The 102,072-nt window shown below is 69.2% G+C and carries 82 protein-coding genes, 1 tRNA gene and 5 pseudogenes (1 of these 88 running past the window's edge); 57 read left to right on the forward strand and 31 right to left on the reverse strand.

Annotation, left to right across the window (positions count from 1 at the left end; all coding sequences use genetic code 11):
- Both IEY95_RS13755 and IEY95_RS13760 read left to right on the forward strand, forming a co-directional pair.
- Window positions 1–947: the 3' portion of an acyl-CoA dehydrogenase family protein gene (locus IEY95_RS13755; RefSeq protein WP_189186273.1), read on the forward strand. It extends 241 nt beyond the left edge of the window; 947 of the gene's 1,188 nt are visible here — the last part of the coding sequence; the start codon falls outside the window, past its left edge; the stop codon is at window positions 945–947.
- A gap of 170 nt (window positions 948–1,117) precedes the next feature.
- Window positions 1,118–1,603 (forward strand): nitroreductase family deazaflavin-dependent oxidoreductase, encoded by a 486-nt coding sequence (locus IEY95_RS13760; protein WP_189186498.1) that lies wholly within the window; start codon window positions 1,118–1,120, stop codon window positions 1,601–1,603.
- Window positions 1,604–1,703: 100 nt separating this feature from the next.
- On the opposite strand, the gene IEY95_RS13765 is transcribed toward IEY95_RS13760, so the two are convergent.
- Entirely contained in the window at window positions 1,704–2,636 is a 933-nt protein-coding gene (locus IEY95_RS13765; RefSeq protein WP_444544765.1) for a LysE family translocator, read from the reverse strand.
- On the opposite strand from IEY95_RS13765, the gene IEY95_RS13770 reads away from it, so the two are divergent.
- Window positions 2,635–3,087, forward strand: a complete 453-nt coding sequence (locus IEY95_RS13770; RefSeq protein WP_189186274.1) for an Lrp/AsnC family transcriptional regulator — start codon at window positions 2,635–2,637, stop codon at window positions 3,085–3,087. The two genes, IEY95_RS13765 and IEY95_RS13770, sit on opposite strands and share 2 nt — an antisense overlap.
- 93 nt (window positions 3,088–3,180) lie before the next feature.
- On the opposite strand, the gene IEY95_RS13775 is transcribed toward IEY95_RS13770, so the two are convergent.
- Entirely contained in the window at window positions 3,181–3,828 is a 648-nt protein-coding gene (locus IEY95_RS13775) for a TetR family transcriptional regulator (RefSeq protein ID WP_189186275.1), read from the reverse strand.
- Window positions 3,829–4,093: 265 nt separating this feature from the next.
- Here IEY95_RS13775 and kbpA point away from each other — a divergent pair, with 265 nt between their 5' ends.
- Window positions 4,094–4,819, forward strand: coding sequence for an AfsK-binding protein KbpA (kbpA, locus tag IEY95_RS13780; RefSeq protein ID WP_189186276.1), 726 nt, complete (start codon window positions 4,094–4,096; stop codon window positions 4,817–4,819).
- Between the two features lie 170 nt (window positions 4,820–4,989).
- Window positions 4,990–7,314 (forward strand): serine/threonine-protein kinase, encoded by a 2,325-nt coding sequence (locus IEY95_RS13785; protein WP_189186277.1) that lies wholly within the window; start codon window positions 4,990–4,992, stop codon window positions 7,312–7,314.
- 312 nt (window positions 7,315–7,626) lie between these two features.
- Here the strand turns inward: IEY95_RS13785 and IEY95_RS13790 are convergent, their stop codons facing one another.
- Genes IEY95_RS13790 through IEY95_RS13800 form a run of 3 tightly spaced genes read right to left on the reverse strand, consistent with a single transcriptional unit; the run spans window position 7,627 to window position 10,049 of the window.
- The gene (locus IEY95_RS13790; protein WP_229702885.1) at window positions 7,627–8,412 is read right to left on the reverse strand and encodes an enoyl-CoA hydratase/isomerase family protein; all 786 of its coding nucleotides are present in this window, start codon (window positions 8,410–8,412) and stop codon (window positions 7,627–7,629) included.
- Window positions 8,409–8,858 carry a Zn-ribbon domain-containing OB-fold protein gene (locus tag IEY95_RS13795; RefSeq protein WP_229702887.1) on the reverse strand — a complete coding sequence of 150 codons (450 nt, stop codon included), beginning with the start codon at window positions 8,856–8,858 and terminating at the stop codon, window positions 8,409–8,411. Before IEY95_RS13795 ends, IEY95_RS13790 begins: the two co-directional genes overlap by 4 nt.
- A gap of 42 nt (window positions 8,859–8,900) precedes the next feature.
- Complete coding sequence (locus tag IEY95_RS13800; protein WP_189186278.1) at window positions 8,901–10,049, reverse strand: lipid-transfer protein; 1,149 nt, start codon at window positions 10,047–10,049, stop codon at window positions 8,901–8,903.
- A 101-nt stretch (window positions 10,050–10,150) separates the two neighbouring features.
- Between IEY95_RS13800 and IEY95_RS13805 the strand changes: the two genes are divergently transcribed.
- Window positions 10,151–11,749: a FadD3 family acyl-CoA ligase gene (locus IEY95_RS13805; protein WP_189186279.1), complete on the forward strand. Its 1,599-nt coding sequence runs from the start codon at window positions 10,151–10,153 to the stop codon at window positions 11,747–11,749.
- A 114-nt stretch (window positions 11,750–11,863) separates the two neighbouring features.
- Here IEY95_RS13805 and IEY95_RS13810 read toward each other — a convergent pair whose 3' ends face one another.
- Together IEY95_RS13810 and IEY95_RS13815 are read right to left on the reverse strand one after the other, a co-directional pair.
- Complete coding sequence (locus tag IEY95_RS13810) at window positions 11,864–12,064, reverse strand: DUF397 domain-containing protein (RefSeq protein WP_189186280.1); 201 nt, start codon at window positions 12,062–12,064, stop codon at window positions 11,864–11,866.
- The gene (locus IEY95_RS13815; protein ID WP_189186281.1) at window positions 12,045–12,896 is read right to left on the reverse strand and encodes a helix-turn-helix domain-containing protein; all 852 of its coding nucleotides are present in this window, start codon (window positions 12,894–12,896) and stop codon (window positions 12,045–12,047) included. The genes IEY95_RS13810 and IEY95_RS13815 overlap by 20 nt, the downstream gene beginning before the upstream one ends.
- Window positions 12,897–13,031: 135 nt before the next feature.
- On the opposite strand from IEY95_RS13815, the gene IEY95_RS13820 reads away from it, so the two are divergent.
- A complete protein-coding gene (locus tag IEY95_RS13820) occupies window positions 13,032–13,253 on the forward strand; it encodes a hypothetical protein (protein WP_373294467.1) in 222 nt (73 codons plus the stop codon).
- A gap of 17 nt (window positions 13,254–13,270) precedes the next feature.
- Window positions 13,271–13,621, forward strand: a complete 351-nt coding sequence (locus IEY95_RS13825) for an ATP-binding protein (RefSeq protein WP_189186502.1) — start codon at window positions 13,271–13,273, stop codon at window positions 13,619–13,621.
- A 239-nt stretch (window positions 13,622–13,860) separates the two neighbouring features.
- Here IEY95_RS13825 and IEY95_RS13830 read toward each other — a convergent pair whose 3' ends face one another.
- Window positions 13,861–14,055: a hypothetical protein gene (locus IEY95_RS13830; protein ID WP_189186282.1), complete on the reverse strand. Its 195-nt coding sequence runs from the start codon at window positions 14,053–14,055 to the stop codon at window positions 13,861–13,863.
- A 207-nt stretch (window positions 14,056–14,262) separates the two neighbouring features.
- Window positions 14,263–17,214: an SARP-family global regulator AfsR gene (gene afsR, locus IEY95_RS13835; protein ID WP_189186283.1), complete on the reverse strand. Its 2,952-nt coding sequence runs from the start codon at window positions 17,212–17,214 to the stop codon at window positions 14,263–14,265.
- Window positions 17,215–17,427: 213 nt separating this feature from the next.
- Here afsR and IEY95_RS13840 point away from each other — a divergent pair, with 213 nt between their 5' ends.
- The 7 genes from IEY95_RS13840 to IEY95_RS13870 all read left to right on the forward strand — a co-directional run bounded on the left by IEY95_RS13840 (window position 17,428) and on the right by IEY95_RS13870 (window position 26,630).
- Window positions 17,428–18,666 carry an amidohydrolase family protein gene (locus IEY95_RS13840; protein ID WP_189186284.1) on the forward strand — a complete coding sequence of 413 codons (1,239 nt, stop codon included), beginning with the start codon at window positions 17,428–17,430 and terminating at the stop codon, window positions 18,664–18,666.
- Between the two features lie 165 nt (window positions 18,667–18,831).
- Window positions 18,832–20,283: an FG-GAP-like repeat-containing protein gene (locus tag IEY95_RS13845; protein WP_229702889.1), complete on the forward strand. Its 1,452-nt coding sequence runs from the start codon at window positions 18,832–18,834 to the stop codon at window positions 20,281–20,283.
- Window positions 20,284–20,443: 160 nt separating this feature from the next.
- Window positions 20,444–21,385, forward strand: coding sequence for an LLM class F420-dependent oxidoreductase (locus IEY95_RS13850; protein WP_229702891.1), 942 nt, complete (start codon window positions 20,444–20,446; stop codon window positions 21,383–21,385).
- An 11-nt stretch (window positions 21,386–21,396) separates the two neighbouring features.
- Window positions 21,397–22,182, forward strand: a complete 786-nt coding sequence (locus IEY95_RS13855) for an SDR family NAD(P)-dependent oxidoreductase (protein WP_189186286.1) — start codon at window positions 21,397–21,399, stop codon at window positions 22,180–22,182.
- Between the two features lie 133 nt (window positions 22,183–22,315).
- A complete protein-coding gene (locus IEY95_RS13860; RefSeq protein WP_189186287.1) occupies window positions 22,316–23,434 on the forward strand; it encodes an LLM class flavin-dependent oxidoreductase in 1,119 nt (372 codons plus the stop codon).
- 14 nt (window positions 23,435–23,448) lie between these two features.
- A complete protein-coding gene (locus IEY95_RS13865; protein ID WP_189186288.1) occupies window positions 23,449–25,179 on the forward strand; it encodes an N-acyl-D-amino-acid deacylase family protein in 1,731 nt (576 codons plus the stop codon).
- Window positions 25,176–26,630, forward strand: coding sequence for an aldehyde dehydrogenase family protein (locus IEY95_RS13870; RefSeq protein ID WP_189186289.1), 1,455 nt, complete (start codon window positions 25,176–25,178; stop codon window positions 26,628–26,630). Before IEY95_RS13865 ends, IEY95_RS13870 begins: the two co-directional genes overlap by 4 nt.
- Window positions 26,631–26,827: 197 nt before the next feature.
- Here the strand turns inward: IEY95_RS13870 and IEY95_RS13875 are convergent, their stop codons facing one another.
- Window positions 26,828–27,223, reverse strand: a complete 396-nt coding sequence (locus IEY95_RS13875; RefSeq protein WP_189186290.1) for a nitroreductase family deazaflavin-dependent oxidoreductase — start codon at window positions 27,221–27,223, stop codon at window positions 26,828–26,830.
- Between the two features lie 165 nt (window positions 27,224–27,388).
- Here IEY95_RS13875 and IEY95_RS13880 point away from each other — a divergent pair, with 165 nt between their 5' ends.
- From IEY95_RS13880 to IEY95_RS13890, 3 genes are read left to right on the forward strand one after another with little or no spacing between them, the layout of a single operon-like run.
- Window positions 27,389–28,147, forward strand: coding sequence for an SDR family oxidoreductase (locus tag IEY95_RS13880; RefSeq protein WP_189186291.1), 759 nt, complete (start codon window positions 27,389–27,391; stop codon window positions 28,145–28,147).
- Window positions 28,148–28,184: 37 nt separating this feature from the next.
- A complete protein-coding gene (locus tag IEY95_RS13885; protein WP_189186292.1) occupies window positions 28,185–29,093 on the forward strand; it encodes an SDR family NAD(P)-dependent oxidoreductase in 909 nt (302 codons plus the stop codon).
- A gap of 56 nt (window positions 29,094–29,149) precedes the next feature.
- Complete coding sequence (locus IEY95_RS13890) at window positions 29,150–29,866, forward strand: TetR/AcrR family transcriptional regulator (protein WP_229702893.1); 717 nt, start codon at window positions 29,150–29,152, stop codon at window positions 29,864–29,866.
- A gap of 78 nt (window positions 29,867–29,944) precedes the next feature.
- Here the strand turns inward: IEY95_RS13890 and IEY95_RS13895 are convergent, their stop codons facing one another.
- A complete protein-coding gene (locus IEY95_RS13895) occupies window positions 29,945–31,078 on the reverse strand; it encodes a glutathione-independent formaldehyde dehydrogenase (RefSeq protein WP_189186294.1) in 1,134 nt (377 codons plus the stop codon).
- Window positions 31,079–31,247: 169 nt separating this feature from the next.
- On the opposite strand from IEY95_RS13895, the gene IEY95_RS13900 reads away from it, so the two are divergent.
- Complete coding sequence (locus tag IEY95_RS13900) at window positions 31,248–31,439, forward strand: hypothetical protein (RefSeq protein WP_030190387.1); 192 nt, start codon at window positions 31,248–31,250, stop codon at window positions 31,437–31,439.
- 186 nt (window positions 31,440–31,625) lie between these two features.
- Here the strand turns inward: IEY95_RS13900 and IEY95_RS13905 are convergent, their stop codons facing one another.
- Window positions 31,626–33,161: a CehA/McbA family metallohydrolase gene (locus IEY95_RS13905; RefSeq protein WP_189186295.1), complete on the reverse strand. Its 1,536-nt coding sequence runs from the start codon at window positions 33,159–33,161 to the stop codon at window positions 31,626–31,628.
- A 342-nt stretch (window positions 33,162–33,503) separates the two neighbouring features.
- Between IEY95_RS13905 and IEY95_RS13910 the strand changes: the two genes are divergently transcribed.
- Window positions 33,504–36,089: a bifunctional FO biosynthesis protein CofGH gene (locus tag IEY95_RS13910; RefSeq protein WP_189186296.1), complete on the forward strand. Its 2,586-nt coding sequence runs from the start codon at window positions 33,504–33,506 to the stop codon at window positions 36,087–36,089.
- 27 nt (window positions 36,090–36,116) lie between these two features.
- Here IEY95_RS13910 and IEY95_RS13915 read toward each other — a convergent pair whose 3' ends face one another.
- Window positions 36,117–36,620 (reverse strand): DUF2165 domain-containing protein, encoded by a 504-nt coding sequence (locus IEY95_RS13915; RefSeq protein WP_189186297.1) that lies wholly within the window; start codon window positions 36,618–36,620, stop codon window positions 36,117–36,119.
- 118 nt (window positions 36,621–36,738) lie between these two features.
- Between IEY95_RS13915 and IEY95_RS13920 the strand changes: the two genes are divergently transcribed.
- Both IEY95_RS13920 and IEY95_RS13925 read left to right on the forward strand, forming a co-directional pair.
- The gene (locus tag IEY95_RS13920) at window positions 36,739–40,017 is read left to right on the forward strand and encodes a tetratricopeptide repeat protein (protein WP_189186505.1); all 3,279 of its coding nucleotides are present in this window, start codon (window positions 36,739–36,741) and stop codon (window positions 40,015–40,017) included.
- Window positions 40,018–40,190: 173 nt separating this feature from the next.
- Window positions 40,191–41,306 carry an ADP-ribosylglycohydrolase family protein gene (locus IEY95_RS13925; RefSeq protein ID WP_189186298.1) on the forward strand — a complete coding sequence of 372 codons (1,116 nt, stop codon included), beginning with the start codon at window positions 40,191–40,193 and terminating at the stop codon, window positions 41,304–41,306.
- Between the two features lie 203 nt (window positions 41,307–41,509).
- On the opposite strand, the gene IEY95_RS13930 is transcribed toward IEY95_RS13925, so the two are convergent.
- Together IEY95_RS13930 and IEY95_RS13935 are read right to left on the reverse strand one after the other, a co-directional pair.
- Complete coding sequence (locus IEY95_RS13930; RefSeq protein ID WP_189186299.1) at window positions 41,510–43,078, reverse strand: sodium:solute symporter family protein; 1,569 nt, start codon at window positions 43,076–43,078, stop codon at window positions 41,510–41,512.
- A 419-nt stretch (window positions 43,079–43,497) separates the two neighbouring features.
- Window positions 43,498–44,283: an SDR family oxidoreductase gene (locus IEY95_RS13935; protein ID WP_189186300.1), complete on the reverse strand. Its 786-nt coding sequence runs from the start codon at window positions 44,281–44,283 to the stop codon at window positions 43,498–43,500.
- Window positions 44,284–44,364: 81 nt separating this feature from the next.
- Between IEY95_RS13935 and IEY95_RS13940 the strand changes: the two genes are divergently transcribed.
- A complete protein-coding gene (locus IEY95_RS13940; protein WP_189186301.1) occupies window positions 44,365–45,204 on the forward strand; it encodes a hypothetical protein in 840 nt (279 codons plus the stop codon).
- 236 nt (window positions 45,205–45,440) lie between these two features.
- Here IEY95_RS13940 and IEY95_RS13945 read toward each other — a convergent pair whose 3' ends face one another.
- From IEY95_RS13945 to IEY95_RS13955, 3 genes are all read right to left on the reverse strand, one after another.
- Window positions 45,441–45,641: a DUF397 domain-containing protein gene (locus tag IEY95_RS13945; RefSeq protein WP_189186302.1), complete on the reverse strand. Its 201-nt coding sequence runs from the start codon at window positions 45,639–45,641 to the stop codon at window positions 45,441–45,443.
- Between the two features lie 237 nt (window positions 45,642–45,878).
- Window positions 45,879–46,736 (reverse strand): helix-turn-helix domain-containing protein, encoded by an 858-nt coding sequence (locus IEY95_RS13950; RefSeq protein WP_189186303.1) that lies wholly within the window; start codon window positions 46,734–46,736, stop codon window positions 45,879–45,881.
- 354 nt (window positions 46,737–47,090) lie between these two features.
- The gene (locus IEY95_RS13955; RefSeq protein WP_189186304.1) at window positions 47,091–47,846 is read right to left on the reverse strand and encodes a GOLPH3/VPS74 family protein; all 756 of its coding nucleotides are present in this window, start codon (window positions 47,844–47,846) and stop codon (window positions 47,091–47,093) included.
- Window positions 47,847–48,066: 220 nt separating this feature from the next.
- Between IEY95_RS13955 and IEY95_RS13960 the strand changes: the two genes are divergently transcribed.
- Together IEY95_RS13960 and IEY95_RS13965 are read left to right on the forward strand one after the other, a co-directional pair.
- Window positions 48,067–51,009, forward strand: coding sequence for a D-alanyl-D-alanine carboxypeptidase (locus tag IEY95_RS13960; protein WP_189186305.1), 2,943 nt, complete (start codon window positions 48,067–48,069; stop codon window positions 51,007–51,009).
- A gap of 204 nt (window positions 51,010–51,213) precedes the next feature.
- The gene (locus tag IEY95_RS13965) at window positions 51,214–53,049 is read left to right on the forward strand and encodes a DUF8823 domain-containing protein (RefSeq protein WP_189186306.1); all 1,836 of its coding nucleotides are present in this window, start codon (window positions 51,214–51,216) and stop codon (window positions 53,047–53,049) included.
- Window positions 53,050–53,209: 160 nt separating this feature from the next.
- Here IEY95_RS13965 and IEY95_RS13970 read toward each other — a convergent pair whose 3' ends face one another.
- The 3 genes from IEY95_RS13970 to IEY95_RS13980 form a co-directional block, all read right to left on the reverse strand.
- The gene (locus IEY95_RS13970; protein WP_189186307.1) at window positions 53,210–54,109 is read right to left on the reverse strand and encodes a MerR family transcriptional regulator; all 900 of its coding nucleotides are present in this window, start codon (window positions 54,107–54,109) and stop codon (window positions 53,210–53,212) included.
- Between the two features lie 87 nt (window positions 54,110–54,196).
- A complete protein-coding gene (locus tag IEY95_RS13975) occupies window positions 54,197–54,697 on the reverse strand; it encodes a glutathione peroxidase (RefSeq protein ID WP_189186308.1) in 501 nt (166 codons plus the stop codon).
- 34 nt (window positions 54,698–54,731) lie between these two features.
- The gene (locus tag IEY95_RS13980; RefSeq protein ID WP_189186309.1) at window positions 54,732–55,697 is read right to left on the reverse strand and encodes an ArsR/SmtB family transcription factor; all 966 of its coding nucleotides are present in this window, start codon (window positions 55,695–55,697) and stop codon (window positions 54,732–54,734) included.
- A gap of 83 nt (window positions 55,698–55,780) precedes the next feature.
- Here IEY95_RS13980 and IEY95_RS13985 point away from each other — a divergent pair, with 83 nt between their 5' ends.
- The 4 genes from IEY95_RS13985 to IEY95_RS14000 all read left to right on the forward strand — a co-directional run bounded on the left by IEY95_RS13985 (window position 55,781) and on the right by IEY95_RS14000 (window position 60,159).
- A complete protein-coding gene (locus IEY95_RS13985; protein WP_189186310.1) occupies window positions 55,781–57,013 on the forward strand; it encodes an MFS transporter in 1,233 nt (410 codons plus the stop codon).
- A gap of 109 nt (window positions 57,014–57,122) precedes the next feature.
- Complete coding sequence (locus tag IEY95_RS50385) at window positions 57,123–58,019, forward strand: calcium-binding protein (RefSeq protein ID WP_189186311.1); 897 nt, start codon at window positions 57,123–57,125, stop codon at window positions 58,017–58,019.
- A 177-nt stretch (window positions 58,020–58,196) separates the two neighbouring features.
- Window positions 58,197–58,982, forward strand: a complete 786-nt coding sequence (locus tag IEY95_RS13995) for a cyclodityrosine synthase (RefSeq protein ID WP_189186312.1) — start codon at window positions 58,197–58,199, stop codon at window positions 58,980–58,982.
- Entirely contained in the window at window positions 58,972–60,159 is a 1,188-nt protein-coding gene (locus IEY95_RS14000) for a cytochrome P450 (protein ID WP_189186313.1), read from the forward strand. The genes IEY95_RS13995 and IEY95_RS14000 overlap by 11 nt, the downstream gene beginning before the upstream one ends.
- A gap of 286 nt (window positions 60,160–60,445) precedes the next feature.
- Here the strand turns inward: IEY95_RS14000 and IEY95_RS14005 are convergent, their stop codons facing one another.
- Window positions 60,446–61,174 carry a DUF2637 domain-containing protein gene (locus IEY95_RS14005; protein ID WP_229702897.1) on the reverse strand — a complete coding sequence of 243 codons (729 nt, stop codon included), beginning with the start codon at window positions 61,172–61,174 and terminating at the stop codon, window positions 60,446–60,448.
- 875 nt (window positions 61,175–62,049) lie between these two features.
- Between IEY95_RS14005 and IEY95_RS14010 the strand changes: the two genes are divergently transcribed.
- Window positions 62,050–63,168, forward strand: coding sequence for a GNAT family N-acetyltransferase (locus tag IEY95_RS14010; RefSeq protein ID WP_189186314.1), 1,119 nt, complete (start codon window positions 62,050–62,052; stop codon window positions 63,166–63,168).
- A 320-nt stretch (window positions 63,169–63,488) separates the two neighbouring features.
- Here IEY95_RS14010 and IEY95_RS14015 read toward each other — a convergent pair whose 3' ends face one another.
- Window positions 63,489–64,313: an SDR family oxidoreductase gene (locus IEY95_RS14015; RefSeq protein WP_189186315.1), complete on the reverse strand. Its 825-nt coding sequence runs from the start codon at window positions 64,311–64,313 to the stop codon at window positions 63,489–63,491.
- A gap of 198 nt (window positions 64,314–64,511) precedes the next feature.
- Between IEY95_RS14015 and IEY95_RS14020 the strand changes: the two are divergent.
- The 8 genes and pseudogenes from IEY95_RS14020 to IEY95_RS14050 form a co-directional block, all read left to right on the forward strand.
- Window positions 64,512–64,649, forward strand: a pseudogene (locus IEY95_RS14020) (transposase); the annotation flags it as partial.
- 23 nt (window positions 64,650–64,672) lie between these two features.
- Window positions 64,673–65,257, forward strand: coding sequence for a hypothetical protein (locus tag IEY95_RS14025; protein WP_189186316.1), 585 nt, complete (start codon window positions 64,673–64,675; stop codon window positions 65,255–65,257).
- A 229-nt stretch (window positions 65,258–65,486) separates the two neighbouring features.
- Window positions 65,487–67,811 (forward strand): SpoIIE family protein phosphatase, encoded by a 2,325-nt coding sequence (locus tag IEY95_RS14030; protein WP_229702899.1) that lies wholly within the window; start codon window positions 65,487–65,489, stop codon window positions 67,809–67,811.
- Window positions 67,812–67,959: 148 nt separating this feature from the next.
- Window positions 67,960–70,029, forward strand: coding sequence for a SpoIIE family protein phosphatase (locus IEY95_RS14035; RefSeq protein ID WP_189186317.1), 2,070 nt, complete (start codon window positions 67,960–67,962; stop codon window positions 70,027–70,029).
- 174 nt (window positions 70,030–70,203) lie between these two features.
- The gene (locus IEY95_RS14040) at window positions 70,204–70,347 is read left to right on the forward strand and encodes a hypothetical protein (RefSeq protein ID WP_373294472.1); all 144 of its coding nucleotides are present in this window, start codon (window positions 70,204–70,206) and stop codon (window positions 70,345–70,347) included.
- Window positions 70,298–70,408: pseudogene (locus IEY95_RS50620) on the forward strand (transposase); the annotation flags it as partial. The gene IEY95_RS14040 and the pseudogene IEY95_RS50620, both read left to right, overlap by 50 nt.
- Before the next feature lie 427 nt (window positions 70,409–70,835).
- Window positions 70,836–71,258, forward strand: coding sequence for a DUF3592 domain-containing protein (locus IEY95_RS14045; protein ID WP_189186318.1), 423 nt, complete (start codon window positions 70,836–70,838; stop codon window positions 71,256–71,258).
- A 153-nt stretch (window positions 71,259–71,411) separates the two neighbouring features.
- Window positions 71,412–71,537: pseudogene (locus IEY95_RS14050) on the forward strand (IS5/IS1182 family transposase); the annotation flags it as partial.
- Between the two features lie 110 nt (window positions 71,538–71,647).
- On the opposite strand, the gene IEY95_RS14055 reads toward IEY95_RS14050, so the two are convergent.
- The 4 genes from IEY95_RS14055 to IEY95_RS14070 all read right to left on the reverse strand — a co-directional run bounded on the left by IEY95_RS14055 (window position 71,648) and on the right by IEY95_RS14070 (window position 73,534).
- The gene (locus IEY95_RS14055) at window positions 71,648–72,094 is read right to left on the reverse strand and encodes a PIN domain-containing protein (RefSeq protein WP_189186319.1); all 447 of its coding nucleotides are present in this window, start codon (window positions 72,092–72,094) and stop codon (window positions 71,648–71,650) included.
- The gene (locus tag IEY95_RS14060; RefSeq protein WP_189186320.1) at window positions 72,091–72,333 is read right to left on the reverse strand and encodes a type II toxin-antitoxin system Phd/YefM family antitoxin; all 243 of its coding nucleotides are present in this window, start codon (window positions 72,331–72,333) and stop codon (window positions 72,091–72,093) included. The genes IEY95_RS14055 and IEY95_RS14060 overlap by 4 nt, the downstream gene beginning before the upstream one ends.
- A 326-nt stretch (window positions 72,334–72,659) precedes the next feature.
- Window positions 72,660–72,725, reverse strand: a tRNA-Phe gene (locus tag IEY95_RS14065).
- 80 nt (window positions 72,726–72,805) lie between these two features.
- Entirely contained in the window at window positions 72,806–73,534 is a 729-nt protein-coding gene (locus IEY95_RS14070; RefSeq protein WP_189186321.1) for a hypothetical protein, read from the reverse strand.
- Between the two features lie 351 nt (window positions 73,535–73,885).
- On the opposite strand from IEY95_RS14070, the gene ppgK reads away from it, so the two are divergent.
- The 12 genes and pseudogenes from ppgK to IEY95_RS14125 all read left to right on the forward strand — a co-directional run bounded on the left by ppgK (window position 73,886) and on the right by IEY95_RS14125 (window position 88,074).
- Entirely contained in the window at window positions 73,886–74,626 is a 741-nt protein-coding gene (ppgK, locus tag IEY95_RS14075) for a polyphosphate--glucose phosphotransferase (RefSeq protein ID WP_189186508.1), read from the forward strand.
- A 51-nt stretch (window positions 74,627–74,677) separates the two neighbouring features.
- Window positions 74,678–76,744: a transketolase gene (gene tkt, locus IEY95_RS14080; protein WP_229702901.1), complete on the forward strand. Its 2,067-nt coding sequence runs from the start codon at window positions 74,678–74,680 to the stop codon at window positions 76,742–76,744.
- Window positions 76,741–77,814 (forward strand): transaldolase, encoded by a 1,074-nt coding sequence (gene tal / locus IEY95_RS14085; protein WP_189186323.1) that lies wholly within the window; start codon window positions 76,741–76,743, stop codon window positions 77,812–77,814. Before tkt ends, tal begins: the two co-directional genes overlap by 4 nt.
- 45 nt (window positions 77,815–77,859) lie before the next feature.
- On the forward strand, window positions 77,860–79,488 hold the full coding sequence (pgi, locus tag IEY95_RS14090) for a glucose-6-phosphate isomerase (RefSeq protein WP_189186324.1): 1,629 nt from the start codon (window positions 77,860–77,862) through the stop codon (window positions 79,486–79,488).
- A 10-nt stretch (window positions 79,489–79,498) separates the two neighbouring features.
- Window positions 79,499–80,530 (forward strand): phosphogluconate dehydrogenase (NAD(+)-dependent, decarboxylating), encoded by a 1,032-nt coding sequence (gene gnd / locus IEY95_RS14095; RefSeq protein ID WP_373294468.1) that lies wholly within the window; start codon window positions 79,499–79,501, stop codon window positions 80,528–80,530.
- Window positions 80,531–80,707: 177 nt separating this feature from the next.
- Complete coding sequence (zwf, locus tag IEY95_RS14100) at window positions 80,708–82,117, forward strand: glucose-6-phosphate dehydrogenase (RefSeq protein WP_189186325.1); 1,410 nt, start codon at window positions 80,708–80,710, stop codon at window positions 82,115–82,117.
- Between the two features lie 406 nt (window positions 82,118–82,523).
- A complete protein-coding gene (locus IEY95_RS14105; RefSeq protein WP_229702903.1) occupies window positions 82,524–82,724 on the forward strand; it encodes a ferredoxin in 201 nt (66 codons plus the stop codon).
- Window positions 82,721–84,091: pseudogene (locus tag IEY95_RS14110) on the forward strand (NAD(P)/FAD-dependent oxidoreductase); the annotation flags it as partial. The gene IEY95_RS14105 and the pseudogene IEY95_RS14110, both read left to right, overlap by 4 nt.
- Before the next feature lie 132 nt (window positions 84,092–84,223).
- Window positions 84,224–85,345 (forward strand): cytochrome P450, encoded by a 1,122-nt coding sequence (locus tag IEY95_RS48925; protein ID WP_373294470.1) that lies wholly within the window; start codon window positions 84,224–84,226, stop codon window positions 85,343–85,345.
- Between the two features lie 441 nt (window positions 85,346–85,786).
- A complete protein-coding gene (locus IEY95_RS14115; protein ID WP_229702905.1) occupies window positions 85,787–86,230 on the forward strand; it encodes a serine O-acetyltransferase in 444 nt (147 codons plus the stop codon).
- A gap of 63 nt (window positions 86,231–86,293) precedes the next feature.
- Window positions 86,294–87,238: an aminoglycoside phosphotransferase family protein gene (locus IEY95_RS14120; RefSeq protein WP_189186326.1), complete on the forward strand. Its 945-nt coding sequence runs from the start codon at window positions 86,294–86,296 to the stop codon at window positions 87,236–87,238.
- Window positions 87,239–87,257: 19 nt separating this feature from the next.
- Window positions 87,258–88,074, forward strand: a pseudogene (locus IEY95_RS14125) (GNAT family N-acetyltransferase).
- On the opposite strand, the gene IEY95_RS14130 reads toward IEY95_RS14125, so the two are convergent.
- From IEY95_RS14130 to IEY95_RS14140, 3 genes are all read right to left on the reverse strand, one after another.
- The gene (locus IEY95_RS14130) at window positions 88,071–88,796 is read right to left on the reverse strand and encodes a phytanoyl-CoA dioxygenase family protein (protein ID WP_189186327.1); all 726 of its coding nucleotides are present in this window, start codon (window positions 88,794–88,796) and stop codon (window positions 88,071–88,073) included. The pseudogene IEY95_RS14125 and the gene IEY95_RS14130 sit on opposite strands and share 4 nt — an antisense overlap.
- 214 nt (window positions 88,797–89,010) lie before the next feature.
- Window positions 89,011–90,681 (reverse strand): hypothetical protein, encoded by a 1,671-nt coding sequence (locus IEY95_RS14135; protein ID WP_189186328.1) that lies wholly within the window; start codon window positions 90,679–90,681, stop codon window positions 89,011–89,013.
- 26 nt (window positions 90,682–90,707) lie between these two features.
- Window positions 90,708–91,592 (reverse strand): class I SAM-dependent methyltransferase, encoded by an 885-nt coding sequence (locus IEY95_RS14140; RefSeq protein WP_229702907.1) that lies wholly within the window; start codon window positions 91,590–91,592, stop codon window positions 90,708–90,710.
- A gap of 401 nt (window positions 91,593–91,993) precedes the next feature.
- Here IEY95_RS14140 and IEY95_RS14145 point away from each other — a divergent pair, with 401 nt between their 5' ends.
- Genes IEY95_RS14145 through IEY95_RS14175 form a run of 7 tightly spaced genes read left to right on the forward strand, consistent with a single transcriptional unit; the run spans window position 91,994 to window position 99,751 of the window.
- Window positions 91,994–93,001 carry a glycosyltransferase family protein gene (locus IEY95_RS14145; protein WP_189186329.1) on the forward strand — a complete coding sequence of 336 codons (1,008 nt, stop codon included), beginning with the start codon at window positions 91,994–91,996 and terminating at the stop codon, window positions 92,999–93,001.
- Window positions 92,998–93,849: a glycosyltransferase family A protein gene (locus IEY95_RS14150; protein ID WP_229702908.1), complete on the forward strand. Its 852-nt coding sequence runs from the start codon at window positions 92,998–93,000 to the stop codon at window positions 93,847–93,849. Before IEY95_RS14145 ends, IEY95_RS14150 begins: the two co-directional genes overlap by 4 nt.
- A complete protein-coding gene (locus IEY95_RS14155; protein WP_189186330.1) occupies window positions 93,846–96,932 on the forward strand; it encodes a pyridoxal phosphate-dependent decarboxylase family protein in 3,087 nt (1,028 codons plus the stop codon). Before IEY95_RS14150 ends, IEY95_RS14155 begins: the two co-directional genes overlap by 4 nt.
- Window positions 96,929–97,453, forward strand: coding sequence for a nucleotidyltransferase family protein (locus tag IEY95_RS14160; protein ID WP_189186331.1), 525 nt, complete (start codon window positions 96,929–96,931; stop codon window positions 97,451–97,453). Before IEY95_RS14155 ends, IEY95_RS14160 begins: the two co-directional genes overlap by 4 nt.
- Before the next feature lie 23 nt (window positions 97,454–97,476).
- Window positions 97,477–98,343: a histidinol-phosphatase HisJ family protein gene (locus IEY95_RS14165; RefSeq protein WP_189186332.1), complete on the forward strand. Its 867-nt coding sequence runs from the start codon at window positions 97,477–97,479 to the stop codon at window positions 98,341–98,343.
- Window positions 98,344–98,375: 32 nt separating this feature from the next.
- On the forward strand, window positions 98,376–99,128 hold the full coding sequence (locus tag IEY95_RS14170) for a sulfotransferase family protein (RefSeq protein ID WP_229702911.1): 753 nt from the start codon (window positions 98,376–98,378) through the stop codon (window positions 99,126–99,128).
- Window positions 99,125–99,751: a hypothetical protein gene (locus IEY95_RS14175; RefSeq protein ID WP_189186334.1), complete on the forward strand. Its 627-nt coding sequence runs from the start codon at window positions 99,125–99,127 to the stop codon at window positions 99,749–99,751. Before IEY95_RS14170 ends, IEY95_RS14175 begins: the two co-directional genes overlap by 4 nt.
- A gap of 14 nt (window positions 99,752–99,765) precedes the next feature.
- On the opposite strand, the gene argS is transcribed toward IEY95_RS14175, so the two are convergent.
- Window positions 99,766–101,493 carry an arginine--tRNA ligase gene (gene argS, locus IEY95_RS14180; protein ID WP_189186335.1) on the reverse strand — a complete coding sequence of 576 codons (1,728 nt, stop codon included), beginning with the start codon at window positions 101,491–101,493 and terminating at the stop codon, window positions 99,766–99,768.
- Between the last annotated feature and the right edge of the window lie 579 nt (window positions 101,494–102,072).

The raw sequence follows: 102,072 nt of genomic DNA on the forward strand, positions 1-102,072 counted from the left end.
GCGCCCTCGCCCCCTCGCCGCTACTCGCGACCGCCGTCCTCGCCGCCCCGCTGATCCTGGCTCTCGGCACCGGGGCCCAGCGTGCCGCACTGCTGCCCCGCCTCGCCTCCGGCGAGCTGACCGCCACCCTCGCCGTACCGGGCGCGGGGCTCGCGACCGCGCTCGGGCTGGTCGGCGACAACCGCGGGGACTGGGCGGGCGACGGGCGCGCCGGGGGCGTACAGGCCCGGAGGGGCGAGGGTGCCTGGCGCCTCTATGGGCAGGCGGCACAGGTGCTCGACGGACACAGCGCGGGGCTGCTGGTGGTGGCCGCGCACACAGGAGGCTTCGCTCGGTCGCGGACGTTGCTGTTCCTCGTACGAGACGACGCCCAGGGGCTCGTACGAGTGCGGCAGACGTCCTTGGACGAGACGCGGCCGCAGGCCCGGATCGAACTTAGGGACGTGGACGCCGAGTTGCTCGGCGACGACGGCTGCGACGTGCCCGCCGTGCTCGCCGCCGTCGGGGACACCGCCGCCGCCGTGCTCGCCACGGAGGCCGTGGGCGCCGCCGACCGCGCGCTGGAGCGGACCGTCGAGTACGTGCGACAGCGCGAGCAGTTCGGGCGGGCGATCGGGTCCTTCCAGGCGGTGAAACACCGGCTCGCGGATGTGTACGTCGGGGTGCAGGCGGCGCGGTCGGCGGCGTACTACGCGGCGTGGGCGGCCGGCGCGGGCGGGGAACGGGTGGGTGCGCTGGCGCTCGCCCAGGCCCTGGAGGCGCTGCGCACCGCCGCCTCCGAGGGCATCCAGCTGCACGGCGGTATCGGCTTCACCTGGGAGCACGAGGCCCATCTCTACTTCAAGCGCGCCTCCGGCGACGAACTGCTCTTCGGTCCGGTGCACCGGCTGCGGGGGTACGCCGCCGACGCCGCGCGCCTCTTCGACGGCGGGGAGGTGGCGGTCTGATGGCCGGGGGCGAGGGGCCGGGCGGGGAGTCGGGCGGGGAGTCGGCTGTGGGGTCGAGCGAGGGGCCGGGTATGGGATCGGGTGGGGAGTCGGGTGGGGAGTCGGTTGTGGGATCGGGTGGGGGGCCGGCTGTGGGATCGGGCAAGGGTTCAGGTGCGGGGCCGAGGCGGATTCCCGGGGTTCGGCTGGTGCAGAAGGTGTCCTCGACGCGGGCCTTCGCCCGGGTCGCCCCGCACCTCGTCCCCGCCCTGGACCGCGCCGTGCACCGGCTGACCCGCGGCAAGGTGCTGCTCAGCGCGCAGATGCTGCCGGGCGTCATCCTCACCGCGCGCGGCGCGAAGAGCGGGCTGGAGCGGCGGACGCCGCTGGCCTGCATGCCCGAGGGTGCCTCACGGGATGGCGGCCCGGGAAGCTGGATCCTCATCGGCTCCAACTTCGGGCGTACGGACCATCCCGCCTGGACCGGCAATCTGCTCGCCCACCCTGACGCCGAGATCAGCTGGAAGGGCGAGGACATCGCCGTAACCGCTCATCTTCTCGAGGGCGAGGAGCGGGACGCGGCGTGGAAGGCCGTGCTGGCGTTCTGGCCGCCCTACGCCACGTATCAGGCGCGGGTCGACCGCGAGATCAGGCTGTTCCGCATCGTGCGGCGCTGAAGGACGTAACTCCGCCCGGGCGCCTGTCCGTAGCCCCCTGGGCGTCCGTCACCCCCGTGACCCGTCTGACGCAGGGGCGGTGCCGTCCGTCGGTTCGGCCTCACAGCGTGGCCAGGCGCTCCACCAGCAGAAATCCGCCGATGCCGAGCATCGCGGCCCCGGAGGTGCGAGCCACCGCGCGGGCCGCGGCCGGCCTCGCTCCCAGGACGACGCGGGCCAGCACGCCGACACCGAGGTAGACGGCGGCACAGCAGGCCATGTGGACCAGACCGAGCACGGCGGTCTGCGCAGCCACCGGCGCCCCGGCCGCCGGCCTGAGGAACTGCGGCAGTACGGAGAGGTAGAGCAGCAGGCCCTTGGGGTTGAGGCCACTGATCGCGGCCCCGCGGAGGAACGCGCGGGCGGGGGAGGGCTCGGGAGGCTCGGCGCTCGCCACCCGAGCGACGGCGTCGGTTCCCACGGTCGCCGAAGCGACGGCGTCGGTTCCGACGGTCGCCGAAGCGACGGCGTCGGTTCCGACGGCCATCGGAGCGACCGCGTCGGCTCCGGCCCTCACCCGAGTCACAGTCACAGCGTCGGCTCCTGCCGTCACCGGAGCGGCGATGTCGCCGCCTCCAGCGGCGCCAGGGGTCCCAGAAGTCCCAGGGGTCCCCGGCGTCGCCGGGCTCCGCAGGACCCCCCATCCAAGCCACACCAGATACCCCGCCCCCGCCACCGTGAGAGCGGTGAGCAGGCCCGGTGAGCCCGCGACCAGGACCGCCAGCCCGGCCACCGCGAGCAGCGTGTGCACGGCGTACCCGGCGACGAGTCCCGAGACGGCGGGGAACACCGACCGGCCGCGCAGTCCCGCGGAGATCGCGTACGCCCAGTCGGCGCCCGGTGCGCACACCAGCAGCAGATCCACGGCGAGAAACGCCGTGACCATTCCCCCATCCATTCCCCAGTCCATGCTGGGAACATTAGGCGCGATTGCCCCAAAGGTGTTTTCGAAGTTTGCCCATGATCGGGGATTCGGAGGGAGAATCTTCCTCATGGATGCCGTGGACCAGAAAATTCTTGCCGAGCTCCAACAGGACGGGCGGCTGACCGTGACCGAGCTGGCCGCGCGGGTGCGGCTCAGCGTCTCGCCGTGTCACCGGCGACTGCGGGAGCTGGAGCGGTCCGGCGCCATCCGGGGCTACCGCGCCGTCGTGGACCCGGCTGCGGTGGGCCTGACCTTCGAGGCGCTGGTCTTCGTCTCGATGCGCCAGGAGGACCGGGACACCGTCGCCGACTTCGAGCGCGCGCTGGCCGACATCCCCCACGTCCTGGACGCGCAACGGCTCTTCGGGGAACCGGACTATCTGCTGCGGGTCGCCACCGCCGACCTCGCCGCCTTCCAGCGGCTCTACGACGACCGGCTGGCGACGCTGCCGGGTGTGCAGCGGCTGACGTCGACGCTGGTGATGAAGCACGTGGTGACGGACCGCCCGCTGCCCGCATAGGGCCTCGACGGACTCCACAGCGCAGCGGGCGGCAGTCCACACCGGTGGACTGCCGCCCGCATGACAGGAATTGGGGCAAAAGAAAGGGGCGTACTACTTCGTCGGCTTCTTCCCGGTCACGCCGAGGTGCACCAACAGCGCCAGATTCGGCTTGAGTTCAGCCTGCTTGACGCCCCACGTCTGGAAACCCTTCTGGTGCGAGGCCACCGCCGCGAGCATGGCGACAAGGGAACCGGCCATCGCCGCCGGGTTCACGTCCTTGTCGACCTTGCCCTTGGCCTGGAGGTCGGCGACCGTGTCCGTAAGGGAGTTGTTCACGGAGTTCAGGATCTTCATGCGGATCTTGTAAAACCGTTTGTCGCCCTCGGCGGCGCCCAGATCGACGACCCTGAGGATCGCGTCGTTCTTGCGCCAGAACTCCAAGAAGCCGTCGACGAGTTCCTGGGCGGTCTGCCATCCGGCCTTGCCGACCCAGGAGCGCCCTTCGAGCAACTGGGTCAACCCCGCGCCCTCCGTGGCCATTTGCTCGGCGATCTCGAGGACGGCGCCTTCGACGTCCGGGAAGTACTGGTAGAAGGTCGCGGGTGAAGTGCCCGCCTTCCGGGCGACATCAATGACTTTGACGTCCCGGTAGGGCGAGGAGCTGAGCATCTCGCTGAGGCAGTCGAGCAGCTTCTGCCGGGTCGCCTGCCCTCGCCGTCCGGCCACGCGGCCGTCGACGGTACGCACTTGTCCTGTCATGCCGTCAGCTTACCGAGGGGTGATCGGAGCGCGATTCGGCCGACTGCAAATGGGGTGCGGGGGTGACTGCGGGGTCGATATGAGGGGAGCGTCGGTGGCCTGCGGGGTCGATATCAGGGGAGCGGTGGCGGGCTGGGGGCCGATGTCAGTGGAGTGGCGGTGGGGTGCGGGATGGAGGAGGGTGGGGTGCCGGGGAACGCGGCCGGAGTGCGGGTGGAGTGTGAGCCACCGCGCGCGGTGCATAAAAGGCCGTTAGCTTGACCGCATGGCCGAATCAGATGTTCCCTCTGATTTCCCAGAAGGCGTGCCCTGCTGGGTCGACGCGCAGCTCCCGGACGTGGAGGCGGGCAAGCGCTTCTACGGCGAGCTCTTCGGCTGGACCTTCGCGGAGGGGTACGGCCCCGACGGCCTGGCGCATCTCGACGGTGAGCCCGTCGCCGGTCTCACGGCCAAGCGGGACGGCCGGATGCCCACCGTATGGACGGTGTACTTCGCGACGCCCGACGCCACCGCACTCTCCCGGCGCATCACCGACGGGGGCGGGCAGCTCATCACGGCACCGACGCCGGTCGACTCCCTGGGCGTCATGGCCCTCCTGACCGACCCGGAGGGCGCCGTCTTCGGCCTCTGGCAGGCCGGCACCCATGCCGGCTTCGGCAGGCGGCACGAGCGGGGCTCCTTCTGCTGGGCCGAGCTGTACGCGCGGGACACCACGGCCGTCGACCGGTTCTACGGCGCCCTCTTCCACGACGCCCTCTTCGGCCCCGACGCGTCCCCCGACTTCGGCCGCGCGCCCGTCTCCGACGTCTTCCCGGCCCAGATGCCGCCGAACTTCCTCGTCCACTTCGGCGTCGAGGACTGTGACGAGGCACTCGGGACGGTGAACCGGCTCGGCGGACGGGTCCAGGCGACACCCTTCGACACGTCGTACGGACGGGTTGCCGTGGTCACGGACAATCAGGGGGCGTCGTTCGCCGTACTTCAGCGGTGACGCCGGGGCTTTTTGTCCTGAGACACCCCGATATGACCCCTGGTTCGCAACCTGTGGCCGAGCCAGGAAGAATCGGGGTGCGTGCCGCCATGGCGGTGCGGTGGTGAGACGCTGCACGGGGCCGCGTTCATACGTGGATGACGTGGCCCGTACGGGGAGGTGGCAGGCAAGTGGTGGATCAGCTGACGCAGCACGATCCGCGGCGGATCGGGCCGTTCGAGGTGCTGGGACGGCTGGGTGCCGGCGGCATGGGGCTGGTCTATCTCGCGCGCTCGGCTTCCGGCCGACGCGTGGCGATCAAGACGGTCAGGACGGAACTCGCCGAGGACCAGCTGTTCCGGGTCCGCTTCACGCGGGAGGTCGAGGCCGCGCGGGCGGTCTCCGGCTTCTACACGGCGGCCGTGGTCGACGCCGACCCACGCGCGGCCGTGCCGTGGCTGGCCACCGCGTATGTGCCCGCGCCCTCGCTCGAGGAAATAGTGAACGAGTGCGGGCCGCTCCCGGCCCAGGCGGTGCGCTGGTTGGCGGCGGGCGTCGCGGAGGCGCTCCAGTCCATCCACGGCGCGGGACTCGTGCACCGCGATCTGAAGCCCTCGAACGTCCTGGTGGTGGAGGACGGGCCGCGTGTCATCGACTTCGGCATCGCGTCCGGCGTCTCGAACACCCGCCTGACGATGACGAACGTCGCCGTCGGTACGCCCGCGTACATGTCGCCCGAGCAGGCGAAGGACTCGCGCAGCGTGACCGGCGCGAGCGACGTCTTCTCGCTCGGCTCGATGCTGGTCTTCGCCGCCACCGGGCACGCGCCGTTCCATGGCGCCAACCCCGTCGAGACGGTCTTCATGCTGCTGCGGGAGGGCCCGGACCTGGAGGGGCTCCCGGAGGAACTCCGTCCGCTCATCGAGTCCTGCATGCAGATGGAGGCGACGGGACGCCCCAACCCGGCCGACCTCCAGGCGCAGCTGGCTCCTCATCTCTTCGGCTCCGGCTCCGACGACAGCGGTACGGCGTCGGCGTGGCTGCCCGAGCGGGCGGTGGGCCTGATCGAGGCGCGCCGCGGGGGCCGTCCCGCGGTGAAGCCGTCGACGGGCGGCGGGGGGCGCAGTGGTGGACGCCCGGTCGTGTCGCAGCCTCCCTCGCACGCCCCCGTGCCCGTCGGGGCGCCCGACAGCGGTCCGGTACGGCTCGCCGGCGCCCAGGTGCCCATCGGCCCCGGGCCGCGCGTCGCCGACGCCCGTGCCGCCGCCGTCAAGGCGCCTCCTCCCGAGGCGGGCCTCGCCGCGTCCTGGTCCCGGCCGCGCGCCGGCGTGAACGGCGCCGATCCCGCGCCCACCGTGGCACCGCCCCCGCCCGCCGAGTCGGCCTCCGGCTGGCGCCCGTGGCGTTTCCGTATGTCGAACGACGTATGGGGTACGCCGTCGGTGGCGGACGACCTGGTCTACGTCACCTCCTTCGAGGTCCACGCACTGGACGTCGCGACCGGCCGGCGCCGCTTCAAGACGCGTGACGTGGCGTGGTCGATGGCGGTGGCGGACGGCCGGATCCACGCCTCCGACGGGCCGACGCTCTTCGCCCTGGACGCCCGGGAGGGCGGTGATCTGTGGCGACTGTCCACCGACGCCTGGGTGTACTCGCTCAGGGCCGACCGGGGGACGGTCGTCACCGGCACGCGCGGGGGCGGCGTACAGGCCTGGGAGGCCTCCAACGGACAGAAACTGTGGGAGCTCACCGGCGCCCAGACGGACTTCGAGTCCCCGGAGGCCGGGCCCGCCCTTCACGACGGCACGGTGTACGTCTGGAAGGACGCCCGGCTGCGTGCCCTGGAGGCCCGTACCGGTGAGGAGCGCTGGTCGTACCCGATCGGCGACGCGGCGTCGTGCGGCGGAGTCCCGATCCGCCTGACCCAGGCGCCCGACGGCTATGTGTACGTCTCCGCCGGCACCCGTGTGCTCGCCGTCGACGTGGCGAGCGGTCATGTCCGCTGGCACTTCGAGGCGCCCGCGGTCTTCCTCTGTCCGCCGACCTTCGTGCCGGGCCCGGCGGTCACGGGCGGCGGCGTCTACCTGGCCGACTACCTAGGCACGGTGTACGCCCTCGACGCCACCGACGGGCGTGACCGCTGGCGCATCGCCACCGAGTCGCGTGCCTCGATCGAGCCGGTCCTCGTCGCCGCGGGCCACGTCCACGTGGGCAGCGGCAAGGGCCTCTACACGCTCGACGCCGTCACCGGCACGCCGAAGTGGCGCTTCCAGGCGGGGGGCGACCTGGTGGGCGCGCCCGCCGTGGCCGAGGGCCGCATCCACTTCGGTTCCACGGACCACCTTCTCTACACCCTGAAGGCGGACGACGGCCGGCTCCGCTGGAAGCTCGCGACGGGCGGGGAGATCACCGGGGCTCCCGTCGTCAAGGACGGGGTGGTGTACGCCTGCAGCAAGGACCGCTGCGTGTACGCGCTGGACGCGGAGAAGGGGACGGGGACGGCTCGGACGACGTGACGGGGGCTGGGGGGAGTTTCGCCGCCCCGCACATTCCCGTACCTGGGGGCGACGCCCCTTCAGGGGCGGGGGGAACTGCGCGACAGTCCCCCACCGTTCCGCAGTCGAAAGGCCGGGTACGGGACGGGCAGGGGCAAAGGGGGCGAAAACTCGCCCGTGACGGCCGTCGTCAAGGCCACGGAAGGGGCTCCGTACGGCGGCCGTCGCTTCAGGAGAGCGGGCGCGGCCCCCGCTCTCGATGCAGACGCTACGCCCAGTGCGACGACCCCGCCACGCGGCGTCGCCCGCAGTCCCCGGCACCGCCGAGCAGACCTAGCGGAGCCGAAACCCGGGCCGCCGGGCCATGAAGAGCCCCGCCTGGCGCTCCCCGGAAAGGTTGCCCATCGAGACGAGCTGCGCCGCGTGCGCGAGCGCCTGCGCCCGGGCCGCCTCCTTGGCGAGCCACAACGCCCGCACGGTCCCCTGCACGGCCTCGACCGGATACGAGGCGATGGCGGCCGCACAGTCGACGGCCGCCGCCAACACCCCACCAGGGGCCGTCACTTCGGACACCAACCCCACCTCGTACGCCCGCCGCGCGGAGATCCGCTCGGCGGTCCCCGTCAACGCCATCCGCGCCACCTCCCCGAACGGCATCCGCTGCGCCATGTAGATGGACTCGTACGCGCTGACCATCCCGTACGTCGTGTGCGGATCGAAGAACGTCGCCTCCTCGTCCGCCACGATGAACTCGGCCTCCCCGAGCAGATAGAAGGCACCCCCGCACGCCATCCCGTTCACGGCCGCGATCACCGGCTTCCACAGGTCGTTCGCCTTCGGCCCGATCGCGACGAGCGGATCGTCCACCATGTACGGGGAGTTGGGCTGCGGCACGGCCACGTCCCGGTCGATCCCCGTGCAGAAGGCCCGCGCCCCTGCTCCCGTGACGACGACGGCCCGTACGGAGTCGTCGAACCGGAACTCCCGCCATGCGGCCGCGAGTTCGGCGGCCGTATCGAGGTCGATGGCGTTGAGTTTCTCGGGCCGGTCGAGGGTGAGGACGGCGACCCCGGTGTCCTTGTCGACGCTGACCCTCAGATGACCGCCACCGCCGCTCACGCTCGCTCCAGGACCCAGCGCGGCACGGACATGCCGTTCACCTCCGTGAAGGCCACCTGTACGCGCGCCCCGATCCGTAGCCGCTCCGGGAGAACGGAGTTGAGCGGCGCCTCGGGCCCGCTCACCAGATTCCCCACGAGCCGTATCCGCGGGGCCTCCGCCAGCTCCACCACGATCGCGTTGTACGGGGCCTGCTCCGCGTAGGCGGGCAGAAGCGGCGGATGGGGGATGACGTACGACCACACACGTCCCCTCCCGCTCATCTTCCGCCACTCGCTCTCGAAGGAGTGGCAGTGCGGGCAGCAGGGCCGGGGCGGAAAGCGGAGTTCACCGCAGTCGGAGCACGCCTGGATCCGGAGTTCGCCCTGGGCGGCGTACTGCCAGAAGGGCGCGCCGTCGTCGTCGAGGACGGGGGAGAGCAGGGCCTCGTTCGTGTAGGTCTTCATGCGAGCTCCTTCAGCTCCTCAGGTCTTCAGCTCCTCAGGCCCTCAGGCCCTCAGAAGAAGGGCGGAGGTCGGGACCCCCTCCCCGGCCGTGACCAGGCAGGTGGCCGCCCCCGGCACCTGCGCCGTACTCGTGCCCCGCAGTTGCTTCACGCCCTCATTGATGAGGTTGAAGCCGTGCACATACGCCTCGCTGAGACCGCCACCCCCTGTATTGATGGGCAGCAGCCCGCCGATCTCCAGCGCCCCGCCCTCCGTGAAGGCCGCGCCCTCGCCCCGCCCGCAGAAGCCGTATCCCTCCAGGGACAGGGGTATCAGCGGTGTGAAGGCGTCGTAGATCTGCGCGACATCCACATCCTCCGGCGTGAAGTCGGCGTGTTTCCACAGGTGTCGGGCGGCACTCCAGGCGGGCCCGGTGAGCGGGTCGTCGTTCCAGTAGTTGACCATGCCGTGGTGCTGGGCGGGCAGACCCTGGGCGGCGGAGTGGACGTACACGGGCCGCCGGCGGCAGTCCCGTGCCCGCTCGGCGGACACGATGACGCAGGCCAACGCGCCATCGGTCTCAAGGCAGTTGTCGAAGAGGCAGAGGGGTTCGCTGATCCATCGGGAGGTCATGTACATCTCGCGCGTGAGGGGTCGCTCGTACATGATCGCGGCGGGATTCTGGTTGGCCCGGTTGCGGCAGGCGAGCGCGACGTTGAAGAGGTGATCGCGGGTCGCGCCGTACTCGTGCATGTACCGGCGGGCCAGCATGCCGATCTCGTCGGCCGGGCGGAGCAGCCCGAAGGGGCGGGTCCACTGGGCGGGGGTGGGGAGTTGGACGTCGGTGTTCTTCCACGGCCGTGGGCCGGATCCCCTCTTCCGCGACCGCCAGGCGACCCCCACCGTCGCCTGCCCACTGGCGATGGCGCCGGCGAGGTGCGCGACGGTGGCACAGGAACCGCCCCCTCCGAACCCCACCTTGCTGAAGAAGCTGAGGTCACCGAGCCCGACGGCCTTGGCCACCTCCACCTCGTCCGTCTCCTCCATGGTGTAGGAGGCGAGCGCGTCGACTTCGGCGGGCGCGATCCCGGCGTCGTCGAGGGCGGCGAGGATGGCGCGGCAGGCCAAGGCCTTCTCGGATTCGGGGAGTTGCTTGGCGAAGGGGGTCTGTCCGATTCCGACGACGGCGGTGGCGTCCTTGATTCCCGCCATGCGCGCACCTCCCGATGGAGCACCGACTGCTGACAGGCCGTCAGGCTACAGCTAATCTGACGGTCAGTCAGCTAGTGGTCGTCGGTCATGGGAGGCGTGCGATGCGCGGGGACCTGGAGTGGGGCGGCATCCCGGGGCTGGTGCGCTCGGCGGCGACGCGCTTCGCGGACCGCGAGGCGGTCGTCGAGGGCCGTACCCGCGTCTCGTACGCCGAGTTGGGCGCCCGGGTGGAACGCGCGGCGGCGGCCTGCATGGCGAGCGGCGTACGACGGGGCGACCGGGTGGCCATCTGGGCCCCGAACACCCTCGACTGGATCGTCTCCGCGCTGGGCGCCGTCTCCGCGGGCGCGATCCTGGTGCCCCTCAACACCCGCTTCAAGGGCACGGAGGCGGCGTACGTCCTGTCCCGCAGCCGCGCGAAGCTGCTGTTCGTGACCGGAACCTTCCTGGGGACGTCGTACGTGGCGTCGCTGCGGAGGGCGTCCGGCGAGGGCCCCGGACCCGGCCCGCTGCCCGGCCTTCCGCACCTGGAGCAGGTGGTGGTACTCGCGGACGACGCCCCCGCCGACTTCCGTACCTGGAAGGACTTCCTGGCGGACGGGGAGGGCGTGGGAGCGGCGGACGTACGACAGCGGGCCGACACCCTCTCCGGCTCCGCACCCTCGGACATCATCTTCACGTCCGGGACCACGGGCCGTCCGAAGGGCGCGCTGATCACCCACGCGCAGACGCTCCGCGGCTACGAGATCTGGAGCGACCTCGCGGGCCTCCGTGAGGGCGACCGCTACCTGATCGTGAACCCCTTCTTCCACACCTTCGGCTACAAGGCGGGCATCGTGGCCTGCCTGATGCGCGGCGCGACGATGATCCCGCAACCGGTCTTCAACGTGGACACGGTGCTGGCGAACGTCGCCTCGGAACGCATCTCGGTCCTCCCGGGACCGCCCACCCTCCACCAGTCGCTGCTGGACCACCCGTCCCGGGACGCGTACGACCTCTCGGCTCTGCGCCTGGTCGTCACGGGTGCGGCGGTGGTGCCGCTGCGCCTGGTGGAACGCCTGCGCTCGGAACTCGGCGTGGACACGGTGCTGACGGCGTACGGCCTCTCCGAGGCGAGCGGCATCGTCACGATGTGCCGCCGGGGAGACGCGCCACCGGTGATCGCGTCGACCTCCGGGCGGGCGATCCCGGGCACGGAGGTACGGGTGGTGGGCGCGACGGGGGCGCCCCTCGGGCCCGGCTCCCCGGGAGAGATCGTGGTCCGCGGCTTCAACGTCATGCAGGGCTACTTCGAGGACGCGGCGGCCACGGCAGAGGTCCTGACGGAGGACGGCTGGCTGCGCACGGGCGACGTCGGCGTCCTGGACGAGGCGGGCAACCTCCGGATCACCGACCGCATCAAGGACATGTTCATCGTCGGCGGCTTCAACGCGTACCCGGCCGAGATAGAGCAACTCCTCGGCCTGCACCCGGACGTGGCCGACGTCGCGGTCATCGGCGTCCCGGACGGTCGACTGGGTGAGGTGGGCAAGGCGTACGTGGTCCGCCGCCCGGGTTCCGTCCTGACGGCCGACGACCTGATCGCCTGGTCCCGACGCGAGATGGCGAACTACAAGGTGCCGCGGGAGGTGGAGTTCGTGGAGGAGCTGCCTCGGAATGCGAGCGGGAAGGTGGTCAAGGGGGAGCTACGGGCGCGGTGAGGGGGTTCAGCGCGGCTTCGACCGGGCGTGCTCCCGGCACCCGCTGATCACGATCTCCGCCGGTCGCCGGCGGTTCGCTCGCGCCGGGGCGTGAGAGGCGTGCTCCCGGCGGGGTCAGCGCTTCACACTCGCCACGAAGGCGGACCAGGAGGAGGTTCGCAGGAGCAGGATCGGGCCGTCCTGGACCTTGGAGTCACGGACGGGGACGAGGTCGGGGAAACCGGGGGAGACCTCTACGCAGTCGCCGCCGGTGCCGTTGCTGTAACTGCTCTTGCGCCAGTGCGCGGTGCTCAAGTCAGTCCCGATGCTTGCCATATCGATAGTCCTCTGCCGCTGCCTGGATCATGGTGAGGGACGCCTCAGGGGGCAGTGCGGCGGCCCTGAGCAGATCGTACGACCCTCGGTACTGCTTCACGAGCGTTGGATAGTCGATGAGTTGACCGCTGTGGAGGCTCTCCGCGTACACCACTGGCGGAGCGTCTTTGAAGGTCATGAACTTGGTCATGCCCATCATGAACGGATGGGCCGCTGCGGTTTCCGGAACCATCTGCAAAATAGAGCGGGTGGTCCAGACCACCTCCGCGATGTGCTCCAGTAACTCGGCCATCCCTTCGTTCGGAAGGACCTGGCGGCGGATCAGTGACTCGTCGAGGATCGCCCAGAATGCAGGGGGCTTCTCGGCGTCGAAGAGCTCCGCCCGCGCCGTCCTGGCCGTCACCTTCTTCTCGACCTCTTCGTCCGAGGCTCGGGGCATGGCGGCCCGCACGATGGCGCGCGCGTACGCCGCTGTCTGCAGCAGGCCGGGCACCAGCATCGGCGCCCACTCCTCGATCGCCTCCGCATGCCGCTCCATCTCCGCCACGTCCGCGAAGTACTCCGCATGCCCCGATTGCCGTGCCCTGCGCGCATCTTCACAACGCCTTTGGAAAAAACCGTCCGTGCCCAGCTTCTCGTCCACATGCCGGGCCAGTTCCAGCGGCATGCGCCGCTCGCCACGCTCGATCTGACTCAGGAACGGGACGCCGTGGAAGCTTCCCTCCGCCAGTTGTTCGAGCGTGAGGCCCGCCAACTCCCTCCTGAAGCGCAACTCGGCGCCATAGAAGGAGGGAACGTTGGCCGAGGCGTCGGGGTCCTTGCGGGAGGGCACAACTCATCACCGCCGTTTGCCAGTTTGTTTGCGTAACCGAAACCCCTTTCACGGTACGCCGCACCACGCCACTGTGTGACTGCTTCGTCACAGAACGCATCCGCTGTGAGGCGGACAGGACAGGAAGGCGTATCCGTGCAACAACGCACCCCCACCGCCGACGACATGGAGATCTGCGCGGAGGAACTGCGCCAAGCCCTCGCCGCGCACGGCATCACGCTGCCCTCCCTGCGCGTGGACCTGCCGTGCTTCGCGGGCACGTACCCGCCCCCGGCAGGGCTCGTCGCACTCGGCAACTGCAACACCGCCACCGCGCGCAAGCCGGCGGCCGTACTCCGCGGGGCGGTCGGCCGGTGAAGCGACCGCCCCTGAAGATGGACGTGCTCGCCGTGCCGAAGGTCGTGCCCGAACTGCGGCACGCCGTGCGCGGCCACCTCGGCGGTCCGTGTCCCGAAGTGCAGCTCTGCGTCAGCGAGTTGGTCGGCAACGTCATTCGGCACGTGGGTGAGGGCACCCCCGTACGCGTACGTGTGACCCGGGCGGGCGGCCGTACCCGTGTCGAGGTCACCGACCCGGACCCGCGCGCCCTGCCTGTCCTCCTGCATGCCACCGGCGCGTGCGAGTCCGGGCGCGGTCTGGTGCTGCTCGACTCGCTGGCGCTGCGCTGGGGTGTGAAGCAGGGGAGCGCGTGGAAGACGGTCTGGTGCGAACTGGGTGAGGCGTGATGCTGTTGCTGCTCGCGCGCCTTGCGCAGGCGGGCGATGGTTTCGGCGGGCGAGCCGGCCTTCGGGTCGGCCGGCCTGAGGCGGCTGCGGGCGCCGGACCCACCGCGCAGCGGGCCTTCGAGCGCGGCCGTCAGGGCGGCAAGGGTGACGAGCGGGGCCCGGCGAAGTGCGGGGCACACGTCGGCCGCGACGGCTCCCCCTCCGCGCCGTCGCGGCCGATCCCCGTGTGGGATGAAGGTCTAGCTGGGCTCGGACGTCACGTGGGTGTTGTCCGGGGTGGCTGTGCCGTCGTCGCCGGTGACGGTGTTCAGCGGCTTGATCGGGCTGCTGGTCACATGGGTGTTGAGCGGCGTGATTTCCTCGCCGTCCTCACCACCGGTGACGTGGGTGTTGTCGGGCTCGACGATCGGCTCGTTCTTCTCTGCATCGCTCATGGTGCTGCCTCCCCTTGGTGGCTCTTGCTGAACTGGGGGCCCGCCCGGCCATTCCCCCGAGGACGGCCGGACGGGCCACTCGGGTCGCCAACCCTAGACTGCGAGTGCGGCGACCTCATCGGCGGTCCGTCTGCCCCCCGACGCGACGGATCGACAACCAAGAGAGTGCCGGGTGGCGATAAACGAACGATGAACGCCCCGCCGGACCTACGCGGCGGCGACCGGAGTGAGAAGCGCCCTCACCTCTGCGGCCTCCGGCGACCCCAACGCCTCGTAGATCTCCAGGGCTTCGCGCCAGCAGACCTGCGCCCTCCCGGACTGTCCGATCCCGTGCAGCGCCTTTCCCAGCACGGTCAGCACATTGCCTCGGCGCCATTCGCCGCCGATACCGCGCAGCACCGTGAGCGCCATCTCGGCGTTGCTCGCGGCGCGAGCCGACTTGCGCGCATCCAGCTCGACTTCCGCCAGGCGGCAGAGAGCCATGCCCTCCCACAGACGCTGACGGCTGTCGCGGAAGACCCGCAGCGCTTCTTCGAGCTGGGCCGTGGCATCGGCGTGCTGGCCGCTCTTGCCGAGGGCCATGCCGAGCGCATAACGGCCGTTCGCCACGCGAAGGGAGTGGCCCAACGTCTCGTAGATCTCCGTACCTTGGCCGGCGAGAGCGACAGCGCTGTCGGCACGGCCCGTCGCGAGGTGCAGACGGGACAGGTTGCAGAGCGGGCTTGCCGAGCCCGCCAGATCGCCGCAGGCGCGGAACTCCTCGATGGCGCGGCTGAAGTACCCCTCAGCGTCCACGTAGCGCTTCTGGTAGAAGGCGATGCTCCCGAGGATGTTCGCTGCCCAGCAGCAAGGAAGCGGGTCTTCGGACGCCTCGGCGAGCTGGAGGGCCTGCTGCGCCTCGCGGTAGGCCTGATCGAACACTCCGGAGAACAGGCGTGCGTTGCTCAGTACGACGCAGGCCCGACCCTCCGCGTGGACGTCCGACTGGGCTCGGGCAGCGTCACGCAGGGCAGTTGCGGCCGCCTCGTATTCCCGCGAATTGGCTCCCGACTCCGCCAGGTCGACGGCGGCCCACAGAAGATCGATCGCGCGCCGCAGTGTTCCGGCTCCTGCCGATTGCCGTACGCAGGCGAGAAGCGGTACGGCTTCGGAGTAGAGCCAGTCCCAAGAGGCCTGTCGGTTCGCGAAGGCCAGGCCCGGCGTCCCGGTCGGCTCCAGATGATCCACCAGCCGATCCCCGGGCCGCTCGATCGCGTAAACCCCCGCTGCCGTGGCCAAATAGAAGTCCAGCAACCGCGACATCGCCGCGACCCGCTCGCTCGGCGGCTGCTCGTCCCGCTCCGCGCACGCACGCGCGTAGAGCCGGACCAGGTCGTGGTACCGGTAGCGGCCGGGCGCCGCAGACTCCAGCAGGGAGGTGTCGACGAGGGACTCCAGGAGGTCCTCGGTGTCCTCGACCGGGAGGTCCAGGACCGCGGCCGCGGCGGCGAGCGAGATGTCCGGGCCGTCCGCCAGGCCGAGGAGCCGGAAGGCGCGCGCCTGCGCCGGCTCCAGCTGGCCGTAGCCCAGCTCGAAGGTGGCCTTCACGGCCAGGTCGCCCGCCTGGAGCTCGTCCAGCCGCCGCCGCTCGTCCGCGAGCTTCGCCGCCAGGACCGAGACCGTCCAGGTGCGGCGGGCGGCCAGGCGGGACGCGGCGATGCGGATGGCCAGGGGGAGGAAGCCGCACGCCGCGACCACGTCGAGCGCGGCCTCGCGCTCCGAGGCGACCCGCTCCTCTCCCACGATCTTCGTGAAGAGCTGGAGCGCCTCCTCGGGGGACATCACGTCCAGGTCGACCAGATGGGCGGCCGCCAGGTCCACCATCCGGATCCGTGACGTCACCAGCGCCGCGCAGCCCTCCGTGCCCGGCAGCAGCGGACGCACCTGTGCGGCGTCCCGCGCGTTGTCCAGCAGTACCAGCACCCTGCGGCCGTCCAGGACCGAGCGGTACAGGGCCGAGCGCTCCTCCAGGGAGTCCGGGATCGCCGAGTCCGCCGTACCCAGGGCCCGGAGGAAGGCTCCCAGCACCGTCTCCGGCTCCGCCGCCCGCGGCCCGGCGCCCTGCAGGTCCACGTACAGCTGCCCGTCCGGGAAGGCGCCGCGCGCCTGGTGCGCCACATGTACCGCGAGGGTCGTCTTGCCCACGCCGCCGATCCCCGCCAGCGCCGAGACCGCCATCACCCGGCCCTCGGCGGAGGAGGCGGAGGCCAGGACGTCGCTCAGCTCCTGGACGAAGGAGGCGCGGCCCGTGAAGTCCGTGACGGTGGCGGGAAGCTGGGCCGGGCGGACCGGCGTCGTCGCGGGCTCCGCCGCCGGAGCCGACGGCTCCGCGAGGCCGGGGTCCGCCTGGAGGATGCGCTGCTGGAGTTCCTTCAGGCCCGCCCGCGGGTCCACTCCCAGCTCGTCGGCCAGCAGGCGCCGGGTGTCCGCGTACACGGCCAGCGCCTCCGCCTGGCGGCCGGAGCGGTACAGCGCCAGCATCAGCAGCTCGCGGAGCCGCTCCCGCAGGGGATGCGCCGCGGTCAGGGCGGTCAGCTCGGAGACCGCCTCCGCGTGGCAGCCCTGCTCCAGGTCCATGTCGAGACGGGCCTCCAGGAGTTGCAGGCGCCACTCCTCCAGGCGGGCCCGCTGTGTCTCCGCGTACGGGCCGGGGATGCTCGCCAGCGGCTCCCCGTCCCACAGATCGAGCGCGTCCCGGAGCAGCACGCGGGCCCGGGAGAGCTCTCCGGCGCCGCGCGCCTTCTCGGCGTCGGACGCCAGTTCCTGGGCCCGGGCGACGTCCAGCGCGCCTTCCCCGAGCGATCGGATCGCGTATCCGCCCGACTCGCTGACCAGGACCTCGGGGCCCAGTGCCTTCCTGAGCCGGGACGCGTAGGTGCGTACGGCGGCCAGTGCCTGGGACGGGGGCTCGTCGCCCCACAGGGCGTCGATGAGCTCGGACGCCGTCGCCGTGCGGCCCTCGCGGAGCAGCAGCGCGGCGAGCAGGGCGCGTTGTTGCGGGGAGCCCGCCGGCAGGGGTTCTTCCTCGCGCCAGGCGCGCACCGGACCGAGCACGCTGAAGCGCAACGCCGCCGATTCCTCGGGACGCCGCTGCTCCGGTACTCGCGGCACACCGTCCATCGCTGTCCCCCTGCCGAACCGTCAGTGCAACGAGGCCAGTTTGCCTTGTTCATGGCGGATGCGTCAGCCGTGGGAGACAGCGATCACAGGGCGCCGCACGCTACACCACAAGGCCCTCACACGGTCTCCCCACACGTCCGCACAGATTTACTCGACCCGGAGGTGCGGAAGAGCTAGCTGACGGACCGTCAGATCAGCGCTACCGTGAACCTCATGGAGACATCCCGGACCTTCCCGAAGATCATCTCGGTGGACGACCACACGGTGGAGCCACCCGACGTCTGGCGCGACCGGCTGCCCGCGAAGTACCAGGACACCGGGCCCCGCATCGTCCGCGCACCCCTGAAGGAAATGACCTTCCTGGGCGGGAAGTTCGCCCCCGTCATGGGCAGCCCGGGCGACGAGGGCCCGATCGGCGACTGGTGGGTGTACGAAGACCTCCACCGTCCGCTCACCCGCCTCGACACCGCTGTCGGATACGACAGGGACGAGATACGCCTCGAAGTCATCACGTACGAGCAGATGCGGCCGGGGTCGTACGACGTCCCCCAGCGTCTGGCCGACATGGACATCAACCACGTGCAGTCCGCCCTCTGCTTCCCCACCTTCCCGCGCTTCTGCGGGCAGACGTTCACCGAAGCCAAGGACCGCGAGCTGGGCCTTCTCGGAGTGAAGGCCTACAACGACTGGATGGTGGAGGAGTGGTGCGGGCCGGCCGCCCGGGGGCGTCTCATCCCCCTCACCCTCATTCCGCTCTGGGACGCCGAACTTGCGGCGGAAGAAGTACGGCGCAATGCCGCCCGTGGCGTACGCGCGGTGGCCTTCTCCGAGATTCCGCCGCATCTGGGGCTTCCGTCCGTGCACACCGACGCATGGGACCCCTTCCTCGCCGCCTGCGACGAGACCGGCACGGTGATCGCCATGCACATCGGCTCCTCCAGCCGCATGCCGTCGACCTCCGCCGACGCCCCGCCCGCCGTCGGCTCCACCATCACCTTCGCCAACTGCTGCTTCTCGATGGTGGACTGGCTGATGAGCGGGAAATTCGAGCGCTTTCCGAACCTGAAGGTGATGTATGCGGAGGGGCAGATCGGGTGGATCCCGTACATCCTCGAACGTGCGGATGTGGTGTGGGAGGAGAACCGCGGCTGGGGTGGCGTCGCCGACAAGGTCCACCGGCCGCCGTCCGAACTCTTCGCCGAGCATGTCTACGGCTGCTTCTTCGACGACGCCTTCGGGCTGAAGAACCTCGACGCCGTCGGCGTCGGCAACGTCCTCTACGAGACCGACTACCCGCACTCCGACTCGACCTGGCCGAAGTCGAAGGAGGTCGGCGAGGCCCAGATGGGGCACCTGGCCCCGGACGTCGTCGAGCGGATCGTGCGGGGGAACGCGATCGAGCTGCTGGGGCTGACGGAGGACGGGCTGTGGCCCCGGGGAGGCGCCGGTTAACGATTCGGGAACTCCCGCCGTCTTCCAGGGCAACCCTGCCACCACCACGGGAGTCGTAGTGGCGGCGGAGTGAGGATCTTGACTTCTCCGTCGGGCAGCTGCACTTTCAGCGCGGGAGTTGGGTTCCACATGGGAAGACGCAAGTTTCGTTCTCGCCTCGGACTCGTGGCCGCCGTGGCCGTCGCCGGAGCCGTTGTCGGCCCGGTGAGCGCGCACGCGGCCGGTACGGCGAGCGCCGGGGCGACGAGCGTGCGCGCCGACTTCAACGGCGACGGGTACACGGACCTCGCCGTCGCCGCCCCCTGGGGCACGGTCGGCGGGTACGCCCGTGCCGGGTACGTGAGCGTCGTGTACGGCTCCTCGCTGGGGCTGGACATCAAGCACCGGCAGGTCATCAGCCAGAACACGGCCGGCATACCCGGCGCCGCCGAGACCGGCGACTGGTTCGGCTGGGGCCTGTCCCTCGGCGACCTGGACGGCGACGGGTACGCGGACCTGGTCGTCGGTGCGAGCGGCGAGGACATCGGGACCGTGGATGACGCGGGCACCGTGACCGTCGTCTGGGGCGGGAAGGCGGGGCTGTCCGGCGGCAAGGTCGTGGCGACTGGCGGCACGCTCGGCCTGGTCGCGCCCCGGCATGTCACCGTCGGCGACTTCAACGGTGACGGTCACCTCGACGTGGCCACGGACAACCACCTGCTGACCGGTCCGTTCACCCGCACCGCCGGTGCCGCGGCGACCGCGGACATCGCCTTCGACCTCAGCAATGAAGACGCCGGCTTCACCATCGACGACGTCGCCGCCGGGGACGTCGACCACGACGGCATCACCGACCTCGTCGGGCTCGTCCACACCCCCACCGAGGAGGGGCCGCCGGGCGCCGCCTATCGCATCGCCTACCTCCACGGCACCAAGCAGGGGCTGAGCGACCTGGTCGTCCTGAAGCGGTCCGACGGCACCGACATGCCCGGCGGCTCCAGCCTCGGCATCGGCGACGTGAACAAGGACGGGTACGCCGACCTGGTCGTCGGGCGCCCCGTCGACGGCCAAGGTGAGGAATCCGTCGAGCCGGCGCTCCTCGGCGGGCAGGTCGGCGTGGTGTACGGCTCGGCGAGCGGGCCCGACACCTCCCGTACGACGGTGATCAACCAGGACACGGCGGGTGTGCCCGGAGTGTCCGAGTACGGCGACGACTTCGGCCTGGGCATCTCCGTCGGGGACACCAACGGCGACGGGTACGCGGACGTGGCCGTCGGCTCCCCGGGTGAGGACATCGGCACGGTCACCTCGGCGGGCGCCGTGGCAGTGCTGCGCGGCGGAGCGTCCGGCCTCACCGGCAGCGGCGCCGTGTCCTTCAGCCAGAACACCACGGGTGTGCCCGGCACCGCCGAGAAGGGCGACCTCTTCGGCGGGCACACCGCGCTGGCCGACACCAACCACGACGGCCGTGCCGAGCTGTATGTCGCCGCGCACGGCGAGAACACCTACGACGGCGCCGTCTGGGCCTTCCGCTCCACCAGCACCGGCCCGACCGCCTCCGGCTCGGTCTCCTTCGGGCCCGCCGACGTCGGCGCGCCCGTCACCGACGCCTGGTTCGGCTACGGCTTCGCCCGCTGACGCACAGCCCACGCGCCCTGTCCCGGGCAACAGCCCCGGCGGACATGTTCCGCCGGGGCTTCCCCTTGTCTGACGCGGCGTCAGCGACGACTATGTGCGAGTCCCATTCAATCTGACGGTCCGTCAGTCGGGCGGCCGTCGGTCAGGCAAGGGGGTCGTCGTGCCCGTCCCGTCCGAGGAACGCCTCTCCTACGGCATCCAGCTCCCCGTCCAGTCCCAGAGCACCCTCTTCGCGGAACCCTGGGAAGCCGCCGCCGGCCCCGACGACCTCGTCGAGATCGCCCGCGCCGCCGACCGCGCCGGATTCGCCTATGTCGCGAGCTGCGACCACGTCGCCATCCCGCGCAGGCTCGCGGGCGCGATGAGCACCGTCTGGTACGACCCGGTCGCCACCCTCGCCTTCCTCGCGGGCGTGACCGAGCGCGTCCGGCTGCTCAGTCATGTCGCGATCGTCGGGCTCAGGCATCCGCTCGTCACGGCCAAGCAGTACGCGACCCTCGACCATCTGTCGGGCGGCCGTCTGGTCCTCGGGGTGGGCGCCGGGCACGTGCGGGAGGAGTTCGAGGCGGTCGGGGCCGACTTCGAGCGCCGGGGAGCCGTCCTCGACGAGACGATCGACGCGCTGCGCGCCGCGCTCGGGTCGGACGAGTTCCCCGTCCACCACGGCAAGACGTACGACTTCGAGGGCCTCGGCCAGCGGCCCAGGCCCGCCCAGGAGCGGGTCCCCGTGTGGGTGGGCGGCTCCTCGCCCGCCGCCGTGCGCCGGGCCGCGCTGCGCGGCGACGGCTGGCTGCCGCAGGGCGATCCGCGCGACCGGCTGCCGGGGCAGATCGCCCGGCTCCGGGAGCTGCGCGCCGGGGCGGGGATCGAGGAACCCCTGACCGTCGGCGCCATCACCGAGCCGCTGTACGTCGGCGAGCCCGGCTGGGAGGTCGGGCGGCGCACGCTGAGCGGGCCGCCCGAGGCTCTGGCCGAGTCGCTGCGGGAGTACGGCGCGATGGGCGTGCACCAGATACAGGTGCGGTTCCGCAGCCGGAGCCGCGAGGAACTCACGGACCAGATCGCGGCGTTCGGCGCGGACGTCGCGCCCCACCTCAACTAGGGAGTCAGGGCATGGGCAAGTTGGACGGGCGGGTCGTCCTCATCACCGGAGCGGCGCGCGGGCAGGGCGAGCAGGAGGCGCGGCTGTTCGTCGAGGAGGGCGCGCAGGTCGTCCTGGCCGACGTGCTCGACGACCAGGGGGAGACGCTGGCCAAGGAGATCGGCGCGCGGTACGTGCACCTCGACGTGAGCCAGGAGGCCGACTGGCGCGCGGCGACCGCGGCCGCGAAGGCGGCGTACGGGCGCATCGACGGCCTCGTGAACAACGCCGGAATCCTCCGCTTCAACGAGCTGGTCGACACGCCTCTCGACGAGTTCCAGCAGATCGTGCAGGTCAACCAGGTCGGGGTGTTCCTCGGGATCAAGAGCGTCGCCCCCGAGATCGCGGCGGCGGGAGGCGGGACCATCGTGAACACCGCCTCGTACGCGGGGCTCACCGGGATGGCGTGGGTGGGGGCGTACTCCGCGACCAAGCACGCCATCGTCGGGCTGACCCGGGTGGCTGCCCTGGAGCTCGCCGCCAAGAAGATCCGGGTGAACGCCGTCTGCCCGGGAGCCATCGACACCGCCATGAGCAACCCCGCCCAGCTCGACCCGGACGCCGACCCCGCCGACAGTGCGGCGGCCTCTCAGGCGCTCGACGAGCTGTACCGCAAGCTCGTGCCGCTCGGGCGGATCGGCCGGCCGGAGGAGGTGGCCCGCCTCGCCCTCTTCCTGACCGGCGAGGACTCCTCGTACATCACCGGGCAGCCGTTCGTGATCGACGGGGGGTGGCTGGCGGGGGTGAGCGTTCTCTGAGCGCGCGGCAAGCCATCAGCTGACATGGCGTCAGCTATTGACGGTGCATGGGTGCGGTGCAACAGTCGGCGGCAGATGAATCTGACGGTACGTCAGATCAGGCTGATCCTAACTTTGGGGACGGTGAACCTCCTTGGAATTCGGGCTCTTTGTACAGGGATACGTGGGCAAGCGGGCCGAGACCGATCCGCTCGCGGAGCACAAGGCGCTGATGGAGGAGACCGAGTACGTCATCCAGGCGGACAAGTCCGGCTTCAAGTACGCCTGGGCGTCGGAGCACCACTTCCTGGAGGAGTACTCGCACCTCTCGGCGAACGACGTCTACCTCGGCTATCTGGCGCACGCGACGGACCGTATCCACCTCGGCTCCGGGATCTTCAACCCGCTCGCCCAGGTCAACCACCCGGTGAAGGTCGCCGAGAAGGTCGCCATGCTCGACCATCTCTCCGAGAACCGCTTCGAGTTCGGCAGTGGCCGCGGTGCCGGCTCGCACGAGATCCTCGGCTTCCTCCCCGGCATCACCGACATGAACTACACCAAGGAGATCTGGGAAGAGACCATCGCCGAGTTCCCGAAGATGTGGCTCCAGGAGGAGTACGTCGGGTTCAAGGGCAAGCACTGGCAGCTCCCGCCGCGCAAGGTGCTGCCCAAGCCCTACGGCAAGTCGCACCCCGCGATGTGGTACGCCGCAGGGTCGCCGCCCTCGTACGCCATGGCCGCCCGCAAGGGCCTCGGAGTGCTCGGCTTCAGCGTGCAGAAGGTCTCCGACATGGAGTGGGTCCTCGAGCAGTACAAGACGGCGGTCGTGAACGCCGAACCGATCGGGGACTTCGTCAACGACAACGTGATGGTGACGACGACCGCGATCTGCGCGCCGACGCACGAGGAGGCCATCCGGATCGCGGTCGGCGGCGGGCTGCACTATCTGCCCTCCCTCGTCTTCCGCTACCACGACACCTTCCCGCGCCCGGAGGGCTTCCCCGTCTGGCCCGAGACGCTCCCCGAGTACAACGAGGAGTTCGTCGAACTCCTCATCGAGGAGGAGCTGTTGATCTGCGGCGACCCGGACGAGGTGCTCACCCAGTGCAAACGCTGGGAGCAGGCGGGCGCCGACCAGCTCTCCTTCGGCCTGCCCGTCGGAGTGCCGCCCGAGTACACACTGCAGACGATCAAGCTGATCGGCGAGCACGTGATTCCGAAGATCGACACGGATCCGGTGCATCGGACGACCCGGTTCCGTCAGGCCGCTTAGGGGGTTTCGCCGCGATGCTCGACCACCTGATCAAGGGCGCGACCGTCGTGGACGGGACGGGCGCGCCCGCGTACACCGCGGACGTGGGGATACGTGACGGCCGGATCGCCGTGATCGGTACGGTGACCGAGCCGTCCCGTAGCAGCGAGGATGCCGCCGGGCTCGTCCTCGCCCCCGGATTCGTCGACCCCCACACGCACTACGACGCCCAGCTCTTCTGGGACCCGTACGCGACCCCGTCCCTGAACCACGGGGTCACCACGGTCGCGGGCGGCAACTGCGGCTTCACCCTCGCCCCGCTCAACCCCGCGCGACCCGAGGACGCCGACTACACGCGTCGCATGATGTCCAAGGTCGAGGGCATGTCCCTGGTCGCCCTGGAGGAGGGCGCGCCCTGGAACTGGCACACCTTCGGCGAGTACCTGGACGCCCTGGAGGGGCGGATCGCCGTCAACGCGGGCTTCATGGTGGGGCACTGCGCGCTGCGGCGGTATGTGATGGGGCCGGACGCGGTGGGCGGGCAGCCCACCGAGGAACAGCTGTCGCAGATGCTCGCCCTCTTCCACGAGGCGATGGACGCCGGAGCGTGGGGCCTGTCCACCACCCAGTCCTCCACGCACTCCGACGGCGACGGGAAGCCGGTCGCCTCCCGGCACGCGAAACCCGCCGAGCTGCTGGCTCTGTCGAAGGCCGTGGGGGAGCACGAGGGCACCCAGATCGAGGCGATCGTGGCGGGCTGCCTCGACCAGTTCAGCGACGCCGAGATCGATCTGTTCGTGGAGATGAGCACGGCGGCGGGCCGCCCGCTCAACTGGAACGTCCTGACGATCGACGCCGCCGTCCCCGAGCGCGTCCCGCGGCAGCTGGAGGCGAGCGAGCGCGCCCGCAAGTCCGGGGGCCGCGTCGTCGCGCTCACCATGCCGATCCTCACGCCGATGAACATGTCGCTCGGCACCTTCTGCGCGCTGAACCTGATCCCCGGCTGGGGGCCGATCCTGGGACTGCCCGTGCCCGAGCGGATCGCCCGGTTGCGCGATCCGGACGTACGGGCCGAGATGCTGCGGCGCGCGGACTCCAAGGAGGCGGGCGTCTTCCGGCGGCTCGCCAACTTCGGGCGGTACGTCATCGGGGACACCTACAGCGCGGCGAACGAGGGCCTGACCGGGCGGGTCGTGAACGACATCGCGGCCGAGCGCGGCCAGGAGCCCTTCGAGTGCCTCGTCGAGATCTGCGCGAACGACGATCTGCGTACGGTGCTGTGGCCGATGCCCACCGACAACGACCCCGACTCGTGGGCGCTGCGCGCCGAGACCTGGCAGCACCAGGACGTCATGCTCGGCGGCTCCGACGCGGGCGCCCATCTGGACCGCATGTGCGGAGCCCCGTACACCACCCGCTTCCTTGGCGACTGCCTGCGCGGGCGCAAGCTGGTGACGCTGGAGCGGGCCGTGCAGATGCTGACGGACGATCCGGCGCGGCTGTTCGGGCTGCGCGAGCGGGGCCGTATCGAGGTGGGGTGGCATGCGGACCTCGTGCTCGTCGACCCGGAACGGATCGACGCCGGAAAGGCCACCCTGGTGCACGACCTGCCGGGAGACAGTCCGCGTCTCGACTCGAAGGCGATCGGGGTGAACGCCGTGTGGGTCAACGGGGTCGAGGCGATACGGCGGGATGTGGTGACGGGGGCGGTGCCCGGGAAGGTGCTGCGCTCCGGGCTGGACACACGGACGGTGAGCACCAAGTGAGCGGTGACGAGCAGCGGTTGTTCATCGGCGGGTCGTGGGTGGTGCCCGAGAACGGGTTCTACGAGGTGATCGACCCGGCGACCGAGGGCGTCGTCGGGCGGGCGCCGGAGGCCTCACGGCAGCAGGTGCACGCGGCCGCGGCCGCGGCCCGCGAGGCCTTCGAGACGTGGTCGCGCACGCCCGCGGAGGAGCGCGCCGCCGTCCTGGACCGGGCGGCGGACATCGTCCAGCGCAATTTCGTCCCGTACGCCGAACTCGCCCAGGCGGAGAGCGGCGCGACGACGGGGACGGCGCGCGGGATGCAGGTGGGCGTCGGGGTGGCCCGCTTCCGCCGCTACGCGAAGGTCGAGCCCGTCGAGCAGCCGCTGCCGCCGCAGATCAACGAGGCCGGGCCCTTCGGCAAGGCGGCCGTGATGGGTGCGCTGGCCGTACGCCAGCCCGTCGGCGTGGTCACCTGCATCACCTCGTACAACAACCCCTGGGCGAACCCGGCCGGCAAGATCGCCCCCGCGCTGGCGATGGGCAACACGGTGGTGGTGAAGCCTGCCCCGCAGGATCCGCTGTCCGTGTACCGCATGGCGGAGGCGCTGGAGGCGGCGGGCGCGCCGCCGGGGGTGGTCAACGTGGTGAGCGGCGCGCTCCCGGAGGTGGGGGAGGCCGCGGTGGACTGTGCCGACGTGGACATGGTGAGCTTCACCGGGTCCACCGCCGTCGGGCAGCGGATCGCCGAGGTGTGCGGCCGGGGGATGAAACGGCAGCTGATGGAGCTGGGCGGCAAGGGCGCTGCGGTCGTCTTCGACGACGCCGACCTGGAGTCGGCGGTGTCGGGGATCGGCACGACGTTCTCGTTCTACAGCGGGCAGATCTGTACGGCGCCGACGCGCGTGCTGGTACAGCGGGGCGTGCACGACCGCCTGGTGGAGCAACTCGCCGCGTATGCCGGGTACCTGAAGGTGGGCGACCCGCGGGAGCAGGGGACGGTGGTCGGCCCGGTCATCTCCTCCGCCCACCGGGACCGCGTCGAGTCGTACGTCGAGCTGGGCCGGAAGGAAGGGGCGCGGGTCGTCACGGGCGGCCAACGCCCCGCTCTCGAACGCGGCTTCTACGTCGCCCCGACCCTCCTCGCCGACTGCACCCCCGACATGCGGGTGGTCCGCGAGGAGATCTTCGGCCCGGTCGTCGTGGTCGTCCCCTTCGAGGACGAGGAGGAGGCCGTCGCCCTCGCGAACGACAGCGACTACGGCCTGATCGACTACGTCTGGTCCGGTGACGTCGCCCGCGCCTTCCGCGTCGCCCGTCGCCTCCGGGCCGGCGGGGTGGGCGTGAACACCGTCGGCCGCAACATGGAGGCCCCCTTCGGCGGCTTCAAGAAGAGCGGCGTGGGCAGGGACGTGGGGTCGTACGCGCTGCACGCGTACAGCGAGGTACAGGCGATCGTCTGGCCCGGTTGAGTTCACCCTTTGCGCAGTTCCCCGCGCTCCTTGTCAGGGGCGCGGGGAACTGCGCGGTCTTTTGGCGGGGGTCTGGGGGCGCAGCCCCCAGGGACGATGGGGGTCCCCCCTGCTCTGGGGGTACCTCCCAGGCCCTTAAGGCACTGGGGGAGAAGCCGAGAGCTTGGGCGAGGGCAGGGGCGGAGGGGCGGAAAACCTCAGTCCTCCAAGTCGACCCGCACCGTCAGCAGCCGGCCTCCCACCGCCCGGACGGCCGCGCTGTTCAGCCGGGGCAGCGTCTTCAGACGGGCCCGGGGGTCGTCGTCCGGGAGAAGGTGGGCCGTGCCGCTGTACCAGCGGCCCCTGATGCGGACGCGAACCCGCGCGTCCGCGCGGATGTTGCGCACGTACTGGGACCTCTCCCCGTATTCGGAGACCAGCCAGAAGGAGTCGCCGACGCGACGGCCGCCCAGCGGGGTACGGCGGGGCAGGCCGGACTTCCGGCCCGTGGTCTCCAGCACGGTCTGCATCGGCAGACGTCGCAGAACCGGGTTGCCGATGCGCCGCTGGAACGGCGTGACGATCCGGTATTTGAGCTCGGCGTAGCGCGTCATGTGGGGGCCGCCTCTCCTGTGCGTCACCACTGAAATTACCCGCGGACGGCAGGGCGGGCGTAGCGATGTTACGGCCGCGGGTAGCGTTGCTACCGTATTGGTGTTAGCGTTGTTTCTGCCAGAGAGCGAATCATCGCTACCGCAGCAGCGACAAGGAGCAACGCCATGAGCGAGCAGTACGAGCCGTCGAGCACCTCCCCCCGCGTGGCCGTCGTCACCGGCGGATCCCGCGGCATCGGCCGGGAAACCGCCGAGCGACTCGCCGCCGACGGTTACGCCGTCGTCGTGAACTACGCGGGCAACGAGGCCGAGGCCGACAAGGCCGTCGCCGCGATCACCGAGGCCGGCGGCCGGGCGATCGCCGTCCGCGCCGACGTGGCGGACGAGACCCAGGTGGCCGCCCTCTTCGACGCGGCCGAGTCCACGTACGGCGGGGTCGACGTCGTCGTGCACGCGGCGGGCGTCATGACCCTCGCCCCGCTCGTCGACCTCGACCTCGACGCCCTCGACCGGATGCACCGCACCAACATCCGCGGCACGTTCGTCGTCGACCAGCAGGCCGCGCGCCGGCTGCGGGCGGGCGGCGCGATCATCAACTTCTCCAGCTCCGTGCTGGCCCTGGCCATCCCCGGCTACAGCGCGTACGCCGCCACGAAGGGCGCCGTCGAGGCCATGACGCTGATCCTGGCCCGCGAGATGCGCGGCCGGGACCTCACCGTCAACGCCGTGGCCCCCGGGCCGACCGCCACCGCCCTGTTCCTGGACGGCAAGGACGAGGAGACCATCGCGCGGATGGCCGCCCAGCCGCCGCTGGAGCGCCTCGGCACCCCCGAGGACATCGCCGGGGTCGTCGCCTTCCTGGCGGGACCGGCCGGGCGCTGGGTCAACGGCCAGGTGGTCCGGGCCAACGGCGGCATCGCGTAATCCCCTCGACCTTTCACCTCACCTTTGGAGTTCAACCATGTCCGACACAGGCAAGACGATCCTCATCACCGGCGCCGGTTCGGGCTTCGGCGCCCTGTCCGCCCGCGCGCTCGCCCGCGCCGGGCACACGGTCTACGCGGCGATGCGTGACACGGCGGGCCGCAACGCGAGCCGTGTCGCGGAGGCCGAGGCGTATGTGGCCGAGCACGGAGTCGATCTGCGTACGGTCGAACTCGACGTCCTCTCCCAGGAGTCGGCGAACGCCGCCGTCGACACCGTGCTGGCGCGGACCGGCTCGCTGGACGTCGTCGTCCACAACGCGGGCCACATGGTGACCGGTCCGACCGAGGCCTTCACCCCCGAGGAACTGGCCGCGGTCTACGACACCAACGTGCTCGGCACTCAGCGCGTCAACCGGGCCGCGCTGCCGCACCTGCGCGCACAGCGGCACGGTCTGGTGCTGTGGGTCGGCTCCACGTCCAGCCGGGGCGGCACACCGCCCTATCTCGCGCCGTACTTCGCCGCCAAGGCCGCGATGGACGCGCTCGCCGTGTCGTACGCCGCGGAGCTGGCCCGCTTCGGCATCGAGACGACCATCGTGGTGCCGGGCGCCTTCACCTCCGGCACGAACCACTTCGCCACGGGCGGTCACCCCTCCGAGCAGACCGTGATCCCGGCGTACGAGGAGCGCTACGCGGGCCTGATGGACCAGGTCGCCCAGCGCCTGGCCGCCCTCGCGCCCGCCGACGCGGATGTGTCCCAGGTGGCCGACGCGATCGTCGAGGTCGTCGGCACTCCGCACGGAAAGCGGCCCTTCCGGGTCCATGTCGACCCCGCGAACGACGGTTCCGAGGAGGTCAGCCGGGTCGCGGACCGCATCCGGGCGGAATTCCTGACGAGGATCGGCCTGGAGGACCTGCTCGCCCCGCACGAGACGACCGTATGACCAGCCGTGTGACCAGGCGCATGACCAGCCCTGCGACCTCGGATAGCGTCGCTCCCGTGAGTACGAAAGCGCGCATTCTCGAAGTGGCGGCCGCCCTGGTCGCGGAGTCCCCGAACGGGGATGTCTCGACCCGGGCGGTCTGCGAGGCCGCCGGGGTCGGTGCCCCGGCGCTCTATCGCCACTTCGGGGACAAGGAGGGCCTGCTGTCGGCGGTCGTCGACCACGGCTGGGACAAGTACCTGGCGACCAAGCGCGAACGCCGCCCCGGTACGGACCCCGTGCGGGACCTGCGCGAGGGCTGGGACTCCCACACCGAGTTCGCGCTCCAGAACCCGAATCTCTACCGCCTCATGAACTCCCCGGCCATGCGTACGCCGCCGGCCGCGGCCCTGGAGTCCCATGAGATCCTCACCGCGGACCTTCAACGAGCCGCCGAACAGGGCACGTTGCGCCTCGCCCCGGAACTGGCCGCCCAGATGATCATGTCGGCCAACGTCGGCGTCGCCCTGATGCTGGTCTCCCGCCCGGCGACCTTCACCGACAGGACGGTCTCCCGCCGGGTGCGGGACGCGGTCCACGCGGTGGTCTTCACTCCGGAGGTGGCGCAATCCCGTACGCCGCCCACGACCGCCCCGGCCGATACCGGCGTCCCGGCCGGCGCGACCCGCCTGGGCGCCCTCCTCCGTCAGACCCCGAGCCCGGCCTTCACCCCGGCCGAGGGCGCCCTGCTCTGCGAGTGGCTGGACCGCCTCGCGAACACGCCGCCCGAGTAGGGCCGGGGTGAGGGGTTCCCGGGTAGGCCCGCGGCACCCGGGGGTGGGCGCTTGTCGGACCTACGGGTGCGGCACCGTCTACGGGTGCAGCACCACCTTTGTGTAGCCCTCGATGCGCTTGTCGAACTTGTCGTAGGCCGACGGGGCCTGATCCAGGGGCAGTTCGTGGGAGACGACGAAGCTGGGCTTCGCCCTGCCCTCGATGATCATGTCACGCAGGCGCCGGTTGTAGCGCTTCACGTTGCACTGTCCCGTACCCAACCGCAGACCCTTCTCGAAGAGCTTGCCGATCGAGACGAGGAGCATGCCGTGCTTGGCCTGCTCGTCCGGGCCTCCGGGGTCGGACGGGACATAGAGGCCGGGTATGCCGAGCGCTCCGGTGGCCCGGACCGTGCCGACCAGCGAGTTCAGAACGGTCGCCGGTTCCTCGCGGTCCGTGCCGTGCGCCATCGCCTGGTAGCCGACGGCGTCCACGCCCTTGTCCGTGCCGATGCCCTCGGTCTGCTCCTTGATCTGCTCGATCGGGTCGCCCTCGGCGAAGTTGATCGGAATCGCGCCTATCTCCTCGGCCTTCTGCAGCCGCTCCGGGACCCGGTCCACGACGAACACCTGCTTCGCGCCGCGCAGCAGAGCCGAGTAGGCGGCCATGAGACCGACCGGCCCTCCGCCGTACACCGCGACGCTCTCGCCGGGGCGAACGTCGGCGAGTTCGCAGCCGTGGTATCCGGTGGGGAAGATGTCGGCGAGCAATATGAAATCGCTCTCGTTCTCGGTTCCCTCCGGCAGCTTCAGGCAGTTGAAGTCGGCGTAGGGAACGCGCAGATACTCCGCCTGGCCGCCCATCCAGGGCCCCATGGCGACATAGCCGTAAGCTCCGCCCGCGAAACCGGGATTGACGGTCAGACAGAATCCCGTGAATCGCTCGACACAGTTGGTGCAGAACCCGCAGGCGACATTGAAGGGCATGACCACTCGGTCACCCTGCTTGAGCGAGGTGACGCCCTGGCCGAGCTCCTCGATGATTCCCATGTTCTCGTGGCCGAAGACGATGCCGGACTCGGCAGCGGTGCGGCCCTCGTACATGTGCAGATCAGAGCCACATATCGCGGTGGAGGTGACCCGTACGATCACATCGTTCGGGTGCTGGATGCTGGGCTTTTCAACATCTTGGACCGCCACGGTGAACGGTTCCTTGTAAACGACGGCTTTCATTGCTGCCACCTCGGCTCGGCGATGGATGTATCCGGTTGCCGCCCCCCGCCCGCTTTCTCCGCGTGACCTATCTCTCATGATTCTCCGGCCCGCCTGATAGGACAACCCGGTAATCTCGTCTGAATAGCTACCCCGGTGCCGTATCGGGAAATGGAGAGGCAGGGCGAAAATGTCAGCGCAACGACTGGGAACACTGCTTGTCCCCGTACCGGGCCTCTCCGGCACCACCTACCCGCCGGGCACGACCGTGACGGTGCGCGGTCGAGGCGCGACTGTCGACGCCTTCGTCAACGGCGACTGGCTTCCTCTGTCGTGGTGGGAATTCTCCGACGGCCTCCGCGAGGACATCGCCGACCGCTGACACGTCGGGGCCGCCCGTCGCTCCGTACGGATGCAGTGACCTCTCACTTCCTGCCCGTGCCTGCGGACGCCGGAGGTCCGGACGGACCGCCCGGCATGCGCAGCCGCTCGGCCGGCCCGGGGGACCCCTCACGCGCAGACCCCACGGCCATTTTCGGACCGGCTCGATCGCGGCTGCTGCCGAGTGTTACTCCTGCTCTCCGGGCGCTCCCAGGAAAATCGGATTCGTGAACGCCGCCAATGCCCCCGGCAGCGGGCCCACCGCCACCTCGTGGCGCAGTTCCGCCCTTGCATACGCCGCGTAGGCCGCCGTCGTCTGCCACTCGGCCGTGCCGGAGCCGGAGACCGGCAGGGGCGCGCTGGTGAACAGGACGCCCTGGTCGGTGACGAAGCGGATCGTGCAGCGGGGGACGCCCGTGGCCTCCAGGCGGAGGGTGACCGGGGTGTCCTTGTCCACGCGGAGGCGTTCGCCGATGCCCGCGTGTTCGCCCTTGGGGCCCGATGCCGTGAAGGTGAGGGAGACCAGCTTCGACTCGGCCACGTAGGAGCGGCCGGCGCGGATGCCGGCCTGGATGGCCTCGCGGGTCAGGTCGTCGGCGAGGACGACCGTCTGGGGGGTGCCGATCGGGTCGGGGTCGCGGTGGGCGTCGCTGTTGCCCATCGCCGGGATCCAGTCGCGGCCGGAGCGCACGGCGGCGACCAGCGTGTTGTCCCACTCGGCGAGCGACACCTCGTCGTCGGGGGTGAACGGGCCGTTCCACACCTCGACCGCGTCCGCCTCCCCGAAGCCGAACTTCCAGCCGCAGCCGATGCAGGTGGCGTGCGGATGGGCGGGGACGACCAGGCCCCCGGCGCGGCGGATCTGGCGCGCGTACTTGCCGAAGCGGTTGTCGCGGGCCCGGTAGCGCCAGTCGACGAAGGTGCCCGGGTCCGTGCCGAGGGCCAGGACGTGGCCGTTCCTCGTCGTCACCTCCTCGCCGAGCATGATCAGGAGGTCGTCGCCCGCCTGGTCCGCCCAATGCGCGTGCGAGGAGTGGGTGTTGTGCTCGGAGGTGTTGATGAAGTCCAGCCCTGCCGCGCGGGCCAGCGCCGCGATCTCGGCGGGGGTGCGGCGGCCGTCCGAGTACCAGGAGTGCAGATGGCAGTCGCCGCGGTACCAGTCGCGGCCGCGGCCCTTGGCCCGCGAGGGCGGGTACGTCGGCTGCGCGACGACACCGGGCTCCCCGTACGTGAGCGTGATCGTGACCTCGTACGGGAGTCCCTGCGGCGCCACCGTGTACGGGCCCAGCGCGATATGCCAGGTGCCGGGGCGAAGGGGGCCGGGGATGTAGCCGGGGGTCGCGTCGTCGCCGCGGAGGAAGAACTCCGTGCGCGCCCCGCCCGACCAGCCGCGGAAACCCCGGCCGCCCAGCTCGGTGCCGCGCTCGTCGAAGATGCCGATGTCGAGGGCGTTGCCCATGGTGCCGGCCGGCACGGACGGCTTCTCGTAGGTGTAGGCGACCTTGATCTCCCGTACGCCGTGCGGGACTTCGACCGGGAGGTACACGAAGTCCGGCGACCCGATGGGAAGGGTGCCGCGTACCGTCTTCGTCTCTTGGTTGCTTGCCGCTTCGGCTGCGGGGCCGTTGGAGAAGCTCACGCTTCCCAACGTAAGCGCGGCGGCGGCACCCGTCACGAACAGGGCGCGTCTGGCCATCGCGTTTCCGTGGTCGTCCTCGCACATGCTGCTGCTCCCAGGTGTTGAGCGTGACATGACATGACATGATCGGGGGAGGGTGTGACACGTACAACCCTGGTATTCGGCCGTGAACGCCGGTGCACGAGAAGGGAATCGGCGGCTTGCACGGAACCGGCGGCTTGTACGGGACCGGCGGCCGTCGCTCGCGCTGAACACGCGGCTGCGGCTGCGGCTGCGGCTTGTGCGGAGGCCCGACCGGTGTCACCTCCTCGCGACGCCCTGCCGGGCCCGTGCGCCCGGTATCGGTACCCCCTGTAACGGTCCGCCGCCCGCGAGGAATACGCCCATGCCTGTAAGGGCTGATCAACGCGATCGTATGCTCGAAGGATGACGACTTCCGCGACTCCCGGAACCGGGCCGACGGCGAACTCCATGCGACGCGCGCTCAAGCGTGCGCGGGACGGCGTCGCGCTCGACGTCACCGAGGCGGCGGTGCTGTTGCAGGCGCGTGGCGCGGACCTCGACGACCTGGCCGCGTCCGCCGCCCGGGTGCGGGACGCGGGGCTCGAGGCGGCGGGCCGCCCCGGCGTGATCACGTACTCCAAGAGCGTCTTCATCCCGCTGACCCGGCTGTGCCGGGACAAGTGCCACTACTGCACCTTCGTCACCGTGCCGGGCAAGCTGCGCCGGGCGGGCCACGGGATGTTCATGTCCCCCGACGAGGTCCTCGATGTCGCACGCCGGGGCGCCGAACTCGGCTGCAAGGAAGCCCTGATCACGCTGGGCGACAAGCCGGAGGACCGCTGGCCCGAGGCCCGCGAGTGGCTGGACGCGCACGGGTACGACGACACGATCGCGTACGTACGGGCCATTTCGATCCGCATTCTGGAGGAGACCGGGCTGCTTCCGCACCTCAATCCCGGGGTGATGTCGTGGACCGACTTCCAGCGGCTCAAGCCCGTCGCGCCGAGCATGGGCATGATGCTGGAGACCACGGCCACCCGGCTGTGGTCCGAGCCGGGCGGTCCGCACCACGGCTCGCCCGACAAGGAACCGGCGGTGCGGCTGCGCGTGCTGGAGGACGCGGGCCGGTCCTCCGTCCCGTTCACCAGTGGCCTGCTGATCGGGATCGGCGAGACATTCGAGGAGCGCGCCGAGTCCCTCTTCGCGCTCCGCCGTGTGTCGCGGTCCTACCACGGCATCCAGGAACTCATCATCCAGAACTTCCGTGCCAAGCCGGACACCGCGATGCGTGGCATGCCGGACGCGGAGCTGGACGAACTGGTGGCCACGGTCGCGGTGGCCCGGCACATCATGGGTCCGGCGGCCTGCCTCCAGGCGCCGCCGAACCTCGTCGACAGCGAGTACGGGCGGCTGATCGGCGCGGGGATCGACGACTGGGGCGGCGTCTCGCCGCTGACCATCGACCATGTGAACCCGGAGCGGCCCTGGCCGCAGATCGAGCTGCTCACCTCGGAGTCGGCCGCCGCGGGCTTCGCACTGCGCGAACGGCTCTGCGTCTACCCCGAGTTCGTGCAGCGTGGCGAGCCCTGGCTGGACCCGCGCCTGCTGCCGCACGTGCGCGCGCTGGCGGACCCGGAGACGGGACTCGCCCGCGAGGACGCGGTGGTCGAGGGACATCCGTGGCAGGAGCCGGAAGAGGCCTTCACCTCCTCCGGACGCACCGACCTGCATGTGTCGATCGACACCGAGGGCCGCACCGGCGACCGCCGGGACGACTTCGACGTCGTCTACGGCGACTGGGAGGCGCTCCGCGAGGCCGCGGCGCCCGGGATGGTGCCCTCCCGCATCGACACGGACGTCCGCGCGGCGCTCGCGACGGCCGCCGACGATCCGACGCGGCTGACCGACGACGAGGCGCTCGCGCTGCTGCACGCCGACGGCCCGGCGCTCGACGCGCTCTGCCGGATCGCGGACGACGTCCGCAAGTCGGCGGTCGGCGACGACGTCACCTACATCGTCACGCGGAACATCAACTTCACGAACGTCTGCTACACCGGCTGCCGTTTCTGCGCCTTCGCCCAGCGCCGCACGGACGCGGACGCTTACACGCTGTCCCTGGAGCAGGTCGCGGACCGTGCCGCCCAGGCCTGGGACGTCGGCGCGGTCGAGGTCTGCATGCAGGGCGGCATCCACCCCGACCTGCCCGGCACGGCCTACTTCGACATCGCGAAGGCGGTGAAGGAGCGCGTCCCCGGCATGCATGTGCACGCCTTCTCACCGATGGAGGTGGTGAACGGCGCGACCCGCACCGGCCTGTCGATCCGGGAGTGGCTGACCGCCGCGAAGGAGGCCGGCCTGGACACCATCCCCGGCACGGCGGCGGAGATCCTCGACGACGAGGTGCGCTGGGTCCTGACGAAGGGCAAGCTGCCCACGGCCACGTGGATCGAGGTCGTCACCACCGCCCACGAACTGGGCATCCGCTCCTCCTCCACCATGATGTACGGCCATGTGGACCAGCCCCGCCACTGGCTCGGCCATTTCCGCACGCTCTCCCGCATCCAGCAGCGGACCGGCGGCTTCACCGAGTTCGTGACCCTCCCCTTCATCCACACCAACGCCCCGGTCTACCTGGCCGGCATCGCCCGACCCGGCCCGACGACGCGCGACAACCGCGCGGTGGTGGCGATGGCCCGCCTCCTCCTGCACCCGCACATCCCCCACATCCAGACCAGCTGGGTGAAGCTGGGGGCCGAGGGCGCGGCGGAGATGCTCCGCTCGGGCGCGAACGACCTGGGCGGCACCCTCATGGAGGAGACCATCTCCCGCATGGCGGGCTCGTCGTACGGCTCCTACAAGTCGGTCAAGGACCTGATCGCGGTGGCCGAGGCGGCGGGGCGTCCGGCGAGGCCGCGGACGACGTTGTACGGGGAGGTGCCGGAGGAGCGGCAGCGGGCCGCCGCCGCTTCCGACGGTCATCTGCCGGAGTTGCTGCCGGTGCTCGAGTGAGGGTCGGCGGCACGACGGCGGCCGTGGTCAGGCAGCCGAGTCGGTCCGTCCGAACGGCAGGTGGACGACCAGCAGCACGACCCCGCTCAGCACGAACACCCGGGTCGCCGCCTCCAGCCCGTTCCAGTCCTGCGACTGCCACATCGCGAACCACTCGCCGCCGATCGCGATGAACCCGGCGCCGAACAGCAGCATGAGCATCAGCAGGCCGTAGGTGGACATCCGGCGGGCGCGGGCGTGGTCGCGACGGGCCCAGAGCCAGGTCCCGTAGAGCAGGACCAGGGCGGCGATGGTCTCCCAGACGATGATGGCGATGTACGCCGCGTCCTGAAGGCCCTTGCTGGTGACGGCCCGCCACATCAGGTCGTCGTCCTTGAAGGTCGTGTCCATCGCGAGGACATGCCGCACGAACTGCTGGTTGGTGCCGAAGTCCGTGATGTTCCCGAAGGCGACGAGGGCTATGTAGAGGGCGACGGTGCCGGTGAGGAGGGTGGCGGTGAGGGAGAGGGCGCGTGAGGTGGGGGTGGCCATGCCGGTCTCTTTCCCCGCGCTGTCCGGTACAGCCCACGCACATTCGGCCAGAATGAAGACGCGCGAGGTCTGAGGCGGCGGACGAGGGGACGTACAGGTGGCGCAGGCGCGGCCGTCGATGCAGCAGCTGATCCGGCAGCGCAGGCGTGCCGGGTTCGTGGGCCGGGGTGCGGAACGGGCCTCGTTCCGGGCGAACTTCGACCTTCGGCCGGAGGACGAGCGGCACCGGTTCCTGTTTCATGTGCACGGCAACGCGGGGGTCGGAAAGACCTTTCTCGTCCGGGAGTTGGAGCAGCTCGCGCAGGAGCGCGGGGCGCTCACCGCGTACGTCGACGAGGGCGTGGGCAGTGTGCCCGAGGCGATGGCGGCGGTGAGCGCGCAGTTCGCCCGGCAGGGGCATCGGTTCAAGGAGCTGGACCGGCTGCTGGCCACCCATCGCGAGCGGCGCCACGAGGCGGAGTCGGCGGTCGTGGAGACGCTGGAGCCGCAGCCGTCGCCGGCGAGCATGACCGCCGCCCGGGCGAGTCTGGTCGGGCTGGGCCTGGTGCCGGTCGTCGGCCCGTTCGCGGGGGCCCTGGACGCGGCCCAACTCGCCCACGGCGCAGACCGGTTGCGCGCCGGGCTCAGCGCCCGCTTCCGCAACCAGGACGACGTACAGCTCGTCCTGTCGCCCGAGCGCGTGCTCACGCCGGTGCTGCTCGGCGAGTTGGCGAAGGCCGCCGACGACGCCCCCTGGCTCGTGTTGTTCTTCGACACGTACGAGCGGACCGGCCCCTTGCTCGACGGCTGGCTGCACGAGGTGATGACGACGGACCGGCACGGCGCGCTGCCCGCGAACGTCGTGGTCGTCACGGCCGGGCAGCGGCCCTTCGACACCGCCCGCTGGGGCGGCTTCGCGGACTTCGTGACGGACATACTCCTGGAGCCCTTCACGGAGGCCGAGGCGCGAGGGCTGCTCGCCGACAGGGGCGTGGTGGCGGAGCCGGTCGTCGAGGAGGTGCTGCGGCTCACCGGCGGGCTCCCCGTGCTCGTGTCGACGCTCGCCGAGTCCCGGCCGGGCGACCCCGACGACGTCGGCGACCCGAGCGCGACGGCAGTGGAGCGCTTCCTCAAGTGGGAGCAGGACCCGGTACGGCGGTCCGCCGCGCTGGCCTGCGCCCTGCCTCGCCGCCTGGACGCGGACGTCTTCCGGGCCGCCGTGGACTGCCCGGACGAGGAGGCCGACGCCCTGTTCGCGTGGCTGCGCGGGCTGCCCTTCGTCAGCGATCGCGGTGACCGCGTCCAGTACCACGACGTCGTACGCGTCCCGATGCTGCGGCTGCAACGCCGACGCTCCCCACGCGGCTGGACCGAACGGCACACCCGCCTCGCGGAGACCTTCGCCGGGTGGCGGACCGAGGCCGAGGCGGGCCTGGCCGAGGACGAGCGGTGGGGCGACGAGCAGTGGCGCGAGCTGCGGCTCGCGGAGGCGTATCACCTGCTGTGCGCGGGGGCGCGGAGCGCGCTGCCCGCCGTCCTGCGCGATGTCGTCGACGCCTGCGGCGAGGGCGTCGCCGTGGCCCGGCGGTCGGCCCGGGTGCTCGTCGAGGCGGGCGCGGACGCGGACGCGGGGACCGTGGAGAAGTGGGGGCGCGACTTACTTGAGGAGTTGGCGGACGGCACCCACGAGACGCTCGGGCTGCTGCTGAACCGGGGCGGGCTCGACGCGCGCGGCCAGGCCGTCGCCCGGATGCTGCGCGGCCTCGGCCACCGTGTGGACCGCGACTTCGAGCGGGCACTCGCCGAGTACGAGGCGGCCCTCGCGCTCGATCCGGAACTGGAGCGCGCGTACTACGGGCGCGGTGTCACACGCGCCGAACAGCGCGACTACGCGGGCGCCATCGCCGACCTGGACCGCGCGGACGCGCTCCGTCCGGGCAAGGCGCGGATCCTGTTCGTCCGCGGCGACTACCACCGGATCGCGGGCCACTACGAGCAGGCCGTCGAGGACCTGGACCGCGCCGTCGCGATCGACCCCGAACTGGCGGGCGCCTGGGCCTCCCGGGGCGTCACCCGGCACAGCGCGGGCCGCACCGACGCCGCCCTCGCCGACCTCGACCGCGCGCTCGAACTCGACCCGGAACACATCTGGGCGCTCGTGCGGCGCGCCCGGGTGCGACGTTCGCGCGGAGAGCACGACGAGCAACTCGCCGATCTGCACACGGCGGCCGAGCTGGCCCCGGACCTGGCCTGGGTGGCCTGCGAGCGGGGCGACGCGCTGCGGGTGGCGGGCCGCGACGAGGAAGCCCTCGTCGACTACGACCGGGCGCTCGCGCTCAACGACGCGTACGCGTCGGCGTACGCGAGCCGCGGCGTCTCCCGCACCAGGCTCGGCCGCCACGAGGAGGCGCTGGCGGATCTGGACCGCGCCCTGGAGCTCTACCCCTCCTACGCCTGGGCGCTCGTCCAGCGTTCCGCGGTGCAGCGCCGGCTCGCCGCCTACGAGCGGTCGTACGCCGATGCCGAGCGGGCCGATGAGCTGTGGCCCGACAACGCGTGGGTGCTGTGGAACCGGGGTGAGGCGTTGCGCTGCCTCGGCCGCTTCGAGGAGGCACGTACCGACCTGGACCGGGCGCTCGAACTCGATCCGGACAACGCGTGGACGAACGGCTGCCGGGGCGCCGTCCTGCACGAACTCGGCCTGTTCCGCGAGGCGCTGGCCGACTTGAACCGGGCCGTCGCGCTCGATCCGGACGGGAGCTGGTACCGGATGCGGCGGATCATCACCCTGCTGGCGGTGGGCCGCCCGGAGGACGCCCTGGACGGTCTGGAGCACTACATCGGGAGAGGGGACGAGGCCGACGACCCGGCCTGGGCGCACCACACGCTCGCCCAGGTCCAGCTGCTGTACGGCCGCGCCGCGGAGGCGGAGGACGCGCTGACCGCCGCCTTCGCACACGGCCTCGAAGAGCCCGCCGGGCTTGAGGAGTTGGCGCGGGCGGAGCGCAAGTCCGGGGAGTGGGCGAAGGCGCGGCGCACGGCCGAGCGGATGCGCGGGCGGCACGCGGCCGGCGGCGCGTTCTGTCTCGCGATGACGGTCGGCGGCGACGAAGGGGCGGCCGCCGCCCGGCCGCTGTGGCAGGCGGCGGCCGAGCCGGCCCCCGACCGGGATCCGACCGGCGGCGCCTCCGACTTCCTGTACGCCGTGATCGACGCGGGCCTGGCGGACTGGTCCGCCCTCGACGACCGCCTGGCCCGGCTGCTCTCCGAGCCCCGAGAGTGGGTCGACCTGGCCTGGCTGGCCGATCTGCTCGGCGAGCTCCTGGAGAGTCCCGGCGCGGACCGGGGAAGCCTCCGGCCCCGGCTGGAACGGGTGACGGAGGCACGGGACGCCGTCCGGGCGCGCTACGCGGAATGACACAGGACGGGAAGCGGTGTGACCGGAAGGGGCGGCCGAACGACGTTAATAAGTGATCTGTTGGGATCTGGTGGGTCACATTGCGCATACCGTTCCGGGCCCTGAACCGACCATTCCTGTTCGATTACAGTGCTGAGCTGTCGGACGTACGGGCGGTTCCTGGGGAGGTCTCGGTGGGTGCGACAGCCGGTGCCGTCTGGGGCCGTGCGGAACAGCAGGACTTCCGGAGCAGAGTGCGCGGGACGCTGCTGGGCGCGGCCGTCGGTGACGCCCTGGGCGCGCCGGTCGACGGGCTCGGCCTGACGGAGATCCGGGAGGCGTACGGCGCGGAGGGGCTCACCGATCTGGCCTTCGGGTACGGCAGGCGCGGCGCCGTCACGCATCTCACGCAGCTCACGCTGTTCAGCGTCGACGGGCTGATCCGCGCCCAGGTGCGCCGCGACACCGGCGCCTGGCATCCGCCGACCGATCTGCACCGGGCCTACCGGCGCTGGGCGGCCACCCAGAGCGACTGGGGGCCCGACGAGCGCCGCAAGGACGACGGCTGGCTGGCCCGCGAGGAGTGGCTGTACGCCCGCCGCGACCCGGCCCGCTCGTGTCTGCTCGGCTTCGGGGACGAGACGATGGGCACGCTGGACGCGCCCAAGAACCCCGGCGAGCTCGGGCCCGAGGCCGCTGCCCGCTCCGCGCCTTTCGGGCTGCTCGTCGGCTGGGAGCCGCAGCTCGTGGCGCAGCTCGCCGTCGAGTGCGCCACGCAGACGCACGGGCACCCCACGGCGTACCTGTCGGCGGGTGCGTACGCGGTGATCGTGCACGCGCTGGCCCGCGGCGAGAGCCTCGACGCGGCCGTGCAGCAGGCCCTCGCGATGCTCGCCGCGCGGCCCGGGCACCAGCCCGTCACCGACGCGCTCCAGCACGCTCTGGGTGCCGTACGGCAGGGGATGCCGTCGCCCGGGCGGGTCGAGGAGCTCGTGGGGCAGGGTACGGCGGAGGGGTTGCTCGCGGTCGCGGTGTACTGCGCGCTGGTCGGCGAGGACATCCGGCACGGGTTGTGTCTCGCGGTGAACCAGGGTGGGCCCTCGGCTGTGGCGGGCGCCCTCACCGGGGGGCTGCTGGGCGCCCTGCACGGCGAGACGGCCCTTCCGCCGGCCTGGCTGGCCGAGCTGGAGGGCCGTCCCTCGGTGCTGGTCCTCGCGGACGACTTCGCGATGGAGATGACGCAGGGGCCCGCGTTGCACGGACCGGGCGGGTCGACTCCCGGGTGGCTGAGCCGGTACCCGAGGGGCTGAGCCGGTACCCGAGGGGTTGAGGGGCCAGGGTTCTTTCGCCCCAGACCCCCGCTGAAAGACTGCGCAGTTCCCCGCGCCCCAGAAGGGGCGCGGGGAACTGCGCGACAAGCCCCCACCAATCTGCAGCAAAAGAACAACCCGGGGGGTCTGGGGGCAGAGCCCCCAGGTACGGGAATGGGTAGGGGCGGCGGGGGCGAAAACCACTAGTCCTTGACCGGGGTCGCCACCCCGTCCGGTGCCCCCGCCGGTGCGGGGACGGCCGCGGAGGCCGCCCCGTCGTCATCCGTGTTGATCTTCTCGATGATCGCGTCCCGCTCAGGCGTGTCCTCGGGCTTCAGAAGGCCGATGAGGATGTACAGGACGAGGGAGATGAACATCGGGACAGAGACCTGGTACTCCAGCTTCACATCCGTGCGCTGGGAGAAGTCCAGGTTGTAGTTGACGAAGAAGAATGCGAGCAGACCGCAGGCCCAGCTGGTGAGCGCCGCCGTCGGGCCGGACTTACGGAACGGCCGGAGCAGGCCGAGGATGAACGGGATCGCGATCGGGCCCATCAGACCGGCCACCCACTTGATGACGACGGTGATGATGTCCTTGAACGTGGGGGAGTTGACCTGCGTGGCCACCGCCATGGAGAAGCCGAGGAAGGCGACGGTGGTGACGCGACCCGCGATCAGCCCGGTCCGGGTGTCCCAGGCCCGCGCGGCCTTCGACAGCACCGGCATCACGTCCCGCGTGAACACGGCGGCGATCGCGTTGGCGTCGGACGAGCACATGGCCATCGTGTGCGAGAAGAACCCGACGACGACCAGGCCCAACAGGCCGTGCGGGAGGAGCTGTTCGGTCATCAGGCCGTACGCGTCCGACCCGTCGGGCTTTTTCGCCGTGACGAGGAGCGGCGACAGCCACATGGGGATGAAGAGGATCACCGGCCACACGAACCACAGCCCCGCGGACAGGAACGCCGAGCGCGTCGCCTGCTTGGCGCTGCTGGTGGCCATGTAGCGCTGGGCCTGGTTCCACATGCCGCCGTTGTACTCGAAGAGCTTGATGAAGAGATACGCGATGAAGAAGACGGTGAGATACGGGCCCGCGAAGCCGTCCGCGTGACCGTCCAGCTTCGGCGAGTCGAGGGCCTTGGACAGCCCGCCCTGGTCGGAGATCTTGTTCAGCGCGATGACCAGCATCGAGACACCGGCCAGCAGCTGGATGACGAACTGGCCGAGTTCGGTGAGCGCGTCGGCCCACAGCCCGCCGATCGTGCAGTACACGGCCGTGATGCCGCCGGTGATGATGATGCCCTGGGTGAGCGTGACCCCGGTGAACACGGTGAGCAGGGTCGAGATCGCCGCCCACTTCGCACCGACGTCCACGATCTTCAGCAGGATGCCGGACCAGGCGAGCGCCTGCTGCGTCGGGACGTTGTAGCGGTCCTTGAGATATTCGAGGGGCGAGGCGACGTGCAGTCGCGAGCGCAGCCGGTTGAGCCGGGGTGCGAAGGCCTTGGCGCCGATGGCGACGCCTATGGCGATGGGCAGCGCCCAGGTGACGTACGACGTGATGCCGTAGGTGTACGCGATGCCGGCGTACCCGGTGAACATCACCGCGCTGTAGCCCGACATGTGGTGCGAGATGCCGGACAGCCACCACGGCATCTTGCCGCCCGCGGTGAAGAAGTCGCTGACATTGTCCACACGCTTGTGGGACCAGACGCCGATCGCGGTCATGACGCCGAAGTACGCGACCAGGACGGCCCAGTCGAGACCGTTCATGTGCCCCCTCCAGGGGTCCGCCTTGTGAACCTGCAGATACCGGACGGCACTTCGCCAGTACGCATATGGGCGGCGCCCCCGTGCGGGAGCGGGGACTTCGGGGATTGAACCGCTGGTTCGACCAACCGGTCAAGACCTCTCGCGGTCACGGATATGAACACAGATCAGAAAGCAGAACGATTTTGCCTCTACTTTACCTGTAGGGCTGTTGTCGTGCTCGTGACGTGGAACACACGATGAGCGGGCACTTCGTCAGCAGGACATCGACACGGCGACCGCCAGGACGATCGGCAATGATCGGCAATGATCGGCAATGATCGGCAGGGCGATCGGCGGGACGATCGGCAGGACGACAGAGACGACGGGCGTACGGGATGCGGGTCCCGTGCGGCTGGGGAGGGGAGCCGCGACGGCCGCATCTACCGCATGAGTTCACCGGCGTTCACGAGCAGCGACTGCCCCGTGATCGCGCGCGCCCGGTCGGACGCCAGGAACACCGCGGCGTCCGCCACATCTCCGTCCGTGGCCAGCTCGGGGAGGGCCATCCGCTCGGTGAGCCGGGCCAGTACGTCTGCCTCCGGCACGCCCTCGGTGTGCGCGGTGAACTGGACGTACGCCTCGACGGGCGGACCCCACATCCAGCCCGGCAGCACGGTGTTGACCCGTATCCGATGCGGGCCGAGCTCCCTCGCCATGGAGTACATCGCGCTCGTCAGGGCGCCCTTCGACGCCGCGTACGCCGCTTGTCGCACCTGGCTCGGCGCGGCCACCGACGACTGGGTGCCGATGAAGACGACCGAGCCGCCGCGCGACTTGAGCGCGGGCAGGCAGGCGCGGGTCATCCGCAGGGTGCCGAGCAGGTTCACGTCGATGACCGACTGCCAGGTGGCGAAGTCGGCGTCCTCCAGGCCGCCGAAGTAGCTGTCCCAGGCGGCGACATGGACGACCGCGTCGATCCGCCCGAACCGCTCCGCCGCCAGTGCGGCCAGCGCCTCGCACTGCCCCTCGTCCGTGATGTCCGTTGCCCGGTACGCCGAGTGCGCGCCGTCCGGATCGAGTTCGGCCGCCGACTTGGCGAGATTCGCCTCCGTACGCGCCCCGAGCACCGCGTTGCCCCCGTCGCGCACCACGGCCGCCGCGACCTGATGGCCGAGACCGGCCCCGACTCCCGACACGACGACGGTCTTGCCCGCGAGCAGTGACATCGGAAGCCTCCCCGGCTCTGGCGCATTGTCTGACGGGGCGTCAGAGTATGGGCGTCCGGCGGAAGAAGGAAGGGGATCGTCATGTCGGAGGAGACCCGCAGCGAGACGTACGCCGAATTGGCCGCCCTCGGCCCGTACGGCGTCCACCCGGGCCACGCCCTGATCACCATGGTCGAGCCGCACCCGGGCCACGAGTACGCGTACAACCGCTGGTACGAGGACGACCACTACTACGCCGGAGCGATGGCCATGCCCTGGATGTACGCGGGCCGTCGTTGGGTGGCGACCCGCGATCTCCAGCTCCTGCGCTACCCGGAGAAGTCGGCGGTCGCCCAGCCGGTCACCGCGGGCTGCTACATCTCCACGTACTGGGTCACCGACGGCCGCTACGACGACCACATGAAGTGGACCGTCGGCATCAACAAGCGGCTCAACCGCGACGGCCGCGTCTACCAGGACCGTACGCACGTCTTCACGGCGTTCCAGGACCACGAGGCCACCGTCTACCGGGACGGCGCCGCCGGCCCTCGCGACTTCCACGCCCTCGACCACCCGTACGCGGGCCTCGTGGTGGAGGTCGTCGACGCTGAATCCGCTGCGCAGCGCACCGAGTTGCTGGAGTGGCTGCGCTCCCGGCACCTGCCGAAACGCCTCGCGGGCTCACCCGCCGCCATGGTCACGATCTTCCGCCCGACCCCCCTCCCCGGCGATCGCATGACGTACGTCAAGCAGGTCGAGGGCGTGGACACCCGGCTGACGCTGCTGTGGTTCCTGGAGACGGATCCCCGGGAGTGCTGGGAGGGGCACTTCACCGGACTTGACGAGTCGGTCACGGAGGCCGGTTTCGGGCGCGTCGAGCTGGTGGCGCCGTTCCTTCCGACGGTCCCGGGGACTGACAAGTACGTCGACCGCCTCCGCTGATGCCTGCTGGCGTTCCGCGCTTGACCCCAACGAGGTGGCTGTCTATGAGGCAGCGATGAAGACGCTGAGTGCGGATGTCGCGCTGCCCGAGAGCGAGTCCGTGCGACTACTTGACCGACTGCTCGATGAGGCAATGTCCTGAACAAGACCGAGCCCCCTCGGCCGGGACGGCGGGCCAGTCGAGAGGGCTCTTCCGATGTTCCTGTGAAGTTGTTGATCGAGGTATCGGGCGATGGTCAGAAAGCCCCTCGGCTCACCTCCGCCACGAAGGCGTTCCATTTGTCCGCGGGGAAGGCCAGCGTGGGGCCTTCGGGAACCTTGGAGTCCCGGACGGCCAGTGCTGCTGTGTCGGGGGACTTGACCTCCACGCACGCGCCGTTGCCGGCCGAGTACGAGGACTTTGTCCACTTGGGTGAGGCGCCCTGGCGGATTGCCATGCTTTGCTCCGGTAGCCAGTTGTTGAGTTGCGGTCACGCGCGGCGGCTTCGTCTCCGAACCCACGGCGCGGTTTGCGCCAACGCTGTTACTTGATGGCGTGATCGACGCTACTCGCCAACATCGACGCACGAAGCGACTATTCACTCGACTGGATGGCATATTCCAGTGAGGTCTTCCGTCCCGGCGTGGCGAAGGTGTACTGTGCGGCGCCTCCACCCCCGGGGGAGGCGTGAACCTTAACGCGCGTACTCTTTCGCGATATCCGCGATCAACTGGCGTGATTGGTCCACATTCAGGGACTGCGCCCGGAGATGTTCGTACATCACGCTGTACTTCTGGACGTCGTTCGCCTTCTCCAGGTAAAGATCACTCGTGACGCCCTCGATGTACACGACGCTCGAATCGGCGGCGTCCGGGAACTCGAGGATCGCGTACTGGCCGTTGAGGCCTGGATGCGCGCCCACTTCGAAGGGCAGTACCTGCACGGTGACATGGGGGAGTTGGGACATCTCCACGAGGTGTTCCAACTGTTCCTGCATGGCGAGGCGGCTGCCGACGATGCGCCTCAGTGCCGCTTCGTCGACCACTGCCCAGAGCCGTAGTGGGTTGCCCGGGGCGGAGATTCGTTCCTGCCGCTTCAGCCGTACCTGGACCCGCTTGTCGATGTCGCCGGGCGCGGTCTCGGGCAGGGCGCCGGTGATCAGGGCCTCGGCGTACGGCCGGGTCTGGAGCAGGCCGGGAACGATCTGTGGTTCGTAAGCCCTCAGGGATGCCGCATCGGTCTCCAGCCCGATGTAGACGCTGTACGGGATGTCCCCGAAGGAGTGCCACCAGCCTTGCTGGCGCGAGTCCTTGGCCATCTGCATCAGTGAGTCGACGATCCGGTGGTCGTCGACCTCGTAGACCCCGCACAGATCGCGGACGTCGCGCTGGCTGATACTGCGCCGCCCGTTCTCCAATCGGCTGATCTTCGACTGGGAGACCAGCAGCCGCTCGGCGACCTCTTCGGCCGTCATGCCCTTGAGCTCGCGGAGCCGGCGCAGCTCCTGGCCCAGCCGACGCCGCCGGACGGTGGGATTGACATTGGACGCCACGGGACGTGCACCTCCGGCTGCGAACCTCTACTTTGCGTATCTGCTGTTGAGCAGACTGCCACCAAGGTGCTTTCTACCGCTGGGAAACAGCGGATATGCGCTGGGTAGGCGCCAGTTCGGGGATCCGGCGCACGGGTGGGGCTGCTCCGGCCTCCGTCGGGGCTCGCGCAGATGCGGCCGCGCGGGGCGTTGGGGCCGTGTCGTCGTCCGGACGTACGGCCCCAACACCCCGCGCGAGCCAGCGGCTCCCGAACCGGTCTTGGGGACTGCGGTGCGGCGCTGAGGCAGCGGCGGTGCTGGTCGTGCTGGCGGTGCTGATACTGCGTGTGGTGCCGGGTGCCGTGGGACTGCGGCTCAGTGGGCCACGGCGCGCGCCATGGAACCGCGGCGCGGTTGCATCGGAACACCGCGGGCGGGTTCCGGTGCTGTCCTGACCCCGGCGCTGGCCGGACGGCCTGCCGGTGCCGGGCTGCGGCGCGGTTGTGCGGCCACACCGTTCTGGACGTCCATGACCGCGTGGGCCACGAGACCGCCCATGGGGTCGTGCCTGATCAGGTCCCGCAGCCGGGAGCGGGACGAGCGTCCCTCATTACCCGGGTACAGGTGCTTGCCGAGACCGACCGCATGGGCCAGCGCGGCGAGCGCCGCGGTCCGCGGGTCCGGCGGGACGCCGGTGCGGATCGCGCTGTCCAGCCGGGACCTGATCTCCCGGCTGATTTCCGTGTCCGTCGCTTGGTAGCGAGTCGTCGGAAGCACCCCGCACATCTGGCCGGCCACGGCATGCACCATGCCGCACCTCTCCAGATGCGAGAGGTAGGTCTGGCGAAGTCCCAGTCGGGGTCCGCCAATCCAGTTGACCGCGCGTACGGGTGCTCCGCGCCGGCGAAGCAGTTCCAACGCACAGTCCAGTGTTGGATCTCCAGTCGGCCGTGGGGCCACCACGGCGATACGATCCCCGTCTGGGGCTATCCGTCCGGCCAGCGCCAGCTCCACTAGCTGTGCTCCGGCCAGACCTAGGTCGAGCGACTGCGGCTGTGCGGTGGTACCCGTGGTCGGGTCCAACGCCAGCAGCAGAAGCTCCTCCGGAAGTGTTCTGCGGCTCCTGCCCATCCATGCCTCCCCGCGTGGATGAATGACAGGGTGACCCCTCTCACATTGGTCTGTCGAGGGTGCGTGACCGGAATGTAGTGGAACCAGTAGGTATGTCGTTCTCGTCTACCGCAGGGGTTAAGCCCTCACACAGGACACTGGTACATGGTTCGGACAGCGGTGTCCGGGCGGCGGTTGCAGGGTTTGACGGTTCGGTTGGCGCACGGAGGGCGTGTGCCGGATGGAGGAGGAATCGGTGGCGGGCGAGTCCCCCGACAGGTCGAAGCAGCACGAGTCGCCGGCGTCGTCGGCAGAACCGACGCCGGGGACCCCGGCCGCGGTTCCGGGTCCGGCGCGAGGTGCCGCGTCGTCCTCGACCCCGGCCCCGGCTTCGGCCGACCCCCGTATGGCGGTGGCCCGCGAGCGGGCAGCCACGGTACGGGTGGATCAGGCTACGGCGGTGTTCTCCACGAAGGCCTTGACGGCGGCCGAGCGTGGGGACTCCGCCGAGTCCGCCGAGTCCGGCGACAAGGGTTCCCAGGGCGACTCCCGACTGCGGGCAGCCGTGGCCGCGTGGGTGGCCGGTGCGGACAGCGACAACTCCCCGGCCGCCGGGGAGTCCAGTCGCGACGAGCGCGACTCCGCCGCGGGGCGCTCCGCTGACTCAGAGGGCTCCGACGACGCGGGGCGTTCCGCTGACTCAGAGGGCTCCGACGCGGTCGCGGACGACGCCGAACCGACTGATGCCGTCGAGGGCGACGGCGAGGACGACGGCGCCGCGGCAACGTCCGGCGAGAACTCGCCGCGCGATGCGGCGGACTCCCGCGGGGAGGACTCCGCCGCGGCTGCCGACGGCGCCGCGGCGACGGCCGGGTCGGGGGCGGAGTCGGAGTCGGCGTCCGCCTCCGAGGCCGACAGCGAATCGGAGGCGTCCGACGACGCGTCAGCTCCGGACGCTGGAGCGGTCGAGGGCCGGGACTCCGCGGCCGAGAAGGCTTCTGCCGCCGGTGAGGCCGAGACCGCGGCCGGTTCCGCGGTCAAGGACGGCTCCGCGTCGGCGTCTGCCTCCGCGCCCGCGTCTGCCTCCGCCTCCGCGTCCGACGAGGCTTCTGCCGCCGGTGAGTCGGGGAGTGAGGCCGAGAGCCCGGCCGGTTCCGCGTCCGACGTCGGCTCCGCGTCCGCGTCTGCCTCCGCGTCTGCCTCCGCCTCCGCGCCCGCGCCCGCGTCCGACGAGGCTTCTGCCGCCGGTGAGGCCGAGACCACGGCCGGTTCCGGGTCTGCCTCCGCGCCCGCATCCGCGCCCGCATCCGCATCCGCATCCGCCTCCGCCTCCATCTCCGAGGCCGACGCCGGGTCTTCGTCCGCGCCCGCCTCCGGTGCCGGGGTCGCGTCCGCGCCCGCCGTCGACTCCGGCTCCGCGTCTGCCTCCGACAGTGCGTCCAAGTCGAAATCCAAGTCCAAGTCCACGTCCACGTCCGACGACGACGCCTCCGACGAGGACGCAACCCCCGGCCCGAAGGGCGCCTCGGAGGACTCCCCGAAGGCCACCTCGACGGACGGCAAGGACTCCACCGCCCCCGAGCCCCCGGTCGATCAGCCCACCGCCATCTTCAAGGCCCCCCGGCCCCCGGCCGTGGACCAGCCCACCACGATGCTCAAGTTGGGCGGCGGCACCAAGCCGGCCACGGGAAGGCCCGCGGCCAAGCCCAAGCCCGAGTCCGACGCCGAGCGCACCAGCAAGTTCGTCGCCCTCAAGCCCCTCGACGAGCCGGCCGCCCCCGCGAAGCCGAAGGCCGCCCCCGTCCCGGGCACCGCTGACAAGCCGACGGCCGCCACCACCGCGCTCCCGCAGGTCGGGCCCGAGCGCACCACCCAGCAGCCGCTGCCGCCGAAGCCCCCGCTGGATCTGCTGGCCGAGCTGACGAACACGCCGCCGCCCCCGCAGACCCCGGTCCGGACGATCGTGCGGCGGGTGAAGATCTGGACCCCGCTGGTCCTGCTGCTCGCGGTGATCTTTGCAGTCGTACAGGCCGTACGGCCGCTCCCGACCCCGTCCCTCGCGCTCACCGCCGACGAGACGTACACCTTCGAGGGCGGCAAGCTCGATCTGCCCTGGCCGGGGCAGGGACAGTCGGCGATCGAGGTCGAGGGCGTCGGCAGCCTCGGCACGGAGGGGAAGCAGACGCCCGCACCCATCGCGAGCGTCGCCAAGATCATGACGGCGTACGTCATCCTTCAGGAGCACCCGCTGAAGGGGAACGAGAGCGGCGAGAAGATCACCGTCGACCAGCAGGCCGAGGACGAGTCGAAGCTGCCGGACGAGTCGACGGCGGCCATGTCGAAGGGGCAGCAGTTCACGGAGCGCGAGATGCTCCAGATGCTGATGATCCCGTCCGGCAACAACGCGGCGCGGCTGCTGGCCCGTTGGGACTCCGACAACAAGACCTTCGTCGGCAAGATGAACGCCGCGGCGAAGAAGCTCGGCATGACGAAGTCGACGTACACGGACCCGAGCGGTCTGCAGAAGACGACGGTGAGCACCGCCACCGACCAGCTCGAGCTGGCGAAGGCGGTGATGCAGAACGAGGTGTTCCGCAGCATCGTCTCGATGGCCAGCGCGAAGATCCCCGGCCTCGACAAGCCCATCTACAACAACAACGACCTGCTGGTGAAGCAGGTCGGCGTGATCGGCCTGAAGACCGGCTCGTCGACGCCCGCGGGCGGCAACCTGGTGTGGGCGGCGACCAAGACCGTGAACGGCAGGACCGAGACGGTCTACGGCGCGGTGCTCGGGCAGAACGCCGGCACCGGCAAGGTCTGGGACAGCCTCCAGCTGGCACTGACCAACAGCCAGAAGCTCATCGACAAGGTCCAGCAGAGCCTGACCTCCGCCACGGTGGTGAAGAAGGGTGACGTCGTCGGCTACGTGGACGACCAGCTCGGCGGCCGGACGCCCGTCGTCGCCACCAAGAACATGACGGCGGTCGGCTGGCCCGGCCTGGAGACGAAGCTGTCGATCGATGACGAGGACGGCAAAACGGTCCCGCACTCCGGCAAGGCCGGCACGGTCGTCGGCCAGCTGACCGTCGGCGACGGCTCCAGCCACGCCGTGACGATCCCCGTCGCGCTCCAGTCGGACCTCGCCGAGCCGGGCCTCGGCGCCAAGCTGACCCGCGTCAGCTGAACGGACGTACGCACCGGTGACGTATTGCAGCACGCACCGGTGACGTACGCCGGGTACGAAGCGGCGCACCGCACCCCGTCGACGGAGCCCCGCCCGGGCGCTCCCCGGCGGGGTGCGTGCTAGCGTCGCTGAGTGGCCTCGGGGCTGGTCGTGGGCCGCGGCTCCCGGCGCAGAACGGACAACGGGACACGGGAGAGCCTTGCAGTGGCGACAGCGGAGCCGACACACGCCGACGACGCCGATCCGGGCCCAGGGGCAGGCCCGCGAATACCGCTGCCCGCCCGCACCCCTGACGGAGCGCAGGACGAAGAGTCCACGGCGGAGCGCAGCACCCGCCTGAGCCCTTTCCTGCGCCACCCCGTCGCCCTCGCCACCGCCCTCTCCGGCGTCCTCCACATCATCTGGTTCTTCACGTTCGCGAACAGCGGTGGGGATCTCGCCGCGCAGGACGCGTGGGCGGAGTTCGTCGGGCGGCACCCGGACTCGGCGTACAACCTCGCCTGGTACGGCGGGATGCACCCGGTCTCGTACAGCGTGGTGTCGCCGTATTTGATGTCGGTACTCGGCGTCCGTACGACGATGATGATCGCTGGGACGATCTCGGCGGGCCTGCTGATGATGATCCTGATCCGCAGCCGGGCGGTGAAGAACCCACTGTGGCCCGCCCTCGCGGGGGTCTTCGCGCTCCTGTGCAACGCCGTCTCGGGCCGGGTGACCTACGGCCTCGGCACGGTGTTCGCGCTCGCCGCGACCGCCGTCGTCTTCTGCTGGCCCCACCGCTGGCGCTACAAACGCTGGGCGAAGGCCCTGTGCGCGGCACCGCTCGCCGCGCTGGCGACTGCCGCGTCGCCGGTCGCCGGACTGTTCGTCGGCCTGGTCGCGGTGGCCCTGTTCCTGCAGAAGCGCCGGCCCGGCGCGTACGCGCTCGGGATCGCGCCGGCCGTGGTGGTCGCCGTATCGGCCTTGCTGTTCCCCTTCTCCGGCACCCAGCCGATGACCTTCTACTCGGTCATCCTGCCTTTCGTGTACTCCGTCCTGGTCTTCGTCCTCGTCCCCGAGGAGTGGAAGACGGTACGGATCACGGCGGCGGTGTACGGCCTCTCCGTGCTCGGCGTCTGGCTGATCAGTTCGCAGATCGGCACCAACATTTCGCGCCTCGCGATGCTGTTCGCGGGCGTCGTGCTGCTGGCGGCCCTGCCCTTCACCGTGCCGAAGTCGCGCAAGTGGTACGCGACCGTCGTCGCCTTCGCCGGATTCGTCGGCTGGATCGGCTTCAAGGCCGTCGACGACATCGTGCATACGACCCCGGCGGCGTCCTGGGCGCGTGAGCTGGCCCCGCTCGTCAACCAGCTCCAGGTGGTGGGCGCCGAGAAGGGCCGCGTCGAGGTCGTCCCGGCCCGCTCCCACCGCGAGGCCTCCGCCCTCGCCCCGTACGTCAACCTCGCCCGCGGCTGGAACCGTCAGGCCGACATGGAGCGCAACCCCCTCTTCTACGACGACACCCTCAACTCCGCGAACTACCACGAATGGCTGCAGCGCTGGGCCGTCCACTACGTGGTGCTGCCCAAGGGCGAACCGGACGGCGACGGCGGCGAGCGTGAGCGCGAACTGGTCCAGCGGGGGATGCCGTATCTGCGGCAGATCTGGGGCGACGCGAACTGGCAGCTCTTCGCCGTCACGGACCCGGCGCAGCTCGCCGAGCCCAACGCCGTCGTCGACCGCGCCGAACAGGGCGAGCTGACGCTCGAGGTGAAGAAGGCGGGCCGCATTCTCATCCGCATCCCGTACTCCCCGTGGCTCAGCATCGTCGACGCCGACGGCAAGAGCGTGAAGCCGCCGCAGGAGACGGAGCGGTCCAAGCACCGTGCCGAGGGGACGCCGAAGACGTACGACAACCTCAACGGCTGTCTGATGCCGACGGAGGAGACCGCGGCGGGCGACAAGTGGACGGAACTGCTGGCCCCGAAGCCGGGCACCTACCGCCTGGCGGCGCCGTACCAGCTCCCCCGGGGAACCCCCTGCCCGGAGGAGCTCCGCTGACCCGTCTGAGCGGCGGCCGGAGCGTTCTGTCGTTCCCGCGGCCCTGAACGGGGCGCGGGGAACTGCGCGATCTTTTGAGCGGGGGCCTGGGGGCGCAGTCCTCAGTACGGGACGGGCCAGGGGCGGATGGGGAGAAAACGCCCCATCCGCCCCATCCGAGTCACCTCACCGGAAACGCCACATCGCACACCGCGTCCTCCGGCCCCGCCGCGTCCCAGTCCGCGAAGTACACCTCGCGACAGGGACCGTCGTACGACAGCCCCCGCTCGGCGATCCACGCCTCGACGGCCTCGAAGGCGGCGAGGATCTGGGGGTGGGCGACCTGCGCCTTGGTGATGCGGGCGTAGGCGAGCCGCTGGGCGGGCTCGACACGGACCTTGGCCCGCCAGGGCAGGCCCTGCTTCTCGGCCCAGGCGCGCGCCGCATCCGCGTCGGCGACGGGAACGCACGTCTCCGCCGGCCCGTCGCTCTCGGTGCTGACCTCGGCGTAGTAGACGACGAAGGGCGCCCCGGTGATCCCCCCGCACTGCTGGGCGCCCTCTTCCAGCCGCCCCAGCGAGGCCGGAATCCAGACCGGCAGCTCGTCCGCGAGGGTGTGCCGCGTCTCCGTCAGCACCACCCGCTCGGGCACGTCCACCGTCTCGACCACGAACTTCCCGTACATCTCGGAACTCCTTCCCGACAGCCGTCCACGGAGGTACTCGGCGAGGGTCCGCTGCGAAGCGAACCGGGCCTCGGCGTCCGCCCAGTACGCGGCGAGGAGCTCGGCGCCGGCCGGACCCCGCGCCTCGACCACCTCCGCGATCCGCGCGAGCGGCATGTCGAGCTGGCGCAGCAGCGCGACCAGGCGGGCGCGCTCGACCTGATCGGCGCGGTAGTAGCGGTAGCCGCTGACCTCGTCGACGTGCGCCGGAGCCAGGAGCCCGAGCCGGTCGTACAGCCGAAGCGCCTTCGGCGAGAGCCGCGCGCGAGCGGCGAACGCCCCGATCGTGAGCAGTTCCCGATCCGCTCCCCGGCCCGCATCCGGGCCCGGTCCCTGATGCGCGTGTTCCTGATGCACGAGCCCATCCTCCGTCACCGGGCGCCTTCCGCCCGGTGACACAGGACGGTTCCCCTTGCCCCAGGGGCAAGGTCCATCACGTCGGGTTCAGCCGGCGAGCTGCTTCTCCACCGCCGCGACGACCTCGGCGGACTCCGGCTCGGTCTGCGGCGAGAAGCGGCCGACGACCGCGCCGTCCCGCCCGATCAGGAACTTCTCGAAGTTCCATCGGATGTCCCCGCTGTGCCCCTCGGCGTCCTCGGTCCCGACCAGTCGCTGGTACAGCCCGTGCCGCCCGTCCCCGTTCACCTCGACCTTCTCGGTCATCGGGAAGGTCACGCCGTACGTCGCCGAGCAGAACTCGGCGATCTCCTCGGAGGTCCCGGGCTCCTGCCCCATGAACTGGTTGCAGGGCACCCCGAGCACGGTGAAGCCCTGGGCGGCGTAGCGCTCCTGGAGGCGCTCCAGGCCCGCGTACTGCGGGGTCAGCCCGCACTTGGAGGCCACGTTCACGATGAGCACGGCCTTGCCCTTGTACTGCCCCAGATCGGCGGAACCACCCTGAAGGGCCCCGATTTCGACGTCAAGCACAGAGTTGTCAGTAGTCATAAGCGGATGCTAACTCCGGTGGATGACATGACCGTCAGCCCCGCTGGGCTGTGACGAGCACCTCACCGGCCGCCGTCCGCGAGTACAGCACCGACCGCCCCGCCCGCCGCCGCTGCACGAGCCGAGCGTCCAGCAGCACCTTCAGATGCCGCCCGACCGAGCCCAGCCCCTGCCCGGTCACGGCGACCAGCTGGCTGGTGGACATGGGGGAGTCGAGGAGGACGAGGACGCCGGCGCGGGCGGTTCCGAGGAGCGCGCCGAGACTCTCGGGCACCGCTTCGGCGCGTACGTCGGCCAGTACACCCGCGCACGGGTAGACGACGGCGTACCGGTGGGGCTCCTCCCAGGACACCCAGCCGGCCTTGGGGGTGACGGGCACGAAGAGGAGCTGCGCTCCGGAGATCTCACGCGGCGGATACTCGTGGAGGTTCACCTGCAGCCGGTTCCCGCCGAGCCACCGTGTCCCCGGCCGCAGCGCGTCCAGCGCCGCCGCCCAGCCGCCCTGGCTCAACTGCGCCGTACGGGCGACCACATCCGCCTCCAGGATGCGCCGCCGCCGGTCCCAGTACGGCCGTACGGCCTCCTCCCATACGTAGGTGAGGAGATCGGCGGCGCGGCCGGGCAGGTCGTCGCGGTCCACGAGCCGGTCGGGCAGCGGGCCGGGGAGGGAGACGGTGAGCTGGGCGCGCGCGTCGTCCGGTGACGTCTCCCGCACCCGGGCGACCTCGTCCTCGAAGGTCTCGTCGCCGTACGGGGTCGGGGTGAGGAAGTCGGCGATCCAGGCCCGCCCGAGCCCGGAACGGATGAGCAGCGCGGTGACCGGGTCGGAGGCGAGCCGCTTCCGGTACGCGGGCAGATGGGCCCGCAGCCAGGCCTGCTCCCCGGGATGCGCTCCCACCCCCGCGTGCAGCACCTTCAGGCTCGCGAAGGTCTCCGCGAGCGGCGACAGCACGAAACGGCTTCCGGCAAGGGTGTCGGCGTTGACCTGCCACCAGCCCATGCGCCGCCCCCTTCCCCTCGTCTTGGTTTCGCCTCCACGCGAAACAATAACGACCGCCTCGCACGGCCCCCGAGACTCCGCGCATGCGCAGCTACTCCGACCTCTTCCGCACGCGGGAGTTCACCCCGCTGTTCCTGTCCTCCTGCTTCAAGACCGCGGCCTCGACGGTGAGCGGTCTGGCCCTCGCCACCCTGGTGTATCGGGCGACGGACTCGCCCCTGCTCTCCGCGCTGAGCATGTTCGGACCGTCGCTGGCGCAGGTCGTGGGCGCGACGACGCTGCTCTCCGCGGCGGACCGGCTGCCGCCGCGGGCGACGGTGACGGGCATCGCGCTCGCCTTCGCGCTCGGTACGGCGGCGATGGCGACCCCCGGCCTTCCGATCTGGACGATCTTCGTCCTGCTCCTGCTCCTCGGCCTGGTCCAGTCGTTCGGCGGCGGCGTCCTGTGGGGCCTGCTGAACGAGATCCTCGCCAAGGAGGGCTATCTGCTGGGCCGTTCGGTGTTCAACATGATGAGCGGCGTCGCGCAGATCACGGGATACGCGACCGGTGGCGTCCTGGTGGCGCTGCTGTCCCCGCGGGTCACGCTGCTCCTGGCGGCGGCCCTGTATCTGGCGTCGGCCCTGACCGCCCGCCTGGGCCTGACCCGCCGCGCCCCGCGCGCCGCCGGCCGCCCGTCCGTCGCGGAGACCTGGCGCACGAACGCGCGCCTGTGGTCCTCGCCCGAGCGCCGCACCCTCTACCTCCTGCTCTGGATCCCCAACGGCCTGATCGTCGGCTGCGAGTCGCTGTACGTGTCGTACGCGCCGAGCCGGGCGGGCGCGCTGTTCGCCTTCGCCGCGTTCGGGATGTTCGTGGGGGACGTGACGACGGGCCGCTTCCTGCCGCCCCGGGTGCGCGCCCGCCTGGGCATCCCGTTCCTGCTGCTCCTCGCGACGCCGTATCTGCTGTTCGCGCTCCGGCCGGGGGTCGGCCTGGCGGCGGCCGCGGTGGCCGTGGCCTCCATCGGCTTCGGCGCGAGCCTGATCCAGCAGGAACGGCTGGTGTCCCTGATCCCGGACGAACTGAGCGGCCACGCCCTGGGGTTGCACACCGCGGGCATGCTGACCATGCAGGGCGTGAGCGCGGCGCTGGCGGGCGGCGTCGCCCAACTCACCTCGCCCGGCACGGGGATGACGGTCATGGCCGTCGCCTCGATCGCCGTGACCCTGACGCTGGCGCCGTCGCTCCTCCGCGGCCGTACCGCGTCCCGGGATCGCCAACACCCGGAGGTGTCCGCGCCAAAAGAAAGGCAATCCGGGGTGAACTCTCCCTGAACTGACGAAAGTTGTATGGCGGCATCCACAACCACCCCACGGTCACCAGGGTCGAACGAAGTACCCGAACGCGCACATCGGCGCACAGAAACCCACGTGGGGGTCAGCAATGTTCAGTCGTCGTACCACCGTGCCGCGTCGCCGTGGCGCCGCCCTTCCGAAGGCGCTGGCGCTCGCCGCCGCCACCGCCGCCGTGTCCGCGGCGGTCGCCGCCCCGACGGCGCAGGCCGCGACCGCCAAGAGCGCGACGGCGGTCGTCGAGGGCCAGAAGCTCTTCTACACGGCGGCCTCCGGCCAGACGAACAAGCTGACCGTCTCCTGGGCGCTCGGCGAGACCGACCCGGCATCCCAGCTCACCGACTACATCTTCACCTTCGACGACACCGTCACGATCTCGCTCGGCGCGGGCTGTGTCCGTCCGGACGCCGCCGACAGGACCAAGGCGGTCTGCACGGTCGCTGAGCCCAACTTCGGGGCCTCCGACCTGGACTCCCTGATAGTCGACCTCGGCGACGGCGACGACAGCGCGACGGTCGACGCCGACAGCGGCGCGTACACCAGGATCTACGGCGGCACGGGCCGGGACACCCTGACCGGCCACGGCCGCGACGTCCTCTACGGCCAGGACGGCAATGACACCCTTTCCGGCGGCGGCGGAGCCTGGAGCGAGGGCGCGTTCGGCGGCGCGGGCAACGACACGCTCAAGGCCTGCGGCGACACCTGCCACGGCGGCGCGGGCAACGACACCCTGTACGGCGGGATCAGCGAGGACAACGCCGAGGGCCGCGACTACGGCAACTCCCTGTACGGCGACGACGGCAACGACAAGCTGTACGGCAACGCCGGCAGCGACCTCCTCCAGGGCGGCCGGGGCAACGACACCCTGTACGGCGGCACCGGAGACGACAAGCTGTACGGCAACAGCGGCGACGACCTTCTGCACGGGGGCGCCGGCAACGACTACCTGTCCGGCGGCCCGGGCAGCGACAAGGTCCACCAGAACTGATCACCGAGGGCGTGGGCGGGCGCGAGGAGTGCCGGTCAGGTGCCGTGGGCGTGCCCACGGCACCGCCCTGCCCCCCCGTTGACACTCTCCGTGTCCGAACGCTAACTTCACGGCGTCGTCGCCACACCAGGAGCACGAGGCTCCCTTGGGACTAGCGACGCGAAGGACACTCTCCAGTTGACGACTGCGACAGTTCCCGAGATCCAGCACGTCACTCCCAGGCCCGTCATTTCCGGCCTCTTCAGAGTTCAGCCGTACACACCCCACTGTCAGGTCATTCACGCCGCGGGCGACCACGCCGTGATCGGTGTCTCGCCGGGCAACAGCTACTTCTCGGCCCGCCGGATCAATGACCTCGCCCGCTGGGGCATCGACCACTTCGACCGGGTCGACCTCGTCTATACCGACCTCCATGTCAGCGAGATGTACGAGGCGTTGGGCTACACCGCCGACGACGCCCGGCGCAAGGCGGTGAAGAACCTGCGGGGCGTACGCGCCAAGGTGAACGCGGCAGTGGAGTCCTTCGGTGCCGGCGGCGGGGCGGGGGGTGGGAGGCTCGACGCCCACGCCATGTCGGACTTCACGGACAACCCGGCGTACCGACGGATCCACGACCACATCCGCCAACTCCTCGACACGGACGGGGAGTTCCGCGAGACCTGCGACGCCCTCGTGGACGCGTACCTCTCCTCGAAGGTCCTCGACGGACGGGAGGGCACCGAGCGCCTGCGTGAGGTGTGCCTGAAGTACGTCTGCGCGGAGGCGCCGCTGTTCCTGGACACCCCCGCCATCCTGGGCGTCCCGTCCTCCCTCAACTGCTACCACCAGCTCCTGCCGATGGCCGAGCTGCTGTACGCGCGCGGCTCGGGCCTGCGGGCGTCCCGCAACCAGGGCCACGCGATCGTCACGCCCGCCGTCACGCCCGCCGTCACGCCGGAGGAAGGGGACGGCGATGCTCGCTGAGAACCTGCTCGACTTCCCGTTCTCCTGGCGTGGAGACCAACTTCCCACCGAAGTCGAGGAGTTGCGCTCCTCGGCTCCGGTTCGGCGCGTGCGGACCATCGCGGGCGACGAGGCCTGGCTGGTCTCCTCGTACGACCTGTGCAAGCAGGTCCTGGAGGACAGCCGCTTCAGCCTGAAGGACACCTCGGCCCCCGGCGTGCCGCGCCAGTACGCCCTGACGATCCCGCCCGAGGTCGTCAACAACATGGGCAACATCACCGGGGCCGGGCTGCGCAAGGCCGTCCTCAAGGCGCTCAACCCGAAGAGCGAGGGCCTGGCGGACTGGATGCGCTCGTACGCCGCCGAGCTCGTCGACGGGCTGCTGGCCGAGGGCGCTCCCGCGGACCTGCGCGGCGGCTTCGCCGATCCGTACTCGGCGGCGATGCACTGTCAGATCCTGGGCATCCCGCAGGCGGACGCGCCCCGGCTGATGCGCAGCCTGGACATCGCGTTCATGAACTCGGCCTGCCCGATCACCGGCGCGAAGCTGAACTGGGACCGCGACATCGCGTACATGACCGCCCGCCTGGACGACCCGGCGACGACCGGTCTCATGTCCGAGCTGGCGGCCCTGCGCGACGACCCGGAGTACGCCCACCTGACCGACGAGATGCTCGCGACGGTGGGGGTGACGATGTTCGGCGCCGGCGTGATCTCCACGTCCGGCTTCCTGACGATGGCGATCGTCTCACTGCTGCAACGCCCGGAGCTGCGGAAGGAGTTGCTCGCCCACCCGGACCGGATTCCGGCCGCCGTGGACGAACTCCTCCGCATCAACCTCTCCATCGGTGACGGACTGCCGCGCCTCGCCCTGGAGGATGTGCGTCTGGGGGACGTGGAGGTCACGGCGGGCGAGCTCGTCCTGGTCCTCGTCGAGGGTGCCAACTTCGACCCCGAGGAGTTCCCCGACCCGCACCGGGTCGACCTCACCCGGGAGAACAACACCGCCCACCTCTCCTTCGGCGGCGGCCGGCACTACTGCCCCGCCACGGCCCTCGGCAAGAAGCACGCCGAGATCGCCCTGGAGACGCTGCTCGACCGCATGCCGGAGCTCCAACTGGCCGTCCCCATCATGCAATTGGTGTGGCGGACGGGTTTCATGAAGCGCCTTCCCGAGCGTCTGCCGGTGATGTGGTGAGCGGCGCGGGGACGACTGTGGGTACGTCCGTCATGAGGTGACGACTGTGGGTACGTCTGTCCTGCGGTGAGGTCGCGTGATGGGCCGGGAGCCCGCTGTGCCGAGGCTCCCGGCCCGTGCAGCCGGAAGATGGGCGCGTGTTGGTCCGATGCCCTACGGCGTGTGCACATAAGGTCGTTCTCGTGCCCAAGAGGCAACTCCGCGACCCGTGGTGGCTGTGCGATCCATGCCTCGCAAGTCCCGGAACAGCGCCCGGCCCAGCATGCGTCCAGGCCGGGCGCCGTGGTCATCCGTCGTTGGAATGTTTTGCAGTATGAGTGGCATGGCGAGGGCCGCTCGGGGACGACATCTGCCCGACGAGCTCCCGGAAGCAGACCAGGGCGGTAATAGGCGGAATTCCGACGATCACCATGGCGAGTGCGGAGTGCGGAGAATGGCCTACGCACAGGACCACAGCCGTTCCGGAAGAGAGCAGCATAACGGTCCACGACCGGCGGGCGGAGCGGCGTAGAACGGATGCCCGCAGGATGGATAGACCAGCCAAAAGCCATGGTCCATATACGGTCAGCGGCCACCATCGCGCCAGGTTGCGCGGCTCCACCAACAAAGCGATGGCACGTAGTTGGTTGTATGAATACGAGATGGACCAGCCCAGCATGGTCACAGAGCAGGCGATGATCAGGGCCACCAGAATCGCGGCAGGGATGGCCTTGCGCTGCTTGTCGAGGAAGCCGACGCCTGGCCGTGACCGCCGTCGGTCGACCCGGTGGCGCGTAGGGCCATAGTCGTCGGCCAGGGTGGAGGAGGGGTCCATGGCGGTCGCCGCGCCGAGCATCTCGGCCAGCTCTTCGGCCGGATCCCACTCGCTCGCCGAGACCGTCGGCTGGGGGATGTGCAGGATTCGATCCGACTCGAACATCTCCTGGTCATAGGGGTGTTGGCCTGACCACGGCTGGTCGGCCAGCAGGCCGAACTGCATGTCGTGCAGACCCGGTTCGTTCTGACTCCTGTTCATGTCCGGCTCCCCCGCAGCCTGGTTCGGAGCGATCCGTCCAGGGCTTGAGTCTTGGGGCCATCGGCGGCCGCGCTGGTGATGCCAATTCCTTCGATGGAGGCCTGCAGGTACTCATTCTCCATTCGGCTGATTGTCTTGAGGAAGTCCTCAAGCAGGTCCGAACAGTGGCTGAAGTGTGCCTGCTCTTCAGGGTCTTCACGGCGGCGGAGGGTCGAACGAACCTCACCTGGAGACCTTTCCTTCCACGTCACGACCACCTAACTGGTGTAACCGGCGGTGAGGTAACGGGCATTCAGGGTAATTCTTTTACCGATGGCGGTCGATCGCTGTGGATATTGGATTGCACTACAAAGGTGATGAATGTCTGAAGATGGATTCTTGCAGCCTTGTCGAATATTGCATGATTGGCCGGGCCTTTTCCATCCTATAAGTCGTTTATGGCTTTGCTGATTGGCGGGTGACGTGTAGGACTGCTGGTAGGCCGATTCGGCCGACGGGGTGCGGCTTGGGCAGCCGGCGGCCCCCGGGGGGTGGGCTGGGCGGCCTCCGGGCAGAGCCGTGCCGGTCGTGAGACCCGATCCGCACGCTTCCGTTACGACAGACACCCTTGACAGCGTGCGTACTGTTTCGCGACGTTTGATCCCCGCTGGACAGTTCGAGTCTCGGTCGGCGACCGTGGAACGAGCGCGTACACGGCGTGGTTCAGGGGATAGCCAAAGAAGTGGCAGGACGCGGCCAGCGCGTCAGGGGGAACTGGGGGGAGCGGTCGCCCATGCGATCCATTCGATCCATGAACAATGATCCACGCGCCTTAGAGGCCTGCGCCGTGACCAGTACGTTCCTCGCGGAGCCTGCGGAAGGGCGGTTGATCTGAGGTGGACATCACGATCCACAGACCCGAGGAGCTGAGTACTCCGCTTCGCCGGGCGTGGCACCGGGCGATGGACGAGTCGCCCGACTACGCCAACCCCTTCCTGGCACCGGAGTTCGCGGCCGGGGTCGGCAGATACCGCGGTGGGGCGCGGGTGGCGGTCCTGCACGAGGGGGGAGAGCCCGTGGGCTTCTTCCCGTACGAGCGCAACGCCTTCGGCGTCGGCCGGGCCATCGGGCTCGGCCTGTCCGACTGCCAGGCCCTCGTGCACCGCCCCGGAGTCACCTGGGACACCCAGGAACTGCTGCGGGCCTGCGGGCTGTCCGTCTTCGAGTTCGACCATCTCGTAGAGGAGCAGAAGCCCTTCGGCAGATACGCCACGGGAACCTTCGCCTCACCGGTCATCGACCTGAAGGACGGCGGCCACGGCAGCTATGCGGAGTGGCTGCGCGGCGCCTACCCGGGGCTGGCCAAGACGACGCTGAAGAAGGAACGCCGGCTGGGGCGCGACCTGGGCGAGATGCGGTTCGTCTACGACGAGCGCGACCCGCGTGTGCTGCGCACGCTCATGCGGTGGAAGTCCGCCCAGTACCGAAGAACGGGCCGCATGGACCGGTTCGCGCGGCCCTGGATAGTGGACCTGGTGGACCATCTGTTCGACGTCCGCGAGGAGCACTTCACCGGTGTGCTCTCCGTCGTGTACGCCGGCGACCGGCCGGTGGCCGCGCACTTCGGACCGACGTCGCGCACGGCGTTCGCGGCCTGGTTCACCGCGTACGACCCCGAACTGCGCTACTACTCGCCCGGGCTGATCATGCACCTGCGGATGGCCGAGGCCGCGGGCCGGGACGGCGTACGGCTCATGGATCTGGGGCGCGGCGACAAGGAGTGGAAGGACTGGCTCAAGACCCGCGAACTGCGCGTGGGCGAAGGGTTCGCGATCCGCCCCCACCCGGTGGCGGCGGCGCACCGGCTCTGGCGGAGGCCGGTACGCGGCCTGCGGAACACGGTCCTCGCCCACCCCAGGCTGCGCGACCCGGCCGACCGGCTGCTGAAGACGGTCGGCACGCTCCGCACGTCGGGCCGGACGGGCTCCGGCGGAGCGCGGCCGCGTGCACGCTGACCACCAGGTCGGGAACTGGGCGCTTACGACGAGGAGTTGGAGCTCCGCCTGCTCGCTCGCGTACGCGTACGCGTAGGCGATGGGCGCGCCGGTGGACGGGCGGCCGGTCGGGACGTGCGAGGACGTGTCGGGAAGGCGGCGGCGTTCACGCGTTCCAGCACGACGGGTGTCCGTCGCGGACCGGCTTGGCTGACCTGGTGTCTGCCGTCTGCCGTCTGCCGTCTGGTGTCTGGCGTCTGCTGTCTGGTGTCTGCCGTCTGGCGTGTGCCGCTTGTCGCGTGCGTCTGCCGGCCCGCTCCGGCCCGCTCCGGACCTTCCGCTCAACCCTGCGCCAGCTCCGCCACCGGCTGCCACTTCTCCCACGTCGCCAGACGCTGCTCGTAGTCGGCCTTGGCGATACCCAGCGGTGCCGAACCGAGGAAGCAGCGCAGCGGCGGCTCGTCGGCATCCACGATCTCCAGCACGGCCGCGGCGGACGCGTGCGGGTCGCCGGGGGTGCCGACGCGCCGGCGGCGCTGCTCCTGCACCTGCTCGTGGAACTCGGCGTACGCCGGCAACTGTTCGGACGTGCGCGACGAGGAGCCGGCCCAGTCGGTGGCGAACCCACCGGGCTCGATCAGCGTGACCTTGACGCCGAACTGCGCCACCTCCTGGGCCAGCGACTGGCTGATCCCCTCGAGCGCCCACTTCGACGCGTGGTAGATGCCGACCAGCGGGAACGCGCTGATCCCGCCGATGGAAGAGACCTGCAGAATGTGGCCGCTGCCCTGCTCGCGCAGAAACGGCAGTGCCGCCTGGGTGATCCACAGCGCGCCGAACAGATTGGTCTCCAGCTGTGCGCGGGCCTCCGCCTCGGTGATCTCCTCAACCATCCCGAAGTGGCCGTAGCCGGCGTTGTTCACCACCACGTCGAGGCGCCCGAACCGCTCGTGCGCCTGCCGCACGGCGGCGAAGTCGGCATCGCGGTCCGTGACGTCGAGTTGGATGGGCAGGAGCCGCTCTCCGTACGTCGCGCCAAGATCGTCCAACGTGGACAGATCGCGCGCCGTCGCGGCCACGGAGTCGCCACGTTCCAGCGCCGCGATCGCCCACTCCCGCCCGAAGCCGCGCGAGGCACCGGTGATGAACCAGATCTTCTGTGTCATGGCGTGCTCCTCATGAAACTCGTCGCCTGCTCCGTCGTGACGTCGCGGCGCTTCTGTCACCAGCGAACACCTTGGAGTGCACTCCAGCGCAACTCCGGCGCTCCAGCGCTCCGGCGAAACTCCTGCGCTCCTGCGCTCCGGGGCTCCTGCGCTCCGGGGCGAGGCCCGCCCGACTCCGGAAGGCACCAGAGCTCGCCTCGCTGTGCGGTCGAGCACGTCTTTGCGCGGATGAAGAGCTGGAAGATCCTCCGCGACTGCCGCCTGAAAGCCGACGGCGTCCACCACGCCATGCTCGGTATCGCCCGCCTCCACAACCTTGCCCTCGGCAGCGGCTGAGCATGTCCATAACATGCTCTCTCATGGCTACAGTGATCGTGACCGTCGGGCTGGCGTTCATCGGCTACCTCGCGACTTACCTGAACGGGCTGCGCCTTGCACAGAGACAGGCCCGGCTCACGCGCGTCAACCAGCAACTGAGTGACTTCTACGGGCCACTGTTCGCCCTGATGGAAGCCAACAGCCGCACCTACGACACCTTTTCAGAGAAGTACGCCCGCCCCGACGGCCGCGACCCCTTCCGCCACGACACACCCCCCACCGAGCAGGAACTTGCGGAGTGGCGCACCTGGGCCACCACCGTCTTCATCCCCAACATCCAAGCCATGCGCGACGTGGTGGTCACCAAGGCCGACCTCCTCATCGAGGAGGAGATGCCCCAAGCCCTGCTCCAGCTCTGCGCCCACGTCTCGGGCTACGAGATCACTGCTGCGCGCTGGGCCCAAGGCAACTATGGGGAGCACCTGTCACTCATATCCTTCCCCGGACGGGAGCTCAGGGAGTACGTCCGTGACCGGTTCGCCCAGCTCAAGAGCGAGCAGACCCAGCTGCTCGGGCAAAGCCGAGCAGCCAACCGGAATCGGTGGGCAAGCCTCCTGGGGCGCTGAAGGGAAACCCACCCGCTTTGCGGGACAGCCTTTGGCGCGCGAGACGCTGACCTGCGCGTTCCGGCTGCGGCCCGACGGGTGCGCAGGTGGGTCGAGGCAGGCCGCCTGAGGCTTGCGCTCCCATGGTCCCAGGAGCACTGTGGATACTGCCTGCGACAAGAGATCAGAGACCACCATGCACACCTGGGGCAGGCGGAACACTCGCCACTTCACCGGTGCTGGCTTGGACGTGTCCGCCGCGGTAGGCGTGCTGGACCGGGACGGCTGCGTCACCCACTGGAGCAGGGGTGCGCAGGAACTGCTCGGATACGCCCCTGTTGAAATCATCGGCAGGCCGGTGGACGACCTGCTGACGACCGAGGGAACGCTGCGGCACCGCGACGGCCTCCCGCTGCACGCGCAGGTGCACGTGTGCCCGCTGCAGGACACCGATCGGGATTGCGGCTTCCTGCTCCTGCTGACGGCCGTGCCCGAGGCCGCGACAGGCACACCCCGGGATGCCTTTCTCCCGCAGTGGATATTCGAGCAGCAGCCGCTTGCCGTTGCTATTTGCGACCTCGACGCGCGCCTGCTGCGCGGGAACCAGCCGATGCTCGGAGTGGGGGGCTTTTCCGAGGAGGAGGCCCGCGGCCGGCGCCTGACCGAGATTCTCCAGGGCAACGCGATCGAGGAGGTGGAGCGGCGGGTCCTTCGAGTGGCCCGGACCGGGAAAGCGGAAGCGGCGGAGCCCATCGTCAGGCTCCCCGGGGATTCCAAGGCTCACGCCTGGGCCATGGACGTCTTCCCGCTCAAGGACGCGGACGGCTCGGTGCGTGCGGTGGGTGTTGCGGCGTCCGACTACTCCCAGCAGTACGACTCCAGGGAGCGCATCGCCTTGATCAGCGAGGCCAGGACCCGCGTGGGTACGAGCTTGGACATCGTGGGAACCGCACGAGAATTCGCGGAACTCGCTGTCCCTCGCTTCGCCGACTTCGTCAGCGTGGACCTTCTGGAGCCTGTCTTCCAGGGTGAGCTGCCCGGGCCCGTCCTTCCTCGGGGTGTCACTGCCCTGCGCCGGGCGGCATACGAGTGGGCCGCCGGGCACGCGCCCGATGCGGTCATCAGCGCTACGGAAGTGCATACCCATGCATGGTCGTCGCCGGTCAAGCGGTGTCTGGCCGAGGGCCGGGCCGTTCGTCACAGCACCAAGGATCCCGAGATCATCGGTTGGCTGGCCGAGGATCCCGTTCAGGCGTCGCTCGCGGAGACGTTCGGCCCCCACTCGCTCATCGCTGTGCCGATCCGTGCTCAGGGCGTTTCCCTCGGTGCAGTCCTGTTCGTCAGGTACGCGGCCTCGCATGAAGAAGCCTTCGGCCCGGACTGTACGGCGATCAGCGAGGACCTCGTCGACCGGCTTGCGATCTGTTTGGACAACGCTCGCCGGTTCACGCGGGAGCGCGGCATCGCGCTCGCACTGCAGCGGGCCCTGCTTCCCCGGGAGTCGACCGTGCATCCCGCTGTGGAGACGGCCGCCCGTTACCTGCCTGCGGGCGGCGGCGCACAGGCAGGCGGTGACTGGTTCGACGTGGTTCCCCTGTCCGGAGCACGAGTCGGCTTGGTGGTCGGCGATGTCGTCGGCCACGGCATCAACGCCTCTGCGACCATGGGCCGCCTGCGTACCGCCGTGCGCACCCTCGCCGACATCGACCTGCCGCCCGAGGAACTCATCACTCACCTCGACGACATCATCACCCACACCGCAGGTGAGCAAGGTGGCGAGCCCACCGGTGAGATCCCCGGCGACATCGGTGCCACCTGTCTGTACGCCGTCTATGACCCGGTCTCCGGCATCTGCTCCCTGGCCCGTGCCGGCCATCCCGCCCCCGTACTGATCCACCCGGACGGCACCAGCAGTGTCATCGACCTGCCCTGTGGCCCTCCGCTGGGGCTCGGCAGTCTGCCGTTCGAGGCGGTGGACGTCATCGTGCCTGAAGGGGGCCTGCTGGCACTGTTCACCGACGGTCTCCTCACCACCCGGGATCGCGACGTCGACAAAGGGTTCTCCGACCTGTGCAGCGCCCTCGCCCGGCCGGCCACCACGCTTGATGATCTGTGCGACACCGTCCTGGACACCCTGTGCCCCGAACCGCACGCCGACGACGTCACCCTGCTCCTGGCCCGCCCCTGCGTGTTCGACGCGGACCGCCTCGCCAGCTGGGACCTGCCCAGCAATCCCGCGGTCGTCGCCGATGCCCGCCGGCTCGCAGCGGAGCAGCTTGCCCTGTGGGGACTGGCGGAGGCCGCGTTCGTCACGCAGCTGGTGGTGAGCGAGCTGGTCACCAACGCGATGCGGCACGCTGGAGGGCCGATCCGGCTGCGGCTCATCAAGGGTGAGACGCTGATTTGCGAGGTCAGCGACGGAAGCACCGTCAGTCCTCATCTGCGCCGGGCCCGAGTATTCGACGAGGGCGGCCGCGGCCTGTTCATGGTCGCCCAGTTCACTCAGCGCTGGGGCACCCGCTACACCCGCACCGGCAAGACCATCTGGGGCGAGCAGGTGCTGCACATGCCGTAGGCACGGCAATCCCACGGTGATGCGCGAATGACCGTTGCCGACCGCTTGCTTCCGGCACGGCTGAGGCACGAGCCACTACCGCTACAGACGCCGGTGCCGCTGCTCACAAACCTGCCCATAATGGAAAGCAGCACTTGGAGCACTCGTGATGCCGGATCCCAGGCAGGCCGGGGAGCGGACGGCTGCGGTCGGGCAGGCCGCGGCATGGTGGAATCTGTTGCCCGTCGCCTTGATCATCTCCGACGGCACCGGACGGATCAGGCAGTGGGCGAAGGCCGCCCCCGAGCTGCTCGGCTACGCCACCGATGAGGTCATCGGCCGTGACCTGACCGACCTCCTCCTCCCCGACCATCGCCGGGAGGCCCGCGTCGTGCACGACGCGGTTGCCGCTGGGCGCAGCGTGACCGGGCAATTTCCGATGCGGCACAAGAATGGCTCCACCATCGGGATGGAGGTGTGGGGGTGCCCCGTGGCCGCACAGGGCGGGGAGGCGTGGGACGTACTGCTCCTGGCGGCCGATGCCCGTGAAGCGCGTCAGGCCCGCGAAGCCGGTGGCCTGCTGGACGCGCTGTTCGCCCGCTCACCGGTGGGGCTGGCGATCTTCGACACCGAGCTGCGGTTCCAGCGGGTCAATCGAGCCCTGGAGGCGATGAACGGGCTATCCGCCGCGGCGCACATAGGGCACCGGCCGTCGGAGGTGCTACCCGGGGTCAACAGCGACCAGATGGAAGCGGCTATGCGACGGGTGCTGGTCACCGGCGACCCGGTGGTGAACTTCCGCAGTATCGGCCGCACGCCCGCCAGCCCCGACCACGAGCGCGTGTGGTCCTGCTCCTACTTCCGCCTGGAGGACGCGGAAGGCGAACCGCTGGGGATCAACGCCTCGATCATCGATGTCACCACCCAGGAGAAGAGCGAGCGGGACGCCGCCGCCGGCCGTGAACGCCTGGCGCTGCTCAACGAGGCTACGTTGCAGATCGGCACCACCCTCGATGTGGCCCGAACGGGACAGGAGCTGGCCGACATCGCCGTGCCCCGCCTCGCCGACATCGCCACCGTCGACGCCCTGGCCGACCTCACGGAAGCCATCGAGCCGATGACCAGCCTGTGGGGCGGCGCCGCCCTGCGCCGCCTCGGCAAGGCCCCCGCCCGAGATCACGCGGCCGCCGACATCCTCACCCCCGTCGGCCGCACCTTGCACTTCCCCGCCGGCGCGCCCTACGCGCAGGCCGTCATCGACCGTCGGCCCTTCCTCCTGCGCCGCATCGACGACCGTGCCGTCGCCCAGGCCGCTCGCTACTCCTCGATTCCCGAACGGCTCCGGTCCTTGGGCGTGACGTCGATGATGATGGTGCCCCTCACGGCCCGCGGCCTGGTCCTCGGCGTCGCCACCTTCCTGCGGGATGGCGACCGGCCCGCCTTCGACGCCGCCGACCTTGCGCTCGCCAGCGATCTGGCCTCCCACGCCGCCATCTGCATCGACAACGCCCGGCTCTACCACCGTGAGCACGACGTCGCGCTCACCTTGAAGCGCAGCATGCTTCCCAGCCTCCCGAAACCCCCGGCAGGCATCGAGATCGCCCACCGCTACCGGCCCGCCTCCGACGTCCACGAGGTCGGAGGGGACTGGTTCGACGTCGCCACTCTCGCCCCCGGTAAGGGCGCCCTGGTCATCGGCGACGTGATGGGCCACGGCATCCAAGCCGCCGCGATCATGGGGCAGATGCGCACCACCGTGCGGGCCTTCACCCACCTCGACCTGCCCCCCGATCAGCTCCTGCACCACCTCGACGACGCGCTCCAGGAACTCGACAGCCCCCTCCTGGCCACCTGCCTGTACGGGATCTGTGACTGCACGGCCTGCCGCTGCTGGCTCGGCCGCGCCGGCCACCCCCCGCCCGCCCTCGTGACACCCGACGGCAGCGCCCGCCTGCTCGACCTGCCCGCCGGCGCTCCCCTGGGTATCGGCGGTATCCGCTTCACCACTACCGAGGTCGTCCTGGACCCGGGCAGCATCGTCGTCTTCTACACCGACGGCCTCATCGAAACCCGCGGGACCGACCTGGACGAGCGTCTGGACGAACTCATCCGCCTTCTCACCGGCGCGCACAACGACCTCAACCAGTTGTGCGCCACCCTCATGGACCGCTTCGCCCCCAGCCCCGCCGAAGACGACATCACCATCCTCGCCGCCCGCATCGGCACCCCCACGGCCTGACCTGGCCGAACAGTGCACGCGCCGCAGCTTGATCCTCGACCTCGGCTTTGGCCCTACGACCTCTGCCGGAGCCGTGCTTGAGCGGAACAGCGTGCAGAGGTTGCGGGCGCTTGGCCCGGCGTCGGGGTGAGGGTCCAGATTCTCCTGGCAGCTGCAACGAAGGAGATCAGCACGATGACCGCACCTGACAGTCTGCTGCCCCTGCATGCCCTGGCGGAGGAGAACCTCGTGTCGGCGAGTCCCGATCTGCTGCGCGCGATGGTCAGGACGTTCGCCGACGCGCTCATGTCCGCGGAGGCCGACGTATCACCCACGTGAGGGGGACACGAGGACCGGCACCGTCGAACTCGCCATCCCCAAGCTCAGGTCCGGCAGTTACGCTGACGGCTCCTCAGCTTCGTCTTCGACATGACCGCGGAACCTATTCATGGTCAATGCCATGGCCACGAAGATCAGCGCGCCCACCCCGTGAGGGTGAACGCGCAGATCAGACACAGTGCCCCGGCAGGATTCGAACCTGCGACACCCGCTTTAGGAGTTCGATCCGAGCCCGCTCCGGCTGCTGCCGTCGACCGGTGCGACGGCCGGACAGGGATGCTGGCGTACGCCCTCGTCTGGCGTCGTTGATGTCGGCCGTGGATGTCAGAAGCCTTATGGAACACGACCGCACCAGCTGAACGAAGATATCGAACCGTCACGAGACGTTACCGAGAAGGGCTCAATACGGCGGAGGCTACGAAATTCTTCTCCTGAGCACTGAGGGGCGATAATCTACCGCTCCGGGACAGAAGGGGAGAAGGGGAATCATGGGAAAGACACTCCTTGCACTGGTACTTTTAGGCGGCCTCGGCGCTTCTTTTAGTACCGCGGCAGTACATTTCTTCCGTGCATGGCAAGCGGGTCGACGACTGAAACGTTGCGGTGCCCAAAGCACCGCAGTCTGTACACATCTGCAGATACACGACAACTCCGTCTCTCTGCATTTCACATATGAGGTGGACGGCGTCGAGTACCACGGCACATCGTCCCCCATCTCGCGCACAGCAGTCGTCCCTGGCACGGAAATCAGCGTTCTGTACGACCCGCTCTTCCCCTCAAATTCGGATGCGGCGGAGTGCATGGGGCAAGACAGCAGAGCCATCCTGTTCATCGCTCTGCTCCTAGGCCCTGTCGGCCTCGCGCTTGACCTGGTCGCGGCAGCCATCCTCATCAGCCTCACTCTGGGCTGACTCAATCCAGACCGCCCCCAACCACCCTTCACCCGGCCTGCTTATGGCCGGGTTTTTCGTTCCCATTCCCACCCCAGGAGACGTTCATGACGTCCGCATAAATACGCCGAGTTGTCCAGGAAAAAGATGACTTCACTCTCAGCCATATCAAGGTTCAACTCCGTCATCCGAGGCGCCCACAGCGTGGCCGAACGTGCCAACGCCCTGCTCAAGGTGACCTTCAAGGCTCTGCGCAGGGTCAGCCTCGACCCAAAGGCGATCACCCGGATCACCCGCGCCGTGGGACATGCCACCGCTTCGTCCGGACGTCCAAGGCTGATCGAACCGCTCCGGGACGGCACCACGCGACGCGGTGAGCGGGCGTCCCCGGGCAGGCAAGGCCGCCGTGACTACAGATCTTCCGGCAGGAGCCGGAATGCCGGGTGGCCGGTCAGGGGCCGGACCATGCGGAAGTGGCGGTCGGTGGTGAGTAGGGCGTCGGTGCGGTAGGCGGCGGCGAGGGCGACGTTCATGGCGTCGGTGAGGCCGATGCCTTGGCCGCCGTCGGCGTCCGCGTAGCCTTCGGCGACCGCGACCGCCGCGCTCAGGTGAGTGCTGACGGAGGGCACCTCGAAGCGTCGGGTTGCGACGTTACGTTCGATGAAGCGCGCCGCGATCAGGGCTTTCTGGGCTCCGGCACGGGTTGAGATCAGGTAGTCCAGTTCGGCCAGGACCATGGGGGAGACGATGAGGTGGCTGGTTGCTGCCAGGGCCTTCTTGTGTTCCTGGTGGCCGGTGAGTTTCGGGTCGAGCAGGCGGTACAGGCCGTTGGTGTCGGCGACGGCGACCAGGCTCACGCGCCCATTCCCTTGAGGGTGTTCTCGATCTCGTCGTCTGTGAGGTCGGGCAGGCCGAGGTCGGGGAGGTCAAGGTCGCCCATGGGGTCGGTCGGGTACGGGGGCACCTCGGTGTCGTTTATCGGGACGACCCGTGCGACGGGTGTGCCGTTCTTGGTGACGGTGACGGTCTCGCCGCGGGCTGCTGCGGCGAGGATCTGGGAGGACTTCTGGTTGAACTCGCGGGCCGTGGTCTCCATGTAGTACATGTTACTACGCGAGTGCGTTCCGCCGTGCGGGTGCGCACCATGGCGATCGGAGCGGTGTCACCGCTTTCTCCAGAGGGTTCTCCGGTACGCGCGGCCAGGTGTTTCTGCCGGCGCCCAACATCGCCGAAGCGGTCTGGCCAGGGCGGAAATGCCATACAAGTCGCGGCGAAACCGCGCGATACCTCACGGCGCGATCGACGTAAAGCTACCTGATGTTACTCATCGTGCCGTTCCCATTGGGTTCCCATTTGGGACAAAAGCACCCCTCCGTGACATCCGCGGAGGGGTGTTATGTCCAATTACCTGGCGCTTCGTTGTGCCTCCGGCAGGATTCGAACCTGCGACACCCGCTTCAGGAGTTCGCTCGTGGGTCACCTGGAGGCGCATCACCACACGACGGCACGGTCACGTCTGACTGCCCTGGACCGCTGGTGTTCCTCGACGTTGATGTCGGCCATGGATGTCACCGACGTCCGTTGAAGGCGTCCGCAAGAGCCTGGGATTGGCCTGGCGTGATACCGAGGGCGAGCGGTATCCGGCGGGGGCTGTTGGACGACGAACACACGGCGATCGGGTTGTCAGTAGTCACGGTCCAGCGGGGTTCACCATCTGGCTCCTGCTCGCCCAGCAGAGCTGTAGCCAACTCGTCGGCTGCATCCGAACGTATGCCACAGCGGGACAGCGCTTGCGCCACCATGGGGCGCGCTTCGCTGGGCATGTCGGCATCGCCAAGCATCGGAAGCAGGAGCAGAAGACGCTGTGACCCGTCGGTCAGGCCCTCACGCTTGTCCTGTGCGGCCTCAGCGAGAACGGTGAGCTCCGTCCAGGACAGTCCGGGGCTGGCCTCGTCAGCGCCGTACTGACCGAGGTAACCGAGTCGTCCCCACTCGGGGTGGCGGACGAAGAAGTCGACGTTGTTCAAGTCTTCGAAGTTGGCATACACGACGTAGGCGGTATGTCCACCGTCGAAAGGGACGCGCAGCACAGGCCAGGGCTCTTCAGGGTTACCGAGGCGCTCCACCATCTCCTCGTAGGCCGACGTGCCCACCCCGTAGCGTTCTGGATCCTCGCTCGGATCCCCCACGGTCAACAGGAGATGGGCGAGCCAGAACGCGGGTTCCCGCGCGAGATCCTCGCCCGCTACCAGCGCGCAGTCCTCCACGTACTCCGGGATGTGCACCGTAACAGCCATGCGCGGAGCGTACTCGGCTCGTCCGCGAGGGACTGGCGCACCGTCGCGCCGGACGTCGGGCCCGGCGGGAACGACACCGCTTCAAGTCCCGCATGCGTAAGTCGGCACCTCGCTGGTCCGCCAGTCCCCGGCGAAACACCCGACCGTGATCGTGTTACGAGCTCTCAGGTTTCTATATAGCCTGATAAAAGTGATGTAGCGAATATAAAGGATATATGCTATTGTTAAGAATTAGATTATTATTTGGGAAAGTATGTTGCGTTTGACGTCCAAAATTCGCACAACCCATTTTGGGCCAGCCCCTGAGGGGAGTGGGCAGTGGCGCAGGCAAGTCTGGACAAGACGGCCCACATGCTGGGGGTCGACATCGGCGGGACCGGTATCAAGGGAGCGCCGGTCGACCTCGAGCTCGGCAGCCTCACCGGTGAGCGGGTCCGGATCCCGACCCCGCATCCGGCGACCCCGGAGGCAGTCGCGGACGTGGTCGTGCAGGTGCTCTCCCGGATCGGCGTCCCAGGACCGGTCGGACTGACGCTCCCGGCCGTCATCCGCGGCGGCAAAGTCCAGACGACGGCCAATATCGATCCGGCCTGGATGGAGACGGACGCGGCACAGCTCTTCGCACGAGCGACCGGCCGCGACGTGCGGGTAGTGAACGACGCCGACGCGGCCGGGATCGCCGAGATGCGCTTCGGCGCAGGCAAGGGACGCAAGGGCGTCGTCGTGATGGTGACGCTCGGCACCGGTATCGGCAGCGCCATCTTCTCCGACGGGTTCCTGGTGCCCAACAGTGAGCTGGGGCACCTGCCGCTGCACCACCAGGATGCCGAGGACTGGGCCGCGGAGTCGGTGCGTGAGCACGACGACCTGTCCTGGAAGAAATGGGCGCACCGTCTGGAGACGTATCTCGAGCTCGTCCAGCGGCTGCTGTGGCCCGACCTGATTGTCATCGGCGGCGGCGTCAGCAAGAAGGCCGACAAGTTCCTGCCGCACATCCAGCTCAGGACCGAAATCGTGCCGGCGCAGCTGTTGAACGATGCGGGCATTGTCGGCGCGGCGCTCTTCGCCCCGGCCGGGAAAGCTCAACCCTAGTCTGCCGCGCTCGATATGAGCGCAGGGGCAGCACCTTCAGGGAGGCTCGCATTGAGCAACAACGACCTGGAAACCCTTTCCGTCAACACGATCCGCACGCTGTGCATGGACGCCATCCAGGCGGCCAACTCCGGCCATCCGGGGACACCGATGGGAATCGCCCCGGTCGCGTACACGCTCTGGCAACGCTTCCTGCGCTTCGACCCGGCCGACCCGATCTGGCCCAACCGCGACCGCTTCGTGCTGTCGGAAGGACACGCCTCCGCGTTGCTCTGGTCGCTGTTACACCTCACCGGCGTGCAGGCTGTCGACCCCGACTACGAGGTCCTCGGCCGACCCGCCGTGACCCTCGACGACCTCAGGACGTTCCGCCAGCTCGGCTCGCGCTGCCCCGGGCACCCGGAGTACCGGTGGACCAGCGGCGTGGAGACCACGACCGGCCCGCTCGGCCAGGGCGTTGCGACCTCGGTCGGGATGGCGATCGCCGGGCAGTGGCTCGCCGCCCGGTACAACCGCGACGACTTCACCGTCTTCGACTTCGACGTGTACGCGATGGCCGGCGACGGCTGCATGATGGAGGGGGTCTCCTCGGAGGCTGCCTCGCTCGCGGCCCACCAGCGGCTGTCGAACCTCTGCTGGATCTACGACTCCAACCGGGTGACGATCGAGGGCCACACCGACATCGCGTTCACCGAGGACGTGGCGGCCCGGTTCATCGGCTACGGCTGGAACGTCACCACCGTGGCCGACGCCAACGACCTCGAGGCCGTGGCCCGCGCGCTGCACACCTTCAAGTCCGAGAACGAGCGCCCGACGCTCATCGTGGTGCACAGCCACATCGGCTACGGGTCACCGGTCGAGGACACCCCGAAGGCGCACGGCGCGCCGTTCGGCGTGGAGGGCGTCAAGTCGACCAAGCGATTCCTCGGGATGCCGGAGGACAAGGACTTCTTCGTTCCCGACGGCGTCTACGAGCACTTCGCCGCAGGAGTCGGCGCGCGCGGTCGCGAAGCCCGGACGAGCTGGGAGGCTCGAATCGAGGCCTACCGAACCATCCATCCCGAGCTCGCCGACGAGCTGGGGCGTATCCAGCGACGTGACCTGCCGGAGGGATGGGAGTCGGCGCTGCCGACCTTCCCGGCCGACGCCAAAGGCATCGCCGGCCGTGACTCCAGCGGCCAGGTGCTCAACGCGCTTGCCCAAGCCGTGCCGTGGGTGCTTGGCGGGTCGGCGGACCTTTCCCCGTCGACCAAGACCAACCTCATGTTCTCCGGCGCCGGCGACTTCCAGGCCGATGACCGCTCGGGGCGCAACCTCCACTTCGGGATCCGCGAGCACGCCGCCACCGCGATCACGAACGGGATGGCGCTGACCAAGCTGCGCTCGTACTGGTCGGGGTTCCTGATCTTCTCGGACTACGCACGCGGCGCGATCCGGCTTTCAGCGCTGATGGAGATCCCGGTCGTGCACATCTTCACCCACGACTCGATCGGGGTCGGCGAGGACGGTCCCACCCACCAGCCGGTCGAGCAGCTCGCGTCGCTGCGCGCGATGCCGGGGCTGCTGGTGTTCCGCCCGGCCGACGCGAACGAGGTCGTCGAGACCTGGCGGGTCGTCGCCGCGCTCAGGCACGAGCCGGCGGTGCTGGTCCTTTCCCGTCAGGCACTGCCGACCCTCGACCGCTCCGAGATGGGGGCCGCATCCGGGGTGGCCAGGGGAGCCTATGTCCTGGTCGACGCGGTGGACGGCAAGCCCGACGTCATCCTGCTCGCCACCGGGTCGGAGGTGCAACTCGCGCTCGCGGCCCGTGACGAGCTCGCTGCCGAGGGCCTCGCGGCTCGCGTGGTCAGCATGCCCTGCTGGGAATTGTTCGACCGCCAGCCCAAGGAATACCGCGACTCGGTCATCCCGCCCGGGGTCAGGGCCCGGGTCGCCATCGAGCAGGCGGCGACTCTCGGCTGGGACCGTTACGTCGGCGACGGCGGCGCGGTCGTCGGCATGCACACGTTCGGGGCATCGGCGCCGCTCAAGATGCTGCTGACCAAATTCGGCTTCACTCCCGAGAAGGTCACCCAGGTTGCCCGCGAGTGCGTGGCCGCCGGTAGGGAGCAGGCGTGAACGTAACCCAGGCGCTCCATGAGCAGGGACAGAGCATCTGGCTGGACAACATCACCCGTTCGATGCTCGATACGGGCCAGATCCAGCACTACATCGACCAGTACTCGGTGACAGGGCTCACCTCCAACCCCTCGATCTTCGACAAGGCGATCGGCTCCGGTGACTACGACGACGCGATCCGCGCGAAGGCGGCGGGCGGGCGCAAGGGCGAGGAGCTGTTCTTCGAGCTGGCCATCGAGGACCTGCAGCGGGCCGCCGACCTGTTCCTGCCCATCCACGAACGCACCGACGGCGTCGACGGCTGGGTCTCGCTGGAGGTCTCGCCCCTGCTCGCCCACGACACGCAGCGAACGGTGGCGGCCGCCAAGGCGCTGCACGCCAGGGCCGACCGGCGCAACCTCTTCATCAAGATCCCCGGCACGCCCGAGGGGCTGCCGGCGATCGAGGAGGCCATCGCCTCGGGCGTTCCGGTGAACGTGACGCTGCTGTTCTCGGCAGACCACTACCGGGCCGCGGCTGACGCCTACCTGCGTGGCGTCGAGCGCCGGGTGCAGGCCGGCCACGACCCCGCTGTCGGCTCGGTCGCGTCGGTGTTCATGTCACGCTGGGACGTGGCGGTCAAGGACACCGCACCGGTCGGCCTCACCGACACCCTCGCCCTCGCCGTCGGCCTCGACGTGTACCGGACGTACCGCGAAGTGATGGGCTCGCAGCGCTTCCAGCGGCTGGAGAATGGCGGCGCGCGAATGCAGCGGCTGCTCTGGGCCAGCACGAGGACGAAGGACCCGGCCGCCTCCGACACGCTTTACGTCCACGGTCTGGCCGCGCCCTTCACGGTCAACACGATGCCCGACGACACCCTGAAAGCCTTCTTCGACCATGGCGAGATCGGAGAGACGCTGCCGTCGGACGGGGGCGAATCCGAGGCAACGCTGGCCCGCTTCGCGAGCGCGGGCGTCGACCTCAGGGCGCTTGCCGCCCAGTTGCAGAGCGAAGGCGCCACGTCCTTTGTCGCGGCCTGGAACGACCTCATGGAGCGAATCGACGTGCAGAGCGAGGCCGTGGCCTGACCTCGGCGCCGAGCGGCCGGACTGAACCCATCAGAGGAGCGAGCCATGCCATCGACCGCACTGCGCGAGCGTCCTGCGTGGAAGGCGCTCGCGGGCCATCACTCCGAGATCGCCGGGCGCCACCTGCGCGAGCTGTTCGCCGCCGATCCGGGACGCGGCGAGCGGATGACGGCCGAGGCCACCGGCCTGTACCTGGACTATTCGAAGAACCGGATCACCGACGAGACCTTAAGGCTGCTGCTCCAGCTCGCCGAGGAATCGGGACTGCGCGAGCACATCGACCGGATGTTCGCCGGCGATCGGATCAACGTCTCGGAGCACCGGCCGGTGCTGCACGTGGCGCTGCGGACGCCGAAGGAGTCCTCGCTCGTCGTCGGCGGAGTGGACGTCGTCGCGCAGGTGCACGAGGTGCTCGACCGGATGGAGGCATTCGCGGACCAGGTCCGCTCGGGCGCCTGGAAAGGCGCCACCGGCAAGCCGATCCGCAACATCATCAACGTCGGCATCGGTGGCTCCGACCTCGGACCCGTCATGGCCTACGAGGCGCTGCGCCATTACAGCCGGCGCGATCTCACGTTCAGGTTCGTGTCCAACGTCGACTCGACGGACATCGTCGAGGCGACCCGTGATCTGGCCGCCGAAGAGACGCTGTTCATCATCGCCTCGAAGACGTTCGGGACGCTGGAGACGATGACCAATGCCCGCTCCGCGCGTGAATGGGTCCTGGCGCAGCTCGGTGACGAGGCGGCGGTCGCCCGGCATTTCGTGGCGGTGTCCACGAACGCGCAACGGGTCACCGAGTTCGGCATCGACACCGCGAACATGTTCGGCTTCTGGGACTGGGTCGGCGGGCGCTACTCGATGGACTCCGCGATCGGTCTCTCGACGATGCTCGCTGTCGGCCCCGACCATTACCGCGATCTCCTCGCCGGATTCCACGCGATGGACACGCACTTCCGCACCGCGCCGTTCGAACAGAACCTGCCGGTCCTGATGGGACTGCTCGCCGTCTGGTACGGCGACTTCTTCGGCGCCCAGACCGTCGGCGTGATGCCCTACGACCAGTATCTGAAGCGCTTCCCGGCCTACCTGCAGCAGCTCACCATGGAGTCCAACGGCAAGCACGTGACGCTTGAGGGCGTGCCGGTGGACTACCAGACCGGCGCGGTGTACTGGGGGGAGCCGGGGACCAATGGGCAGCACAGCTTCTACCAGCTGATCCACCAGGGCACCAAGCTGATCCCGGTGGACCTGATCGGCTTCGGCAAGTCGCTCAACCCGCTCGGCAGCCACCACGACATCCTCTCGTCGAACGTCTTCGCCCAGGCCCAGGCGCTCGGCTTCGGCAAGACCGAGGACGAGGTGCGCGCCGAGGGGACGGCGCAGGACGTGGCGCCGCACCGGGTGATGGAGGGCAACCGCCCGACGAACGTGCTGCTGGCCGAGGTGCTCACCCCGTACCGGCTCGGCACGCTGGTCGCGCTCTACGAGCACAGCGTGTTCACCCAGGGGACGATCTGGGGGATCGACTCCTTCGACCAGTGGGGCGTCGAGCTCGGCAAGGTGCTTGCTGTCGCGATCATTCCGGAGCTCGAGAGCGCGACCGAGCCTGAGCTCGACCACGACTCGTCCACGAACGCGCTGATCCGGCACTACCGCACGCTCAAGGACTAGGAGGCACCACATGGCGACAGACAAGCCCATGCAGCTCGGGATGATCGGGCTCGGCCGGATGGGGGCGAACCTGGTGCGTCGGCTGATGCGAGACGGCCACCATTGCGTCGTGTCCGACGTCAACGCGGCCGCCGTCGCCGAACTGGCCGGCGAGGGTGCGACGGGCGCAGACTCACTCCGGGATTTCGTTGCGAAACTGGACAAGCCACGGGCTCTGTGGCTCATGCTTCCGGCTGCGATCGTCGACTCCATCCTCGACCAGCTCGAGCCGTTGCTGGAGCCCGGCGACATCCTCATCGACGGTGGCAATTCCTACTACCGCGACGACATCACGCGCGCCAAGCGTCTTGCCGACAAGTCGCTGCACTATGTCGACTGCGGGACCAGTGGTGGGGTCTGGGGGCTGGAGCGCGGCTACTGCCTGATGATCGGCGGCGAGGATGAGGTCGTGGCCCATCTCGACCCGATCTTCAAGACGATCGCTCCCGGCGAGGGCAGCGCCGAGCCGACGCCGAGCCGGACCCGGACCGACGGCACCGCCCCGCTCGGGTACCTGCACTGCGGGCCGAACGGCGCCGGGCACTTCGTGAAGATGGTCCACAACGGGGTCGAGTACGGGATGATGGCCGCGATCGCCGAGGGCCTCGCCATCATCAAGCGCGCGGACGCCGGCACAAGCCGGCAAGAGGTCGACGCGGAGACGGCGCCGCTGCGCGATCCGTGGGCCTACCAGTACGACATCGACGTCGCCGAGGTGGCCGAGGTCTGGCGGCGCGGCTCGGTCGTCGGCTCGTGGCTGGTCGACCTGATCGCCGACGCCTTCGCCAGGTCGCCCTCCCTCGACGACTTCGCCGGGCGGGTCTCCGACTCCGGGGAAGGCCGCTGGACCGTCCTCGCCGCGGTGGACGAAGGCGTCCCGGTACCGGTCATCACCACCTCGCTCTACGAGCGCTTCGAGTCCACGCAGGCCGGCGAGTTCACCGACAAGATCCTCTCGGCGATGCGCTCCGAGTTCGGCGGGCACGCCGAAAAGAAGGGCTGACCGCTGTGCACCACGAACTCGAGGTCGTCGCCGCCCGGCCGGGTCGAGGCGGCGGCGTCGCTCGGCCTCGCGGACGCGGCGGCGGTCGGCCGGGGTCCTGCTCGCGTCGGCGCCCAGCGGTCGGCAGGACCATGATGCCCGACCCTATTGCCGTGCCGGCTCCGTAAGGAGGATGAGGTGGCTTCGAACTCGTCGAACGTTCCCGCAGACGTGCTGGTCATCTTCGGGATCAGTGGCGACCTCGCTCGTAAGATGACGTTCCGCTCGCTCTATCGGCTTGAGCGGCGCAAGCTGCTGACCTGCCCGATCGTCGGTGTGGCGCGCGATGGCTGGTCCGACGACGCGCTGCGTGACCACGCCCGCGCGGCGATCGAGGCAGCGGGCGAGCCGCTGGACGAAAGCGTCTTGGCCCGGTTCGCCGCCCGGCTCAGCTATGTGCAGGGCGATTACGCCGACCCCGAGACGTTCCATCGCCTCGCCCGGGCGGTCAACGGCATGCGGCACCCGGTCTTCTATCTGGAGATCCCGCCGTCGCTGTTCGCCCGGGTGGTCGAGGGCCTGGCAGGCGTCGGGCTGACCAAGGGCGCCCGGGTTGTCGTGGAGAAACCATTCGGGCATGACCTCGCGTCGGCGCGCGCCCTCAACGCCGAGCTGCGTCAGCTCCTCGATGAGGATCAGCTGCTGAGGATCGACCATTTCCTCGGCAAAGAGCCGGCGATGGACATCCAGTTCCTGCGGTTCGCCAACTCCGTGTTCGAGCCGGTGTGGAATCGCGACCACATCTCCTGCGTGCAGATCACCATGGCCGAGGACTTCGGGGTCGAGGACCGCGGCCATTTCTACGACCCGGTCGGCGCGCTCCGCGACGTCGTGCAGAACCATCTGCTGCAGCTGCTCGCCCTGGTGGCGTCCGAGCCGCCGTCAGCCGCCGATGCGGACGCGCTCCGGGACCGCCGGGTTGATGTGTTCCGGGCGATCCCCGACGCCGACCCGGCCCACTACGTCCGCGGGCAGTACGAGGGGTACCTGCAGGTCCCCGGCGTGCGGCCGCGCTCGCGCACCGAGACCTTCGTCGGGTTGCGGCTGGAGGTCGAGAACTGGCGCTGGTCCGGGGTGCCGTTCTTCATCCGCGCCGGCAAGTCGCTCCCCGAGCGAGTGACCGAGATCCGGATCGTGTTCAAGCGCCCGCCGCGGCTTGCGTTCGCGGAGCGGTTCGTGCCCGAGCCCGACCAGTGGATCCTGCGGATCGATCCGAGCCCTGGTGTGAACTTCCGCATCCAGGCCAAGCAGCCGGGCAAACAGGACACGCAGCTGGTGGACCTCGACCTCCTCTTCGAGGCCGCGCTCGGTGAGGCACCCGAGCCGTACGAGCGCCTGCTCAGTGATGCAATGCAAGGCAACGCGAGCCTGTTCACCCGGGAGGACTCGGTGGAGGAGACGTGGCGAATCGTCCAGCCACTGCTGGAGGCGCCCAGCGACCCCGAGCGCTACCGGCAGGGGACCTGGGGACCGGCGGGAGCGAGCAAGCTCGTCGCCGGATATCCGCGATGGCACGAACCATGGCTGCCGGCGAGGTCTCCCGACTGACACAGCCGTGCCTCGGACACTGACGCTCGTGGGCAGCAGCAGAGGGATAGAGGAGTCGGCCGGATCTTCTCCGCGGCGGTCAGGGCCGCGGCGTCTCGCTGCCGTGCCGCGTACGCCGGTCCTCTACCAGGTACGCCGCTGTCCAGCGTCGTCGATGTCGACGTTGGATCTCAGGCGTTCGTCTCCCGGGCCATCGGACTCGCCGATACCGGTGCCGCTGTCACGCTGATTCTCTGACGGCATCCCGGCGCACCGTGCCACACGGTTTCCGTCGAAACGGCAATCCAAAAGAGCGGCGCTTACGTAACCAAAAGGCAGCCTACGTCTCTGGTCGGCTGGTTCCCGTGCAGCGGGGATCTTGGATGCGAGACGTACTCCTCGAACGCGCGGGGCGACGCCCACGACCGTGAAAGGGTTTGCGCAGTGCGCGTTCCTGGCTCCGGAGGCGTTCCGGATGCACGGTGAGGAAGCGCCCATGTACGACCCGAACCCCGATGACGCCCGGCGCGACCAGGTGCTGCGCGCCGCGGCGGCCTGCCCGGTCCAGGCGATCCTGGTCGACCAGCTGGAGGCGCGGCACGCACCGGCGAAGGCGTCGCCGTCATGACGAGTGCCGACAATCCGCAGGCGTTCAAGCGCGATGGCCGCATCGTGGTTGTCGGGGCGTCACTGGCGGGACTGCGGGCCGCGGAGGCTCTGCGCGACGAGGGTTTCACCGGATCGCTGACCATGATCGGTGACGAGTTGGGCGAGCCCTACGACCGGCCTCCCCTGTCCAAGCAGGTCCTGGCCGGGTGGGTGCCGGCCGGGGGCACCGCTTTGCCCCGCCGTCGTGGCATCGATGCGGAGTGGCTGCTGGGCGTGCCCGCCAGCGGGCTGGACCTCGCGACGAAGCACGTGCGACTCGCCGACGGACGCGAGGTTCCCTTCGACCGGGTGCTGATCTCTACCGGGGTACGGGCCCGGCCGTGGTTCGTCGAGTCCGAGGGGGCCCTGGACGGAGTGTTCGTCGTACGTACGCGCGAGCATGCCGAGAGCCTGCAGCGAGCCCTCGCCGCCGGGCCTTCCCGCGTTCTGATCATCGGTGCGGGATTCACCGGCTCCGAGATCGCCTCCATCTGCCGAGAGCGGGACATCCCGGTGACCGTCGCCGAACTCGGGGCGGCCCCGTTGGCCCTGGCGCTGGGTGCCGTGATCGGTGAGGTTGCGGCGGACATGCAGCGCGCTCACGGCGTCGACCTGCGTTGCGGTGTCAAGGTCACCCGGCTTGAGGGCGACGCGCAGGGACGGTTTCGCCGTGCTCACTTCGACGACGGCAGCACGATCGACGCCGATGTGGCGGTGGTGGCACTCGGGAGTATCCGCAACACCGAGTGGCTGCGGGAGTCGGGACTGGCGGCGGGCGTGTGGGGAATCACCTGCGACACGGGCTGCCGCGCCCTCGACATCAATGGCCGCGTCACCGACGACGTCTTCGCCGCGGGAGACGTGGCACGTTGCCCGAACCCGATCTACGAATACCGGCTCATCTCACTGGAGCACTGGGCCAACGCCGTGGAGCAGGCAGAGGTCGCGGCACACAACATGGTCAGCGCCCAGGCGGACCGCCGGCCCCACCTGTCCATCCCGCTGTTCTGGTCGATCCAGTTCGGCGTCAACATCAAGTCCATCGGCGTGCCGACCTTCGCCGACGAGGTGGTCGTCATCCAGGGATCGCTGGTGGACCACCGTTTCGTCACCGCATACGGCTATCGGGGCCGCGTCACGGCTGCCGTGAGCTTCAACAACGGCAAGTGGCTGGACCACTACCGACGGTTGATCGAGACGGCCGCACCTTTCCCGCCCCCCTGCCCCACGCCGGACCGGCCGACCGACATGAAACCGGTGCCCGTCGACTTCCCCGGCCCCACCCTGCTCGCTCAGGGCGCCACCGCAGTCGTCACAGGCCATGACCCGGGTGAGCGCCGTGTCACGGCCGTGCACCAGCATCGGCAGGAGGAAGGCCGGACGACCGCGACCGAGACGCCCGGCACGCTGCAACGGATCTTCGACTACTCCGCCCGGGCCGACCCTTACCCGCTGTATGCCGAGTTGCGCAAGACGCCGGTGGCCCTGCAGGAGGACGGCAGCTACGTCATCAGCACCTACCGCGAGATCACGGACATACTGAATGACCCGCATCTGAGTTCCGACGTGCGCAATCTGTCGCGTCCGATGCCCTCGGTCGAGGGAGGGGGCACGTCGTCGTTCATCCACATGGACCCGCCCGAGCACGATCGCCTGCGGCGTATGGCGATGCGTCACTTCGGCCCCCCGCACACCCCTGGGCTGGTGACCGGACTTGAAGGCTTCCTGACCGCCACCGTCGGCAGCCTGATCGACGGTTTCGCGGGCAAGGAGCAGATCGACGTCGTCGACGATTTCGCCTTCCCGTTCCCCGTCACCGTGATCTGTCACTTGCTCGGCGTGCCACGCGAGGACGAGCCGAGGTTCCACCTCTGGGTGAACGACATCATGAACTCGGTCGACTACAACCCCAAGACCGACCCGAAGGAGAAACTGGACAAGGGGGTACAGGCCCGCAAGGACTTGCGCCAGTGCCTCGGCGGGCTGGTGGAGCAGCGCCACGGCCGGCCGGGCGACGATCTGTTGAGCCGACTGGCCAACGATGACGGGCCCGACGGTCGGATGGCCGACGCCGAAATCGTCGCCACCGCCAAACTGCTGCTCATCGCCGGCCACGAGACCATCATCAACCTCATCGCCAACGGCATGCTGACGCTGCTGCGCCACCCGCAGGTGCTGCAGCGGCTGCGCGACGAACCGGACCTGGTCGTGCCGCTGGTCGAGGAACTGCTGCGCTACGAGCCCCCCGTGCAGATCATTCCGTGGCGGGCGGCGTACAGCGACATCGCCGTCGGCGACACCGTCATCCCCAAGGGTTCGCAGATCATGCTCATGTTGGCCTCAGGCAGCCGCGATCCGAAGCGCTTCCACGATCCCGACCGCTTCGACCCGGATCGTCGTGACAACCAGCACCTGGGGTTCGGCAGCGCTGTCCACCTGTGCTTCGGCGGCCCGCTGGCCCGGCGGGAAACCCAGATCGCGCTGACCGAGCTGGTACGCCGGCTCGACCGCCCCAGGCTGGTCGCCGACCCGCCGCCGTACCGGCCCAGCCCCGTTCTTCGGGGTCCGATCCATCTGGACATCGAGCAGGGTGACGGTTGACGCGGCAGCCGAGGGCAGACTTGACCGCACAGGGTGCTGTCCGGTGGGTGTGCAGCTTCCCAGCCGCCACCGACAACGCGGCCCAGATGATCTCTTGACGAGACGATCACCTCACGTTGTGAGTGGTTCGATCGCTGCGCGTTCTCGTCGGCTGAGAGCCAAGGGTGCGACAGAAAGCCCGTGTTGGCACATCCTCCTGGTGATATCACTGAGGTGATTGCGCCCATGAAGATCTCTGACCAGGATTTCGTGCCCTGATGGGAGGCCGCAGTGGCACACAAGGACAATCATCGGCGCACCCGGTGCGGCAACCCCCTGAGCCGGTACAACGCTGACGAACGATGCGCCGCGTGCGCCCGAGTTGCGGGTAACGAGTACCCGGCGGCGCTGACCCTTCCGGATCACGTGTGGCGGAACCCGCAGGCAGGAGGAGCACGGACCGTGAGCCCTGAGCGGCTATGGATGTGGGCGATCGCCCTACGCAAGCGAGAACACCGCTGGCTTGCCAAGCGCGTCAAGCAACTCAACTCGTTCCTCTACCACAACTCACTTGCCGCTGGCGGAGACGTCAGCCCCGACGTGTATCTCGGGCACCACGGGCTCGGGACGGTCATCCACGACAACGTGACGATCGGCCGGCGGGTACGTATCTGGCAGAACGTCACGCTGTCAGTTCGTGCCCCCGCGGGATCACCGCACCGCATCATCATCGGAGACGATGTCATGATCGGGGCAAACGCCGTCGTGATCACCCCGTTCGAGAAGAGCCTCCACGTAGGACAAGGAGCGAACATCGGAGCCGGAGCTGTCGTAACTCATGATGTTCCTGCTGGGGCCACAGTTGTCGGCGTACCCGCCCAGGTTGTGCGAGAAAAGACGACCTAGCCTGTCCGTTCCACTTGAGGACGACGGACGGAGCGGAGCAGATCAGGCCTACAAGGGTGCTGGATGATCGAGATACCGGACGACTTCGCAAGCAGCACACTCGACAGGGAGGGCGAGGAAAGCAGGGCCTGGCTTGCGACTCTGCCCCTTCTCGTGGATGAGCTGCTCGAGCGTTGGAGCTGCACACCGACTGCTACAGCAATGTACGGACAAGTCGGGCTCGTAGTCCCCGTGCTGCACCATGGGAGCCCCGGAGTCCTGAAGATCTCGCATCCGCACCCCGGCCTTGTCCATGAGCCCCACGCTCTTGCCTGCTGGGGTGGACACGGAGCCGTGCTGCTGCACGAGCGCGACGACTCGAACTTTGCCATGGTGTTGGAGCAGGCAGAACAGACCAGCCTTGCTGATCTCGACGACGTTGACGAGGCAGTGGCCGCTGCAGGCCGCCTCGTCCACAGATTGGCTGTGCCGGCTCCACCGCACCTACCACGGTTGCGTCATCACGCCGAGCAATGGTGGCTGGAAGAAATCCGCAAGGGCGCAGAGGAGTTGGCCTATCCGCTGCCACATCGGGTGGTCGACGCCGCGCTTTCGACCGTGAAGGAACTTGGCCCCGACCAGCCCGACAGCCTCGTCCACGGCGACCTGCACTACGCCAACGTGCTGCGGGCCGAGCGAGAACCCTGGCTGGCAATCGATCCCAAGGGGTACGCCGGCGACCCGGCGTACGACGCCATCAAGCTACTCCGTGGCCACTTCGACGATCTGCTCACCGCCGGCGACCTGAAGACCGCGCTGTTTCGTCGTCTCGACATCTTCGCCGATGCCGCCGAACTGGATCGAGAGCGTGTCTCTCGTTGGGCCCAGGCGCGTGCAGTGATGTCCGCGCAATGGGGTCGCCAGAACGGAGACCCTGCTTGGCTCCTGGACATCACCGACCAGATCGCCGAAGCCCTGACCGCGCCCCGTAGCCTCGCCCCGTCGGAAAACCACGGGCGCAGTCTGTGAACGCGCGGGATCATGAGACATGCGCCCGGACGACTGGCACCTCACCCACGACGTGGACGGCTTCCTGGCCCGCGCAGGAGACTTCCTGCACTCGCGCCCCGCCCTGCACACCATCCCCCTGACGGTGACCGAGGCGCTGCGTACGCGAGGACCGCACGCATACGGCGCCGAAAACCCCGTCTTCGGCATCCTGGAGACGGCAGGTGAGATCCGCGCGACCTACATCCGCACCCCGCCCCACCGCCTGAACCTCACCCCCCTCACCGCCGACGAGTCCGACACCCTCGCCGCCCATCTGGCCGCCTTCGGCATCCCCGTCCCCGGCGTCAGCGCGGACCGCGACACCGCGGCCGCCTTCGCCGAGGCCTGGCAACGGCACATCGGCGCGACGCCGACGCTCCACGAGCGCCAGCGGCTGTACCGCATCGGCACGCTCACCCGGCCGGAGCCGCGTCCGGAGGGCGGAGGCCGGATCGCGGGCGAGCAGGACCGCGATCAACTCATGTGCTGGTACCGAGAGTTCGCTGCGGCCCTCGGAGCAGCCCCCTCGGCGGACGTTCTGGGAGACCCCAGACGGCACCCCCGTCTCCATGGCGGGCGTGACTCCGATGGTCGCTGACCAGATCAGGGTGGCCCCCGTCTACACTCCGGCCCACCTGCGCGGCCGCGGTTACGCGGGCGCCGCGACGGTCGAGGTCAGCCGCGCGGCACTGGTGGCGGGCGCGGTGGAGGTGCTGCTGTTCGCGGATCTGGCCAACCTCACCAGCAACGGTCTCTACCAACGGATCGGCTACCGTCCGGTAACGGACTTCGCGCTGTACGACTTTCTGGACTAGATCGGCACCCCGTTGATGGTTTCCGGTGGACGCTGCATTCCAAGGAGAGTGCGCAGCGTCCCGGTGCGGGCCCAAGGGCCTTGTTCTGGGGGATCGCTCATCGGCCGGACCCACCTCTCCACGAAGCTCAGAAGGATCGCCGATCGCGGATTCGGAGAGGTGTTGTAGCCCGAGCGGTGCCACGTTGCCGCTGCCATGATCAGCAGTGAGCCAGGCTCGGCGTTGAATACCACCTGGTCGTTGATCTGCTGTGGGTCAGGCGGCGACTTGCTTGTGTGCGAACTGGGAACCAGCTCAGTGGCCCCATGGGTGGAATGGAACGGGCTCAACGGCAGCACGCATTGCAGCCCGAGGAGTGATCCCGACACGGGTGCCGGCATCTCGTTGTACGGATAGTCGATGTGCCAGCCATCGACGGGCTGCTGCGGGTGGACGACGTTCAGGCTGAAGTCGGAGAGGAGATGGTGCTCGCCCAGAAGCTCGTCCAAGACGGCCGCGAGAGAGCGGTTGGCCAGCAGGTCCACGAACGGTTCGCCGTGACGGAACAGGTCCCACACCCGCGTGGACTTGGGGTAGTGGTTCGCATGCGCTCCGGACGCGAGGCGCCTCGCCTGGTCTTGGAGCTGCGCTGTGGCCGGTCCTGTGAGGAAGCCCGGCCAGATCGCATAGCCTTGCGCCTGCACATCAGCTGGGACGTGGGCCGGGTACTCGGAGAGCGTCATTGCGGCGATGTCCTTCGTGATGGTGCTCGTAGTTCGATGGTCGTACCGCGATGGTCATGGTGCGAGACGTCAACGAGTGTCACGCCTGACGCGAGGAGCCCCAGGACCTGGTTGACGAACCCGTCCACATCGCTGTCAGCCCGACGGATGTCGAAGCTGGTGACATGGTCCAGGTCCGGTTCGACAGCGGGTTCCACGGAAGGCGCAGGTGTCGTCACGACTGCTCCAGGAGGCGCTGGGTAACGCGAGCGATGGTCTCTTCCGAGCTGAGCAGCGTGACGGGTTGTGTGCCCAGCCACTCTGCCAGCCCGTGCAGGTAGTGCTTGACGGAGTCGTCATCAGCCAGGCGGGACAAGTCCACGATTGCGCAGGCAGTTTCGTTGTGCGTGGCTGTCCGTGCTATCTGGCGGAGGTTCTCATCAAGGCTCCCTTTGCGCGCTACGACGTATTCGGCTGCCAACACGCCCAACGCAGGTACAGCAGGTGCCAGTTGAATCCAGCGTGTGATCGCCCGTGGTACGGGGGCCGGCGTGATGGCCAACCTGGCTCCGCGGTCAACCAACTCCTGAGGAGGGACGGAAGGGGGCTCACCCGCCGGCAGGGCCACGATGCCTGCTCGCTCCCCACGACGTAGCACGCTCTCCGAAGGAGGGCTGTCAGCATCAGGCACTGAGGTTCCGTCGAGCGGCACCGCACTCCCCAGCAGTGGCGGAAGCACGTCACGCAGGCCCGTCACATCGCGGCCTTCCCCGAGGGTCAACGCAAGCATGAGCTGACGCTTCAGGACCCGGGGCTCCACAGCATCGGCCAAGTCCTCGATGGCATCCAGCGTCTGGAGGAGTCCCTCGTGATTCGCCTTGGGGCGCTCTGTGCGCGGGGGCCGGGCAAGAGCTTCCCGGACCAGCGGTTCAAGTGCGTCGGGATCGGCGGTGGAGGTCGCGCCGCCGTAGTGGTCGGCGACTCGACCAGCGTGTTCGTCGAGTCCTTCGAGGAAGGACACGTCGGGCACGAGCACCAGGTGGGCCTGCCCGCTCAGGGCCTCGGAGAGCGCGTTGTTCCCGGGCTTGATGACTGCCACGTGGGCTGCTGCGAGGAGCGCCGCCAGGCGCGGCTCGTAGCGGCGGACCGTGACGTTCGCGGTTTCGCTCAGAGGTTTGCCGGCGTAATACGGGCCGGTGACGAAGACGAAGCGGGCTCGGTGCCCTGTGATGAGGAGGCGTTCGGCGACCTGGGCGCAGGCGCCGAAGAGCCGGTCTCCGTAGCCGTCGGGCATCTGGTCGCCGCCCGCACCGCCGTTCACGACGACCAGCGGCTCACCGTGAGGTGCGTACTCGGCTCGCGTTCGCGCGATCTCCTCGGAGGCGGGCGTGTAGCTCAGGTTGCCGACGAAGGAGAACCGGCCGCTGCACTCGACTGCGGCGGCGGAGTCTCCGCTGTGGCCCTCGCGGGCAAAGTCTGCGCGGCTTTGGGCTATGAGGATCTTGTCGAAGGCCGCGAACCTGCCCTGGGTGCGTAGGTGGTCGAAGGACGCTCCGTCGAGGCGGCGCATGACCAGTAGCCGCGGACGGTGGGCGAGAGAGGGCAGAGCCAGATAGCGGGGGTCGGGGTAGGTGTCCTCGACCACCACGGCGGGGTCGAGCTTGTCCAGGAGTCGATCGAGGATCGCGGTGTACGCATCCTCGGCGACAGCCGAGGAGACCCGGTGCAGCAGCGGAAAGTTGATGACGTCCACCGGGGTGTTCTTGAAGAGGCTCAGGGAACTCGCCTGGCTGATGATCACCGGCTTCAGACGGCCCCTGCTCTGTATGGCCTCAGCGATCAGAACAGCGCGCCGGAGATGGCCAAAGCCGATGCCGTTCTTCACGAGTATCGCAACGGTCTTCACGAGGCTCCTCTGCAATCTCTGCCGGCCTACTTGCGGGCGAGTAGGGCGTACAAGAGCGGGATGCGGGGCTCGTTTGCCGGGAGCTGCCACCAGCCGTCGGGAGTGGACTCCATCCGGTGCCATCGGCGCCACGGCAGTTGGTGTGTCTCACGCAGAGCCTCGACGCGCAGGCCGGCTCCGATCACAGCGTTGATCACATCGTCCAGCCCGTGCATCCACTCGAAGAACTCGGTGGAGCCCTCCAGAGCGGGGCCATCGGTGTACGTGTGGGTGGACTCACGCTGGATGGTGCCATTGGCCAAGTAGTCGTGTCCGATGACCAGCTCCTCGGCCTCGTAGTGGTGACCGACGAGGTCGGGGCCGTCACCGTCGTGCGGCCTTGGACGCAGAGCGTTGAGGAGAGGATGAAACTCAGCGATGTAGAGCTTGCCGCCGGGGCGCAGCAGTTGAGTGATCGCCTTGGCCCAGGCGTTCAGATCGGGCAGATAGTACAGAGCGCCCTTGCCGGTGTAGATGATGTCGAACTGGCGACCTTCGAGGGCCCTTGGGGCGTCGTAGACGTTGGCGTGCACGTACTCGACGGGGATCGCGGCGCGGGTAGCGAGGTCCCGTGCCGCGTCGATTGCATCGCCGGAGATGTCCAAGCCGACGGTGCGGGCCCCACGTTGGGCGAAGGCAATCGTCTCCGTGCCCAAGTGGCACTGCAGATGGAGCACGTCGAGGTCTTTCAGCTCTCCGAGGTCGTCCCACTCGAAGGGGGCGAACCAGCGGGACGGGTCGGGGGCCTTCCCTTCCTCGAGGCCGTAGTACCGACTGGCGATGTGGACGGATGTGCGCGCGTCCCAGTTCAGCTCGTTGACGCGCATCATGTCCTGGTGCGCGGGGGCGAGTCCTCCTGATGCCTCAGTCATGCGGTTATCGAAGCACCGACGCATACGACTCGTGCATCACTGCGGTGATATCACTCCAGCAATAGACGTCAGTCCCCCATGAGGCCATCCTCAGTCGGAAGTTGCTTGCCCATGGTCAAACAGGCCTGAAGACGCGACAGGCCGTGCGACGCACGTAATGGCCATGGGAAGCAAGGCGAATCCTGAACTCGTCCGGACGAGACCGCACCCATCAGGGCTCGAGCCGGTGATATCGCGTCGTGGTATTACACGAACCCCCTCGCGGCCGTTTTGTCAACTCGTCAGATTCCTGGATACAGGCGTACGGGAGTGCGTAAGACCGCAATGCAGATGAAGCGAAGGGATAGTTCATGAGGGCCGTGCCGCCCAGCCCCAATCCGCATGAGCGTGGGATCCGAAAGGTGAGCGAACACCCCAAGCGTGGAATCCTGGTCCTTGCCTACGGTCACAAGCGGTATCACCGCCAGGCGCACACACTGGCCCTCTCTCTGCAGCGGCACTCACCCGGGCTGCACCGCACGCTGGCCACCGATGATGGCAATTGTCCCGCCGCCGAGCTGTACGACGACGTCATCGAGGTAGGTGGGACGCAGTCGGATGACTGCCGCCAGAAGCTGCACCTCGACAGGTACGCGCCCTACCCGTACACGCTCTACCTTGATGCCGACGCACTCGCTGTACGCCCCGTCGAGCCGGTCTTCGACCTCTTCGACGAATCCGACATCGGAGTGGTCGGCCGCGACATCACCCCGGCCCAGGAGAACGTCTGGTACGGCGACGTCGCCTCGATGTGCCGCAAGGCAAGCTCAACCTGGCTGCCCAAGTGCAACAGCGGGCTGATGCTCATACGTCCCACGGAAACAACGCGAAAGGTCTTCGGGCGAGCCCGTCAACTCGCCGATGGCTACCAGGAATTGGGGCTCCATCCTTTCCGGCGTGGAATCGCCGATGAGCCCCTTCTCGCCATGGCGCTGGCCGAGAGCGGCATCCACGCACAAGACCTCACCGCGGTCACGTCCGCAACCCCCATCGGCATCAGCGGCCCACTCCAACTTGACGTACTCAACGGGGATTGCGCCTTCGACAAGAACGGCATGAAAGTTGCGCCCGCACTCATTCACTTCGCTGCCGACTACAGCTCGGACTACCGGCTCGCCGGCGCTCCCTACCGCCGTGAACGGAGCGCCCTCCGGCTGGCACAGCGCAGGCACTTCACCGACACGACCGCTCGGATCATCGCTGACCTCCGGTACGGGCTCCAGTGCACCGCCTTCAACACCTGGATCCGCATAGCAGGTCGCGCTCCACGTGACCCTTCCGGCGTCTTCGACGAACCGCGGCGACGCACAACCAGCCCTATGGCGATCAGCAGCACGAAGCAGTCCCCAGCCCAGGAGGAGACCACGTGAAGCAGACAGGTCAACCCAGAGGCACAGTGCAGAACAGCAATGCGGGAGATCCCACCTTCAGGATCTCCTTCCTCTTCCACAAGGACCTCGCGCTGCTCAGCCAGACCCTGCCGCGCTGCCTGGAAGCCCTGACCCGGCACACCCAGGAGACCTACGAAGTGGTGCTGCACTGCGACGGAACTCCACCCGAGACCATCGCCCGGCTCACCAGCCATCTCGACCAATGGGGAGTCGACGAACTGCGCGTCCGCCGGCGCGACCGATTCGTCCCCTCCGGAGACGCGTCGAACAACGGGCACCGCAGATTCTTCGACCTGCGTTCTCCCTACCTCATCGTTATCGAAGACGACGTGGTCATGTATCGAACCGACCCGTCCTTCGATCCCCTGGGGGCCTGCCGGCGCCTCTTCGAGCGCCACCCGCACGTACCCGTGCTGAGCAAGGTGAGCGACTACGACCAATGGTCATGGAAGCTCGAAGACAAGGGTGACGAGATCGAGCCCGGGGTGCGCTCGGTGAACCGGCTGTCCACCCACTTCATCGCCTACGACGTGCAGCGGTTCACCCCCGTCGCCAACCGGTTCGGTGCCTTCGACCTCGACGTGTTCATCGACCGGCACGACCTCAGCTACAACTGGGAAGACCTCGTGTCGCATGTCGGTACCACAGGGGGCCGCCACATCGCCTTCCCCGAGAGCTGGCCCATCGAGATCTTCCACTGCGACCGCAAGGTCGAGCCGGGCTCGATGTACCACACGCAAGACCCCGAGATGAAGGCACACGTCCTAGCCGAACTGGAACAGCGGTTCCGCCCGGTCATGGACAAGAACGAGGGGGCGGTGGCATGAGGTCAGCTCCACAGACACACCGACCAGCACGCCCGTACGCCGAGCGGCTGGCGCAGTGGCGTACGGCCATGGAAGCAAATCGGCGCATCTCCGACCGCTTCCGCAGCCGGTACTCCATCGTCCTCACACAGATGGAAGCCTCCGCGGCCCCCGAGGACCTGGCGGCGGCGCGGGAACTCGCCGTCCGTCATCCGCACCACGCCATCAGTGCCCTGACAGGGGCCACCGCTGTCGCACCGGCCGGGACAAACAGCCCGCTGACGTTCAGCGGCGACAAGAACCTGGTGAACGCCCTCCAGGAGCTGTTCACGACCACGGTCGAACTGGAAGCCTTCCTGGCCAGGCAGGCTCCCCTGGCGCAAACCGCGGTTCCTATCCACCCCTCGCGCCAAGCGCGGCTCGTCCCGGCAGACGGGCCACTGCCGTACGACCTGGTGGCTCTGCTGTGGCCTTCCACATCCGTGGGCACCAGGCGCACCAACGAGGCGCTGATCACCGGTCTCCTCCCGCGGACTGCCGGTGACGGCCGGCTCCAGTTCACCGTCCAACGCGCGTACGCGCTCGTCCAGGCAGGGGACGACACAGACCCCTGGGCGTTCTCCCAGAACCTCGGCATCACGCTCGAGGACCAGCTGCGCTCGGGCAACCTCGCTCCGACTGAACGGCACCATGTCGTCACTGCCCTACGAGACTTGCGGCGGGCCATGCTCGATGCGGGCCTGATCTGGCAGGGCTTCGCGCCGAGGAACATGTTCCTCAGCAACGACATGATCGTCCTCATCGACTTCGAGGAAGTCGTCGACACCGCGACTGCGCCGGCCAGAGCAGCCGAGTGCCTGCTGTGGCACCGCATCTTCTTCGCGGACAGCCTGACCCCCGGCGAGGCGCACGAGATCTTCGCCAACGACGACGGAGCGCCTCGGATTCCGGACGCCCACGCGCTTCCCGCGGACCCGTTCGAGAAGGCCCTGCTTGCCGTTGAGTCCGTCACCTGGGGGCAACGCCGCGACCTTCTGATGCAGTCGCTCCGTCTCGAAGGCCGCCACAACCGCCCCGAGCAGTCACGCGACAACGGAACCCTCTACGGGCACGAACTGGGCCACTTCTGGGGTGACTTCCTGCCCGTAGCCCAGGAAGTCCGCCTCTTCCAGCAGCTGTCCCGGCTCGGAGACGAAGCGACGCTGGTCGGATGCCTCGAAGCGTTCGAGGCGGCCATGGAAGCGGACATCTGCCGCACCATCCGTCTGGCTTCCACCGGCGACGACCGTCCCGCGATGCGCACCGATAGCCTCATCGAGGTCCTGGAAGCTACCGGTACGGCCGCTCTGGCCGAAGCACGCCACAGCACCGAGAACTGGTACGAGCGTCTGGACACCGATCCTGCGCGCCTGGTCGACGACCTGTTGTTCCACCTGGGCACGCATGTCGGCGGCGTGACACGGGCAGCCCGGGACACGTACCTGGTCGGAAGCGCCGAAGCACGCGACAAGCACCAGGCTGACCTCATGGAGACCCTGCGGACTGGACTGGACTTCCTACACGGCCGCGAGCCGGAACAGCCCTTTCTGCGCTACGCCGACCCTTCCGCGCTGAGGAAGTCCATCGCACAGCCGCTCCCACAGCACGGCACCGGCTTCGGGCAGGTACTCGCCGAAGTCAATGATGTCGTCGCCCGCTACTCGATCGGGCAGGGCCACTCCCGGTATCTCGCATTCCCCGACTCCGGCAACGCCCTGGCTGCCCTCGCCGGCCACATCCTTGGTCCGCTGCTCAACCAAAACCTCATCGCTGTCGACCGCAGTGCCCCCTCAGCCACCTTCGTGGAAGCCCAGGTCATCGAGTGGCTGCGTGAGTTGATCGGATACGAGACGGCACCGCTGACCGAACTTCGCGGCGTCAAGGACGTCTCCGGCCTGTGGACAACCGGCGGTCACCTGTCGAACCACATCGCCATGCTCGCCGCCCTGGGCCACACATTCCCGCAGGCACGCAAGCACGGCCTTCGGGCCCTCGACACCCAGCCCGCTGTCGTGATGGCCGGCCCGATCGCTCACTACTCCCACAGCGACTCCGCCTTCCACCTGGGCCTCGGCTGGGACGCGGTCCTCTCCGTCGACGCCGAAGACGGCTTCACCACGGACCCGAAGGCCGTCGACAAGCTGCTGTCCAATCCGCCGTCCGGACGCACTCCCTTCATGGTGGTCGGCGTCGCGGGCAACTGCCGCACCACAGGCCTGGACGACCTCCAGGAGCTGGCCGACGTGTGCCGTAAGCACGGCGTCTGGTTCCACGTCGACGCCTGCCACGGAGGCAGCCTCATCTTCAACGAACGCTTGAAGCAGCAGCACCTGCGCGGAATCGAGCAGGCCGACTCCGTGTCGCTCGACCCCCACAAGGGCCTCTTCACCCCCTACCCCTCCTCCTACGTGCTCTTCCGGCAGCGGGAAGTCCTGACCCAGTTCAGCCGTCACGAGAAGACCGTCATGGAGGACGACTGCTGGGACCTCGGGCTGATCACACCCTTCCTCGGGTCGCGAGGCTTCGAGAGCCTGCCGACCTGGATGCTTCTCCGCCACGTCGGTAGGGACACGCTGGGCGCGCTCGTCGAGTCACGCCAGGCCCTGGTGCGATACCTGGAACGGCGGCTCGACGAGACAGGGCTGTTCGTCCGACTCAACGACGTCGACTTCTACCGGTTGGCGTTCGTGTTCTGCCCTCCCGCGATACGGCGAGCCATCGCGACGCTGGATCCGGCAGAAAAGAAGCGCGCAGCGAAGATCGTCAGCTCCTACACCTCCCGTATCAACACCGCCCTGTACCAGGCCGGCGAGGTCTGCTTCGACGAGCACTCCCTGGCCGACCTCGCCGACCGCGTCGGCGCAGGACGAGGCACGAGCTACACGATCATGGCCGCATGTCCGGGCAACCCGCTGCTCACCCAGAACGATCTCGACGTGGCAGTGGAACGGCTGGTCGCCGAGGCGCTGCCACTCACCCAGGCCATACTCACGGAGATATCCGGCAACACCACCCCTGAGGCGCCACGGCTGAGCGGCCCGGCCGGTTGGAACGACGCCGAATGACCAGCACAGTCACGGCAGCGATCGACCAGTACCTCCGTCACATGTGCCCGCAAGCCATCGGCATGTTCATCTACGGGTCCGTCGCGACCGGCCAGGCCGGGCCGGGCAGCGATATCGACTGCTTCGTGCTGCTCGCCGAGCCCGAGACCGCCGAAACGACGACCCGACTGCGATCCGGGTTCGCCGAACTCCAAAGCCACCTCGGCTACACACCGGACCCCGAGTATCCGATCGAACTGTTCACCCTTCAGCAGTGCCAAGAGGCCCTCGACAGCAGCAGCGTTCGCCAAGCCATTCAGCAGGCCCGGACGCACGGGCACGTGGACTCCGAGCTGGCCGCATCAGACGAAGCGGAGGTGCTGCGCGCGCTACTCGGGACGCGCCTCACCGTACGCACCTGCCCCCAGCTCGATGAGCTGACCGACCACGCCAAGCAGGTCGTCGCACAGCACCTGGGCATCCCGGGATCACCAGCCGAGCACACGGCGCTTCAGGCGCTCGGTGTCCGCGACGGCAGTTGAACTACACAAGGAAGGACGATCAGTTGGCCACGGAAGACTTCGCATGGAAGGCCAGGCCGGGACAGCCGCTTCCGGCTGACAACCACGTCCACACGGAGTGGTCCTGGGACGCCTCGACCGCGGTGATGGAGAAGGCCTGCGAAGAGGCTGTCCGCCTCGGCGTGCCGGCCATCTCCTTCACCGACCACGCGGACTTCACCACATGGGCGTTCCCCGGAGAGAAGGAAGACTCCTCCATCGTCCGTGTCATCGACACACACGCACACAGCGGCCTGTTCGACGCGGACGGGTACGGGGAGTGCCTGGAACGCTGCCGCGACCGCTACCCGGATCTCAAGATCCTTTCCGGGATGGAGCTCGGTGAGCCCCACCTGTTCAAGGACGAGATCGGCGCGCTGCTGGAGCGTAGGACCTTTGACCGGCTCCTCGGCTCGCTGCACTCGCTGGTCGTCGACGGACAGATCCACTATGCGCCGTTCCTGTTCACGGCCGACAACGCCCAGGAACTGATGCGCACCTACCTCATCGAGACCCTCAACATGGTGGAAAGCAGCGACGTTTTCCAGGTCCTCGCCCACATCGACTACCCGATGCGCGCCTGGCCGAAGGACGCGAAGCCGTACAACGCGAACGACTACGAAGAGGAGTACCGGGCCGTCCTGCGTGCCCTGGCCCGCTCGGACAGGGCACTCGAAATGAACACCCAAGGCCCCTGGCCCGCGGCCGAGGTCGTGCGCTGGTGGTACGAGGAGGGCGGATCAGCGGTGTCCTTCGGCAGTGACTCCCACGAGCCGGAGACCGTCGGCCGGAACTTCGCTGCGACTGCGGCCATGGTCGAAGCTCACGGTTTCAAGCCGGGCAAGGACCCCATCGACTTCTGGCGCCGATGATCAACCCAGGAAAGGAAACGAGGAGATTGCCCGTGCCGTCGAAGCCAGCACTGCATCGCCTGGTGCCATCACCGGTGTTCATTCTCAGCTCGATACGCTCCGGGTCGACGCTCCTGCGGTGCATCCTGGACACTCACAGCAAGATCCGGGCGCCGCACGAGCTGCACTTGGCCGATCTTGAAGTCCAGCTCACCAGCCCCTACATCGAAATGGCGATGCAAGCCTCGAACCTGGAGAAGGGGGAGATCGAGCACCTGCTCTGGGACCGCATGCTCCACCGCGAACTGGCCGTCACAGGCAAGGACATCGTGGTGGACAAGACCCCCGGCAACCTACTGCTTTGGCGCAGGCTCGCCGCGTGTTGGCCGCAGGCCCGGTACATCTTCCTGCTCCGGCATCCCCTGCACATCCTGGAGTCGTCGCTGGCCGGGAGACCCGAGCAAGACCCGGCACAGACACAGCAGTTGGTAACAAGGTACCTCCGGGAACTCGACGCAGCCCGCCGTACCCTCAACGGCGCCACCGTGCGCTACGAGGACCTCACCCGCGATGCGAAGCAGGTGTCCCGGGAGATCTGCGCCTACCTCGACATGCCGTGGGAACCCGAGATGCTCAACTACGGGACCGCGGATCACGGCCCGTTCGTGCAGGGGATCGGCGACTTCACGGACAACATCAAGAGCGGCGTCGTCCAGCCCGGCCGGAGCCTGCCGGCAGACGCGGATGTGCCGGAGAGCCTGATGGAAGCCTGCCGCGCCTTCGGGTACATGGAGGCCCACCGGTGACAGCCCCGGCGACCGCGGGCCGGGTGCCGGACAACGGCACCTCCCCCCTTCAACGACAGGACGCCAGGCAAGAGCAGGCACGCAGCGTCATGAACGCGCTGCAACCACTCGAGCGGTGGGAGCAGTTCGGTGTGCCGAAGCTGTGTGGGGCCATGTCGTACGGCCTGCTGGTTGCCCCCGACATCGACATGGAGATCTACGGTTCTCTACGTGTCGATACCGGGTTTTCCCTCGTGTCCGAGTGGGCCCAGGACCCGGCCGTCGACAGAGTCCTGTTCCTCAACGCGGTCAACGAGCCAGATGCTGGTCTCGGCTGGGAGGTGCGCTACCGGGTTCGCGGCGTGCCCTGGACCGTGCAGATGTGGCTGCTACCCGCCGACTACGACGGGCCTCGCTCGGCTGACCTCGTGGAACCCATGCGCGCCGCACTGAGTTCCGAGACCCGCAGCGCGATCTTGCGCATCAAGGAATCCCTCGTGGCACGAGGCACCGAGTACCGGTCGATCGATGTCTACCGCGCGGTACTCGACGACGGCATTGACGACGTTGAGGAGTACGGCCGGTGGTGCCGGTCGTACTCCTCAACGGGATTGCTCAACTGGCGCCCGGTACCTCGCCGGTAGCGGGCGCCCACGGGTCACATACGGTCAGGGGCATCGATTCCGAGGAGGCCCAGGCCCAGCTCCAGTGTCCGAGCGGTGATATCACACAGAGCCAGGCGGCTCTGCTTGACATCATCCTCGGCGCGCAGGACAGGGCACTTCTCGTAGAAGCTCGTGAACGCCGACGCCAACCCGTACAGGTAGTTGGCGAGCTTGTGGAACTCCAGCGTCTCGGAGACCTCGGCGAGGAGGCTGCTGAATTCAAGCAGCTCCAGAGCGAGGGCACGCTCGGCAGGCTCGGTGATGACCAGCTTCTCAACACCTTGCAGCGGTGTTTCCACACCAGCGCGGCGGAAGATGGAGCAGATCCGGGCTCGCGCGTATTGCAGGTAGGGGGCGGTGTTGCCTTCGAACGACACCATCCGGTCGACGTCGAAGACGTAGTCCCGCGTGCGGTCGGTGGAGAGATCCGCGTACTTGACGGCGCCGATACCGACCGCCTGGGCGACTGCGGCACGGGCCTCTTCATCAAGCTCGGGGTTCTTCTCGGCAACCACCGCGGATGCCCTGACCACGGCCTCTTCGAGGAGGTCCACCAGCTTCACTGACTTGCCGGCGCGGGTGCGCAGCATCTTGCCGTCGTCGCCGAGGATCGACCCGTGTCCGACGTGCTCGGCGCGGGCGGGCGGAACGAGCCAGCGTGCATCCCGTGCCACGTCGTAGATCATCGCGAGGTGCTGGTGCTGGGGCAGGCCCACGACGTACAGCAGGCGGGTGGCGTGGAGGTTCCGCAGGCGGTGCCGGATCGTGGCGAGGTCGGTGGCGCCGTATCCGAAGCCGCCGTCGCCCTTCTTGACGATGATCGGCAGAGGGTCGCCCTTCCGGTTCCTGTAGCCCTCGGGGAACACGCATTGGGCGCCGTCGCTCGCCCGCAGGAGGCCGAGCTCGTCCAGCTCATCCACTACGGACTGGAGCTGGTCGTTGTAGTAGCTCTCACCGAAGAAGTCGTCTTCGGTGAGGCGGACGCCCAGCATGCCGTAGACGGTCATGAAGTACTTCTTCGACTCGTCCACGAGCGTCTTCCACAGACGCAGGGTCGTCTCGTCGCCGCTCTGCAGCATGACGACCCGCTTGCGGGCGCGGTTCTTGAACGTCTCGTCGGCGTCGAACTTGACGCGAGCGGCCCTGTAGAAGCCGTTGAGGTCGCCGACCGACAGTTCGTGTGCGGCCTCGGATTCTCCGATGTCCAGCAGGTGCTCGACGAGCATGCCGAAGGGGGTACCCCACTCGCCGATGTGGTTCTGGCGAATGATGGTGTGCCCTTGCCACTCCAGGAGGCGCACGGCTGCGTCGCCGATGATCGTCGAACGCAGATGTCCGACGTGCATCTCCTTGGCTGCGTTCGGGGCGGAGTAGTCGATCGCGATGGTCTCTGGGGTCTTGGCCTGCGGTACGCCGAGCCGCTCGTCACCGATGGTGTCAGTGAGGAGACGTGCGAGAACCTCGTCGGAGAAGGTCAGGTTGATGAAGCCGGGCCCCGAGATCTCGACCGAGGAGCAGAGATCATCGAGCTGCGCGGCCTCTACGACCCGGCCGGCGATCTCGCGCGGGTTGCCACCGATCTTGCGAACCAGCGCCAAGGCGGCGTCCGACTGGAAGTGAGCGTGCTGGGATCGTCGGATGACCGGGTCGACGGGGGCGCCGGCCACCGTCTCAAATGCCGGGGCCAACCTCTGATGCAGCAATTCTTCCAGATTCGCCATTCGAAAAATCTATCCGAGGCGAAAGAACAGTGTCCAATCACAAGATCCAGAGGGCTGGCAACACCTGAAACGCGCCTCGCGTCGCAGGCCACATTGCCCGCAGGAATGAAGGCGAGCTTTGAAGCTTGCCGATCAGCCGGGACGAAGAGTATGCGGCATTTGTTCCCCAGTCACCGCAAGATCGTTTATATCTGAGTTCCTGCAGCCACCTTGCAGCCACCTTGTCTCCAGGGCCGTCTGCGACCGGGCGGGAGGCCCTCCCTGACGTCCGAACGTTCACCCAGAGCTTCGAGGCGTTTCAGCGAAGGTCTCCGTGAGGCTGCCCAGCACCGCCCTCCCCTTGTCCGCAAAAGCGTAGGAGGGGTATCCGATCAAAGCTCTGGCAGCTCCTGGACTCATGGGTGCAGCCGGACAAAGTGTCCGGCCTGTTCCAGGCCCGAGAGCGGATACCTCGACCGCCCCGCCCGTGAAGACATCGAACTGCGCTGATGGCTGACTCTCAACGGCAGGAGTAGCTGATCGTCGGACCCTACTCCAGCAAGAGCCGGGCCTGCCGACCGGTCGGCAGACGGGCGGGGT

This window comes from Streptomyces albiflavescens (assembly GCF_014645835.1).
GTDB classification, from domain to species: domain Bacteria; phylum Actinomycetota; class Actinomycetes; order Streptomycetales; family Streptomycetaceae; genus Streptomyces; species Streptomyces albiflavescens.

Excerpts from the sequence above, each read along its gene's own strand:
- IEY95_RS13770 (WP_189186274.1), top strand. The coding sequence starts at position 2,635 with ATGGATGCCGTGGACCAGAAAATTCTTGCCGAGCTCCAACAGGACGGG.
- IEY95_RS13765 (WP_444544765.1), bottom strand. The coding sequence starts at position 2,636 with ATGAGGAAGATTCTCCCTCCGAATCCCCGATCATGGGCAAACTTCGAA.
- IEY95_RS13775 (WP_189186275.1), bottom strand. The coding sequence starts at position 3,828 with ATGACAGGACAAGTGCGTACCGTCGACGGCCGCGTGGCCGGACGGCGA.
- kbpA (WP_189186276.1), top strand. The coding sequence starts at position 4,094 with ATGGCCGAATCAGATGTTCCCTCTGATTTCCCAGAAGGCGTGCCCTGC.
- IEY95_RS13795 (WP_229702887.1), bottom strand. The coding sequence starts at position 8,858 with ATGAAGACCTACACGAACGAGGCCCTGCTCTCCCCCGTCCTCGACGAC.
- IEY95_RS13800 (WP_189186278.1), bottom strand. The coding sequence starts at position 10,049 with ATGGCGGGAATCAAGGACGCCACCGCCGTCGTCGGAATCGGACAGACC.
- IEY95_RS13805 (WP_189186279.1), top strand. The coding sequence starts at position 10,151 with ATGCGCGGGGACCTGGAGTGGGGCGGCATCCCGGGGCTGGTGCGCTCG.
- IEY95_RS13810 (WP_189186280.1), bottom strand. The coding sequence starts at position 12,064 with ATGGCAAGCATCGGGACTGACTTGAGCACCGCGCACTGGCGCAAGAGC.
- IEY95_RS13825 (WP_189186502.1), top strand. The coding sequence starts at position 13,271 with ATGGACGTGCTCGCCGTGCCGAAGGTCGTGCCCGAACTGCGGCACGCC.
- IEY95_RS13830 (WP_189186282.1), bottom strand. The coding sequence starts at position 14,055 with ATGAGCGATGCAGAGAAGAACGAGCCGATCGTCGAGCCCGACAACACC.
- afsR (WP_189186283.1), bottom strand. The coding sequence starts at position 17,214 with ATGGACGGTGTGCCGCGAGTACCGGAGCAGCGGCGTCCCGAGGAATCG.
- IEY95_RS13840 (WP_189186284.1), top strand. The coding sequence starts at position 17,428 with ATGGAGACATCCCGGACCTTCCCGAAGATCATCTCGGTGGACGACCAC.
- IEY95_RS13855 (WP_189186286.1), top strand. The coding sequence starts at position 21,397 with ATGGGCAAGTTGGACGGGCGGGTCGTCCTCATCACCGGAGCGGCGCGC.
- IEY95_RS13865 (WP_189186288.1), top strand. The coding sequence starts at position 23,449 with ATGCTCGACCACCTGATCAAGGGCGCGACCGTCGTGGACGGGACGGGC.
- IEY95_RS13875 (WP_189186290.1), bottom strand. The coding sequence starts at position 27,223 with ATGACGCGCTACGCCGAGCTCAAATACCGGATCGTCACGCCGTTCCAG.
- IEY95_RS13880 (WP_189186291.1), top strand. The coding sequence starts at position 27,389 with ATGAGCGAGCAGTACGAGCCGTCGAGCACCTCCCCCCGCGTGGCCGTC.
- IEY95_RS13885 (WP_189186292.1), top strand. The coding sequence starts at position 28,185 with ATGTCCGACACAGGCAAGACGATCCTCATCACCGGCGCCGGTTCGGGC.
- IEY95_RS13895 (WP_189186294.1), bottom strand. The coding sequence starts at position 31,078 with ATGAAAGCCGTCGTTTACAAGGAACCGTTCACCGTGGCGGTCCAAGAT.
- IEY95_RS13900 (WP_030190387.1), top strand. The coding sequence starts at position 31,248 with ATGTCAGCGCAACGACTGGGAACACTGCTTGTCCCCGTACCGGGCCTC.
- IEY95_RS13905 (WP_189186295.1), bottom strand. The coding sequence starts at position 33,161 with ATGTGCGAGGACGACCACGGAAACGCGATGGCCAGACGCGCCCTGTTC.
- IEY95_RS13910 (WP_189186296.1), top strand. The coding sequence starts at position 33,504 with ATGACGACTTCCGCGACTCCCGGAACCGGGCCGACGGCGAACTCCATG.
- IEY95_RS13915 (WP_189186297.1), bottom strand. The coding sequence starts at position 36,620 with ATGGCCACCCCCACCTCACGCGCCCTCTCCCTCACCGCCACCCTCCTC.
- IEY95_RS13920 (WP_189186505.1), top strand. The coding sequence starts at position 36,739 with ATGCAGCAGCTGATCCGGCAGCGCAGGCGTGCCGGGTTCGTGGGCCGG.
- IEY95_RS13930 (WP_189186299.1), bottom strand. The coding sequence starts at position 43,078 with ATGAACGGTCTCGACTGGGCCGTCCTGGTCGCGTACTTCGGCGTCATG.
- IEY95_RS13935 (WP_189186300.1), bottom strand. The coding sequence starts at position 44,283 with ATGTCACTGCTCGCGGGCAAGACCGTCGTCGTGTCGGGAGTCGGGGCC.
- IEY95_RS13940 (WP_189186301.1), top strand. The coding sequence starts at position 44,365 with ATGTCGGAGGAGACCCGCAGCGAGACGTACGCCGAATTGGCCGCCCTC.
- IEY95_RS13945 (WP_189186302.1), bottom strand. The coding sequence starts at position 45,641 with ATGGCAATCCGCCAGGGCGCCTCACCCAAGTGGACAAAGTCCTCGTAC.
- IEY95_RS13955 (WP_189186304.1), bottom strand. The coding sequence starts at position 47,846 with ATGGGCAGGAGCCGCAGAACACTTCCGGAGGAGCTTCTGCTGCTGGCG.
- IEY95_RS13960 (WP_189186305.1), top strand. The coding sequence starts at position 48,067 with ATGGAGGAGGAATCGGTGGCGGGCGAGTCCCCCGACAGGTCGAAGCAG.
- IEY95_RS13975 (WP_189186308.1), bottom strand. The coding sequence starts at position 54,697 with ATGACTACTGACAACTCTGTGCTTGACGTCGAAATCGGGGCCCTTCAG.
- IEY95_RS13980 (WP_189186309.1), bottom strand. The coding sequence starts at position 55,697 with ATGGGCTGGTGGCAGGTCAACGCCGACACCCTTGCCGGAAGCCGTTTC.
- IEY95_RS13985 (WP_189186310.1), top strand. The coding sequence starts at position 55,781 with ATGCGCAGCTACTCCGACCTCTTCCGCACGCGGGAGTTCACCCCGCTG.
- IEY95_RS50385 (WP_189186311.1), top strand. The coding sequence starts at position 57,123 with ATGTTCAGTCGTCGTACCACCGTGCCGCGTCGCCGTGGCGCCGCCCTT.
- IEY95_RS14000 (WP_189186313.1), top strand. The coding sequence starts at position 58,972 with ATGCTCGCTGAGAACCTGCTCGACTTCCCGTTCTCCTGGCGTGGAGAC.
- IEY95_RS14005 (WP_229702897.1), bottom strand. The coding sequence starts at position 61,174 with ATGAACAGGAGTCAGAACGAACCGGGTCTGCACGACATGCAGTTCGGC.
- IEY95_RS14015 (WP_189186315.1), bottom strand. The coding sequence starts at position 64,313 with ATGACACAGAAGATCTGGTTCATCACCGGTGCCTCGCGCGGCTTCGGG.
- IEY95_RS14025 (WP_189186316.1), top strand. The coding sequence starts at position 64,673 with ATGGCTACAGTGATCGTGACCGTCGGGCTGGCGTTCATCGGCTACCTC.
- IEY95_RS14035 (WP_189186317.1), top strand. The coding sequence starts at position 67,960 with ATGCCGGATCCCAGGCAGGCCGGGGAGCGGACGGCTGCGGTCGGGCAG.
- IEY95_RS14040 (WP_373294472.1), top strand. The coding sequence starts at position 70,204 with ATGACCGCACCTGACAGTCTGCTGCCCCTGCATGCCCTGGCGGAGGAG.
- IEY95_RS14045 (WP_189186318.1), top strand. The coding sequence starts at position 70,836 with ATGGGAAAGACACTCCTTGCACTGGTACTTTTAGGCGGCCTCGGCGCT.
- IEY95_RS14060 (WP_189186320.1), bottom strand. The coding sequence starts at position 72,333 with ATGGAGACCACGGCCCGCGAGTTCAACCAGAAGTCCTCCCAGATCCTC.
- IEY95_RS14070 (WP_189186321.1), bottom strand. The coding sequence starts at position 73,534 with ATGGCTGTTACGGTGCACATCCCGGAGTACGTGGAGGACTGCGCGCTG.
- ppgK (WP_189186508.1), top strand. The coding sequence starts at position 73,886 with ATGCTGGGGGTCGACATCGGCGGGACCGGTATCAAGGGAGCGCCGGTC.
- pgi (WP_189186324.1), top strand. The coding sequence starts at position 77,860 with ATGCCATCGACCGCACTGCGCGAGCGTCCTGCGTGGAAGGCGCTCGCG.
- gnd (WP_373294468.1), top strand. The coding sequence starts at position 79,499 with ATGGCGACAGACAAGCCCATGCAGCTCGGGATGATCGGGCTCGGCCGG.
- IEY95_RS14120 (WP_189186326.1), top strand. The coding sequence starts at position 86,294 with ATGATCGAGATACCGGACGACTTCGCAAGCAGCACACTCGACAGGGAG.
- IEY95_RS14130 (WP_189186327.1), bottom strand. The coding sequence starts at position 88,796 with ATGACGCTCTCCGAGTACCCGGCCCACGTCCCAGCTGATGTGCAGGCG.
- IEY95_RS14140 (WP_229702907.1), bottom strand. The coding sequence starts at position 91,592 with ATGACTGAGGCATCAGGAGGACTCGCCCCCGCGCACCAGGACATGATG.
- IEY95_RS14155 (WP_189186330.1), top strand. The coding sequence starts at position 93,846 with ATGAGGTCAGCTCCACAGACACACCGACCAGCACGCCCGTACGCCGAG.
- IEY95_RS14160 (WP_189186331.1), top strand. The coding sequence starts at position 96,929 with ATGACCAGCACAGTCACGGCAGCGATCGACCAGTACCTCCGTCACATG.
- argS (WP_189186335.1), bottom strand. The coding sequence starts at position 101,493 with ATGGCGAATCTGGAAGAATTGCTGCATCAGAGGTTGGCCCCGGCATTT.